Here is a 115,343-nt window from a genome sequence, read left to right on the forward strand (position 1 = left end):
ACGTTTGGGAAATGACTAATGGTGGAAAACCAACTGAAGAGTCAGATAAATTAGTAGATAGTATCTATGAAAAATTTGATGGATTGATGTCAAAAGCTAATGTTAAGAACGTAGAAAACAAAAAAGCACATTTCAAACAAATTCGTTCAGAATACGAAGAAGCTGCAAATCAGTTTGTTGCCCAAGTAAACGAATTGAAATAAAAAAAAATACAAAAAAAAGTGTAATTTTTGTTTGGAAATTAAAAATACAAACTTATATTTGCACTCGAAATTTGAGTTGCCAGCGTAGCTCAGCTGGCTAGAGCAGCTGATTTGTAATCAGCAGGTCGTGGGTTCGAGTCCCTCCGCCGGCTCAAATGTAAAGAGGAAAGTGAAAGCTTTCCTCTTTTTTGTTTTTATGAAATTCTTAATGTTAGACTTCAGTTGTTTGTAAATAAAAAGCTCCTAAATTATTTTTAATTTAGGAGCTTTTTTATTCGTTTTAGTTTATTCTTTAGTTTCTGATTTTTTTCGTTCTTCAATATATGACTTCAGCATCTTTCCATATTTTGATTTTGCGACTTCAGGGTTCATCTTTGAATCAATGGTGTCTAAATATCTTATGTTGATATCAGCTATCTCTGAAAGAGCTAAAAAAGGAGCAATTTCTTTATCTCCATGTAAAGATGCAAAATTAGCAACGTATAAGTATTTTTTACGGGTAAGTTTATTCGCTTCAGATGAAATACTATCTATGTTGTTTTTGTTCTTTATTTTTAAATTTTCTAATTCTTTTTCCACTAAATCCATACTCTTTTCATTGAATTTGCTTCTCATTTTAGTAAATTCAACATATAAATCATGGTTTTTAGAACCTGTTATTTTAGCATCAGCAAAAAATGAATTTAATGTGGTTTCAATATGCATTTCACCTGGTTCTGCAAAGAAAGGTAAGTTATTGTCAATAGAATTGGTTTGTCCTCTGTCTAAAAATAAATAAAGCATTTCTGGGCTTTCAATATTTAGATACGAATCAAATTTTGAATCTCCTTTAATCATGATGCTATCTAGAACTACTAAACTTGAATCTTGTACTTGTTGTATGTATAATTTTCCTTGACTCAAGCCCTCAATATTACCTGTTAAATGTAGGTTGGAGTTTTCTTTTTTATCTTCATTGCAACAAGCAAGACTAATACATATAAGAGCTAATAAGATAATTTTTTTTGACATTTTTTGTTTTAATTTATTTTTCAAAAGTAATTGTTTTTTTTAGTTTACGGATTTTCAGAGATGAGATTTTCAGAGATTATGAAAGAGGTTAAAGTTTTTTACAAACACCTTTAGACTTTTAAATTCAAACCTTTTAATCTGTTTTATTATGGAGAGGCTATTTCCATTAAATAAGCACAAAAGATTGCTCCATAAGTTCCTACAACATATCCAAAAATAGCTAATAAAACTCCAACACTTGCCAAAGAAGGATGAAAGGCTGAAGCGACAACAGGTGCAGAAGCAGCTCCACCCACATTAGCTTGACTTCCAACTGCAATAAAGAAATAAGGTGCTTTTATTAATTTGGCAACAGTGAAAATGATGATGAAGTGAATCAACATCCAAACAACACCCACTATAATTAATCCTGGATTGTCCATAACTGAACCTAAATCCATTTTCATTCCTATAGAAGCTACTAAAATGTAGATAAATATACTTCCAATTTTTCCTGCTCCAGCACCATCATATGATTTTAAAGGTGTGAATGATAAAGAAATTCCGATTATGGTTGCGATGGTAATCATCCAAAAGAATTCACCTCCAAAAGTAGAAGCAAAGCTTGTAACATCATTAACACTTTCAAAATTATTTTTAAAGAACGTACTTAAAACACCAGCTCCAAAATGAGATAATGCTACTGCAAAAAAGGCAATTGCTAAGATGATCATATAATCATTTAGAGATGGATTTCTTTTGACACTTTCTTGATAATTAGATACTTTGTCTTGTAATTCTTGCACAGAAGAATTATCAGCTTTTAACCATTTGTTGATGATTTCTTTTTTGCCAATTCCATATAAAAGAAAAGCCATTCCGAGATTAGCTACCACAATATCTACTAGAACCATAGCCCCATATTTTTGGGAATTATATTTAAAAATTTCCAACATAGCTGCTTGATTGGCTCCACCACCAATCCAACTTCCAGCAATGGTTGAAAGCCCTCTCCAAACAGCATCTGGTCCAGCTCCACCAACAGTTTCAGGAGAAACAATTGATATTAAAAGAATAGCAATTGGACCACCAAAAACAATTCCAATAGTTCCAGCAAAAAAGATGATTAATGCTTTTGGGCCTAAATTTAATAAAGCTTTTAAATCGATGCTTATTGTCATTAAAACCAAAGCTGCTGGTAATAAATAGCGACTAGCAATAAAATATACATTTGAGCTTTTTTCTATTTCTTCACCTGCTTCGTTGATAGTGATCCATTCTGGTGAAATGATATTAAAAGAATTTAAAATGGCTGGTAATAAATAACACATTAGAAGTGCAGGAACTATTCCATAGAATTTTTTCCAAAATCCATCCTCTTTAGCTGATGTGTAAAAGACAAAGCCTAATAAGAGCATTAATATTCCAAAAACTATAGTATCATCTGTAAAAAAAGGTGCGTTTCTCATTTTTATAAATTAAGTGACGAAAATAAACAAAAAATCCTCAAAATACTATGTAAATTGAGGATTTTCAAGTACAATGTCAATTTCAAAAATCAATTTCAACTATTTTTGATATCAAAATCGTTTATTAGTAAACATAAGTCTTTTAGCCTTTTAACCAAGCTTCGCGTAAAGCTTTTTTACTATCATCAGTTGCCATATAACCTTCTTTGATTTCTTTAGGCATTACTACTTTTCCTTTGATGTCCATTTCTTTACCATCACGTTTTATTTTCATAGTAATAGCATCTCCATCTTTCCAGCCAAAAGCAGCAACAACTGTTTGGTTAATGTTGTTTAAATCTTGTTTTTCTCCATTAATTTCAACAATTACATCATTGTTTTTCAAGCCTAATTCTTTCATAAAAGCATTGATTTCAATTTCAGGTAAAAAGAAAAATTCTTTTGTATCAGGTTTGTATGAAATAATTGGTTGATTTCCACCTACTAAAAACGGATTTCCAGTTGCTTCAATTTTAGCTTCTGTTACACCCATTTTTGCAAAATAATCTGCGTAAGGAATAGGAGTTTCACCAGCCACATATTTGTTTAAGAAAGCACCAACAGAAGGATAAGTTAATTCTGTGATTTTAGCGAATAACTCATCATCTTTGAATGCTTTTTTAGTTCCGTATTCATTAGATAAATCTTGCATTAATTGTAAAATACCTTTTTGACCGTTGCTTTTTTCTCTAATTTCAATGTCTAAGCACATAGCAATTAAAGCTCCTTTTTGGTACACATTGATATATTGATCTTTGTAAGGATCTTTAAGAACGTTTTTACTCATTTTAGTAAAACTCATGTTGTCGTTCATGCTAGCTGCTTGAGCAATTTTATCAGCCATTCTTTCGTAGAAAGCATCTTCTTCGATTAAACCTTGATTAACTTGAAATAAGTTAGCAAAATATTCAGTCACACCCTCATACATCCATAAATGTTCAGACATTTGAGGTTTGTTGAAATCAAAATATTGAATTTCATTTGAATGCACAGTTAAAGGTGTTACAATATGAAAGAACTCATGCGAAACCACATCTTTTAACTGTTCTTGTAACGCTTCTAATCCCATAATTTCTGGCATAACAACTGTTGTAGAAGTTGGATGTTCTAAGGCTCCAAATCCTTTTGCATCTGTAGGAGACATGCTAGAAAGGTATAATAAGATTGCATATTTTTTTGTTGCGTTGAATTTTCCTAGGAATTTCTTTTGGGCACGCATCATGTTTTCCATGTAAGGAGTAATTTCTTTTGCTGTATATTTTCCTGAAGGAGAATACACAGAAATGATAATTTCCATATCATCCACCATAAAAGATGTAAAATCTGGTTTTGAATACATAATTGGCATTTCTACCAAAGTTGCATATTTTGAAGCCATGAAAACATCTTTGCTATCAGAAGCATCTAGATCATTCATTGCAGAAACTCCTAATAAAGAAGCTGGATGATTCACTGTTAATTTGTAAGGAGTTTCTTCTTTAGTTGTAAAATATCCAATAAAACCATGTGTATTTAACATAAAGTTTTTTCCTGCATCAATGTTGGTTCCAGCTGGAGAAAACACGTCTGTATTATTTCCAAAACCACCACCTTTTTCAATATCATAAGTATCGTTAACTAAATAAGTAACTTTTGAAAGTTTGGTTGCGTTGCTTATTGCATAAGAGTTGACATCTAATTTGGCAACAGTTAGTGCATTTCCTTTAGCATCAAACGCTTTTACATCGTCAATATATTTTCCATAATCATCATCAGAATAAGTACCAGGAACGATTTTAGGAATGTTGAAAGTAGCTGTTTCAGTAGTAAAAGTTGGTGCTAAGATGCTTACCATTACTTTGTCATCTTTTACGTTAACTAAATCAATAGTAACATCTACTTCATTTTTTGCAGTTGTATTTGTACCTGTTTTACAACTGAATAAGAAACTCGCAAGTGCAAGTGTTACAATTATTTTTTTCATTTTTACTTTATTATTCAGTCAAAATTAATTTGACTTTTTATGATTTATAATAATAAGTAGGTAAAATGATGAAATTGTTACATGCAAAAGCTATCTTTTAGAAATTTTATTGTGGGTAATTTGTCTTTGTAAAGTACATTTGAATCTGTCAATTCCATTTGCACGAAGTTTTGCATGTTTGGTTGCTCTTCCTTGAACTCTTTTTCGCCACATTTTAAAGCTGGAAAGTTTCATTTCTGAACGCATTATTTCAATAGTTTCTTGTTCAGAAATTCCAAATTGAAAGTTGATAGCTTCAAAAGGAGTTCTGTCTTCCCAAGCCATTTCTATAATTCTATCAATTTCTATTAGGGAGAATTTTTTTGTTTTCATAAAACAAATTTCGATATAAAATAAAAAAACGCTTGATAAACAAGCGTTAAAATTTAATCAAATTTATTTTTTATGTAATATTTCGTGTCTAAATCATCATCTTCAATAATGTTAAATTTCATGGGTTTTGGTTTTGGTTTTCCAGCAATGGCTTTCTTTTTCCATAACTCAAAATTTTCTTTATTGAGTTTTTTTCGCATAATTTCATTTACATCATTTTCAACGATACCAAATTCTTCTTTGATGACTTCATAAGGTTTTTTTTCTTCTTGAGCCATAGTAACAATTCTCTCTAAAGTTTCATTGTCTAATTCTGAAATCTTTCTTTTTTTCATTTTTATGAAAGTTAATTCACATTGGTTTAAAGGTTATTTATTACAATATTAGCAAAAAATGTGCAAATTATTAAAACAACTATTATTTTTAACATTTTAATAAAGATCTAGTAAAAAACTGTTATTCTATTGAAAAATTTTTACAGAATCGTTCGAAACGTTAAGTTTATTCTAGGTTTTTTAAAATTAGTTGCTTTTGGAATCTGGTGTTTATAATGAATTTGACTCCCTTCTTTCATTAAAATTAAACTACCATGTTTTAAAATTAAGTTTTGTTTTGCTCCTAAATTAGAGTTGTGTTTTAGTTGAAATGTACGTTCTTCCCCCAAACTAATAGAAGCAATAATTGGATCTCTGCCTAATTCTTTTTCATTATCTGCATGCCAACCGTTGCTGTCCTTTTCATTTCTATATAAATTGAGTAGCACAGTTGTAAAAGAGTGATTCGCTTTTTCTTCGACCAATTCTTTTATATGTATTAAAGTTGGATTCCAAGAATGAGGATTCATTATAATATTTGAATATTTATATGGCTTTCCTTCGTTTCCGTAAAGAGCTGTTAATCTTGGTTGCAAATGATTTTTTCCATAAACTGTGATTGTATCATGTTGCCATGGTGTTTTGTCATACAATATTTTATAAAGTTCATCTGCTTTTTCTTTGGAAAAGAAATTAGGATAATACTCAAAAACAGCATCAGGTAAGTTTAAAACTATTTTTTCTTCTGGAAATAGGTTTAGCATAATTTATATATATTGATAAGCCCAATAAATTAATACAAATTGCAATGGTATTCTAAGAATTAAAATCCATTTTGGCAATCTTAAACTAGCTTTTTCATTCTGTAGCATGTAATAATGAGTGGCAAAAAATCCAATTAGAAGTACAATTATTCCAACTGCACCAATTGGAGCTATTGATTTAAAAAATAACATTATACCAAAAACAATTTCTAAAATACCACTAACTTTATTAATTAATGAAGCATTTGGAAGATAAGGTGGAATTATTTTGATATAAAGTTTTGGACTTCGAAAATGATTTAAGCCAGCAATAATATAAATTAAAGCCATTAAGTATAGATGCCAAGGTAAATGCATAACTAGTTTTTTACGAATTTAATCAAAATCGTTTAATTAATTCTTTTTACTAAAGTTAATATTCATAATTATAATGGCAAAAATTATTAATAAAACACCTATCCATTGTGAAAAAATTACTTTTTCATGTAAGATAAAATAAGCCATCATAACCGAAACAGGTAATTCTAAAGACGAAACTATACTTCCCAATCCTAAACCAGTTTTTGGAAATCCAGAATTCATGAGTATGGGTGGAATTATGGTTCCAAAAAGCGCTAAAATAATTCCCCATTTCATAAAAATTTCAAAGTTGAATGGTGTTGTTTGGGTGAATAAAGCAAATCCAGCTACAATAATTGCTCCACCTAAAAGCATGTACAAACTTCTTTGAGCTGAAGAAATTCCTAATGCAATTTTATTAGCGGTAAACATCGTTGTGGTAAAAGAAGCAGCTGCTAACATGCCGAATAAAATTCCTTTCCAATCTATTTTTACTTCAGCATATAATAGGTTAGTAGCTAATAATGTTCCTATAAAAACTACGAAAACAGCTATTATTTTTTGTTTTGAAGGTGCTTTTTTGTCTAAGAACCATTCCAATAGAACACCCATCCAAACGGTTTGCATTAGAAGAACAATTGCGATTGAAACATTAATGTATTTTACACATAAATAATAAAAAACACTTGTCATTCCTAAAGAAGTACCAGCTAACATTAGTTGAAAAATATTCTTTTTTGAAGCTTTTAAAACTGGAGTTTTAGCTTGTTGTTTTTGAGCTAAATTGATGATTAAAATTCCAATGATTCCATAAATGAATTGTGCTGAAGTGACTTCTGCCGTAGTGAAATTTTCTTGGTAAGCTAATTTTACAAATGTAGCTAGCATTCCGTAACTCGTTGCACCTAACCCCACTAAAAAGACTCCTTTTATGATATCGTTTTTTGACATTTTCTAAATTTTAAAAAGCTTGCAAAGATAGGATTTCCTGTTAGATTGATGTAAATAAAAAAGGGTTCATTTTTAACATGAACCCTTTTTTAAAATTATATTTTTTACTAGAAAGCATTCACAATAGCTAAGAAATCATCAGCTTTTAAAGCTGCACCACCAATTAAGCCACCATCAACGTCTGGGTTTGAGAAAATTTCTTTGGCATTATCTGGTTTTACACTTCCACCATAAAGGATAGACACATTATCTGCAACTTCGTGTCCGTAAACTTTATCAATTAAAGTACGAATAAATTTATGCATTTCTTGAGCTTGTGCTGGAGAAGCTGTTTCACCAGTACCAATTGCCCAAACAGGTTCGTAAGCCAATATAATATTTGACCAATCGCTTTTTTCTAAATGAAATAAAGCATCACGCAATTGATATTCTACAATATTAAAATGATTCTCTTTTTGTCTGTCTTTTAATTCTTCTCCAAAGCAGAAAATAACTCGCATGTTGTGTTTTAGAGCTGTATCAACTTTGTTCGCTAATAAAGCATCTGTTTCATGAAAATAAGCACGTCTTTCACTATGTCCGAGAATTACAGTTTTGACTCCAATTGAAGTTAACATATCAGCAGAAATTTCACCTGTAAAAGCACCACCTTCTGCTTGATGCATATTTTGTGCAGCAACAGTAATTCCATTTCCTTTTGTTTCTTCAACAGCCGTTAAAAGATTTACAAATGTTGGTGCAATTATAATTTCAGTTGAATTATTTCCTTTTTTTGCTAGTATTTCTTCAATCAAAGCAGTTGTTTCTTGATTATTTTTGTGCATTTTCCAGTTCCCTGCAACGATGTGTTTTCTCATTTTATTTTATTTTACCGCAAATTCGCAGATTATTTTTTATTTCAAAGACTCTAAAGTTTCAATTAATTTGGTGTCATCAGCTTCAATTACTTTGAACAAAGCAATTTTTCCTGTTTTGTCTACCACCATATATCTTGGAATCCAATCTAATTTGATAGATTTTCCAAAAACACCTTTCATTCCGTCAGAAGTTAAATAGTGTTCTCCTTGAACATCATATTTTTCTATTCCTTTTGTCCAAGCTTCATAGTTTTTATCCATTGAGATGAACAAATAAGTTACATCAGGGTATTTTTCTTGCAAAGCTTTTACTTTAGGCATTCCTTTAATACAATCTGAACACCAAGAAGCCCAAACATCAATTACGATAGTTTTTCCTTCGTATTTTTTTAAAATTTCTTGAAAAGTGATATCAGTATTTTCAACAGTTTTCATAGTGTTTGACAAAGCCTCCTCTTTGAATTCTGTTTGTTGAGCTTGTGAACAAGAAGCAAAACTGAATACGATTATCAATAGTGAATATATTTTTTTCATAATTTTTATTGTGTTTTTAGAAGCTGAATCAAGTTCAGCTTGACAAGGATTAGTGTTATTTATTGTTATTCTGAACTTGATTCAAAATCTTATTTAATTTTAGAATAAGGTTGTTTTACCATTTTTTCTAATGCTTTTGCATCAAATTGATTGGCATCAATTCCGTCATACATTTTTATTTTGTTTCCATTCCATAAGTAGAAAACTCCTGGAGTATTTCTATTGTCACCTAGTTCATTCCAAAATGGGATAATTTCAATGACTTTATAAGGATAAGTTGCTTCAGCAATTTTAAAAAACTCAGGAATTTTGAAAGCTTCTTCATTCATGAAAATGATTTTCACTTCAGGGAAATTTTTATTTTTTTTCCTCAAATCAGTTAATTCTTTTGCTGCATGTTGACAATGATCACAACCTGGAGCAAAGAAGCAAAGTATTTTTTTTCCTTTATCAATATCTGCATAGAATTTAGCGTAACCAGATTTTGTTGGCTTTGGTTCGTCAACTACTTCTTTTATTTCTTCTACTTTTTTTACAGTGTCTTTAGTTATTTCTGAAGCTATTTCAGTTGAATCTGTAAATAAAGAATCTTCAACTGTTGGAACAATTGCATTAATTTCTTCAAGAGTAGTATTTTCAATAGGAGTTTCAATTGGTCTTATGGGAGCTAACATGAAAATTCCAAGAATTGAAGCCAAAGTTATAGTTGAAGTAAACCACAAACGACTTTTTATAGTGTCTGGAATTTTCAATATCAGTAACCAAATTAATAATCCAATAGCAACAATATTTTTAATGATTGCTTCAATTGGAGTCATTGGTAATAAACTTCCGAAACAACCACAGTTTCCAGAATTCCCACCTGTTTTGAATGTTTCATAAGCCAAATGAATGGTGAAAACAGCTAACAATAGTATAGAAGCTGGTGTGATTACTTTTCTGATTTTAACAGGTAATAAGAATAGGATTCCTAAAGCTAATTCAATTCCGATTAAAAACCTTGAAAAATAGGGTGCAATGTTTTCAGAAAAACCTAAAGGATATAATTGTTTTACTTCAAATGTTGAAATGGCAAAATAAGGTGAAGGATAAAGTTTAGCAACTGCTGAAACAATAAAAAGAGCAGCAATTATGATTCTAATTATCCAAGAAAGTGCATATTTGTTCATAAAAAATTAAATTCCAATTAGTAAAAATTCCAAATTTCAATCGTAAAATTAAAGGATTTAAAATTAAATTTTGTTAATAGTTTGTTATCACGATGTTATTGAACATCTTTTCCCATCAAAATCAAAGCAAAAATGGAATAGTTAATCATATCTTGATAATTAGCATCAATGCCTTCAGAAACCAATGTTTTACCTTTATTGTCTTCTATTTGTTTCACGCGAAGTAACTTTTGAAGAATCAAGTCGGTTAAACTGCTCACTCGCATATCTCTCCAAGCTTCTCCATAATCGTGGTTTTTGTTTTCCATTAATTCTTTCGTTAGAGCGACTTTTTCGTCGTATAATTTTATACCTTCTTCAAAACCTAAATCGGGTTGATCGGCAATTCCTTTGTCAATTTGGATTAATGCCATAATGCAATAGTTGATGATTCCGATAAATTCAGATGTTTCATCTTCATCTACTTTTCGGATTTCATTTTCTTGTAAACTTCTAATTCTTTGGGCTTTTATAAAAATTTGATCCGTTAGTGATGGCAAACGTAATATTCTCCAAGCACTTCCATAATCTTTCATTTTTTTGGAATATAATTCTCTGCAAATGGCAATAATTGAATCATATTGTTTTGAGGTATTCTTCATTAGAATTGTATCTTTGTATATAATTTTCAAAAATAGAGAATTTAGTATTAAGATAGAAGTATTAAGTATAAAGATTTTGGATTTTAAGTTAACAGATTTTGAGATAACAGAAAGCAGATTTCAGATTATAAATGAAAAACTACCAACTACCAACCACCAACCACCAACCAGTTATCAATTGTAAAGGGCAACTTATAGATTTATCGCAACCTAAAGTAATGGGAATTTTAAATTTGACACCTAATTCATTTTATGATGGTGGAAAATATACAGATAAAATTGAAATTGTAAATCGAGTTGGAAAAATGTTGCAAGATGGTGCTACATTTATTGATATTGGAGCTTATTCCAGTAAACCCAATGCTGAATTTGTTTCAGAAGAAGAAGAATTGACTCGATTGCTTCCTATTATAGAGTTATTGATTGAAAATTTTCCCGACATTTTAATCTCGGTGGACACTTTTAGAAGTCAAGTTGCCAAAAGAGCCATTCAAAAAGGAGCAGTAATTGTTAATGATATTTCAGCTGGAAAGTTGGATGAAAAAATGATAGAAACGGTTGCGAAATTGCAAGTTCCCTACATCATGATGCATATGAAAGGCAATCCACAAATGATGCAAAGTCTTGCCGAGTATGAAGATATAACTAAGGAAATGATTTATTATTTTTCAGAACGAATTAATGTTGCTAGAAGTTTTGGTTTGAATGATATCATAATTGATCCTGGATTTGGTTTTGCAAAAACTTTGGAACAAAATTATGAAGTACTTCAAAAATTAGATTTATTTTCAATGTTAGAATTACCTCTTTTAGCAGGAATTTCCAGAAAATCTATGATTTATAAAACATTGGAAAATTCTCCAGAAGAAGCTTTAAACGGAACTACTGTTTTAAATACAATTGCTTTGCAAAAAGGGGCAAAAATTCTTCGAGTTCACGATGTTAAGGAAGCAATGGAATGTGTTATATTATTTAAAAAATTAAATTAGATTCTGAATCAAGTTCAGAATGACAAATAAATCATGAAAAAAATACTTTTTATACTATTGTTTTTAACTTTCATTTCTTGTAAGAAAGAAGATGTACAATTACCAAAATCTAATAAAACTGTTCTAAAGGATATTCAAGATCATTCTCCTGTTTACATGTTTTTTAAAACTAAAGAAAAAGATACTATAATTGAAGTTAATAGAAGAAACACGATAAGTTCAACTAATTGGATTTACAATATTGACAAGCGTTTGCCTTTGAAATTAGTCATTCCAGAAGTGATGAAATTGCAAGAAAAAAAGAAAAATTCGGAACATAAAAAAGAAGGAGCTATCGATGTTTTTTCTTATGCAGATTCGATTGGTAAGAATTTAGCTTTTTTACCTTTTACTGATGTTTCTTATTTGTTTGATAAAGATTTTTCAAAGTTTTACATCATTGATAATAGTAAGATGTACTTGCAATTTCAAAATTTCAGCATCAATTTCAATAAAGAAAACAAAATTACTGTTGAAGGAAATGACATTGAAAGAGAGGAATTTGTGGAATTTATAAAAGACTATGTTCCGTTTGTGAGTCAAGGAAGAACTGCTTTATTGCATTTAAATTTTGAAGTCAATTTAACTTACGAAGAATATATTCAAAATAAAGTGATGCTAAATGAAGTCTTGTCAGATAGTATTGCGTTTTCACCAATTGAGTTTATTTATGATACTAATAAATTGCCTGAATGTGGTTGTAAGTTGTAGTTAGATTTAGATGTTTAGAATTTTAGATTTTTCGAATTTAGAACATTTTAATAATCTAACAATCTTGATATCTAAAACATTCTTACTGATGGTGATAAGGCTCATTTTTTAAAATCGTAAAACCACGATAAAGCTGTTCAATTACAAATAATCTTACCATTTGATGGGAAAAAGTCATTTCAGATAATGAGACTTTTCCATTGGCTTTTTGGTAAACCGTTTCGCTAAAACCATAAGGACCACCAATTACGAAAACTAGAGTTTTAATTCCAGCATTCATTTTCTTTTGTAGAAATTCTGAAAAACCAATACTTGAAAACGTTTTACCATTTTCATCTAAAAGAATTAAATTATCCGTTGCTGATATTTTAGACAAAATCAATTCACCTTCTTTTTCTTTTTGTTGGGCTTCCGAAAGATTTTTTACGTTTTTGATATCAGGAATAATTTCCAAATCAAACTTGATGTAAAAAGACAACCGTTTGGTATATTCTTCAATTAAGGTTTGAAGATTTTTATTGTCTGTTTTACCGATAGCGATTAATTTGATATTCATTTGGAACAATTTTTGCAAAGGTATGCAAAATAAAATTCTTTCTTTTTAGTCCATCAAATCAAATGTTTTATGAAAAAAATTCCACTCCTTATTTTTCTGATTTTTATGAATTGTAAAGAGACTACAACCTCAAAATTATTATCTGATAATTTGTCTACTGTTGAAAAAACTAAAGATTATTCCGAAATTAATAAAGAAGCTTTGACTTATTGTGAAACAAATGGTTTTAATGAAAACTATTATTTTTTGGTTGATTTAAGTATTCATTCAGGTAAAAATAGATTTTTTGTCTATGATTTTATTGCAGAAAAAGTAACAGATAAAAATTTAGTGACTCACGGAAGTTGTGATAAATTTGAAGACAATGATACTAAGTGGGAAAAAGTAAAATTTAGTAACCAAAAGGATAGTCATTGTTCGTCAAAAGGAAAATATAAAATTGGAACACGAGATTATAGCAGTTGGGGAATCAATGTAAAATATTGGCTACATGGATTAGAAAGCTCCAATAAAAATGCAGTGGAAAGAGTTGTAGTATTACATTCTTGGGATAAAGTTAAAAATGAAGAAATTTATCCAAATTATTCTCCTTTGAGTTGGGGTTGTCCAGCTGTTTCTAATGATTTTATGAAAGTTTTGGATGAAAGATTAAAAGTAACAGAAAAGCCAGTTTTACTTTGGATTATTGAGTGATTATTGTTTTTTATCTTCCATCAAATCACTAAGATGAACTCTCAAAGCTTTTACTGAAATACTAATTTCCCAAAAGGATAAAGCTAAAGAAACCATTAGACATAAAATACTAGCTCCAAAAAGATAAATACCAATTATTTGTTGGTCAATAAAAAGTAAAAGCATCGCAAAAACGGACAAAAACAAACACATTACACCAAAAAGTTGCATGTATCTTATCAATGTAATTCGAAGATTTAAATTTTTTATTTGAATTAAAATATCTTTTGTATGTTCTTGATCATACGTTTTTTTTAATCCTCTAACAATTTGTGCAATCGTTAAAAACCTATTGGTGTAAGCCAATAAAATCAAGGAAGTTGCAGAAAAAAGTAAAGCAGGAGTTTCTATGGGTAAATTCATAATTTAGTTTTCAAAATTAACAAGTATTTGTTCAGCACCAATTCTAACTTTAAGCCAATTTGTGACTTTTGTTTTTTCTTCAGCATTCAATTTTTGTTTTAATTTGATATTTGAAATCCAAACATTTTTTTGAATAGAATCATTAATTAAAGTTGAAGGTTGTAGAATCATGTTTTCAACCGATGGATATTGAGCTTTAATTTCTTTGTAAATTTGTTTGCTCAGGTCATTCTGTTTGTAAATACTATCTAATTTATAGCTTAATAATTCAATTTGTTTGGCTTTTTCGCTAAGTGCATTTGACAGCAAATTATCTTTGTCATTGTTTTTTGCAGTTTCATTCAAATACGAAAAACCTTGTTGGATTTTTAGATTACAATTCGCTAAATCATAATTTTTTAGTTTTGATTTTAATAAAGAGATAGCAGTGTCTTTGATTAATAAACCACCATATGTTAATGTGATTTCTTTTGAATTAGCATCAATATTTTTTTTCAAAAGAAAGTTATTTGGAAAAACAGCTTCATTTTCAACAAATTGATTCGCTTCTTTTTGAAATCTATTTTTCTGAACAATATCATATCCAAAATAAATACTTGGTAATAAAGTAACAATTGCAATAGCATACACAATTCTATTTACTCTAGTTTTTTCTTTCTCATCAGGATGTACTTTAAAAGGGAATTTTAATAAACGAGCTGTAATTAAAGTAGCTAATGCAATAAACACAGTATTAATTAAAAATAAATAAAAAGCTCCCAAAAAATAATCCAATTGCCAAGTAGCCAATCCATAACCAGCTGTACACAAAGGAGGCATCAAAGCGGTTGCAATAGCTACACCTGGAATTACATTTCCTTTTAACTTACTTGATGTAGCTATAATTCCGGCTAAACCACCAAAAAAAGCAATTAATACATCATAAATATTCGGAGATGTTCGAGCTAAAATTTCAGAGTGAGCATCATTTATGGGAGAAATAGCAAAATATATGGTAGAAGTTAATAAACCAACACCAGCAGCAAAAAGATAATTATAACCTGCTTTTTTTAATAAAGTCAAATCATTAATTGCCATTCCTAAACCTAATCCCATGATTGGTCCCATTAATGGTGAAATTAACATGGCTCCAATTACAACTGCTGGAGAATTTACATTCAAACCAAGTGATGCAATAAAAATGGCAAAAACCAAAACCCAAAGATTGGTTCCTTTAAACTCAACACCATTGTAAATAGATTCAATTACGTCTCTAAAATTTTCTTTCTCTCTGTCAAGCTTAAACTTATCTATTATTTTCATTCAATTTCTTTTTCTTAATTGTAAAAATACATTTTCTTTTTTAATTTTTAGACAAAAAAATCCGACATGAAAGTCATATCGGATTTGTCTTGAAGCATAGTAAAATTTAATTTTTTAAATACTTTTCTAAAAATTGATCTTGTTCCCATAACAAATGAAAGATGTTTTCTTGAGCTACATAACCATGACTTTCTTTTGGTAAAAGCACCATTCTAACAGGAGCACCCAAACCTTTTAAAGCTTGAAAGTAACGTTCAGTTTGCAAAGTAAAAGTGCCAGGATTATTATCAGCTTCACCATGCACTAATAACAATGGAGTTTTCATTTTTTCGGCATTCATAAAAGGTGACATGGTATTATAAACATTAGGAACGTCCCAATAGTTACGTTGTTCACTTTGGAAACCAAAAGGAGTTAACGTTCTGTTATATGCACCGCTTCTGGCAATTCCACAAGCAAATAAATTGGAATGAGTCAATAAGTTTGCCGTCATAAATGCACCATAACTGTGTCCACCAACAGCAACTTTTTTCTTATTAATATAACCTAATTTATCTACAGCATCAATTGCAGCTTCAGCATTATCAACTAATTGTTGAATAAAAGTATCATTTGGTTCTGTTTCTCCTTCACCTACAATCGGAAAAGAAGCATCATCTAAAACAGCATAACCTCTAGTTACCCAATACACAAAAGAGCCATAATAAGGAAACGTAAATTCATTTGGATTTTGTGTACTTTGTCCAGCACTATTTTTGTCTTTATATTCTTGAGGATAAGCCCAAATTAATAAAGGTAATTTTTCTTTTTTCTTCATATCGTAACCAGCTGGTAAATATAAAGTTCCTGATAAATTTACTCCATCTTTTCTTTTGTAATTGATAACTTCTTTGTATACATTTTTAATACTTTCAAATGGATTAGCAAATTGGGTAATTGGTGTTACTTTTTTGCTTTTCAAATTTCGCATATAATAATTTGGATACTCATTTTTAGATTGAAGCATGATAATTACATCACCTTTTTTGATGTCTTCAATAGCCAATAAATCTTCTTTTTTGTCTTTGTAAGAAGATTGATAAAGTCTTTTTGGAGTTAATGTTTTTAAGCTAAATTCATCAATAAATGGAAATTGACCTTCTTTAGTGTAACCGTCTCCAACTAAATATAAATTGTTGTTTTCAACTAATAAAACATTTTGTCCAAATTCATTTTTGTGGGTCTCAAAATTCCCAGGGTCTGAATAAACATCTTGCGAGTTTCTATCCGAAATAATTTTTGGAGCAATTCCACTATTTGATGGGTCAAAAAGATACGTTTTGGTATTTCTTGTATCATACCAACTGTCATAAGCTATTGCAATATTTTTTGTTCCCCAAGTAATTCCAGCGTAACGTTGTTTTGTTTTTAAAATTGATTTGGCATCAGAAGTAAAAGGTGCATCCCAAGAAAAAACTTCATCTCTAAAATCCACTTCGTTAGCAGGATTCCCCCCGTCTAAAGCTTCTACATAAGACAAAGTTGCCGGTAAATCATTTCTCCAACCCATGCTTCTTTTTCCTTTTCGAGTTGCCATAAAACCTTTTGGTCTGATTTCGTCTAATGGAACTTCGTTTACTACTTTTATTAGTTTTCCGTTTTCATCATAAACAGTTGAAGTTATAGGAAAGCGACTTACCGTTACTATATATGAAAATGGTTTTTCCACTGTATTAATCATTAAATAATTTCCATCTGGAGAAAAGCTTTCACCAGCATACATAGCTGCTTCTTTAAATAATGTTTTTGAACCGTTTAGTGAAACTTTATACAATTCAGATGTTATTAAACTTTCAAAATTAGCTTCATCCGTTTTGTTTTTTAATAAATCTTGATAGGTTCTGTTTTGTGATTTTGAACCGTCACTAGTAGAAACGGTTGGTCCAGTTGGAATATCTTTTAAAGTATCAATTAAAGCAGGTTTATTTGCAGGTAAAGTTCTGATTAATATATTTTCACTATCTCTAAACCAACTAGCTGGATTTCCAATATTTGCATTAATTATCGCTTCTGTTAATTGTTTAGCTGTAGCTGAAACAACATCAATTACCCATAATTCAACTCCTTTTTGAGTAGTATTTGTAAATGAAATTTTCTTGTAATTTGGTGACCACGAAATATTAGTAATTCTAGCATTTTTTGGTAAACCTGAAACTTGTGTTAAGTTTTTGTCTGAAAATTTTCTGATTTTTAAATTGTTGATATATGTAACTGTACTTGAAATATTAGTCACAGGATTTATTCGTAAACCTCCCAATTTCATTTCATCTTGATTTAAATCTTCAAGATTTTTGTAGGTGTTTCTGTAGCTGAATAAAATATAATTTCGGTCTTTATCCATTGAAATGGAAGGAGCTCTTTCGTAATCTGCTAAAGCTAAAATCTCTTTTGGAGGCATTTGATAAGAAATGTTTTCTTGTGCGAAACTAAAGAACCCTACAAAAAGTAAAAGGTAGTTTAAAAGTTTAAATTTCATAAGTAGATAGTTTTTGTTTTTTGAAGGCTCTAAAATACGTTGATTTTTTATATGAAAGTCAAAAACAAATCATAAAAAATGAAGTTCAATTTTATTAATTTAAAAGTTATGGATATAAAATCAACTATTAAATTGATTATTTGGTAAATTTGTAATTATAATATAACAATCTTGTAAAAATATGTACCATTCAAAAATAACAGGTTTAGGCTATTATGTGCCAGACAATGTAGTAACTAATGAAGATTTGTCAAAGTTAATGGAAACCAATGACGAATGGATTCAAGAACGAACAGGGATAAAAGAGCGAAGACACATTATTCGTGGAGAAGATACTACAACTTCAATGGGTGTAAAAGCAGCTGAAATTGCCATTGAAAGAGCAAAAGTAGCCAAAGAAGATATAGATTTTGTAATCTTTGCCACCTTAAGTCCAGATTATTATTTTCCTGGACCAGGAGTTTTGGTTCAAAGAGATTTAGGTTTAAAAACTGTTGGAGCATTAGATGTGCGTAACCAATGTTCCGGATTTGTTTATGCCATTTCAATAGCTGATCAGTACATAAAAACCGGAATGTATAAGAATATTTTGGTAATTGGTTCTGAAGTGCATTCTACAGGTTTAGACATGACAACTCGCGGAAGAGGAGTTTCAGTAATTTTTGGTGATGGAGCAGGAGCAGCTGTTTTGTCTAGAGAGGAAGATTTATCTAAAGGAATTTTATCTACACATTTGCATTCAGAAGGACAACATGCTGAAGAACTATCTTTAATTGCACCAGGAATGGGAAAACGTTGGATTACAGATGTGATTGCTGATAACGATCCAAATGATGAAAGTTATTATCCATACATGAACGGACAATTTGTATTTAAAAATGCTGTAGTTCGTTTTAGTGAGGTGATAAACGAAGGATTACAAGTTAATAATTTACAAGTTTCAGATATTAATATGTTGATTCCTCATCAAGCTAATTTGAGAATATCACAATTCATTCAAAGCAAATTCAAATTAACAGATGACCAAGTTTACAATAACATTCAGAAGTATGGAAACACAACAGCTGCATCCATTCCAATTGCCTTAACAGAAGCTTGGGAACAAGGAAAAATTAAAGAAGGAGATTTGGTTGTTCTAGCAGCTTTTGGAAGTGGATTTACTTGGGGAAGTGTTATTATTCGTTGGTAAGTTTTGTGAGAAAATAGAATATAGAGAATAGAAAATAGACTTTATGAGAGTAGTGCAGTTGTTGCTTTTTTTTATAATAACATTTAATTCAAATTCACAAACTATTGATGAATTTGAAAAGATATTAATTGAGAAATTCCCCAATAAAGATACAATAAATGAAGAAGACTGGGTATATTATAAAGACGAAAGTTCAATTACTGAAATAGAATTAGAAATTTATGTTGATAAAAAAATTAATACATATTTAGTGAAAATGTATACTATGGTATGTTTTAATTTTGAAGAGATAGATTGTGTTTTTACATTTGATAAAGAAAAAAATGAAATTGAGTTTGTTCCTGAAATCTGGTACTCAGGCTTAAAGAAAGATTTTTACAATAACCTTATTGGATATGATTTAAAAAGTAATAATCGAATTTTTGAATTCATTAAAGGTTTTGAAAAGCTACTGAAAATTAACAATTCAGAGTTAGATTTAAAGATAGAAAACATATATTTTGAAAACGGAAGAACAACCTTTTATTTGGTCGAGAATGCAAATAATAAAAAAGAAAAGTCAATTCGAAATATTATAGTTTTGAATCATCCCAAGGAAAAATTAAGTAGTTTGAATATACTAAATCCTGCAAATAATCATTTTTATAAAATAGAGTAATACTTCATAAAACCATTAAAAATGCAATTCAGATGAATTGCATTTTTTTATGCTAAAAAATTTCAAAATCTATGACCTAAATTTACTACATTTGCACCTTTAAAAAATACATTAAATGACTTTACATCAAATTCTTACAGGCCAGATTCAAGACGCTATTCATCAACTTTTCAATTTGGATATTGAAACAATTGAATTTCAAGCGACTAGGAAGGAATTTGAAGGTGATGTAACGATGGTTGTTTTTCCTTTAGTAAAGATTTTAAAAGGAAATCCAGTTGAAATTGGAACTAAAATTGGAACATTTTTAGTTGATAAAAATGACTTCATAAGTCGTTTTAATGTCGTTGGTGGTTTTTTAAATTTAGTAATTTCAGATGATTTTTATATAAATTTCTTCAATTCTATCAAAAATAAAGAAGATTTTGGATTTGTAAAACCAGATGAAAATGCAAAAGCGATTATGGTGGAATATTCTTCACCAAATACCAATAAACCTTTACATTTAGGTCATATTCGTAATATTTTATTAGGTTATTCTGTTTCAGAAATCATCAAAGCTTCAGGAAAAAAAGCATACAAAACCCAAATCATAAACGATAGAGGAATTCACATTTGTAAGTCCATGTTGGCTTGGCAAAAATATGGTGAAGGAAAAACTCCAGCTTCGACAGGTTTAAAAGGAGACAAATTAGTTGGGAATTTCTATGTTGAATTTGACAAAAATTATAAGAAAGAAATTGCTGAATTAATAGCAAAAGGAAAAACTGAAGAGGAAGCTAAAAAATTGGCACCATCAATAGTTGAAGCACAACAAATGCTACAAAAATGGGAAGCTGGAGATGAGGAAGTTGTAGCCCTTTGGAAAAAAATGAACCAATGGGTGTATGATGGTTTTGAAGAAACCTACAAAAATCTTGGTGTTAATTTTGATAGTTATTATTATGAAAGCAATACCTATCTTTTAGGAAAAGAAGTAGTTCAATTTGGCTTAGAAAAAGGCATTTTCGAAAAAGATCCAGATGGTTCAGTTTGGATTGATTTAACAGAAGATGGTTTAGATAGAAAAATCGTACTTCGTTCTGATGGAACAGCGGTTTATATGACGCAAGATATTGGAACTGCTATTCAACGTGTGAAAGACAATCCAGATGTTGGAGGAATGGTTTATACGGTTGGAAACGAGCAAGATTATCACTTTAAAGTATTGTTCTTAATCTTAAAGAAATTAGGTTTTGAATGGGCAGAAAATCTATATCATTTATCTTATGGAATGGTAGAATTGCCTTCTGGAAAAATGAAATCTCGTGAAGGAACAGTGGTTGATGCAGACGATTTAATGGCAGAAATGACTTCAACAGCTCAAAAAATTTCTGAAGATTTAGGAAAATTAGACGGTTATTCGGAAGAAGAAAAAGCTAGTTTATACGAAACTATTGGAATGGGTGCTTTGAAATATTATATGTTAAAAGTTGACCCTAAGAAACAAATGTTGTTCAATCCAGAAGAATCGGTTGATTTTGCTGGAAATACAGGACCATTTATTCAATATACTTATGCTCGTATTCAATCGATTTTAAGAAAAGCTGATTTTGATTATTCAAAAAATGTAACGATTGATTTGCATGAAAAAGAAAAAGAATTAATCAAACAAGTTCAGTTATATCCTGATGTAATTCAAAATGCTGCTGCTAATTATAGTCCAGCTTTGATTGCTAATTATACGTATGAATTGGTTAAAGAATTCAATTCGTTTTACCAACAAGTATCTATTTTAGGAGAAACCGATTTGGATAAAAAAATATTCAGAGTTCAATTGTCTAAAACAGTTGGAAATACTATAAAGTCAGCTTTTAAATTATTAGGAATTCAAGTTCCTGAACGAATGTAATTCATCTTCTACAAGTGGAAACTAATAAAAATTATTTTTTTCAAGCTTTTCTTTTGCTGATAATTTCGGCTGGAGCTTTTATTGCTTTTAAAACGGTTTTGCCCAAAAAGTTACTGGAACAAACTAAATTAGAATCAAAAAATGTAGTAATTGATAGTTTGCTTTTAGATGCTATTGAAGAAGATGCCAATGTTGAAAATGATGAATTAGTTGATGAAAAAGATACATTAATCAAAAAAGTTATTACTTATAAACCCAATCCAAAATCGGGTGTAAAATATACCTCAGAGAATTTTGAAAATTACAAAGGCTACCAACATATCATTCCTTTTTACGAAAAATTACAACAACTTGAAGCTACAAAATCAGGAAATGTTCGTATTGCTTATTTTGGGGATTCCATGAATGATGGTGATATGATTGTGCAAGATATTCGTAGACTTTTTCAAGATCAATTTGGTGGTCAAGGTGTTGGTTTTGTGAATATTACTTCAGAATCTGCCAATTCAAGAGCCACTCTAAAACACGAATTTTCAAACAACTGGAAAACTCAATCCTATTTAAAAGTCAAAAAACCAATTCGCTCTTTTGGAGTAAATGGTCATGTTTTCTTTGCAAATGATACGTTGAATCCAACTTGGGTAAAATATAAAGCTAGTAATTACAAGTATTTAACACAATTAGATAATCCTACATTGTATTATGGAAATTCTACAAACAAAGAAGCTATGATTTCTTATGTTGTTGGAAAAGATACAATTTACAAAAAACTAAATGGAGATAATCAACTGAACACATTGAAATTAGCGGATCATTTAAAAAGTGTAAAAGTAAATTTCATTAATGCAGAAAATGTGCCTATTTATGGCTTCAATTTTGATGATGGAAAAGGAGTTCATGTAGATAACTTTTCTAATAGAGGAAACTCTGGATTGCCTATTTCGATTTTTAATGTTGGAATGATGCAAGCTTTTAACAACAAATTAGATTATGATTTAGTTGTTTTGCATTATGGAACAAACGTGTTGAATTATGGTTCTTACGATTATTCTTGGTATGAAAAAAGAATGACCAAAGTTGTAGAGCACATCAAACAATGTTTTCCAGGAGTTGCCGTTTTAATTGTGTCAACTGCAGATAAATCGACTAAATATGATTTAGAAATGAAAACGGATTCAGCAGTTGTGCCTTTAGCTATGGCTCAAAAGAAATACGCTGTAAAATCGGAAGCTGGTTTTGTAAATTTATATACTTTGATGGGTGGAAATGGTTCCATGGTTCATTGGGTTGAAGATATTCCTGCAAGAGCCAATAAAGATTATACCCATTTTAATTATACTGGTTCTAAAGAAATTGCTAAACTGATTTACAAAGAAATTTTTGACGGTTACGTACTTTTTAAAACTTTAAACAAAGGATACATTGTTCCAAAACGAAAAAATGATAGTGTTTACACCAAAATTGATACGACAAATGAATAAATACCTAGTTTTTATTATGGTGTTAGTTTCTCAATTTTGTTTTTCACAAGAAACAGATTCATTGGATGTAGAAGTTGATTCTATTTATATTTCTCAAGATTCTTTAATTTTTGGAGAATATACCAATAGAATTTTAAACGATAAAGCCATTAGTAAATCGCTTCAAGCGTTGGATGCACTTTCAAATAAACAAAATAAAAAATTACGCATTGTTCATATAGGAGATTCTCATATTCAAGCTGATATTTTGACTGATTATATGAGACAAAATCTTCAAAATAAATTTGGAAATGCTGGTTTAGGATTTGCTTTTCCTTATAAAATGGCAAAAACAAACGGTTCTTTGTTGGCCAAATTATCTTCAGATATTTCATTTGAGAATTATAGAAATGTTAAACCGCTTGATTCTTTACCTGTTGGTTTAAGTGGAATTGCTTTTTATACCAATAAAAAAGATTTTTCTATAGAATTGAATGTAAGAGATGATTACAAATTTAATTCCATACGAATTATTACACCAAACAATCAAAATTCATTTTTTGTTGCCAACACTTTTGAAGTAAAAAATGAAATTATTCAAACCGAAGTTCCTAAAGAAGTTCCAAAAAAAATCACAGGTTACACGACCAAAAAAACGAATAAAACAATAAATCATAAAATCAAAAAAGGAGAAGTTTTATCTATAATTGCCAATAAATACGATATAAGTGTTAGTCAAATCAAAAAGGCTAATAACTTAAAATCAGATAAAATTAATTATGGAAAAACGTTAAAAATTCCAACAATAGTTACAGAAAGAATTCCTATTGAAGAACCAGACACCAATGATGTTGCTTCAGTTGAGTATGAAATTATTACCAAAGAAGTTAATACTAAAAAGTTTCAACCTTTAAGTCAGATGTCTTTTCCAATGTCACATGATTATTATAATCAAGTAGCAATGGATAAAATTTTCATTATTCCAAATACAGAATATAATGAATTCGCTTTAAACGGAATTGTATTAGAAAACGACAAACCTGGAGTTGTTTATAGTGCTATTGGAGTAAATGGTGCAAAATGTTCTGATTTTAGTAAATATGATGCTTTTTTTCAGCAATTACCAGCTTTAGAACCCAATTTGATAGTAATTTCTTTCGGAACCAATGAAAGCTTTGATAAGTTGGAAAACGATGTGTTTATAGAACGTTTAAATCAATTGATTGACAATATTAGGTTGTTTAATTATGATGCTGAAATTTTAGTAACAACACCACAACCTTCACAATTTGGTAGAAGATATAAAAATCATTTGGTAGAACAGTATGCCAAAAGTATCATTGATCAAGCTGAAATAAAAAATTATGCTGTTTGGGATATGTACAATGATTTAGGTGGAGCCAAATATGTAAATTCAAACTACAGAAATGGTTTAATTACTTCAGATAAAGTACATTATACTTATAAAGGGTACAAAAAACAAGCAGACGATTTTTTTGAAGCATTGATGCAATCGTTAGAATATTATAAATCAGCTAAATAATTCTTGAAAACAATTCAAAACATTAACGATTGGATTATTCAAAACATAGGAGTTTTGGATATGGAAACTATCAATAGTTGGTTTACTTATAATCCAGAAAGACCTCTGTTGTTTAACAGTGCATTGTTTTTGGGATTCTTTATTGTTTTTTATTTTATTTATATTCTTACCAAAAAAACACACTACTTCAGAATCACTTATGTGGTTTTGTTTTCGTTGTTCTTTTATTATAAATGTAGTGGCATTTACTTTGGGTTATTGATATTTTCTTCGGTTTTAGATTATACTTTGGCCAAGTTAATTCATGAAGAAACGAGTAAAGGATACAGGAAATTTTATTTGGTAGTCAGTCTTCTTGTCAATTTAGGATTATTAGGTTATTTCAAATACACCAATTTCTTCATTGACAACATCAATACAATTTTAGATAGAAATTTTGCTTTTTATGATATTATTCTACCTGTAGGAATTTCATTTTATACCTTTCAAACACTAAGTTATACTATAGATGTCTACCGAAAAGAATTAGAACCTACCAAAAGTTTTATGGACTTTTTGTTTTTCGTTTCTTTCTTTCCACAGTTAGTTGCTGGTCCAATTGTTAGAGCCAAAGATTTTATTCCGCAGATTTATCAAAGAATTCAATTATCAAAAGTTGATTTTAACAATGCTTTATTTTTAATTATTGGAGGATTATTGAAGAAAGCGGTTATTTCAGATTACATTTCAATCAATTTTGTCGATAGAGTTTTTGATGCACCAAATAGTTATACGGCCTTTGAAAATTTAATGGCTTCCTATGGTTATGCAATTCAAATTTATTGTGATTTTTCTGGATATTCAGATATTGCTATTGGTTTAGCTTTGTTGATGGGCTTTTGGTTGCCACCCAACTTTAGAACACCTTATCAATCAGGTTCTATAACCGAATTTTGGAGAAGATGGCATATTTCGTTATCTACTTGGCTACGTGATTATTTATATATTTCTTTAGGAGGAAATAGGAAAGGAAATTTTAGAACATATATCAATTTATTTTTAACGATGTTACTTGGTGGTTTGTGGCATGGTGCTAGTTGGAAATTTGTTTTTTGGGGAGTTTTGCATGGTTCTGCTTTGGCTGTTGAGCGTTTCTTTGGTCAATACATCAAGTTGCCTAAAAATTATTTTGTCCGATTTTTCCAAGTGCTTTTAACCTTTCATTTTGTAGTTTTTTGTTGGTTGTTTTTTAGAGCAAAAGACTTTACAACAGCTTTTCAAATAGTTGAAAATATAGGCAATCTAACTTATAATCTTGAAAAATGGCAAACGATTATTCTTGGCTATAAAAATGTATTTATTCTTTTAGCCATAGGTTTTGTTTGGCACTTTTTACCAAATAAAGTTATTGATTTATTAAGAATAGCTTTCAATAAAACTCCATTACCATTAAAAGCCGTTCTTTTTGGCTTGTTATTTTGGTTAATTTATGCCACAGCTTCAGCTGGACCACAACCTTTTATCTATTTTCAGTTTTAATTTTTTCGACCAGCTGTATTATTTCTTCGTTTAAAAGTTATATTATAATGCTATAATTTTGATTTTCAGTTGTTAACAGTTATTAGTCAAAATAGGTTAATAAAAAATTTAACAAAAAAAACATTGTTTTAAAAAAAATAATACTTTTGAAAAAAACATATACAATTATGAGTACAAATAAAAAAATCACTAAAGTAGGAGGAAACAACGAAACGGTTTCTAATTCAGATTACACTTTTGTGCCTTCAGCTGAAAACAAGAGTAAAGCTAACCAGTTTAGAATGTTTGCAGTTCTTTTATGGTTAGGAGCTATAGTAGCACAAGTTTTTGCTATTAGAATGTTTCTTAAAGCAGTAAATACTGGAGAATCTCCTGTTAATGTTTGGGTAATTGGTTTAATCGTTTTAGATTTAATTTTGGTTTTTGCTGGTTCAGTACTTTGGAAAAAATCAAACCGATTGGATCCACCATCTGAAAAGAATAAGTTTTTATACTACATGCAAAACCAACTGGGTGTAGTGATGGCATTTGTGGCTTTTCTACCTTTAATTATTTTTATTTTAACTAATAAAAAAGTAGATGGAAAAAGTAAAGCCATTTTAGGAAGTATAGCAGGTTTAGCTTTAGTTATTGCAGGAATTGGTGGTTTTGAATCGAATATGGCTTCAGTTGAAAAATACACAGAAGAAACAAGACAAGTAGAAGATTTAACAGGCTCCAATAATGTATTTTGGACAAAATCAGGGAAAAGTTATCATTTGTATAACGATTGTGGCTATATCAATAGCAACAGAACCAATGAAATTTTTGAAGGAACAGTAGCAGCAGCTTACGAAGCTAAAAATATTACAGATTTATGTGATAGATGTGAAAACAGAGCTAAAAAAGCTAAAGATGAAATTGTTCAGCCTGTTACAGAAGGTCAATTATCAGAACCTGTTTCAAACGATTCCATAAAATAATATTTTTTAGAACTATATATAAAAAGGGATAATTTTTACAGTTATCCCTTTTTTAATTTATAAACTATAATTCAGATTGATACTCCAGCGATGATTGGCTTTTACATTGCCACCTGTTAAATTTTGATTAATAGGTAACATTGCATTAGCTCCAAAGGAAAATTTATCTTTTCCTATTTCAAAGCCTAATTTTCCCATAAAAATATCACCAGCTGTACCTCTTACTTTTTGATCAAGTTGGTAGTTGTCTTCGTAAACTTCACCTGCAATTCCAATTTGTGGAACAAAAGAAAAGTTAGAATTTTCTAACATGTAGAACAAAGTACTAGCATAATTAAACTGATTTCCAAAACGATAATTTTTTTCATTTTCTGTTTTGATTACATAATTCAGCATAGTATTTAAGCCCAATTTTTTTCTTTTGATGACATATTCAGTTGCTAAAAGATAATCCCAACTTCCTGTACCTACTTGATAACTTGGATTAACACTTCCATTATTAGCTTCATCAAATTTTCCTAGAGGCATTTTAATTCCACCACCTAATTGTAAGGTATGATATACATTTGCACTATCCTTTGTAGTTTGAAACAATGTGTACATTCCTATTATAGTTGCATCACCAATTCCCGAAATTTCTTGCTTACCAGTAGCACTTTCTCTATTGTGAAAATGGTAAGGAAGTAAAGCTGAAATTTGTATGTTTTTTACAACAGGAAATCTTGCCCAAATTTGTATGGTGTTAAAATTTTCATCGTACCAAGGTGAATTGCTATATAATCCATCATTGCTTTTATACGATTGATTAAAGTATCGTATTCCTATAAAATTAGAATTTAGCATAGAAGCAAAACCCATACTTCCACCACTAGCAGAGCAACCACAAGCATCACAATCTTCTTCAAAAAGCGTAGAATGAACCTTTAAATTTTTAAAATAATTCGGATAATATAAACTGTCATTTTCTGAAGCATTTCCAATTTGAAAGACAACAAAAAATATAAATATGTATTTTTTCATTTTTTAATATTCTGCAAACCTTCTATCAGTTAGATATTGGTTATCGGTTAATGTTTTTAGAAAAGCGATTAGTTTTGCTTTTTCAGTTGCTGTAAGCGGAATTCCTAATGTTCCTGAATTGTTTAAAATTGGATCTAAAGTTGGAGAATTTGTAACACCTGAAGAATAATGATTTAAAACCGCTTCAAGAGTAAAAAATCGACCATCATGCATATAGGGAGCTGTTTTTTCGATATTTCTTAAACTTGGAACTTTAAATTTATATTTGTCTTCATCAAGTTCTGTTACTTTATATCTTCCAATATCATTAATTGATGGATTTATAGATAAGCCATTATTTCGAAAAGAGTTGTCTGTAAATAAATCAGTAGCATGACAAGAAGCACATTTCTGATTGAATAAAGCATAACCTTCTGATTCATCTTGTGTAAAAGTTCCTCCAGATTCATTTCTTCTGAATTTATCAAATTTTGAATTAGAAGAAGTAACCATAACCATAAATTGACCTAAAGCTTTCAACATATTTTCAGAATTAATTTTTCCGTCAGCAAAAGCTTGTTTGTATAGTTTTTGATAAGATGGGTCGCTTTCCATCATTGCTATTGCATCCGAAAAATTTCCATTCATTTCAATTGGACTTGTAAAAGGAATAATGGCTTGCAAATCTAAATGAGTAGTAGCTCCATCCCACATATAAGCGGTTTGAAAAGCTAAATTTTGAATAGGAGGAGTGTTTCTTGTTCCAATTGCTTCTCCAACTCCATGACTAAAAGTGTGTCCATGATGTGTAAAAGCATTTTCTTGAATATGACAAAATCCACAAGAGACTATTCCGTCTGAAGCTAATCGTCCATCATAAAATAGTTTTTTTCCCAATTCAAAGCCTTTTTCAGTTAAGGGATTGTTTTCAAGATTATAAGCTAAATCTGGAAAATTACTTGGCACTTCAAAAGAAATAGGAATATTTTGATATTCATCTGATTCATCTTCAGAACAACTCCATAATAAACACAACATGAATAAACCTAAAAAGTATTTTTTCATCTTTTTTTTTATTTGGAAAAGCTGCTAAACTTGAAGAATAGCAGCTTTTTTGGAGATTATTTAGTCATTGTGAACATGATGAACTTCAAACATGTTGGATAGGTTAGTAGTAACCAAAGCCAGTTTATTGCCACCCATTACCATTGGTCCATCACTTAAAGCGATTTTATTTGTACCATCAATTATGTGTTTTAAATCGGCCATAATATGAATTTGTGGTGTAATTGTAGTTCTAACTAAAGCATTTTCTGGTAAATCTAATGTAATTGTAGTATAATTATAATCTGTACCAGTTTGACCTGTATGTACCATGAATTGAGTATCCGTAGTAACTGTCGAAGAAGTAAATGTACCTTCTAAAGCTAAAAATTTATAACCAGCACTCCATGACCACATCATTCCAGCATCTTGAGCTTGTGTTAAAAAATTGCCTTGTCCTGTAGCACCAAGATTAAATTGCTCTTGATCTACACCAATTCCGTAAGAAATTTTAGTATAATTTCCAGCAGGAATGTTAGTTAATTCGATTAAAGTTGAAGCTGGAGTAAATTCGTCAACTATATAATAACTTTCGTTTTTTGGAATAGTATAAGTTGAACCATCTTCTTTAGTTAAAACAATATTGCTGACAATATATTTTATGTTGTTAACCTTGACAACTTCACCATTTGAATTTGTGTAAGGAGTATTTGCTGCAAAATCAGCATCATTATAAATTTGGTCAAACTCTACTTTAAGATTTCCGTTTCCAGTCACTTGATTTGTTGAATCATCATCATTTGAACATGATACAAGAGCTAGAGTTGCAACCATTGCGATTGCGATATTTTTGAATTGAAATTTCATTTTATTTTAATATTAATTTATAGATATAGAATTTGTTACTTGAAAAATATTTTCAAATAAGTAGACATAAAAGTCTTGTTGAATTATAAATAAAACAACAGTGTTGCTATTTAAATTAACATGAAAATGTGGGTGGATGAAAAACAGAAGTAGTAACTTCTGAAAAATATAAATTTTGATAAAATGAATTGGATTCATTGGTTTCAAAATTTAAAATAGTAGTTGCATTATAATTTGAAATAGATTCGCAAAAAAGTACCTCAATTTCAAATTTAAAGGTTTGTTTTTTATCTGAATTTAATGGTTTTTCACTTTCTGATGCTTTGGCTAATTCTTTAGCTAAATGACATTTACCATTACATTTTAATTGAGGTTTATCAATGTTTTCACAAAGCTTTGTGGAAATGTAATCATAATTTATAACGTAATCAACTACCGGAAGCACTGGTTTGATTAGCATTAATGTTATAATTATGAAAACTAATTTTTTCAAGAATGAAATAATTTTGGATTGCAAAGATACTAATTAAAATATTTGAAAATTATTTTTTTATGTTTTTTGATGTAACATTGGTTACAAATTATTGAATATCAATATTATATTTTTGTGTGGAATTAAAATTGTTTTATTAACTAATTAAGATCATTTAAAATTTTAGAATGAAAAAAATATACATTTTTCTTTTAGTACTTATTTCACAATCATTTCATGGACAAAATAATTTTCCTTATGATGTGGTTCTAACTCCTGTGACTGTTTCAGGTTTGCCAGGTTTACATTCCTATGCTTATGGACAACACAATGGAAAGTGGTTGATAATAGGTGGAAGAAAAGACGGAATTCACGCTCGTCAACCTTTTAATGCTTTTCCGGGAAGTCAAAATAATACAGATATTTATGTAGTTGATATTGCTACACAACAAACTTGGTCTGCTTCTGTAAATTCACTTCCAACAAGCATAAAAGAGCAATTACAATCTACAAATATGAATTTCTATCAAGATGGAAATGCATTATATATAATTGGAGGATATTCATTTGCAACTTCAGCTAATGATCATATAACACATGATAAATTGACAGCAGTTGATGTTTCAGGTTTGATAACTGCCATTACAACTAATGCAAGTATTTCAAGTTATTTCAAACAAATTTCTAACCCAAATTTTGCTATAACTGGAGGGCAATTAGGAAAAATTGGAAATGAATTTTATTTAGTAGGTGGTCATCGTTTTGATGGTCGATATAATCCAATGAATAATCCCACTTTTACACAAACCTATTCAAATTCAATTAGAAAATTTGAGATTTATAATTCAGGAACACAGTTGTCAATTAGTAATTATTCTTCTATAACTGATGCTGTTCATTTACACAGAAGAGATTACAACTTATTGCCACAAGTTTTTCCAAATGGAGAATTAGGATACACTATTTCTTCTGGAGTTTTTCAAATTGCAGTGGATTTGCCTTTTTTATATCCAGTTGATATTAAAGCATCAGGATATTTTCCGCAAACACAATTCAATCAATATTTGAGTAATTACCATAGTGGAAAAGCTTGTTTATATGAAGCTACTTTAAACCAGATGCACAATTTGTTTTTTGGTGGAATAAGTCAGTATTATTATCAAGCTGGAAATTTAATTCAAGATAATACGGTTCCTTTTGTGAAAACAATCAGTAGAACTACTCGAACAGTAACAGGTGATTTGTATGAATACCAATTGCCTGTGGAAATGCCCAATTTAAAAGGAGCTGGAGCCGAATTTATTCCGAATAAAAATTTACCACATTATTCAAATGAAGTCATTCAATTGTCAAATATAACTGCTAATGAATTCGTAATCGGATATTTATTTGGAGGTATTCAAAGTGCTTCACCAACTGCATTTACAAATAATCAAACAGGATTGACTTCTGCTGATCCAACAGTTTATGAAGTAAAATTGGTAAAAAACACTTCACTAAACATACAAACTATTGATGGTCAAAATCCTTTTTCGGTAATTGTATCTCCAAATCCTACTTATTCAGATACTTTAAGAGTTGAATTTGATTTGCCTTATGAAACGACAGTTAATTATATAATTTCTACTTTAGATGGGAAAATTGTTGAAGAAGGAGATATTGAAGAGATTCATAAAGGAAAAAGCGGAATGAATTTTGACGTTTCTTTGGTGAAAACGGACTTAATGATTATTACTTTTATATTTGATAACAAGTTTTATATCTCAGAAAAAGTAATAAAAAAACAATAAATATTTTAAAATAATAAAAATTTAATAGCACTAAATACAAAATTATATATATTTGTCATGTTGCTAAGCATAAAATGAATAACAATTTAAAAATAAATACAATGAAAAAAATAGTTTCTATCCTAGCTGTTGCAGCTTTTATGTTGTCAATGAATGTTAACGCTCAAGAGCCTAAGAAAAAAGCAAAAAAAGAGAAAGCTAAAACTGAAAAATCTTGCTCAACTGCTGAAAAGAAATCTTGTGGTACTGATGAAAAAGCAGGTGGATGTTGTGCTTCAAAAAAAGCAGCAGATAAAAAAGCTGAATAATTTTAGTTTAAAATTATATAATTTATGCCTCGAAATTTTCGGGGCATTTTTTTTATCAATTAACAAAAGATAATTTTATGTTTGTGTAACAAGCGTTACCTTTAAGGTGATTTACAATCTCTAAATTTGTAGTATAAAAAATTAATATCATGGATGTTGAAATATTAGCACGAATTCAGTTTGCCTTCACCATTGCCTTTCATTATATCTATCCACCTCTAAGTATTGGAATAGGTTTAATTATGGTTATTATGGAAGGTTTGTATTTAAAAACTGGAAATAAAGAATACGAAGTTCTAACTCGTTTTTGGTTGAAAATTTTCGCAATAACTTTCGGAATTGGTGTTGCAACCGGAATTATCATGGAGTTTGAATTTGGAACCAATTGGGCAGTTTATTCAAAATATGTGGGTGATATCTTCGGAAGTGCTTTAGCAGCTGAAGGACTATTTGCGTTTGGTTTAGAAAGTACTTTCTTAGGAATTCTAATTTTCGGATGGAATAGAGTTTCTCCAAAAGTACACTTCATATCTACAATTGGAGTTTTTTTAGGCTCGATGTTTTCCGCAGTATGGATTGTGGTAGCCAACAGTTGGCAACAAACACCAGCAGGTTATCATATTGTCGGAGAAGGTTTCAATGCTCGCGCAGAAGTAACCGATTTTTGGGCTATGGTTTTTAATCCATCAAGTGTCGATAGAATCATTCATGTTTGGCAAGGTGCCTTTTTAGCTGGTGCTTTTATGGTTTTGAGTGTTCATGCTTATTATATCAGAAAAGGTAGATATGTTGATTTATCTAAAAGAGCTTTTAAAATCGCATTGGTTGTGGCAACTGTAGTTTCTTTTTCACAATTGCTTTCTGGACATAGTTCGGCAGATGGTGTAGCTAAAAATCAACCTGCAAAATTAGCAGCTATGGAAGGACATTATGAAAAATCAGCTCCAGCGGATTTATATCTTTTGGGTTGGGTAGATAATGAAAATCAAAAAGTAACAGGTTTAGGATTACCTGGTGGATTATCTTTTTTAGTACACCAAGATTTTAAAGCTCCCATTACAGGATTAAATGCGTTTCCTGAAGAAGATAGGCCTAGTCAAGTAAATGCTGTTTTTCAATTTTATCATATTATGATTTCCATTGGAATGTTTTTAATTGCCTTAACGTTTTATGCTAGTTTTTTATGGTGGAAAGGCAAATTATTTGAAACCAAATGGATCATGTGGATTTTCTCGTTTTCTGTGATTTTACCACAAATTGCCAATCAAGTAGGTTGGTTTGCTGCAGAAATGGGAAGACAACCTTGGATTGTTTACGGACATTTGAGAACAAGTGAAGGTTTTTCGCAAGAAGTATCAGCCAATCAAATTGTATTTTCATTAGTATTGTTTACGGTAGTTTATTCACTATTGTTGCTTTTATTTTTATATTCCTTAAATAAAAAAATAAAACATGGACCTTATGATGAAGCTAAAAATGCATTAGAAATTATTTAAATCAAGAAACATGGAAACATTTTTAGGTATAGATTATCCAACGCTTTGGTATTTAGTAGTAGGATTATTATTTTCAGGATATGCTATTTTAGAAGGCTTTGATTATGGAGCAGGAGCATGGCATTTATTTTTTAAAAAAGATTTAAGTAGAAGAATTGCCATCAATGCCATTGGACCACTTTGGGATGCCAATCAAGTTTGGTTGATTATTGGAGGAGGAGCTTTATTTGCAGGATTTCCAGTAATGTACGCAACCATGTTATCGGCAATGTATATTCCATTTATGTTGTTTTTGATGCTGTTAGTTTTGCGTTCATCAGCTATAAAATTTAGAAGTGCTGAAGAAATGCTTTGGTGGCGAAAAACTTGGGATATCATTTACTTTGTATCCAATGTGCTAATTGCATTTTTATTAGGAGTAGTTTTAGGCAATGTATTGCAAGGTTTTGAAATAGTGGAAAATCATAGTTATCAAGGAGGAATTTTTTTAGCTTTTTTGAGTCCATATGCAATAATGACTGGATTTACAACCTTATCCATATTCATGACACAAGGAGCCATTTTTTTACTATTAAAAACAGAAGGAAGATTGCACGCTAGACTAACATTTCTATTAAAAAAAGGAATGATTTTCTTTATTGTTAGTTTTTCTATCACCTCATTATACACTTTGATTTATATTCCAGGTGTGACGGATAATTTTAAAAATAATCCAATATTTTTTATTTTACCTATATTATCATTTTTAGCAGTAGCCAATATTCCTCGATTGGTATCTAAAAAGAAGTATTTTCAAGCGTTGATTTTTTCTTCTTTAACGATGGCTTTTTTACTTATGTTGGTTGCTTTTCAGCTTTATCCTGTTTTATTACCCTCAACCATTCATCCAGACCATAGTGTAACTATTTACAATGCTGCTTCTTCTCAAAAATCATTGGGAATTATGTTAACTATAGTTTTAATTGGAAGTCCTTTGTTAGCTGGATATTTTATTTTTCTTTATAAAACATTTTATGGTAAAGTCAAGCTTGATGATACCAGTTATTAAAATTCAAAAGTGTCTTTTTTAAGGCACTTTTTTTATGTAACAAATGTAGCTGTAGAAAGTTAAGTTATAACCTACTTTTGATGTATTAAACTAATTAAGATGTCAAAAATAGTAATATTAGGTGCTGGAATTTCAGGTCATACTGCAGCAGCACATTTAAGAAGAAAATTAGGAAAAGAGCATGAAGTTCTTGTGGTTTCTCCTAATCGAAATTACCAATGGGTTCCTTCCAATATTTGGGTTGGAATTGGTAGAATGAAGGCTAAACAATTAATTTTTCCTTTAGAACCTTTATATAAAAGAAAAGGAATCGGATACAAACAAGCTAAAGTAGTTTCGTTTCATCCAGAAGGAAATAAAACAGAGCAAAAACCATTTGTGGCAGTAGAATATGTTTTTGGAGAAAAAAAAGGTACACAAGAAAATGTAACTTATGATTATTTAATCAATGCAACTGGACCAAAACTAGCTTTCGATATGACGGAAGGTTTAAATCCTGGACATAACAAAGCTTATTCCGTTTGTACTTATGATCACGCTGAACATGCTTGGCACGGATTAAAAGAACTTATTGATCAACTAAAGACTTCTGATAAAAAAGCTAAGATTTTAATTGGAACGGGTCACGCTAAAGCAACTTGTCAAGGAGCCGCTTTTGAATATATCTTAAATGTTGAAAAAGAGTTGGTCAGACATGGTGTTAGAGATAAAGTAGAAATGACATGGATTTCCAACGAAAAGGACTTAGGAGATTTCGGAATGGATGGTATGTTTATGGATTACAATGGTTTTAACATGAAATCCAAAGACATGATTGAAATGATTTTTGAAGACAGAGGCATAAAATGGATTTTAGGTGCAGGTGTTAATAAAATGGAAGATGGAATTGCTCATTATGAAAATCTAGAAGGTGAATTCAAATCTGAAGAATTTGATTTTGCGATGTTAATTCCAGCGTTTTCAGGTCACGGATTCAAAGCATACGATAAAAATGAGGCAGATATTACCGATAAATTATTCAAAGGATTTATGATAGTAGATGCAGATTATTCACCAAAACCATACGAAGAATGGACGGTTCAAGATTGGCCAGAAACCTATCAAAACCCATCTTATAAAAATATATATGCACCTGGAATTGCCTTTGCTCCACCACATTCCATTTCAAAACCAAGAAAAAGTAAAAACGGAACCGAAATTTTTCCAGCACCACCAAGAACAGGCATGCCATCAGGAATTACAGCAAAATTAGTAGCTGACAATATCATTGATTCCATTAAATTAGGTAAAGAATCTTTACATCATAAAGGTTCATTAGGAAACATGGGAGCTGCTTGTATCGCTTCTGCTGGTTTTGGAATGACAAAAGGAAGTGGTGTAAGCATTACTACATATCCTATTGTTCCTGATTATAAAAAATATCCAGAAACTGGAGGAAGAGACATTAATAAAACATTCGGAGATATAGGTTTAGCAGGGCATTGGGTGAAATTAGCCTTACATTATGCCTTTATCTACAAAGCAAAAATGAAACCTTTTTGGTGGTTAATTCCTGAATAGTGTATTAAGATTGGAGTTTTAAGTATTTAGACTGATAACTGACAAAAAAAAAATAAAAAAATGACACAAAGAATATCAAAATCACAACACGCAAAAATGCAAAATCCTATAATACAGTTTTTTAAATTTTTCTATTTAAATTTTAGAATCTTAAAAATTGTAGCTGGTGGACATGGAGGAACCAGATAACATATCATCTCCATAATGATGATAGTTTAGTTTTATTGGTTAGTATTGAGGCTGTTTATTTGAAGTAAGCAGCCTCTTTCTTTTTTATTTAGTAACTATTGTTACATCATAGTGTAACTCTTGTTACCAAACGCTCTTTTTTCTCAATGTACATTTGCTACAAATAAAAATACAACTATGAACAATAAATTAATAGTAACTTTCTTTGGAATCTTTGTCCTAGCTTTTTCAGCTTCAGCACAAGACACCATTGCTATTTCTAAGAAAGAAATTTTAGAAAAAGTAAACGATGCTAATTTACAAATCAAAATTGCAAAAGAAAATGCGGCTTCTGCAAAAGCAGATTACAATCAATCCAATTCCTTGTTTTTGCCAAGTATTTCTGCTTCTCACACTGCCATTTCTACAACCAATCCTTTGATGGCTTTTGGTTCTAAATTGAATCAAGAAATTTTAACAGCTTCCGATTTTAATCCAGCTTTGTTGAATGATCCTAATCAAACACAAAATTACGCTACTAAAATTGAAGTTTTACAGCCTTTAATTAACGTGGATGGTTTTTACGGAAGACAAGCTGCCAAATCTAAATACGAAGCTTTTCAATTGCAAACAGAACGAACTAAAGAATATCTTCAACTAGAAGTAAACAAATCTTTCATGCAATTGCAATTGGCGTATAAAGCAGTTGAAGTTTTAGAAAAAGCCAATAAAACAGCTCAAGCTAACTTGAAATTAGTGGAAAATTATGCTAAACAAGGAATGCTTCAAAAAACTGATTTACTTTCCGTTCAAGTTCGTGTGAATGAAGTTGCAAATCAGTTGCAATATGCCAAATCTAATGTGCAAAACGCATCCGATTATTTAGCTTTTTTACTGAATGAAGATAATACCAATAAAGTTTTCAAACCTATTGAAGAAATTGAAAATGGCATCGAAATTTCAGCTTTCGAACCTAAATTAATTTCCAACAGAAAAGACATTTTAGCGATGGATAAATCAGTGGAAGCTTATGGGAAAATGACACAAATGAATAAAATGAGTTTCTTACCAAGATTAAATGCTTTTGGAAGTTATGAATTATATGATACCAAAATTTTTCAAACTGAAGCCAAAGGATATACTATTGGAGCTCAACTTTCATGGAGTGTTTTTGATGGATACAAAACTATTGGAAAATACCAAAAAGCAAAAGCGGATTACGAAAAAGCCCAAACAGAAAGCCAACAATACAAAGCGCAAAGTCAGTTGGAATTAAACAAAACCAATCGTCAATTAAGTGATGCTGAAAACAAAGTTAATCTTTCCAAATTAGCTTTAGAGCAATCTCAAGAAGCTTATAGAATTAGAGCCAATCGTTTTAAAGAAGGTTTAGAAAAAACAACCGATTTATTAAATTCAGAAACCTTACAATTTCAAAAAGAACTAGAATATCTACAAGCCGTTTTTGAATACAATTTTACCAAGAAGTATTTAGAATTTTTAACCCAATAAGAAAAAAGAAACAAGAAAAAAGAAACAAGAAAAAAGAAACAAGAAGAAAGAAAAAAGAAAAATTGTAAGATTTCTCAAATTTCTCAAATCTGTGTTCCAAAAAAATAAAATTATCAAAATGAAAAAAATAGTAATCCTAACACTTTCAACTCTTTTCCTAATCTCATGTGGTGGAGAAAAGAAAAATGAAATCGCAACGGAAACTCCAATAGCAGTAAAAGTAAGCGGTACAACCGAAAATGATAATAGTCCGTTTGTAACAGCAAGTGGAAAAATTGAGTCACAAAATAGTGCCAATGTAAGTACAAGAATGATGGGTTATGTAACCAAAGTTCACGTAAAAATGGGACAAAAAGTAAGTCAAGGTCAATTATTGGTAAGCATTAATAACACTGATTTACAAGCCAAAAAAGCACAAGTGGATGCTTCGATTTTACAAGCTACAGCTGGATTTAATAATGCCAAAAAAGATTATGAAAGATTCCAAGCTTTATTTGCACAACAAAGTGCTTCACAAAAAGAGTTAGACGATATGACTTCTCGTTATGAAATGGCAAAAGCAGGTTTAGAAGGAGCCAAACAAATGCGTAACGAAGTGATGGCTCAATTTTCTTATGCAAATATCACAGCACCATTTTCAGGTGAAGTTACTAATACGTTTGTAAAAGAAGGTGATATGGCCAATCCAGGAATGCCTTTAGTAAGTGTGGAAGGAAATGATTTGATGCAAGTAATGGCAATGGTTTCGGAAGGAGATATAACTTCCATTAAAAACGGAATGCCTGTTACGGTTTTAGTAAAATCTTCCAACAAACAATTAAAAGGAAAGGTTAGTGAAGTTAGCGGTTCAGCAACAAACACAGGTGGACAATATTTAGTAAAAATCAATTTAGATAAAACCGATGCAACTATCCTTTCGGGAATGTTCGTTAATGTTCAATTTCCTATTGAAAAACCTAAAGCTAAAACTGAAACTACAAAATCAGATAAAATTTTAGTACCTGAATCAGCCTTAGTAAAGCAAGGTCAATTAACTGGAATTTACACAGTAAGTAACAATGTAGCCATTCTACGTTGGATTAGAATCGGAAAATCATTCGGAAATCAAGTAGAAGTTTTATCAGGATTATCAGCAGATGAAAAATACATCGTTTCTGCTGAAGGGAAATTATATAACGGAGTAAAAGTTAGTGTTCAGTAATTAGTTAAACTGTCAACTTTAAACAGTAAACTTAAAACTTTAAAAAAATGCAAGAAGGTATATCAGGTAAAATAGCCCATTTTTTCATCAATTCTAAATTAACCATTTTATTGATGGTAGGTTTGATGATTATTGGTGTATATAGTTCGTTCTTAATTCCTCGCGAAGAAGAACCACAAATTAATGTTCCTATGGCAGATATCATGATTGGTTATCCAGGAGCAAGTCCAGCTGAAGTAGAAAGTAGAGTGATTAAACCACTCGAAAAAGTTTTGTCAAACATCAAAGGTGTAGAGCATTTACATAGTATGGCTATGAATGGTCAAGCGATGATAATTGTGCAATTCTATGTGGGCGAAGATTCAGAACGTTCGTATGTGAAATTATACGACGAGTTGATGAAAAACGAAAATATTTTTCCAAAAGGAGTATATAAACCAATGGTAAAAACACGTTCCATCGACGATGTTCCGATGTTAGGATTAACACTTTGGAGTGAAACGTTGAATGATTTTGAAATTCGTCAAATTGCAGAAGAAGTAACTTCTGAAATTGAAAAAGTAAAAGACGTTGCCATTACCAAAGAAATTGGTGGAAGAACTCGCGAACTAAAAGTGATTTTGGACAAAGATAAAATGGCCGAAAATGGAGTAGATGCTCTTGGAATTATGCAAATGATTCAAGCCAATAACGGAAGTTCACAATCAGGAAGTTTTGTAAATAATGACCAAGAATACTTAATTACAACAGGAGAATTCTTAGCCACTTCAGAAGATGTAGAAAATTTAGTAGTTGGTGTAAATGCCAATATGCCAGTATATTTAAAACAAGTAGCTAAAATTCAAGACGGACCAGCAACACCAAGAAGTTATGTGTCTTTTGGTTACGGAAAAGCGAATGAAAAATACACCAAAAACAAATCAGAATATCCAGCGGTTACGATTTCAGTAGGAAAAGTAAAAGGAGCTGATGCGATGAAAATTGCAGATAAAATCCTTGAAAAAATTGAAGCTTTAAAGAAAACATTAATCACAGATGATGTACATGTTGAGGTTTCACGTAATTACGGAGAAACAGCTTCACATAAAGTAGGTGAATTATTAATGCACTTAGGAATAGCAATCATAGCCGTAACGCTTTTAGTAATGTTAGCAATGGGTTGGCGTGGTGGATTAGTAGTATTCTTTTCTGTTCCTTTAACGTTTGCATTGACACTATTTGCTTACTACATGTTAGGTTATACGTTAAATAGAATCACTCTTTTTGCCTTAGTTTTCGTAGTAGGAATTGTAGTAGATGACAGTATTATCATAGCTGAAAATATGCACAGACATTTCAAAATGAAGCGATTGCCTTTCAAACAAGCTGCCATTTTTGCGATAAATGAAGTAGGTAATCCAACAATTTTAGCAACGTTTACGGTAATTGCAGCGATTCTTCCAATGGCTTTCGTATCCGGAATGATGGGACCTTATATGAGTCCAATGCCAATCGGTGCTTCTATTGCAATGTTACTTTCGTTGTTTGTTGCTTTAACAGTGACACCTTATTTAGGATATCATTTATTACACGAAAAAGAAGAACAAGAACACAAAGAAGAGCAAGGACTAGAAACGTCTTGGATTTATAGAATGTACAATAAATTGGAGCGTCCATTTTTAGATAATTCTACCAAACGTAGATTAATGTTAGGACTAACAGTTGTTTTATTAGCAGGTTCTGTTTTGATGTTTTTTACGAAATCGGTTTTAGTAAAAATGTTGCCTTTCGATAATAAAAATGAATTTCAGGTTGTGATTGATATGCCAGAAGGTACTACGTTAGAAAGAACAGCTGCTGTAACTCAAGAAATTGCTCAATATTTAACTACCATTCCAGAAGTCGTAGATTATCAAAATTATATTGGAACTTCTGCACCCATTACGTTTAACGGATTAGTTCGTCATTATGATTTGCGTGGTGGAAGTAATATGGCTGATATTCAAGTGAATTTATTACACAAAGCAGATCGTGATTTACAAAGTCATGATATTGCTAAAATCGTTCGTCCAGAAGTGCAAAAAATTGCAAAAAAATATGGTGCGAATGTAAAAATTATTGAAGTGCCACCTGGACCACCCGTTCTTTCGACTTTAGTTGCCGAAATTTATGGACCAGATTATAAACAACAAATAGAAGTTGCTAATCAAGTAAAAGGAATTCTTGAAAAAACAACGGATATTGTGGATGTAGATTGGATGACAGAAGACAATCAAGTGGAATATACTTTAGCTGTAGATAAAGAAAAAGCAATGCTTAACGGAATTGCACCACAACAAGTAGTTGGAAATTTAACCTATTTGTTAAAGGAATATTCAGTTTCTACTTTGTATGATGAAAATTCTAATAATAGTGTCGGAATTGTACTTTCTTTAGATGACAAAGACAAAACTTCTTTGCAAGACATTCAAAACTTAAAAATTAAAGGAAGTCGAGGAAATGTGGTTCCAGTTTCTGATTTGGTGAAAGTAGTTGAAGGAACTTTAGAAAAAACTATTTACAGAAAAGACCAAAAAAGAGTAGTTTATGTAACGGCTGATATGGCTGGAGATTTAGAAAGTCCTGTTTATGCCATTTTAGGAATGAATGAAGAACTTCAAAAAATGAAACTACCAAAAGGCTACAAGGTAAACGAATTGTACATGGAACAACCAACAGATGAAAGCGATTTCACCGTAAAATGGGATGGAGAATGGCAAATTACCTTAGAAGTTTTCCGTGATTTAGGAATTGCTTTTGGAGTAGTAATTGTAATAATTTACATGTTGATTGTAGGTTGGTTCCAAAACTTCAAAACACCAATGGTTATGATGATGGCTATTCCACTTTCTTTGGTCGGAATTGTATTTGGACACTGGTTATTGGGAGCTTATTTTACGGCAACTTCTTTTATTGGAATGATTGCTTTAGCAGGAGTCATGGTGCGAAATTCCGTCTTGCTGATTGATTTTATAGAAATTCGATTAAACGATGGAATTCCTTTAAAACAAGCCATTATCGAAGCTGGAGCTGTAAGAACAACACCAATTTTATTAACAACAGGTGCAGTAGTAATTGGAGCAGTAATCATCCTTTTTGATCCAATTTTCCAAGGATTAGCCATTTCATTGGTATTTGGTGCAATTGTTTCAACGATTTTAACCTTGATTGTTGTACCTATAATTTACTACATCGTTGAAAGAAAAAAATGGGAGAAAAAAGAAGAAGTAATTGAAGAGAATACTAACGAATCTACTATTTAAAAAATATGAAATTACTAATAATAACCGCAATAAAAGAGTTTGAAAAAGATATTATTCAACAATTAAAAATAGCAAAAGTAGAAACGTTCTCATACAAAGAAGTCATTGGATATAGAGATAATACTGAAGATTCATTCGAATCCAATTGGTTTTCTAGTGAAATGAATAAATCAGAATCCTTATTGTTTTATGCTTTTGTAAAAAAGGAAAATGTGGATTTACTATTTGAATCTATAAATGATTTTAATGCCAAGCAAAAAACACTTTCACATATTCATATTGCAGTAATAAATATTGAAAAATCAAATTAAAAAACAGAAGAAATGATAAATAGATTAATAAAAGCAATTGCTGGAACTTTTATAATATTAAGCGTACTTTTAGGAATGTATGTAAATCAAAATTGGTACTGGTTTACCTTTTTTGTGGGAGCCAATTTACTTCAATCCTCATTTACCAATTGGTGTTTGATGGAAGATATTCTTCGAAAAGTTTTTAAAATAAAAGATTAATTTTAAAACAGAAATAAATAATGAAAACGCCATTAATTAGATTTAATGGCGTTTTTATAGTAAAGAATATTCAAAATGTTTATTTACTCTCTTTTTTTAATAATACTAACAGCTGTGCCAGTAATTGCTACAGTTACATAATTACTTGCCGTGAGTTCAATATCAACATTTATTCCTACAACAGCATTAGCATTTAATTTTTCAGCATTCTCTTTTAATTGAGTAAAAGCTTTTTCTTTAACTTCGGAAATACTTTCGCTAATTGCTGCATAATATTTTTCCATACTAAAAGTCATTTTCATTTTTTGAATATTTACAGCAGTTCCGGAAACGATGCCTCTATATTCTAAAATTTTATAATCTTCTACGCTATTGGTTGTTGTTAATATCATAAGTTTTATTTTTTATTAATTAGTAGTTCAATTTATAGTATTGTTACTAAAATTCTTATTTTATTAAATTAAGCATTAAGATTAAAAATTAAAAATAAAATCTAATAAATGCATTAGGAGTTCTTTCTAAAGAAAAAGTATTTACCTTTTCAACAGAGTTAGCATTGTTGTTAATTCGATAATGTTGATTAATAGTGGATTGTGTATTTAAAATATTTTGCATTGAAAAACCAACATCTATTTTAGAATTTTTGCCAAAAGAAAACATGTAAGAACCTGAAAAATTCAATTGAAAATAGTTTTCTAAATTTAATGAATTCGGATCAAGATACAATATTTCTGTATTTTCTGGAACTGATTGCATCACACCTGTAAAAGGTTTTCCGGAAAACCAAATTGTACCTAATGCCAATTTTAAATTATTAAGATCAGTAATTAAAGCAGATTTTAAAGTATGTTTAATCTCAAAATTATTAGCAAAAGTTGAAGGAATTAAAGTATTAAATTCATAATTGTTTTCAGAGAAAGCGTAACTCACCCAAACGGTTATAGGATCGTATTTTTTCTGAATTAAAAACTCACTTCCATAAACCAAATAATTTCCTGATGTTTTTACAAATTCAAATTGATTTTGAAATCCTTGACTATTAGTTGTTATTCCTTCAACTTTTTTGTAAAAATTATCTAGAGTTATTAACCAATTTCTTTTTGAAAATGAAAATCCTAAAGATGCTTGATTACTTTTTATTATAGGAATATTATCATTGTTAGATAAAATCCATCTTCTTTTTTCTAAACCTAAAAAGTCTTGTTGTAAGTCTATAATTTGAGAAATAGTTTGATGTTTTCTTTCTCCTAAAATTTCAAGATTTAGTGATGGCAAAATACTATAATTAAATTGAAGTCTAGGTTCAAAAATGAAAGTATTAAAAGTGTCAATATAATTTTGCCTGATGCCAATTTTGGAAGTTAATTTATTGTTTTTGGAATTGTATTTTAATGTAGCAATTAATGCATGTTCTCTTATAACCTCTTTGATTTTTCTGTAAAATATAGGACTATTTACAGCATCAATATTTCTAACTCCAATTTCATTAAATTGATATCCGTTATAAAATGTGAAATTAGAATTTATATCATGAGTGTTTTCTATCTTTATTCCAGTATCTAAAACAGTATTTTCTTGATTAAAAATTTGGTTGCTTTCAATGGCTTCATTTTCTGAACTTATATTGTAATACGAAGTGTAAAAAGAAATTTCACTGCTATTTTTTGAATTCCATTTGGTATGTAAAGAAGCATTTGCACCATAAGTTTGTTGTTCTAAGCAACTGTTTCGGGTTGTGACGTTATTGTTTTCTGTTTTTGATTGACTAATGTCTAAAACATTTGAGATGCTTAAAATATCAATGAATAAGTTTGTGTTTTTTTTAATTTTTTGATGATATTGAAGTGTAAAATCATAAAAATAAAAATCTTCTTTAGCATTAAAAGGAATGTTTTGATTGTCTAAAGAATTAGTTACAATAGTGTTTTGAAATATTTTATTATAATAATTTCTATATGTTGGTGAAGTAATAAAATCTGTGTAAGAACGTCTTCCACTAATTTCTATATTAGATTTATTGGAAGTTTTTATTTTAGTATAAAAATCTCCATTTATTAAATTTAATCCTATAGCACCAGTAGTTTTTTCAATGGAATCTGTATGAGTTGAAATTAGTACTGTACTGGAAACACTATTCCCAAAAAAAGCAGAAGTTCCGTTTTTTGAAAATGTAATTTTATGAGCTAAATTAGGGTTTAAAGCGGAAATTAACCCAAAAAAGTGACCAGTTTGATAGAGTTGAATACCATTCCAAAGAAATAAATTTTGGTCATGTGTTCCACCTCTTACACTAATATTAGAAATAATTTCATCACTAGTATTAATTCCTGGAATTTGTTGTAAGGTTTGAAAAACATCAGGTTCAGTTAAACCTGGTAGTAATCCTTTCTTTTTTGGATTTATTTCAAAAGTTCCATCTTTTTTCTTTTCAATTCCTTTAGTCAAATATTCTTGTAAAACAATTGAATTTAAATCATTAATTATTCTTTCGATATAAATTTCGGGACAATTTTCGACATATAAACTTGCCGATTGAACTAGTTTTTTTTTGTAATTTAAATGAGAAATCTCTACATCATTTGCCGATTTTATTTTTAATTCGAAATAACCTGAAGCATCAGAAATGGCATAATTAATAGTGTTTTTAATCAGAATAGTTGCATTTTCAATAGGCTCTTTAGTTTCCTTATCATATAAAAATCCACATAAAGGCTTGTCTAGATTTTGATTATTGACTATAGCAATATACTTGTCAGAAATATATTCAAATTTTAATAGAGTTTTATCACTAATATATTTCAATTTAACTTTTAAACTTACATCTGAATCAGGTGGAATAATTTTGAAAACAGCAATTTCTTCTTCTATATAATTAAAAGTTACAGAATGTTGTTCGCTAATTATGGATAAAATGTCTTTTAATAAGATAGCCTTTTCTTTATTTTGAGCTTTTAAACCTAGGATAAAGAAAAGACTAAATAGGAAACAATAATGTTTTGTAGTTAAAATCACTTATTGGTTGAAATTATGTAACTTTTAGTTGAATCTTTTTGAATTTCAAAATGATAGGAAGCCGAAATAATTTGAAGGGCAACATCAATATTATCAGTAGGAATTTTTCCGGTAAATAATTGATTAGTTTCTATATTTTTATAGTTGAATGTTATGTTGTATTGTCTTTCTATTTCTAAAAGTACATTGACTAAATTTTCTTTTTCAAATGAAACCTCTTTATTTATCCATGAAGGTTGAATGTCTAGAATATTTTTGGCAACAATTTTTTGATTATTTTCAAATGAAATTAATTCACCTTTTGTTAAAATAATTTCTTGAGATTTATATTTTACTTTTACTTTTCCTTCAAAGCAAGTTACATCAAACCGATTGTTTCTGGCTTTTACATTAAATTGTGTTCCTAAAACAGTTACTTTTCCCAATGAAGTGTTTACTTCAAATGTTTTGCCTTTTGCTACTTTAAAGTAGGCTTCACCTTTTAAATCTAATGTTCTATTGTTTTCCCAATTCCATTTTTTAAATTCAATTTCAGAATCTGAATTTAGTGCTACTTCAGAATTGTCAGGTAATAAAAAATTAGCTTTATTTCCTATTTCAGCAGATTGAGTTGTAGTTAAAATAGTTTGTGTTCCAAAATACAAACCCAAACCAATCACAAAAATAGCAGCAATTCTTACAAACCAATTTTGTAAAGAGATTACTTTTGAGTCTTTCTTTGATTTTAAAACGTTTTGTAAAATTCTATTTTCATCAAAACTAGGTGTTGATAGAAAAGCTGAATTTTCCTTAATTTTATGCAATAACTCATAGTCTGAATCCTTCTTGAATTCGACTAATTCGTCTTCTGACAATTCATTATTTAGCCATTTGGCCAATTTGTAGTCTTCTTCCATAATTTTTGAATTACAGTATAGTAACAACTAAATTTTAATTTACCCTACCTGAAATTTTCAATTTCTTTTTTGATTTCAATTAATGCTATATGAATTCTCTTTTCAACTGCTTTGACGCTTATATTTAGTTCTTCGGCTATTTCAGCATATTTTTTCCCATCTATTCGATGCATTAAAAAAGCAATTCGTTGTGTTTCATTTATACTTTGTATTGCTTTTAAGAGTTTTGCTCTAAATTCTTCTTGTTGTAAAAGGAATTCTGGATTTTCATTAGTTCTATCTGAATTAGAATTATTTTTTTCATAATTTAAAACCACTTTTTGATGAGCAATAATATTAAGACTAGAATTATTAGCAATAGTATATATGTAGGATTTTGCTTTTTCAATAGAGACATCTTTGCAATTTTGCCATAATTTGATAAAAGCATCTTGAGTTATATCTTCAGCTTGGTTGCTATTACCAAATTTGTAGTATAAATAATTTCTCAAACCTTGCACATTACTTTTAAAAAAAGCAGAAAATTTTTTTTCATCACAAGTATCTGATATTGAATTGTTTTTCATTTTTTATGACTCTGTTACTAGTATAAAAGTAAAAAAATATTTCAAACTAGGTAGGGTATTTTAATTTAATATTGTTTAACTATCAAACCATATAATTTAAAAATATGAAAAATATTATTTTATTAATATTAGTTTCTATATTCATTTTTTCTTGTCAAACCGAAGAAAGTGAAATAATACAGGATAATAATGAAAATTTAACAGCATCATCTCCTTTATTATCATTAGTGGGTAGAGTTTCACAAAATGCAACTTCTCAAGATAATGTTTTAGATAATAGTAGCTGTTTTGCAGTTCAACTTCCAGTGGTTGTAATTGTAAATAATCAACAAATTACGGTTTCAACATCAACAGATTACCAAATTGTTCAAGATGCTATTGACGCATTTTCAAATGATGATGATATTGTGAATTTTAATTATCCGATTACAATTGTTTATCAAAATTTTTCAACTCAAGTAATATTAAATTCGAATGCATTTGATGATGTCCTTGATGATTGTGGAGAAGATGATGATTTTGATGAAATTGATTGTATAAGTATTAATTATCCAATAGTAATCAATGTGTATAATTCAAATAATCAATTAGCAAATACAGTGACAATTCTAAATGATGTACAATTATATAATTTTATTGAAAATTTAGATAGTAGTGATTTAATAGCTATAAATTATCCTATATCATTACAAAATTCAAATGGCCAAACAATTGTTATTGACTCTAACAATGAATTAGAAAATTTTATTGAAGATGCTATTGATGATTGTGATAATTCTTCTGGTGGAAGTGGAGGAACAACAACTTTAGCTAATATTATTACAAACGGTACTTGGTATATTTCATATTATTTTGATGACGTAGATGAAACTTCAAATTACAACGGTTATAATTTTACATTCAATTCTAATGGAACTTCAATTGCTATAAAAAATTCAACTTCGATTAATGGAACTTGGTCAAATTATATAGATAGTGGTCAAGAAAAATTAGAACTTGTTTTTGATGGATTAACTTTAGATGAGCTAGAAGACGATTGGAGAATAATTGAATTTTCATCAAACATCATTAAATTAAAAGATGTAAGCGGAGGAAATGGAGGAACAGATTATTTATACTTTACAAAAAATTAATTAAAAATAAATATAAACTTAAATACTTAAAACAATGAGAAAACTAAAATTAATTCCTTTATTAGCAATGATATTTATGCTAAACGTAGCTTCAATGTGCAGTAATGATGATGATTCACCAAATCCATCAAATAATTCAGATCCAACACCTGTAATAAATACAGTTACTCAAGGAACTTGGAGAATAACTTTTTATGAGGATTCTGGTGAAAATCATACAAACTATTTTACAGGATATAACTTCACTTTTGGCTCTTCTAATGTGTTAACTGCATCTAATGGAACAAATACATACACTGGTACTTGGTCTGTTACAAATAGCAATAGTAATGACGATAGTCCAAGTAATGATTTAGATTTTAATATTTTATTTTCTTCACCATCTTATTTTGCAGATGAATTGTCAGATGATTGGGATATTTTATCAAGAACAGATACTAAAATAGAATTAGTTGATGTAAGTGGAGGAAATGGTGGAACTGACTACCTTACATTTGAAAAAAATTAACTTTATACCTTTTTGCCTTTCTATAACCAGTCTAAAATTAGGCTGGTTTTTTTATTTTTTTAACCAAAATTCACCTTTGCAACTTTATAACTTTATACTATCTTTGCATCTTATTAAAATCACAAACCATTATGTTTAATAATTTAACAGATAAATTAGATAAAGCGTTTCATATATTAAAAGGTCACGGAAAAATTACCGATGTCAATGTTGCCGATACCTTAAAAGAAGTTCGTAGAGCTTTATTAGATGCCGATGTTAACTTCAAAATTGCTAAAGATTTTACCACTAAAGTAAAAGAAAAAGCAATTGGACAAAACGTATTAACTAGTTTACAACCAGGTCAATTATTGGTAAAAGTTGTTAAAGACGAATTAACCGAATTAATGGGTGGAGATGTTGAAGGAATTAATTTATCTGGAACACCATCAGTAATTTTAATGTCAGGTTTACAAGGTTCTGGTAAAACAACTTTTTCTGGAAAATTAGCCAATTATCTAAAAACTAAAAAGAATAAAAAACCATTATTGGTAGCTTGTGATATTTATCGTCCAGCGGCAATTAATCAGTTGCACGTAGTAGGTGATCAAATTGGTGTTGAGGTTTATTCTGAGCCAGAAAATAAAAACCCAGTTGAGATAGCTCAAAATGCAATAAAACATGCCAAATCAAATGGATTTAATGTTGTAATTGTCGATACAGCTGGTCGTTTAGCAATAGACGAACAAATGATGAACGAAATTGCTGAAGTTCATAAAGCAATTAAACCACAAGAAACTTTGTTTGTTGTAGATTCAATGACTGGACAAGATGCTGTAAATACAGCAAAAGCTTTCAATGATAAATTGAATTTTGACGGAGTTATTCTTACGAAATTAGATGGTGATACAAGAGGTGGAGCCGCTATTTCTATTAAGTCAGTAGTTGATAAACCTATTAAATTTATTGGTACAGGTGAAAAGATGGATGCTATTGATGTATTCTATCCTTCACGTATGGCTGATAGAATTTTAGGTATGGGAGACGTTGTTTCTCTTGTGGAAAGAGCTCAAGAACAATATGACGAAGAAGAAGCAAGAAAAATTCAGAAAAAAATTGCTAAAAATGAATTTGGTTTTGATGATTTCTTATCTCAAATTCAACAAATTAAGAAAATGGGTAGCATGAAAGACTTGGTAGGTATGATACCAGGTGCAGGAAAAGCTATGAAAGACGTAGAAATTGAAGATGATGCTTTTAAACATATTGAAGCAATCATTCATTCTATGACTCCAGCGGAAAGAAGTAAACCTTCCTTAATTGATGTAAAAAGGAAAAATAGAATTGCCAAAGGTTCAGGTACAAAAATTGAACAAGTCAATCAATTGATGAAACAATTTGACCAAATGAGCAAAATGATGAAAATGATGCAAGGTGGTGGAGGCAAAAACATGATGCGAATGATGCAAGGCATGAAAGGAATGAGATAATTATCTGACGCGTTTTTACGCGTCTTTTTTTTAGATAAAAAATACAACTACAAATACTCAACAACACACACAAAATGATTTTATTAGACGGTAAAAAAGTATCAGAAGATATTAAAAACGAAATTACAGCAGAAGTTAACAAAATGAAAGCTAATGGTGAAAAAGTTCCTCATTTAGCAGCTGTAATTGTTGGAAATGATGGTGCAAGTTTAACTTATGTTGGTAGCAAAGTAAAAGCTTGTGAAAGAATAGGTTTTGAATCTACTTTAGTTAAAATGCCTAGTACTACTTCTGAAACAGAATTACTAAAAAAAATAAAAGAACTAAATCAAGATGATAATATTGATGGATTTATAGTTCAATTGCCTTTACCAGAACAAATTGATACTCAAAAAGTATTAATGGCAATTGATCCAAGTAAAGATGTTGATGGATTTCACCCAGAAAATTTTGGAAAAATGGCTTTGGATATGACCACTTTTATTCCAGCAACACCTTTTGGAATTTTAGAGTTGTTAGAACGTTATAATGTGGAAACTAAAGGAAAACATACTGTTGTAATTGGTCGTAGTCACATTGTTGGTCGTCCAATGAGTATTTTGATGGGAAGAAAAGGGTTTCCAGGAAATTCCACAGTTACTTTGACACACAGTCATACTAAGAACATCAATCAAATTACAAGTCAAGCTGATATTATCATTACTGCTTTAGGAGTTCCAAATTACTTAAAAGCTGAAATGGTTAAAGATGATGTTGTAATTATTGATGTAGGAATTACTCGTGTTACTGATGAAACTACAGAAAAAGGATATAGAATTACTGGTGATGTTGATTTTGAAAATGTTTCTAAAAAAGCATCATATATTACACCAGTTCCAGGTGGAGTAGGACCAATGACTATTGCTATGTTGTTGAAAAACACTTTGTTGGCAAGAGAGCAAAGAAAAGCTAAGAATTTATAATACATTTTAAAACAATAGGGAATTTCACAAATCGACACGATTATTTTAGTGTAAATTTGTGAAATTTTTATTTATAACAGTTTCTTCAAAATGATAATAATCAAAGCCACAAAATCGCAATTATCCATAGTTCGAGATTTAGCTTACAAGATTTGGCCAACAGCTTATGGTGAAATTTTATCAGAAGCTCAATTGAATTATATGTTGGATAAATTCTATAGTTTGGAATCTTTAACTGAACAAATGGAACAAAGAAAACATATTTTTTTATTGGCTGAAGAAGATGATAAATACATAGGATTTTCTTCTTATGAATTGCATATTGATAATCACAAAACCAAGATTCATAAAATATATGTCTTGCCAGAAACTCAAGGGAAAGGTTTTGGAGTCCAATTTATAAATGAAATTGAAAAAAGAGCTCAAGAAGCAAATAATAAACTCTTGTTTTTAAATGTAAATCGTTTCAACAAAGCCCAATATTTTTATAAAAAATTAGGTTTCGAAATTGCTTATGAAGAAGATATCGAAATAGGTACCGGTTATTTAATGGAAGATTTTGTAATGGAGAAAAAAATATAGTTTTAAGTTATGGCTTATTTTTACAAAATTTAAATTTCAATTAATTTATTAATCATTTTTCTTTTCTAGACTTAATGAATAAGGGACATCATTTGATTGACTTCCCCAGTTTTTATTTGGATTTTCATCTAAATTAAAAATAAACTCTCCACCATTTTGGATGTCTGAATAGCGAATATAATTAGGACTATATTTTTTTCCATTCAAACTTGTAGATTGAATATAGTAATTTTTGCTAGAGTTATTGTTTGATTTTATGGTGAAAGTCTTTCCGTTTTCAAGACTTAAAACGGCTTCGTCAAATAATGGACTTCCTATAACATATTGGTCAACTCCTGGAGTAACAGGATAAAAACCTAAGGCACTAAACACATACCAAGCTGAAGTTTGTCCGTTGTCTTCGTCACCACAATAACCATCTGGTGTTGCACTATATAGTTTAGTCAATACCTCTCTAATTTTTTCTTGAGTTTTATAAGGTGCTTTTGCATAATTGTAGAGATAAATCATGTGTTGTATAGGTTGATTTCCGTGTGCATAATTTCCCATATTTACAATTTGCATTTCTCTAATCTCATGAATTGTTCCTCCATAATAAGAATCATCAAAAAGAGGAGGCATCTCAAAAACCGTATCCAATTGTTTGATGAAGTTTTCATTTCCACCCATTAAATCAATAAGACCTTGAACGTCGTGAAATACGGACCAAGTATAATGCAAACTATTTCCTTCTGTAAAAGCATCACCCCATTTTAATGGATTAAAGGGACTTTGAAAACTACCATCTTCATTTTTTCCTCGCATTAAATTTGTTGAAGTATCAAACACATTTTTATAGTTCATAGACTGTTTGTAATATTTCGTTGCAATTTCCTTTTTGCCTAATTTTTCAGCCATTTTTGCAAGTGTAAAATCAGCATAAGCATATTCTAAAGTTCTAGCAACATTTTCATTTATATCAACATTGTAGGGCACATAACCAAGTTTTGTATAATAATTTAGACCTTCTCTTCCTACTGATTCCATTGGTCTTCCTTCTTCTATGGTTGCATTTTTTAAAATAGCTTCAAATAGTATTTCAGCTTCACTACTATCAATGTTTCCTTTTAAAAAAGCATCAGAGATTATTGGAGTTGAATTTGAACCAATCATACAATTTCTATGACCTGGACTTGCCCATTCTGGAAGCCAACCCGACTCTTTATAAGTATTAGCAAGACCACTCATTATTTTACTATTCAAGTCAGGATACATCATGTTAAAAAAAGGATAAACTGCTCTAAAGGTATCCCAAAAACCGTTATCAGTGAACATGTAACCTGGCAAAACTTTACCGTTATAAGGGCTATAATGAACTACTTCATTCTTTTCATTGTACTCATAAAACTTTCTAGGAAAAAGTAATACTCTATACAAACAAGAATAAAAAGTTTTAATATTATCTGTATTGCTATCTGAAATTTTTATTTTATTTAGCTCATTTTCCCAAGACTCTTTAGCTTTTTGCTTGATTTCATCAAATGAGTTTTTTCCAATTTCACGTGATAAATTTAATTCAGCTTGTTCAAGACTAATAAAAGAAGAAGCTACATTTGCATGAACAACTTCCCCTTTTTTTGTTTTAAATCCAATTATTGCACCTACATGTTTTCCTTCACTACTTAATTGATTTTCTTGTAATTTCCAATCATCACCCCAAGTATTTGTAATTTCAAAATCTTTATCAAATTCAATTACAAAGTAGTTATGAAAATTAGATGGAACACCACCACTATTGTTTCTGCAATAACCTATTATTTTTCTTTCATTCGGTAAAATTTTAACCATTGACCCTTTAAAAAAAGCATCTAATAAAATATATGAAGTTTCAGATTTTGGAAATGTAAATTTGAAAGAAGCAGCTCTTTCTGTGGGAGCAACTTCAACAACAACATCATAATCTGCTAAATAAACTTTATAATAATAAGGTTTTACAACTTCGGCTTTATGTGAGAACCATGATTCTCGTTCATTTTCTTCAAATTTTAATTTACCTGTTACAGCCATTAATGAAAACGCACCGTAATCATTTATCCAAGGACTAGGTTGATGTGTCTGTTTTATGCCTCTAATTTTATTTTCATTGTATTTGTAAGTCCACCCATCACCCATTTTTGAAGTCATAGGTGTCCAAAAATTCATAGCCCAAGGAGTTGCAATTGCAGGATAAGTATTACCATTGGATAAACTATATTTTGAATCTGTACCCATTAGAGGGTTTACAAATTCTACTAACTCTCTTTTAGGTTCCTTTTTAAAATATAAATCTTTATTAGCTTTACTGCATGATAAACTTAAAAATAATATAAACACTAAAATTGATGCAGTTTTAAATTTCATTTTCTTATATAATTTAAGTTAATTATTCTCTATAAAAATTATTTTTGATCTTTCTTCTAAATCAGTATAATCAATAGGTTCTTTAATAGATTGTTTTCCAACATTTAATACCATTTTAGTATGTTTGATAACTGCTTTTTTTTGGTCTTCTTTTTTGGCAAATTGATAAATTGTAATTAAACCTTCCATTAGTTTAATTATTACTGCTGTACTTCCTGCAGAAAATTGACGAATTTGATTGAAAGAAGCATCCATTAGACCTTCAAAATTTGTAATATTAGCTATCATGCGTAAATTTCCTTTTTCATCAATTCTGTATTTTGATGGAAAATTAGTTTTCGTAAAAAGACAAAGAGAAGCTGTTAAATTGTCAATGCATGTCATAGCAGTGTAAGGATCATTGACTCCAGGAGAAAGAGCACGTGAAGCTATTTCCACCATTTGATGAATTGAAAATTCAACATCTTGATCACCAACTTTTGTTTTTCCTATCACAAATTGATTGCAAATGTTTTTTATTTCTTCTTTCTCCAAAATATTATTGGAATAAACTTTAGCGATTTCAATATCCTCAACTAAATGATCACCAGGTCTAAAATTTAGCTCTATTAGTACATCAAGTTTACAAGCTATCTTTAGTAATGTTTCACCATCAATATACTGTAAATAACCATTTTTTTGTGATTTTATAGCCAATGAATTTAAATATTTTGATTTTATATTGTCAACAATATTTATTTTTTCTTCTTCTAAAGGTTTTCCAATTTCTGATGGAAATAAAGAATCTATTTGTTTGTAAATAGTAGTAGAAATATCAGAAATAACTTTGTCTGCTTGAATACTTGTGGCTATTTTATGAATGAATATAATTAGAAGAATAATATTAACCAATGCAGCAATAATAGCAATTAGAATAGAAATAATGGGCATAAAAGTATATGAATCATTCTCTTTTATGGCATTTAAAACAAAAAGGCAGTACAAATACGTGGCAACATAAGAACCTAAAACCACTTGATTAAGTCTTACATACATGAAATTTTTAATCAATCTTGGTCCAAATTGTGATGAAGCTAAAGTCAAAGCAACAAGAGTTACCGAGAAAACAGTTCCTGCGACACCAATCATTGCTCCAGATATAGTAGATAAGATACTACGAGCAGAATCAGCACTATTTACAAAAAAATATTTGCCAATTCCATCTTGAGATAATTGCACTCCTTGGTCAACAATAACTAATCCTACAGCAAGAAAAATGGAGATAATGATTATTAAAACTGGAATAAACCAAAAAGTAGCCATTAATTTTTTATAGAAGAACAGTATTTTTTTCATATTAGAAATTAATTTTTCAGACTACTTTTTTGAGGTTAAGTAAATTTAACACAAAACTTTTCTACTACAAAGAAAGATAGTAACTTTTATAAAAATTGGGTTTATTTCTTTTTGAAAATTTTTGTAGGTGTAGCTCTTTGACCAGGAATATTTCTGTCTACTTTTGGCAAACTAGCTTCTTCTGTTTTACTTGAAGGTTCAATCAATTGGTTTAATTGCGTAATTTCAGCTTCCGTTAAATCTCTATATTTTCCAACAGGAATGTCTAAAGAAATATTAATGATTCGAGTTCGTTTTAAGGCAACCACTTCATAGTCTAAATATTCACACATTCTACGAATTTGACGATTCAATCCTTGGGTCAAAATAATTCGGAAAACAGTTTTGCTAATTTGTTCGACTTTACATTTTCTAGTTAAAGTATCTAAAATAGGAATTCCATTAGCCATTCTTTGAATAAAACGTTCTGTGATTGTTTTATTTACAGTAACAATATATTCTTTTTCGTGATTGTTTCTAGCTCTAAGAATTTTATTGACAATATCACCATCGTTTGTCATGAAAATTAAACCTTCACTGGCTTTGTCTAAACGACCAATAGGGAAAATACGCTCTGGATAATTGATGTAATCTACAATATTATCTCGAACACTTTGATTGGTTGTACATTCAATTCCAACAGGTTTATGAAAGGCTAAATAGATTCGCTTTTCAGTATTTTCATTAATCAAAACACCATCAACTCTAACTTCATCTTTAGAAGTGATTTTAGTACCCATTTCTGGCACAACACCATTAATTGTGACTCTTCCTTGGTCAATTAATTTATCGGCTTCTCTGCGAGAACAATAACCAGATTCTGATAAAAATTTATTAATACGTGTTGCATTTTCTTCCATAAAGCAAAGATATGAATTATCAATTACGAATTACGAATTATTTGAAACTTAAGTTAGTTATATATTTTTATTTTTTGAGAAGCTATTTTTGCATTGAGAGGAACTGAACTGATTTCAGGTTGACTAAATTGGGTTTAATTTTAAAGCAAAAAAAATCCCGATTTTCATCGGGATTCATATTACATTTTTGCGAAAAGCTTTTCCATTTTTTCTTTTTCTTCATCAGCTAACATACTGTCGACTAAAATACGTCCACTATGTTCGTCTGTGATGATTTTCTTTCTACCAGCAATTTCCATTTGAGTTTGTGGTGGAATTGTAAAGAAAGAACCAGCTGAAGCTCCACGTTCGATAGAAACAACTGCCATTCCGTTTCTTACACTAGATCTAATTCTGTTGTAAGCGTTTAACAATCTTTCTTCTATTTGCTTTTGATATTCTTCTGATTTTTTCATCAAGAAAGTTTCTTCCTTTTCAGTTTCAGATAAAATATCGTTTAATTCAGCTTTTTTATGTTTTAAGTGTGTTTGTTTAGTTTCTAAACGCTCTTTAGATTGAGCAATAACTTCTTTTTTGTGTTCCATTGAAGCTTTCATCTCTTTAATGTGCTTTTCAGCCAATTGAATTTCTAATTCTTGAAATTCCATTTCTTTAGCTAAAGAGTTGAATTCTCTATTATTACGAACATTGTTTTGTTGTTCTAAATATTTTTTGATAGAAGTTTTATGTTCGTCAATTGCGTTTTTCTTTTCCTTGATTTTTTCATCAATTCCTTCCAAGTCAGCTTTTAACTTATCTAAACGAGTAGTCAAACCTGCTACTTCGTCTTCTAAATCTTCAACTTCTAAAGGTAATTCACCTCTTACATTTCTGATTTCATCAATTTTAGAATCGATTAGTTGCAAAGCATATAATGCTCTTAATTTTTCTTCAACGCTTAATTCTTTTGTAGTCGCCATATTTTAAAAGTACTTAACTGGATTTGTATTTTCTTCTGATAAAATGATTGCAAAATTAGTGATTTTTTCTTTAAGATAATCAACAATATAGTTTTTTGTAAATCTTTCACTCTCAAAGTGACCAATATCCGCTAATAAAAGTTGATTTTCAGCTTCATAAAATTGATGGTATTTCAAATCTGCCGTAAGGTAAGCATCTGCTCCAGAGTTAATTGCGTTTTTAATGGCATAACTTCCAGAACCACCTAAAACGGCTACTTTTTTAATTGTTTTTCCAGTGAAATTACTGTGTCGAATGCCTTTGCAATCTAGTTTTTCACGAATTAATTGTAAGAAATCTGTTTCTGAAAGAGCATTTTTAAGTGAACCAACTCTTCCTAAACCAATATTTTGATGTTCGTTTTCAGTATTGTAAATTTCATAAGCAACCTCTTCATATACATGATTTGAAAATAAAGCTTTTAATATTTTTGATTGCAAATGTTTTTCAAAAGTAACTTCAATTTTAATTTCTTGAGCTTCTACAAATTCAAATTGTGAGCCTACTTCAGGATTGCTATTTTCATTTCCCATATAAGTTCCAATTCCTTGACTATTGAAACTGCAATCTTCATAATTACCAATGTTTCCAGCACCAGCTTCAAAAAGAGCATTTCTTAATTCTTGAGCATTTTCAGGAACGGTATAAGTCACTAATTTTTGGATGTAATTTTGTTTTGGGATTAAAACTTTAGAATCTTCAATTCCTATAGCATCACAAAAAATTTTATTTACACCATTTTTATGATTGTCTAAAGCAGTGTGAACAGCATAAATAGCAACATCATTTTTTATTGCTTTTATAATTGCTCTTTCAACGTAATTCTTTCCCGTAATTTTTTTCAAACCACTAAAAAGAATTGGGTGAAAGCAAACTACCAAGTTACATTTTTTAGCAATAGCTTCATCAATAACGTTTTCTAAAGCATCGTGACAAACTAAAATACCAGTTAAATTAGCATTAGAATCTCCAACAAGTAAGCCTACGTTGTCAAAACTTTCAGCATAACCAAGTGGTGCCATTTCTTCGAGAATTGCTAGTGTGTCTTTGATTTTCATTTGAAAGTAAATTTAGTTAAACAAAGTAACGAATAATCATTTCAAGATAAAAATTAGATGTAAAAAAATTGTATTTTCGTGCCATGAACATTTTAAGAAAACTACTTTTTCCGGTTGCACTGCTATATTGGTTAGTGACTTTTATTAGAAATTTTCTATATGATGTTGGATTTTTTAAAAGTGAAACTTTTGATATTCCAATTATTGCTGTTGGAAATTTAAGTGTTGGTGGCACAGGAAAATCTCCTCAAATTGAATATTTAATTCGGTTATTATCTGATAACTATCAAGTGGCAACTTTAAGCAGAGGTTACAAAAGAAGTACAACTGGATTTGTTTTAGCTGATTTTAATGCCAATGCCAAAACACTTGGAGATGAACCTTATCAGTTTTATTCAAAATACCCAAAAACAATTGTAGCTGTTGATGAAAATAGAGTAGAAGGTATTGAAATTTTATTGGATTTACACCATAAGCCAAATGTTATTTTACTAGATGATGCTTTTCAGCACAGAAAAGTTAAAGCTGGATTTTATATTCTTTTAACTGCTTATGATGACTTGTTTAGTGATGATTTTATTTTGCCTTTTGGGAATTTACGCGAGCCAATTTCTGGTAAAAATCGTGCTGATATGATAATTGTCACAAAATGTCCTGATAATATTGATGAACTTGCACAACAGAAAATCAAAGAAAAATTAAAAGTTTCGCAAGCAGTTTATTTCACAACTATTGCTTATGATGCTTTTGTTTATAATGAATCAGGCAAACTTTCGGTGAATGAAATCAAGTCAGAAGAAAAAGTTGTTGTTGCTGGAATTGCAAAACCAAAACCGTTTTTTGAATTCTTAGAAGTTAACTCAAATGAAACAATGCTTTTTTCTGATCATCATAATTTTGAAGAAAAAGATATTGCAGCTATTTTAGATAAAGCAAAAAACAACAAAATAATTACAACTGAAAAAGATTATGTTCGTTTAAAAGATTTGTTACCCAATCAGCAATTGTATTATTTACCTATTCAATCGCAATTTGTTAATTCTGAAAATGATTTTGATAAAAAAATATTAAATTATGTGGAACAAAGTTCAGGAAACAGTTAGTTTTATTCAATCGAGCACCAATGATTTTAAACCTGATTTTGGAGTGATTTTAGGTTCAGGTTTAGGTGGTTTTTCTGAGGATATCAAAATTGAGTTTACATTAGAATATAAAAACATTCCTAATTTTCCAGTTTCCACAGTTCATGGACATAAAGGAGCTTTATTGTTTGGAACAATTGGAACAAAAAAAGTGATTGCTATGCAAGGACGATTTCATTTTTATGAAGGTTATGCTATGCAAGAAGTAACATTTCCTGTTCGAGTAATGAAATATTTGGGAATACAAAATTTGATAGTTTCTAATGCTTCTGGAGGAGTTAATCCAAATTATAAAGTAGGTGATATTGTTATTATCACAGACCATATTAATATGATGCCAGAACATCCTTTGAGAGGAGAAAATGATGAACGTTTTGGACCAAGATTTGTAAACATGAGCGAACCTTATTCTAAAGAAATGATTCTCAAAACTAAAGAAATTGCAAAAAGAATAAATGTAGCAGTCAAAGATGGTGTTTATGTAGGTTTACAAGGACCAACTTTTGAAACCTTAGCAGAATATAAAATGGTGAAAGCTATTGGTGGTGATTGTGTAGGAATGTCTACTGTTCCTGAAGTTATCGTAGCTAAACACATGAATATGAATTGCTTTGGGGTTTCTGTAATTACTGATATAGGTGATGTTGAAAATATTGATGAAGTAAATCATGAAGAAGTTCTAAAAGCAGCTCAAAAAGCAGAACCACATGTTAGAAATTTGATTAAGAATTTAATCGTTGAAAGTTAATAAATCGATAATTTTAGTATAAAATAATTTGGTGTCAATAGGCTTGTTGATGTAATCATTGATTCCTTTTGATTTTAATTTTTTTATGAAATCAACTTCATCAATGGTCATAGCCGTAAAAGCAATGATTGGTGTTTTGATATTATATCTTCTAATTTCTTCTGAAACTTTGTCACCGTTAATATCTGGTAAATTTATATCCATGATAATAATGTCATAGTTGTTTTGCTTGGTTAACTTTATAGCATCTTTTCCATTAGCTGCAATTGAACAATATGCATTGTGTTTTTCAATAAGTTTTTTTGTTATTATCTGAGTAATACTGTTGTCTTCAACTAACAAGAAATTTTTGTCTTCTAAGGCATAATAATCCAAATCATCAGTAATTTCTTCAATATAATTTTTGTTGGTTTTAAAATCTAATGCGAAATTAAAATTGCTCCCTACATTTTCTTCACTATTCAAATTTATAGTACTTCCTAAATGTTCCAATAATTTTTTTACAATAGTTAATCCTAATCCTGTACCACCAAATTTCTTACTAATTTCAACAGAACCTTGTGTAAAGTCTTCAAAAATTAATTCTTGTTGGTCTTTTGGAATTCCAATTCCATTGTCGATTACTTCAAAATTTATAGTGACGTTTTGTTCTGTTTTGGTTACTAACTTTATTTTAGTAGTAACAATACCATCACTGCTAAATTTTATGGCATTTGAAATTAAATTGATTAGTATTTGAGTTAACTTTATAGGATCACCAATTACTATTTTGGGAATAGACTCATCGATATGAGTCACAAGCGTAACATTATTTTGTTTGGCAATTTCAGAAAGTGTTTTTTCAATATTATCAATTTTTTTTTGAATACTGAATTCTATTTCTTCTGTTTTAAAATTAGGGGATTCAATTTTATTAATTTGAAGGACATCATTAATTAAGTTCATCAAATGATTGGCAGAAATTTTTAATGAAATTAGATTTTCAACTTGACTTTCTTTTGGGTTTTCGTTCATCAATATTTCCGAAATTATATTGATGGCATTTAATGGTGTTCTTAATTCGTGACTAATTGTGGCTAAAAAATCACTTTTGGCTTTTATCGCTTTTTCAGATTTTTCTTTTTCTTCTTCTAATTCTTTATTTTTCTCTTTTAGAAGGTTATTGCTTTTAAATTCAATGGTGTTATTTTTATATAAAGACAAACACAGAAGTGATAAAATAGCAACCAAAGCTACTGTTAAGAGATTGACTAATTTATTGAAATGTTCTGTTTTGTTTTCTTCAAAAACAGCATTGTTCTTTGAGTTTTCAGCTGTATTATTAATCGTTTGTTCTTGTGTGAAAACATTTGTAGTTGATAAAGGTTTAGTAATTACTAATACTCTAGTATTAGCAGATATGCTAAAAAAAAGAATAATTAAAACCATCAATCTTTTCATACACAGAACTTTATGCGGTGTTGTATAGTAAATGTATGAATTATTTTTCTATGTAAGATATCAAATCTATAATTCTCGATGAATAACCAATTTCATTGTCGTACCACCCAACAATCTTTACCATATTGTCAATTACAGAAGTTAATTGAGCATCAAAAAGGCAAGAATTTGTATTGCCAATTATATCCACAGAAACTATTGGGTCTTCCGTGTAATCTAAAATATTTTTCAGTGAAGTTTCAGAAGCTTTTTTAAAAGCACCGTTAATTTCTTCAATCGTAACTTTTCGTTTTACGTTTAATGTAATATCAGTTAAAGAACCATCAGGAACAGGAACTCGAATGCCACAACCACCAATTTTACCTTCTAATTCAGGAAAAATCTTAGTCAAAGCTTTGGCAGCTCCAGTTGTTGTTGGAACAATGGATTGAGAAGCACCACGAGCTCTTCGTAAATCTTTGTGAGGTTGATCGTGTAAACTTTGATCAGTAGTATAGGAATGAACTGTTGTAATGTAAGCTTGCTCAATGCCGCATAATTCTTGCATAATTTTAAGCATTGGTGCTGCATTATTTGTGGTGCAACTTGCATTGGAAATAATAGTTTCAGAACCATCTAAAATATGTTCGTTTACACCAAGCACAACGGTTTTGATACTTTCATCTTCTGGTGGAACAGAAAGAATTACTTTTTTAGCACCAGCTTCAATATGTTGATTTAATAAAGAAGTGGTTTTGAATTTCCCTGTTGCTTCAACTACAATATCAATGTTTAAAGATTTCCAATTTAGGTTTTTAATTTCTTTTTCACTAAAAAATAAATAGGATTTATCATTAATGATAATTGAATCTGAAGTATGAGAAACTTTTTCTTTTAAAACCCCATGAATACTATCATACTTGATTAGATGGCTCATGGTTTTTGTGTCTGCAATATCGTTAATAGCAATTACTTCAATCGAAGGATGATTTAAAAGTAAACGAAATAAATTTCGACCAATTCTACCAAAACCGTTAATTGCTATGCGAGTTTTCATTTTGTTTGAAAGATTGAAAAATTGAAAAATTTGTATGACTTAATGAATGTGTTTTTCTGCGTGATATGAAGAACGAACCAATGCACCACTTTCAACATGTCTAAAACCTAATTCTTTTCCGATTTTTTCGTACTTTTCAAATTGTTCAGGAGTGATAAATTCTTTAACAGGCAAATGTTTTTTAGAAGGTTGAAGATATTGTCCAATAGTTACAATGTCAACATTTGCATTAGCCAAATCATGTAAAACTTCAATAACTTCTTCTTCTGTTTCCCCTAAACCTAGCATTATTCCAGATTTAGTTCGCTTGATTCCTTGTTCTTTTAAGTATCTTAAAACTTCTAAACTTCTTTCATATTTAGCTTGAATACGAACTTCACGAGTTAGTCTTTTTACTGTTTCCATGTTGTGAGAAACTACTTCTGGAGCTACTTCAACAATTCTATCAATATTTCTAGTATTCCCTTGAAAATCAGGAATAAGTGTTTCTAAAGTTGTAGTTGGGTTCATTCTACGAATCGCTTTTACTGTTTCTGCCCAAATAATAGAACCCATATCTTTGATGTCGTCTCTATCAACACTTGTAATAACGGCATGTTTGATGCTCATTAATTTAATAGAACGAGCTACTTTCTCAGGTTCATCCCAGTCTACATCTTCAGGACGACCCGTTTTTACACCACAAAAGCCACAAGAACGCGTACAAATATTTCCTAAAATCATAAATGTAGCAGTTCCTTCACCCCAACATTCACCCATGTTAGGACAACTTCCAGAAGCACAAATGGTATTTAGTTTGTATTTATCTACTAATCCACGAAGTTCAGTGTATTTTTTTCCTGTTGGAAGTTTTACACGTAGCCATTTTGGTTTTGGTTCTCTTGGTGGAGATACATTTTCTATAACGTTGCTCATCAATATAAAATTTGAAATGCAAAGATACGATAATGAATTTAGAATTTAGAATTCAGAAATTAGAAATTTGGAAACCTTAAGAGTTTATTAGGAAAAGTTAATTAGAATATCCATTATTTAAAAACTACTTCTTTTTAATAATTTCAGCCAATAATTTTTTACCTCTAAGCAATTTGATTTTGATGTTGTTCAAAGGTTCTTCTAATTGATCAGCCATGTCTTGATAACTCATTTCTTGAAAATAACGCATTTGAATGACTTCCTGATAAGCAGGTTTTAATTCTTTAATACACAATAATAATTGAGCCAAATTTTGTTCAATAATTAATTCGTCTTCAGCAGAAGGAGAGTCATCTACAATCGAATTTGCATAATTATCGTTTTCATCATCATTATTTACAAATAGAGATGATTTCTTTTTGCGAAGCATATCAATGTGTACATTTTTTGCAATGGCAATCAACCAAGTGTTAAATCCATATTCAGAGTTGTAGCTTCCAATTTTGTCAAATGCTTTTGCAAAGGTTTCAATGACTATATCTTCAGTGTCAGCTTCATTTTCTGTACGTTTTATCATAAAACCATAGACTTCGTTCCAATAGAAATCTAATAAAAAAGTAAAGGCAATTTGATCACCTATTTTGGCTTTTTCAATGTGGTTTTGTATGATGGCTGAAGTTATTTCCAATGTACAGGTTTAGAAAAAATATTAGTAAAAAATATATTGATGTGTGTAAATATAAGAACTAATTCTATAATTGGATACCAATACATTACGTCTTTTTCTTTTAATTTCCCTGCTCCATAACCCAAAGAAATCCAGGTAAATAAATAGCGAAACAAAATAATTCCTGTAACAATCATCCACTGAAATTGAAAGGCTAATAAAATGATAGCTAAAACAAAAAATAAAAATTGAGTTAGGAAATATAATCCCAATTGAAATTTATCAAAAGGTTTGTACAATTTAGCAGTTGTGACGTGTCTTCTTTTTTGATTAAACCAATCTTTGTAGGTGGTTCTTGGTGTAGAATATGTAAAACTTTCAGGAGTATAAATTACAGTTGTATTTCCTTTATTTGAAGCTTGATTCACAAATAAATCATCATCACCGGAACGAACTCTCATGTGATCCATAAAACCTCTGTTGTCAAAGAAAACAGATTTTTTATACGCTAAATTTCGACCCACACCCATATAAGGTTTTCCGATTTTTGCCCAAGAAAAGTATTGAACGGCTGTCAATAAAGTTTCGAAACGAATAATCTTGTTTAAAAACGAATTTTTAATTTTATCATAAGCACCATATCCTAAAACAATAGTTTTTTTCATGGTAAATTGAGCTGTTATTTGTTGCAACCAATCCTTAGAGTTTGGATAGCAATCAGCGTCTGTGAAAACTAAATAATCTTTAGAAGAAGCTTTAATTCCTAGTGTTAAAGCAAATTTTTTGTTGGCCCAAAAAGCTTCATTATTTTCAACCTTTACCAATTTTACATTTGAATATTGTTTTTCATATTCTTCAAAAATATCCAAAGTTTCATCGCTAGAAGCATCATCTATTAAGACAATTTCGTAGTCTGAATAATTTTGATTGGCTAAAAGAGGAAAAAATTTCTTTACGTTTTCAGCTTCATTTTTGGCACAAACAATGACTGAAACTGGTACTTTTTTTGGAGTAATAGTTTGGTTCTTGGCAAAAGTAAATCGACCAAAAATTCCGATATAATAAATAAATTGAATGACAACTATTGCAATAAATGAATAAAGCAAAATGAATAAAATCATTTCCATTGCACTTAATTAGTTGTGAGTTGTCTCTGTGCAATCTTTCATTTGTTCTGGTGTTTTTCCACAAAAACCACAACTTTCACCGTCTTTATTTAAAAATGGACTTTGACTTGCACAAGTTCCAGAAAATTTACCGTCTTTTTTTGCCCATATTTTAATAGCAATTCCTGCAAAAGCTAACGCTAATAATCCTATGGTAAGTAAAATAAGTTTCATCTTTAATGTGTAATTTTTATTTGGTACAAAGATACGGAGAAATTTAGAATTTAGAATTTAGAATTTAGAATTTTTCTAAATCACATTTACTTCAGCTTCAATATGAATGCCAAATTTTTCAAAAATAGTTTGTTGAATATCTTTTGAAACCGCTAAAATTTCTTGTCCAGTTGCATTACCATAATTGACTAAAACCAAAGCTTGATTTTTATGAATTCCAGCATCACCAAAACGTTTTCCTTTAAAGCCAGCTTGTTCAATTAACCAACCAGCAGGAACTTTAACTTGTGTTTCAGAAACTACATAATGAGGTATTTCTGGATGATTTTGTTTGATTTTATCGTAATCAGTTTTTAAAATAATTGGGTTTTTGAAAAAACTTCCGCTATTTCCAAGTTCTTTTGGATTTGGTAATTTGCTTTGACGAATTGCAATTACAGCATCACTAACTTGTTTTAATGTAGGATTTGTAATATTCTCTTTTTCCAATTCAGCATCTATTGCTCCATAAGAAGTATTGATTTTATGGTTTTTCTTGGTTAATTTGAAAGTAACATCCGTAATGATATATTGGTTTTTCAATTCATTTTTAAAAACACTTTCTCTATAACCAAAATTACAAGTTGTTTTGTCAAATGATTTTAATTCTTGAGAGGCAATTTCAATCGCTGTACAATTGTCAAAAGTGTCTTTAATTTCCACACCATAAGCACCAATGTTCTGAATAGGAGTAGTACCAACATTTCCCGGAATTAGTGATAAATTTTCAATTCCACCGAAGTTATGTTCAATACAATACAATACAAATTCATGCCAATTTTCACCAGCTTGAGCTTTTACCCAAACAAAATTTTCGTCATCTTTTACGATTTCAATTCCTTTGAAATTAATATGAACCACTAATTTTTCAATATCTTTAGTCAACAACATATTACTTCCACCACCAAGAACAAAGATATCTCTATTGGATTCTAAAACAGAAGCTAATTCAGTTGTGTTTGAAACAGCAACAAATTCTTTGGCTTGAGCCGAAATACCAAATGTATTGTACTCTTTTAATTGAAAATTAGACTGAAAATTCATAGGTAAAAATTAATTAACAAATGTAATATTTAAATGGTAAAAGGCAATAGGTGATTGGTAATTGGTTTTTTCTTCCCACAACTTATAGCCTAAACACTTTGTAAGATTGATGAGTTGATTGAATAATCGATTCTGTTCGTTCTTCGTGAGTGTCTGTTATGAAAATTTGTCCGAATACATCATTATTCACCATTGAAACTATTTTTTGAACGCGAGTTTCGTCTAATTTGTCAAAAATATCATCAAATAATAAAATAGGTAAAACTCCACTTTTCTCTTTAATGAATTCAAATTGTGCTAATTTTAAAGCAATTAAAAACGATTTTTGTTGACCTTGTGAACCAAATTTCTTAATCGGAAAACCGTCAATTTCAAAAGACAAATCGTCTTTGTGAATTCCAACAGAAGTATATTGCAACGCTTTGTCTTTGGGTAAATTTTTTTTTAATAAGTTCTCTAAAGAGTTTTCAAACAATTGACTATCATATCTCAATTGCACTTGTTCGGCAGAATCTGTTATGGTTTGATGGTGTTTTTGGAAAATAGGAATAAAATTCTCTAAAAATTGTTGTCTTTTGGTAAAAATTTTCAAGCCAATTTCAGCAATTGGTTCATCATAAACAGCTAAGTTATCAGCGTCAAATACGTGATTAACTGCAAAATATTTTAACAAAGCATTTCGTTGAGCCACTAATTTTTGGTAGTGAATCAATTCATTTAAATACGAATTATCCAAAATTGAAATCACACTATCAATAAATTTTCTTCTAGTTTCACTTCCTTCAATAATCAAATCAGAATCAGAAGGAGAAATAATTACTAATGGAATAAAACCGATATGTTCAGAAAGCTTTTCGTAAATTTTTCCGTTGCGTTTAATGGTTTTCTTTTGTCCTTTTTTAAGGCTACAAACTACTTTTTCTTCTTTTTCTTCTTTTTCAAAAACACCATCAATTACAAAAAAATCTTCACCATGTTTGATGTTTTGACTGGCTAAAGGGTTGAAATAGCTTTTTCCATAAGCCAAATGATAAATTGCATCTAAAACATTTGTTTTTCCAATACCATTTTTCCCCACAAAAGTATTGATTTTAGTATCAAATTCGTATTGTAAGTCTGTAATATTCTTGTAATTTAGTAAGGAAATGGATTTTAAAAACACTAGTGAAAATTAAGGTTTTAAGGTTGGATATTTTACGAAGTACAAATTTAAGTGTAATAAATGGAATAATAATAGTGAGAATGTTTTTAATTTTCTTAAAATTTTTATGGCTTATTCAATAAAAGTTATATTTTTGCACCTCATTAAATTAAAAGTAAATGGCAACGTATAACAAAAGAGGATATAAAGCACCTAAACCGAAAGATATTGCAGATGATGCAACTAATGAAATTGACGAAACATTTGATGGAGAAAGTACAACAGCAGAAGTTTTTGAAACGTTAGATGTTCAAGCTAATAAAGCGGAAGATTGGGTTGTTAAAAACCAAAAAATTATAATGGGAGTTGTTGGAGCAATTGCTTTATTAACAACTTGCTACTTTTTATACATGAAGTTTATTGTTGAACCAAAAGAAGAAAAAGCGGTTAACGATATGTTTCAAGCACAAAAATACTTTAAAGAAGCTGTTGATGCACAAGCAGCTCCAGATTCATTATTTACTTTAGCCTTAAAAGGTGGTGAAGGAAAATTAGGATTTGAAGGAATTATTTCTGAATATTCTGGAACAAAATCAGCTAACTTAGCTCAGTATTATGCTGGTATGTCTTACTTAAATTTGAAAGATTATAAAAAAGCAGTTGAACATTTAGAAAAATTTTCTTCGGATGACGAAATGTTAAAACCAATTGCTTTAGGAGCTATAGGTGATTCATTTTCTGAATTGAAAAAAGTAGATGATGCCCTTTCATATTATTTAAAAGCTGCTGAAGCTTCTGATAATGATTTTACTTCTCCTCGTTACTTGATGAAGCATGGTTTATTAGCTATGATGAACGGTAAAAATGATGCAGCTTTAAAATCATTCCAAACTATTAAAGAAAAATATAGCACTTCTACAGAAGCTGCAAATATTGACGGATACATTGCAAGAGTTGAATAAACATGGCAACAGAAAATAAAAATTTATCTAATTACGATAAAAACACAATCCCAAACGTGAAAGATTTTCGGTTTGGGATTGTTGTTTCAGAATGGAACGATGATGTGACAGAAGGTCTCTTTAAAGGTGCTTATGATACACTAACGGATTGTGGTGCATTATCAGAAAACATTATAAGATGGAATGTTCCAGGGAGCTTTGAATTGATTTTTGGAGCTAAAAAAATGCACGAGCAAGGAGAAGTGGATGTAGTTATTGTAATTGGTTCGCTTATCAAAGGAGAAACCATGCACTTTGAGTATGTTTGTGAAGGTGTTACACAAGGCATAAAAGACCTAAACTTAATGTATGATGTTCCTACCATTTTTTGTCTTTTAACGGATAACAACAAGCAACAATCGCTAGATAGAAGTGGAGGAAAACACGGAAACAAAGGAGTTGAAGCTGCAATAGCTGCTATTAAAATGGTAACTCTAGGTTAAAATTCACTTAAAAAATAGTTAACCTACTCATTTGAGTAGGTTTTTTTATGGCTTTTAGCTAATAATTCTGTAAATTTGATTTTATTTAAATAACAAAATGCTATGTTTATTAAATCATTGTTAAGACTTCATTCTTATAGAAAGTTTGACTATCAACCTCGCTATTATGATGAACAAAAAGAGCAAAGAGAACAAAGACTGGAAAACAGACGACTATTAAGAGATACTGAAAAACGTATTAATTTTAGATCGGGTTGGCATGCTGAAAGCAAAATGCATTCTTCAAGATCTAGTAGTTTTAGAATAGCAATTATTGCTGGAGTTTTAATTTTAGTTTGTTATTTCATCTTACGTTCGCTAAATATCGATTTATATTAATGTCAGCAAAAATAAAATTATTACCTGATCACGTTGCCAATCAAATTGCAGCTGGAGAAGTGGTGCAAAGACCTGCTTCAGTAGTTAAGGAGTTGATTGAAAACGCAGTAGATGCAAAGGCTACTGAAATTAAGCTTATTATTAAAGAAGCTGGCAAAACCCTAATTCAAGTTATTGATAATGGTTCTGGTATGAACGTTATTGATGCTAGAATGTGTTTTGATCGTCATGCCACTTCCAAAATAAAAAACGCAGAAGATTTATTCGATTTGCATACCAAAGGATTCAGAGGTGAAGCTTTAGCGTCAATTGCAGCTATTGCTCATGTTGAATTGAAAACCAAATTAGAAGCTGAAGAATTAGGAACTCATATCATTATTGAAGGCAGTAAATTTGTTTCACAAGATGTTGTAGTTTCTCCAAAAGGGACTTCATTTTCGGTTAAAAATTTATTTTATAATATTCCAGCGAGGAGAAATTTTCTTAAATCAGACACAGTAGAATTCCGACATATTATTGATGAATTTCAACGTGTGGCTTTGGCTCATCCCAATATTCATTTTATCATGTACCATAATGGTGAAGAATATGCCAACTTACCCATTTCAAATTATAGACAACGAATTGTAAACCTTTTTGCTGGTAAAACGAATGAAAAGTTGGTTCCTGTAACAGAGAATACAGATATAGTTGCCATTCATGGATTTGTTTCAAAACCTGAATTTGCCAAAAAAAATAAAGGAGAGCAATTCTTATTTGTAAATGATCGATACATAAAGAGCGGTTATTTGCATCATGCTATAATGAATGCCTATGATGGTTTGCTTAAAGAAGGAACACAACCTTCTTATTTTTTGTATTTTGATGTGCCAAAACATACAATTGATATTAATATTCATCCCACAAAAACTGAAATTAAGTTTGACGATGAACAATCCATTTATGCCATTTTAAGAGCTAGTATCAAACATAGTTTAGGACAATTTAATGTGTCACCTGTTTTAGATTTTGAAAGAGATTCAAATTTAGATACACCTTATGATTATTCTAAAAAAGAAGCAGATATTCCTGTGGTTGAATTTGATGCAACTTTTAACCCTTTTAAACAATCAGAAAACAAACCAGCTCGTCAAGTTTATCAAAAGAAAGAAACGGCTAACTGGGAAAGTTTATATGTTGGTTTAACCGATGAATTTCAGTCTAAAAGTAATCATTACGAAGCAGATGAAGTAGCTACTTCTTTGTTTGATGATGTGGAAGTTGAATCTGTAGTTCAAAAAAACTATCAATTACAAAAAAAATACATTGTTAGTCCCATAAAATCAGGTTTATTAATCATTGATCAACGAAAAGCTCATCAACGTATTTTGTATGAACAGTTTTTAACCAATATGACTATCCTCAAAGGAAATAGCCAGCAATTATTATTTCCTCTTTCTATAATCATGTCAACTCGTGAATTAGAAATTTTAATGGAATTAAAAGTTCAATTAGAACACACTGGTTTTGTTTTTGATAAATTCACGAAAGAAACCGTTATTTTTTCAGGTATTCCTGCGAATGTTCAAGAAGGGAAAGTACCAAGTTTATTAGACGATTTAGTGTCTGATTTACAACAAGATTTTCCACAAAATAGCTTTTCACAAAATGATAGTATTGCTAAATCTATGGCAAATAGTTTGGCTATAAAAACAGGAACTTATTTAACACAATTGGAGATTGATAACATAGTAAATGCTTTATTTGCTTGTAAGGATCCCAATATTTCACCTTTTCATAAACCCACTTTCATCACTTTAACCGTTGATGATTTAGATAAACGATTTTCTTTATGATGAACATCACTGAAACAGTTAAGCAACTGTTGATTATCAATATATTATTTTTCATAGGAAGCCAATTTGTACCAGCTTCAAATGATATTTTAGCGTTGCATTATTTTGAAAGTGAAAAATTCAAAATTTGGCAACCTTTGACAAGTATGTTTATGCATGGAGGAATTATGCACATAGCTTTTAATATGTATGCTTTATATTCTTTTGGTAGTGCAATTGAATATAGATGGGGAGTAAAGAAGTTTTTGTTTTTTTATATTTCTTGTGGGCTTTTTGGTTCACTTTTGTATTTAGGTTATAATTATTATCAATTACATTCAATTTTGAGTGAATTAGTTAATATTAATATTAGTAAATCTGATTTATATACAATTTTGAATACAGATATGAGTTCTGGAGATTATTATAGACCCGATTTATTGCTTCAAAATGCAGGAGGAATTTTTGAGAAATATTCTATGAGTAATGAAAATTTTTCAATCTTATTTAGGGCTGCCCAAGTTAATCAATCAAAAGCAGTTGGAGCTTCTGGAGCAATATACGGATTATTAGTTGCGTTTGCAATGATGTATTCAGATGCTGAATTGTCTCTAATGTTTATTCCTGTGCCAATAAAAGCAAAGTATTTTGTGCCTGCAATAATTATATTATTTGATATCGTTTATGGAATAATATTAAAAGGGAACACAGGTGTAGCTCATACAGCCCATTTAGGTGGAGCTTTGTGTGGTTATTTAATGATGTGGTATTGGAAGAAGAATCAATTCAACAATAACCGTTGGGATAGATAATAAACAGCTTATTTTTAGTTAATAGACAAAAGAATATAAATGAATATTTTTCAAGATTTAAAAAATCAATATTCTAATAATGGTATTGTTCAAAAGCTTATTTTTTGGAACATAGGTGTTTTTGTATTGACAATTATTTTCTTTTATAATTTTAAATCAGGAAGCTTTTCTTTTCCAAATTGGTTAGTACTTTACTCTTCTTTGAGTGATTTAGCTACAACACCATGGACATTAGTTTCTTATATGTTTGTGCATTCTGGCCCAATACATTTGTTGTTTAATTTGCTTATGTTACATTTTGTAAGCCGATTTTTCCTCACCTTTTTTACTGAAAAACAATATTTAGTAGTCTATTTACTAGGAGGAATTTTTGGAGGATTAATTTTTGTATTCATTTATCATTTTTTAGGAATTAGAACTCCAGTTGTTGGAGCAAGTGGTTCTATAATGACATTGTTAGTTGCAGCAACAGCTTATTCACCTTATTACATTTTGCAAATTCCTTTAATTGGAAGAATAAAATTATGGCATGTAACTGCTTTGATTCTTACCATAGATGTTTTGCAATTATTGTTAGTTAATACTGGTGGACATATTGTGCATCTTTCTGGAGCATTTTTCGGATTCTTATATGTATTTTTGTTGAAAAGAGGTACAGATTTAGCTAAACCATTTAGTAATTTATCATTCAAAAAAAGTACAAAAAAGAAGAAAACTCCTTTTTCAAAAGTGCACGTTAATAAAGCTTCATCTAATCTTTCAAAAGCAGCAAAAACAGATGTTGAGCAAAAAAGAGTAGATGATATTTTAGATAAAATTAGCAAATCAGGGTATGATAGTTTATCAAAAGAAGAAAAAGAATTTCTTTTTAAATTAGGAAAATAAAGACACATGAAAAACCAAACTTGGTTAAGTAAAATAATGCGTTTTTTTAATATTGTACTCGTTGTAGTTACAATACTTGCTTATGTGTTACCTTTTCTTGCTCCTAAGTTGTTTCCTTTTTTGAGTGTACTTTCTTTGCTTTTGCCTTTACTTTTAATTCTAAATTTTTTGTTTTTTGTGTATTGGTTGCTTCAACTAAAGAAGTATATGTTTATCAGTGCCATTGTGCTTTTATTAGGAATTACTTTTATCAATAAACTATATAAATTTTCGGAAACTAATTTGCCAAAAGCTGAGTTAGATTTAACGATAATGAGTTATAATGTTAGGTTGTTTAACTTATATGAATGGCTTCCCAAAAAAGATGTACCTCAAGCAATAAGTAAATTTGTAGCCCAAGAAAATCCAGATATATTGTGTATTCAAGAGTTTTCACCTGTTGATTCGATAAATTTTGATCAATATAAATTTAGCTATATAAATGTAGAAGGTAATAAAAACAAATATGGTCAAGCTATTTTTTCTAAATATAAGATAATAAATAAAGGAGAAATTTCTTTTCCAAATTCATCTAATAAAGTTATTTATGCAGATATTTTAAGACAAATTGATACAATTAGAGTCTATAGTATGCATATGCAATCCGTAAAAATAAGTACAGATATCAATGATAATATTGATGAAGAAAAATCAAAATTTATTTTTAAAAGAATAAGTTCAGCTTTTAGAATACAACAAGTGCAAGCTGAATTAATCAAAAAAAATGTAGATGATTGTAAGTTACCAAAAATTATTTGTGGTGATATGAATAACAGTGCATTTTCATATGTTTATAGACTAATTAAAGCCGATTTAAAAGATGCATTTGAAGAAGCTGGTTCAGGTTTTGGAAAGTCATATAACTTCAAATATTATCCTGCTAGAATTGATTATTTATTAGTAGAAAAAGATTTTGAAGTAAAGCAATATCAATCATTTGATACTTTTTTCAACAGTGATCATTTTCCAATTTCTACTAGACTGGAATTAAAGAAAAAAGTAAAATAACTTTATAGAGTCTGTTGTTTTAAATAGTCAACAGCATGTCTTCCTTCATTAAATAATAAATCCAGAATACTTAAATTATTGATAAAACCATGCTTGTCATCAAAAACTTGCGTGTATGGTTCAATTGTAGTAGTGTCTTTTTTTCCGTTAGCTAAATAACGCAAATCATTTTCATTTTCAAGAATATGAAAATATTCTTCTGTTTTTGAAAAAGGTAAATCGATGCCTAAACATTCGTTCACTATTTCAAAAATCTCAAAATTCAAATCCAATAAAAACTTATGCTTTTTTTCAAAAACAGGTAAAATATCATCTTCAAAATATTCAAAAAAGGGAGAAGTTCTATAAGAAGATTCTAAAGATTTAAAATGATTTTTTTGCCAATCAAAAGCATCTTCAATAATAATATCCTTATATTTTTGATGTTTTTCGTGACTGTGTTTTACAGGAATATTTAACATTTGTAGTCCATTTGCACTATAAATGTACATTCTATTTCTATTGGTCTGTTTTTGGAAATTATCATCCACTTCAAATACTAATTCATCAGCTTTAACCATTGCAATATAATGACTGATAGAAGGAAAGTAGGTTGGATGAAGTATTGTTTTCATAGATCGTTTAACTGTTGATTTGTGTAATTGTTTAACTGTTTAAAATATGCTTTCTCAATGAATTTAATTTGTTAGAAATGCTTTCAATTTGACTCCTAGCTATTGAATATTCTTCTTCAGTAATAAACTTTAATTCAAACGCTAAAATCAATTGATTTAAAACTTCCATTGTTGAACTAAAAGACATTGAAATAAAATGGGCTTTATCTTTACTAGAAAATCTAGAAGTTCCTTCAGCAATATTTGAACATATTGAAACAGTTGCTCTTCTTAATTGTGAAGTTAATCCATATTTTTCAGCTTCAGGAAAATTTGAAGTTAGTAAATAAATAGATTTTGAAAAATCTATAGATTCTTTCCAAACGTCTAACTTTTCAAATGAAAAAACATACATCAATTTATATTTTTACAGTTAAACAATTACACAATTCAACAATTAAACTTTTTTCTTCTTCTTACCTCTAAAATAATCAAAAGCAAAATAAGCAGCTAACAAGATTAAGAAATATTTAAAATATGATTGCGGTTGACCTTCACCACTTACTGTTGTGAATAATCTTTCCCAACGAATTTTATTCATGATGCCTTTTGCGTCTGAATCCCAACTCATCCAGATAAAGATTGGTTTTCCAACAATATGATCAGCTGGAACATAACCCCAATAACGAGAATCTTCAGAATTGTGTCGATTGTCTCCCATCATCCAATAATAATCTTGTTTGAATGTATAAGTTGTTGCAACTTGACCATTGATTCTAATTTCGTTTCCAATTTGTTGTAAAGTGTTTCCTTCGTAATCTGTAATTAATCTTTTGTAAAAAGGAAGTGTTTCTAGATTTAATTCTAAAGTTTTACCAGCTTCAGGTATATAAATTGGACCTAAATTATCAACAGTCCAATTTTTATTGTTATTAGGGAAAATTGCAGTAATTTCTTTAGTTGAAATTACTGAAGGATGCTTTTTAAGAAATTCTGCTACGTTTTTTTCAGGGTAATCAACAAATAGAAGATTGTCACTTTCTCTAATAGTTGCATTGATTTTATTGTCCTTTAGTTTTGAAACTATTTGGTTTATATCCGTGTTTTTGTAATTATCTTTTAGCTTAAAAACATAAGAAAATCTTTCGTTTATTGTATCATTATTTTTTGTTACTTCTTCTAAATTAGATAATGTTTTTAATTTAGCTAAACTTTCATCAGTTAATGAAGGGAAAAGCACAAAGTTATTATATCGTTGAAATTTGTCATTATTATAAGTATTTAAACTGAGCAAAAAACTTTCGTCAATTGGTGTTCCTTCTTTAAATTTAGCACTGTAAGAAAATTGTGGTTTAGCTCTTTCAGGTAAAACTAAAATCTTTCCATTTACATATAAATCAGAATTTTTAACTTCAATTTTATCTCCAGGAATTCCAACACATCTTTTTACATAATTAGATCTTTTGTCAATTGGTTTCCATGTGTGTCTATGTAATGGGTCTCTAAACTGGTAAACCGTATCAATTGGCCAGTTAAAAACAACAATATCATTATTTTTAATTTTTTCGTAGCCAGGCAATCTAAAATAAGGTAATTGAGGCCAAGAAGAATAAGATTTTGTATTTAAAACAGGAATTGTGTCATGTACCATTGGTGCAGCAATTGTAGTCATTGGAGTTCTTGCTCCATAATTGTATTTACTTACAAATAAGAAATCACCAACCAACAATGATTTTTCCAATGAAGATGTTGGAATAGTAAACGGTTGAATGAAATAAGTATGTACAAAAGTAGCAACAACAACTGCAAATAAAATTGAACTAATAGTATCAGCTGTTTTGTTTGTTGGAACCAGGCTTCTGTCTGCAATATAAGTTGGATTTTGAGTGTAATTGATATAAAAAATGTAAAATCCTAAAGTTACTAAAACCAATAAAGTATCTTTTGTAGTGTTGTATCCAAAACTTCTAATAGTTTCAACCCAAACAACCGGAATCATTATCAAATTAATAATTGGAATAAACAGTAAAAAAGTATACCATTTTGGTCTATTGATAATTTGCATTAAAACAATAGCGTTGTAAACAGGAATAAATGCTTCCCAAGCTTGTCTACCTGCTTTAATATATAATTTCCAAGTTCCTAATCCATGAATTATTTGCACAATTAATAGGAAGAATAACCATTGTAATGCTGTCATTTTTTTTATGTTTTGTTAAACTATTTAGTTGTTTAATCGTTAAACTGTCTAATTGTTAATTTGTTTTGTAAATTACTAATTACATTTACTGTTTTCTGCTAACTGCTAACTGCTAACTGTTTTCTCTAAATTCCTAACACATCTTTCATTGTAAATACTCCTTTTTTGCCTACTAACCATTCAGCTGCAATTACTGAACCTAGAGCAAATCCTTCTCTGCTATGTGCTGTATGTTTTATTTCTATTTGATCTACTTCTGAATCATAAAAAACACTGTGTGTTCCTGGTACGTTTTCGATTCTTTTTGCCTCTATGTGAATTTCATTTTCAGTTGGATTTTCTAAAGTCCAATTGGTAAAAGCAGAATTCTTTATTATTCCATTTGCTAGTGAAATAGCGGTTCCACTGGGAGCATCAAGCTTTTGTGTGTGATGAATTTCTTCCATAGAAACGTTATATTGTTTCAAGTTATTCATCATTTTTGCTAAATACTCGTTTAATTCAAAAAAAATATTTACTCCTAAACTAAAATTGGAACCATAGATAAAACTTCCGTTTTTTGAATTACAAAGTTCAACCATTTTATCATAATCATTAAGCCAACCAGTAGTTCCACAAACTATAGGAATATTGTTGTTTAAACACTCAGAAATATGAGCAACAGCTGAATCTGGAACGCTAAAATCAATGGCTACATCTGCATTTTGTATACCTTCAAAAGAATCGTTACTTGATTTTTTTAGTACTATCGTGTGTCCTCTTTCTAAAGCTATTCTTTCGATAACTTTTCCCATTTTTCCGTAGCCTAATAATGCAATTTTCATGAAGTATAAGTATGTGATGTTATGAGTTTGTTACAATTAAAATCGTAAAATATAGTTAAAAATTATAGTTTAAACTCAATCCTAAATTTTGTCTATTGTTAAGTTGGTTTTGATATAAGTCAGGTTTTACAGATAAATTATCGTTTACATTAAACTGAATTAAATGTGCGTCAACATTAGCATCAACTATGTTTAGAATATAAATTCCAACTGTTAAAAGCATGGATAAATCTCTGTTTCTCTGATGAAATTTTTGAGCACTAATTAAACGATCATTATCTAAATTTCCATAAATGGGATGATTTGGGTCAGATGTTCCATCCAATCTTCTTTTGTACTCATCTCTAAATTTATGGTATTCTCTTTGATTGAAATTGTAAGAATAGATGGAAATTCCTAAACCTGCATAAACAATAGGGATTTTCCAATATTTTTTATTGTAAGCTTGTCCTAAACCTGGTAAAATAGCGGAATAAAAAGCTGCTTTTGAAGGAGCTAAAGGATTAATCGCTTTTGTAACTACAGTATCTTTATACTTAATGATTTCTGGTTTCTGTGCAAATAGAGTTGTGCTACAAAAAAAAGAAAGGATTAAATATATGAAAACAGTTTGCTTCACTATTCTTTTATAAGTTTCAAAATACGTTCAAAATCTTCTTCTGAATGAAAAGGAATTGTAATTTTTCCTTTTCCATTTCCAGCTGATTTAATATCTACTTTTGCTCCAAAATAGTGAGCAAAAACTTTTTTCTGTTCTTCGTTAATCTGAAAAGAATCGGATTTAGTTTTTTTAGTTTTTGGCAAAAGACTCTCTTGGTACTTTTTCACTAAAGCTTCTGTATCTCTAACTGATAAATTTTCGGTAACAATTTTGTGATAAATATCACCTTGAACATCACCATCTTCAACGTTGATTAAAGCTCTTCCGTGACCCATTGAAATAAAACCATCACGAATTCCGGTTTGGATAATTGGATCTAATTTTAATAAACGAAGATAATTAGCAATAGTAGAACGTTTTTTTCCTACACGCTCACTCATTTGCTCTTGCGTAAGGTTGATTTCGTCAATTAAACGTTGGTAAGACAAAGCAATTTCAATTGGATCTAAATCATGACGTTGAATGTTTTCCACCAAAGCCATTTCAAGCGATTCTTGATCATTTGCAATACGAATATAAGCAGGAACTGTTTCAAGACCTACAATTTTTGAAGCTCTTAAACGTCTTTCTCCAGAAATTAATTGGTATTTATTAAAGTCAAGTTTTCGAACAGTTATAGGTTGGATTACTCCTAATTCTCTAATTGAAGTTGCTAATTCATTTAACGTTTCTTCATTAAAGTTTGTTCTAGGTTGAAAAGGATTTATTTCAATAGCATTAATATCTAATTCTACGATATTTCCTACTACTTTATCTGCATTTTTATCTTCTACCGATTTGATATCATTGGTAGGGTCTTTTAAAAGAGCTGATAATCCTCTTCCTAATGCTTGCTTTTTTACAGCCTTTGTCATGCTTTATGCTTTATTTTTTCTAATAATTTCTTCAGCCAAATGTAAATAATTTGAAGCACCTTTACTGGTAGCATCATAGTTAATTATACTTTCTCCAAAACTTGGAGCTTCACTTAGCTTAATATTTCTTTGAATAATAGTATTAAAAACCATATCCGCAAAATGTTTTTGTACTTCCTCAACCACTTGATTTGATAATCGCAAACGACTATCGTACATGGTTAATAATAATCCTTCAATATCTAAAGCAGGATTGTGAATTTTTTGAACACTTTTGATTGTTGTTAATAATTTCCCTAATCCTTCTAATGCAAAATATTCACATTGAATTGGAATGATAACACTGTCTGCTGCTGTTAAAGCATTTAAGGTTAATAATCCTAAAGAAGGTGCACAGTCAATTAATATATAATCATATTGATCTTTTACGCTTTCTAACGCTTGTTTTAGCATATACTCGCGATTCTCTTTATCGACTAATTCAATTTCAATAGCTACCAAGTCAATATGTGCTGGAATTACCCAAACATTTGGTGCAGAACAAGTTATAGTTGCTTCTTCTGGAGTATTACTGTGTTCAAGAATTTGGTAAGAACCTATTTCTACAGATTCAACATCAATACCTAAACCACTACTAGCATTTGCTTGAGGGTCAGCATCAATTAAAAGGACTTTTTTTTCTAAAGCTCCTAGTGAAGCCGCTAAATTAACAGTGGTTGTAGTTTTACCAACACCACCTTTTTGATTTGCAATTGCAATGATTTTACCCATTTGATATATTAAAATTAGGAACGGTAAAAATACAATTAATTATGGTTTTTTCAAGGCTAATTTGTTAACAATAGAATAAAGTTATTAGTGTAAAAGTTAAAATATTCTAAGGAAGTTATTTTAAAAATGCTATATAAAGTAAAAACACGATGGTTAATCGTGTCTTTATTTGATTTAATCTCTTTTTGGATTATTTTTCTTATCTCTTTTTTCTGCTTTTTTTTCTTTAGCTGTTTTCAGAGGTTCCTTTTTTTCTGTCTTTTTTGCGTCTTGACTCTTTGCCATAATAATTGGTTTTTACGTAAATGTAGTGAATTAAAGTTTACAAATGTCTAATTATATACATTTTGCAACCTATCGCGATAAGCTAAAATGGGCTTTAAAGGTTCTTGGAACATTATTTTCTTCAAAATCAATGGTAAACCAATAATCATCAGCAGGTAAGGTATATCCATTGTAAGTTCCATCCCAACCTGTATTTTTAGGAAGTTGTTTAATTAATTTTCCGTAGCGGTCAAAAATATTTACTTTAGGATTTTGTAAATTACTCAAGCCTGTAATTATCCAATAATCATTAAATCCGTCACCATTTGGTGTAAAAAAATGAGGATAATTAATTATTACTAAATCTTTAGTAAGAGAAGGAGAACATCCATTTTGATCCATAACGGTTATAGTATGTGAACCTGAAGAAACATTTGTAAAAACGTTATCCGTTTGAAAATTTCCATTGTCTAGTTGGTATAAATAATTTCCACTATCGAAGGCTAAAACAGTTACTATTTGGTTTTCTGTAAATGCTCCTGTAGTGGTGTACTCAATACTTGTTAAAGTCGGCTCAAAAACAGTTACGTTTATAGTTTGTGGAACAGCACATTGATTAGGGTTTGGAGTGAAAGTATAACTTCCAGAAACTTGGTTGTTAATGGATGTTGGACTCCAAGTTCCACTAATCCCATTGGGTGAAATTGGGTTTAATGCTGGTGGATTTGAGCCTAAACAAAAAGAAATATTGCTATTGAAGTTAGGTGAATTGTTGTCTGAAATAGTAATATTTAACGAATAAACAGTATAATTTATACAAGGATCAGCTTGTGGGATGAATGTATAAGTTGTTGTTCCGATTGAAGCTGTATTTATCGTTGAGGGATTCCAAGTTCCTGTGATTGGTGTATTATTCGTTGATATAGTTGGTAATACTGGAGCAGTTGCGTTTAAACAATAAGTTGTTGGAATTGCAGAAAAAGTTGGTGTTATGTTTGTTTGTGGATTTACCGTTACGGTTATAGTTTCGGCAATTCCTTCACATCCATTTAGTTCTGTGTTTATAACATAAATAACTGTTCCAAATGAATTTCCAGTGTAGGTTAATGTTTGTGTTATTGCATTTCCAATTCCGTCTGAGAAGCCTGTTACATCTGTAGAAGTTGCTGTCCAATTAATGATTGCATTTGCATCGGAAGCTGTTAAGTTTAATGCTGTAGTTTGAGTAGAACAAATTGTTGTTGAACCTGTATACGCAATAGTTGTATTGTTATTAGTTACCGTTACGCTTATAGTTTGTGGAACAGCACATTGATTAGGGTTTGGAGTGAAAGTATAATTTCCAGAAACAGTATTATTAATAACTGAAGGACTCCACGTTCCCGAAATTCCGTTTGGTGATGTAGTGTTTAATGATGGTGGATTTGAACCTGAACACAATGCAATAGTAGCATCAAAATCAGGCATGATGTTGTTTGTAATTGTTATGTTGAGCGTGAAGGGTGTATAGTTGATACAAGCATTTGATTGAGGAATAAAAGTGTAAGTTGTAGTTCCTAATGAAGCTGTGTTTATGTTTGCAGGACTCCAAGTTCCGTTTATGGGTGTGCTGTTTGAAGAAAATGCTGGTAATGTTGGTGGTGTTGCATTTAAGCAATACGTAGTTTGAATAGCATTAAAAGTAGGAGTAATGTTAGCTTGAGGATTTACTGTGACAACTATAGTTTCTGCCATTCCTTCGCAACCATTTACTACAGGGATTATTGTATATGTAACCGTTCCTGATGTATTTCCATTGTAGGTTAAAGTTTGTGATATAGTGTTTCCAGTTCCGTCTGAAAAACCTGTTACATCTGTTGAAGTTGCTGTCCAATTGATGACTGCATTTGTGTCAGAAGCTGTTAGTGTTATGGCTGTTGTTTCAGTTGAGCAAATTGTAGTTGTTCCAGACGATGAAACTGTTGTTAAAGGTAAAACTGTAATAGGAGTTCTTGTACTACTAATACATCCTGTACTTAAATTATATGATTCAGCATAATATGTTCCGGCTATTGTTGTGGAATAGATTGATGAATTTGATTGGATTAAATTTCCATTTGAAGCTGCATCATACCAATTGATATTTTCATTACTATTAGCTATTGCACTTATAATGGTTGCATAATTGCTACAAAGGGTTTGGTCTCCATTAGAAATGGGTGCATTAGGTAATGGATTTAGTAAAACAGTAAATATTTCTGATAAAGTAGAACAATATGGATTATTTAAATTAGCAATATCATTGGCTACTTTAACTCTGTAATATGTTGTATTTGTTAAAGTTGGAATAGAATAGCTATTTGTTGTTTCTCCTGCAATATCTGTGTAGTTAATGTTGTCATTACTTTGTTGCCATTGATAAACATTTGAACCCGTTCCAGTGGTAGTTACTTGTAAAATATTGTTTGTGATGGTTTCGTTTTCACAAATTGAAATGAAATCTTGTGTGTTAGGTGCATTTGTAATTTCGCTGAATTCTCCACAAGCACGAAACATAATATCGTCAATAGCTAAATCATTTCCACAGCCTCCAGAACCATTGTTTTTCATTTTTAAGATTACAGAAGTTTGTCCAACGGGCATTGTGAAAACTAAACCATATTGATTCCAAATGGGTGTTGTTGTTCCGTTTATATTTCCTGTGTTTCCAGATTGAAGTAGCGTTGTGTCAGTTGCATCCCAAATTTCGAAGGTGACATTTACTGGAATTCCTGTACCTGGACAAGCTCCAGTAGCTGGATTTAGAATGTTTAAAACCCAAGCTGAAAACTCAAATCTTGTATTGCTACACAAACCTGTTACGGTTCTTTTATAAAATTCTCCTGCTACGTTACTTGCATTTACAATTAGACATTTACCATCGGTTCCATTAGGTTCATTATCTGGAGTATGGTCTAAAGAATACAACCAGTTTTGGGAATTCGGAATTATATTGGTTCTATAAAATAAAGTATATTGACCATCTTGTGGGAAACCACTGTTTACATAGGTATAATTGGTATAACCAACAGGTAAAGCTGGACCATAAGTTGTGCCACTACCAAAATTTTCAAAAAAGATAGGAGCACCGCTACTTCCATTGCAAAAACCTAGTTGGCCAAAACTTAAAAAATGATTTAACAGAAGAAAGAGTAAAATGTATTTTTTATTCATTAGTAGCACTATTTATAAGCTATAAAAACATATTTATAAATATAGAGCTATAAATTTTAAGATTATGGTAATGAAAAAGGATAAAAACTATACAAAGTATAAAAGCGTAAACAATAAGTGATTCAAAGTATTATTTGATATTATTGTAACAGTAAAGCTATATTAGTAAGTTTTTGTATAGGTGTTGTAAAGGTAGTTTTTGCTTTTTCGTATGGTTTTTGTTGGGTGATTTAAGATATTATAAATTTATATTATATTTTAATAGGTATTAAATTTAAGCTATAATTGAAATAAATTCTCCAACAACTCTCATATTTGTTCCATTTTCTTCGTTTAAAATGATGTTTTTGTATGAGGATTCATATGAATTTGGTCTTAAAACTATTAATTTATTTACCAAACCTTCTTCAGTTATTATTTTTTCACTTGAATAAGTTTTAATTGTAAAGGCAGAATTAAAATCAGTATCCTGAATATCTATATTTTCTACTAATACTATTTTACCGTTTCTACTACCTCCCGAATCCGGTTTGAACAAGCAAATTGAACCATTTGGGATTACTCTGTTCATTGATTCTCCAACTATTCTACATGCAAAATAATCGCTTTTTGTGTTTTCTGGTCCTTCAATTAAAGTAAAATCTTTTTCTGATTGAATCTCACTAAATGTTCCTGCTGCCGCATAAAAATCGTAAAGTGGTACTGGATTTTTTAATATTGGTTCTAATTGTATTGTGTCTTTTCCTTTTTCGAAGGAATAAATATTATTTGGTATGATTTCTTTTACTGTTCTGTTTTCTTCCAGATAGTTATACATAGAAGCTGAAACAGGTTTTTCCATATCAAATCGAATTTTTACAACTGAAACCTGTTTATTACTGTCACTACTCATCGTCGTTTGTTCAATCTTATTTAAATTAGGAGTTACATCTCCCATGTAATAGAATTCCATTCCTTCATCATTATTCTTTTTTATAAAAAGAGGAAGTCTAATTTCTCCATTTTTACCTAAAATAGATTGAACGTCATTACTATTTATTTTTCGATTAGACTTTGTCATCCAGTCAAATTCTCTGGTATTTACAAATCTATCTTCATACTTTGTAGATTCTGAAATATTTTCTTCTTTATGATAGTTAACAAAAATAGGACAGTGAGTATTATCAGGGCTAACTAAATAACCTCCAACATTTTGAGCAACTGGGTTTTCTGCAGTATTTAATATTCTAAATACATCTTTACGAGAATATTTTCTATAAAGCACAAATCCATCTTGCCAGTTATTTGAATCAAATAGTTTGTCAAATTGATAAATAGAATAATTTGTAGAATCAAGTAGAAATTTTTTAAATGTTTCCACACTCACATATGAAAGAAATAGGTCTGAAAACATAAAATTGTCGTTTTCTAATTTAATAATATCCAAATTATAAATTTCTTTTGTAGAAATTAATTTCCCATCCTTTTTCTCTCGAATAAACTCAAAATTTAAGTTAGAAATACTTGACTTGATGGTTTCATCAGAGACATTATAATGATATTTTTTTAAAATGATTTCTTTTAAATCATTTAATGATAGTTTTTTATAATCAATCAATAATTTAATTATCAGGCTTTCTTCAACTCTTTTTGAATTGTTTATTTCTTTAGAGAATAATTCTAAAAGTTTAATTTGTTTTGTAGTTAAATCTGAATTGAATTCTTTCTCAACTTTTATAATAAAATTATAATATGAATTTGCATAATTTACATATAAATAAGGGTCTCTAGAACCATGTTCAATAAAATCCATCATCATTGGTAATCTACCAAGCTTGAATTTTAATAGGTTGTAATCTTTTTTCAAGTCTGAAAATAATTGCATATTTGCAGAGTCAATAGACTGAAATATTTTTTCTTTGGTAATTTCATCAAAATTGATAGTAGAATCACCGGGAATCATTCTGCTTCCTTCTGTAATAAGTTTTCTTAATGAATCTTTATTATAGGATACGTCACCATATAAAGCAATAGGGATAAGGTAATTATTTTCGTAATTTCCAATGAAATCAATAACAGTTACATAACTTTTTCCTTCAATTTTTCTTAATCCTCTTCCTAATTGTTGAATGAAAATAATTGCTGATTCTGTAGGTCGAAGCATTATAATCTGGTTGATTTTAGGAATGTCGATTCCTTCATTAAAAATATCAACCGTAAAAATATAATCAAGTCTATCTTCTAAATTATCCGATTCTAATTTTTCAATAGCTATTGCTCTTTCATCTTCTGAACTATCTCCTGTTAGAGCAACCGTTTTAAATTTATTTAAATTAAACAAAGTAGAAAGTTCAATTGCTTCTTTTTTTCTTGAACAAAAGATTAAACCTCTTGTTATGCCGTTATCACTTCCATAGAATTTTGCTTGCTCGATTATTCTTTTAACTCTTTCTTTTGAAACTAATAAATTGAAATCTGATTTGTTATCAATTTCATTATCGTCTATTAATAAATCCGTTACTCCATAATAATGAAATGAACAAAGCATTTCTTCCTCCATTGCTCTATTTAACCGGATTTCATAAGCAATATTGTGGTCAAATAATTGAAAGATGTCATTACCATCAGTTCTTTCAGGAGTTGCAGTCATTCCTAATAGAAATTTTGGCTCAAAATAATCTATTAAGCGCAAATAAGAATCTGCTCCGGATCTATGCGTTTCATCTATAATAATGTAATCAAAATGATCTTTTGCAAAGTTTTCAAGGTGTGATAGTTTAGAGATTGTCTGAATTGTTGAAAACATAAAATCACATTCTAATTCTCTTTTGTCACCAGAGTACAAGCCCATTGTTCTAGTTGTTCCAAAAACTTTTTGAAATGTTTTTAAAGAATCTTTTGCAATTGTTAATCTATGAACAACAAATAATAATTTTTTAGGATTAAAAGCCTTGGCATCAAAAGCAGATAAATATGTTTTTCCTGTTCCCGTTGCAGAAATAATTAAAGCTTTATTTTTTTTGTCTTTTCTTAAATTTTTTAAATTCTCCAATGCTTCGATTTGCATTGAATTAGGAGTTATAACTGTTTCAGATTCAATTATACTTTCAAGAGTATTATTTTTATTTAGAAGGAATTGCTTTCGATAAATTTCTTCATATTCTAAAATAAATTCTGATGTTACTTTCGTCGCTTTTTGAAAATCAGATTTAAATTCATTTATTACATTTTCAACAATACCACTTTCATCTAATGCAGAAACTTTCAAGTTCCATTCTCTATTAGTTGATAAAGCTTGTGCAGTTAAATTACTACTTCCAACAATTAGATTATAATGTTCATTATTTTTAAAAATGTACCCTTTTGCATGTGCGTTTCCCGAGGTTGCAATACGCAAGTCTATATTTTTGAATTGTGAAAGCCTTTTTAAAGCTTCAGGTTGTGTGAAGTTTAAATATTGAGAAACTAAAATTTCACCTTTAATATTGCGATTTTCAAGCTCTTTTAAATTATTAATTATTGTAGCGACACCGCTTGTTGTCACAAATGCTACTGAGATATAAAACTCATTACAATTTTCAAGTTCGTGCAATATTGTTGAGAGAACTTTTTTGGGTGGATTTCTTTGATTGACAAGTAACTCAGGTTGATATACTGTTTCTGATAAAACATTTTTATCAATATAACCAGTTTGTAAACTCGAGTTAAATATTTGAATTAATTTATCCATTCATTACTAATTTATTAACGATTGGAATATCTGCTGCTGCCCAATTTAATGTTTTTAATTCTTCTTTTTTTAACCATTTAAAATCTATATGTTCTGTTAAAGTAAGTTTTTTATTTCTACATGTGCATATAAAACTATGCATTTTTAAATTGAAATCTGGGTATTGATAATTAACAGTTATAAATTCTTCATTTATTATTATATTCATTTCTAATTCCTCAAAAATTTCTCTGGTAATTGTTTGTTCTTTAGTTTCTCCAAATTCCATTTTTCCACCAGGAAATTCATATTTTTCTGAAAGATAATTAAGCTTATTTAAACCTTTCTGAACACATAAAATTTCATCTTTGTAAAATATAATAGCTGCAACTACTTCAATATTTTTCATTTTAAATTTATATTGATAATTATTTGTTCAAATTTTCATTATCAAAAATAATGATTATTTTCTTACAATTTATGAATAACATTTCTTTTTACTTTTTAACCGAATTTTTCTTTGATATTCATGTCTATAAAATTATTGTTATGCCTACAATTGACCCGCTTACAACTGTAAGCATAAAATATTAGTTGTTAACAACAAATTTTGTTATTATGTTAAATAATCATTTTCTATTTTTGTAAAAAAATATTCATTGAAAATAACCATCCTAACTCCTATGGAAGTAGAACAAGAAAAAGTCTTTTCTGCTTTGTCAAGAATTCCAAATTTAAAACACACTTATGAAGTTTTGGTTTCTGGTATTGGTCGAGAAAGTACAGCTAAAGCGTTATTAAATCTACCAAAACATGATGTTTGTGTATTAATGGGTTTTGCGGCTGTTGTGGGTAAAATATCACAAGTACCAACTCACTTGGCTTTGGGAAAACCTATTGAAATTACGGCTGCTTCTTTATATGGTTATGAAGGTGGTTTGTTTGAGAATGGAAAACCTATTCATGTTGAGCCAAAGTTAAGTTTGCCTTGTTTGTCGTCTTTAACCTCGGATAAGTTTGTTAGAACGACTAATTTAGCTGCAGGAACAGTAGTAAATATGGAAGATTACACGTTTATGTACTTAAAGAAACCTCAGGATTTTATTGTGCGTATTGTTTCTGATTTTTTACCTCATGAACGGGAAATTGACTTTTTTGATGAGGTGAAAGGGATTGATTTTTTGGAAGGGGTTTTGGCTTTGGAACAAATTGATGTTTAATTTTTTTAGGAACACGGATTTTAGGAATTAGAGAAATTTATAATTTTTTTTCTTTGGTTTTTGAATAAAAAAAACACCAACATTGCTGTCGGTGTTTTTTATAATTTTAGATGCTGAAACAAGTTCAGCATGACAATTTTGAGGTTATTCTTCTAGTAAAACTTCTAAAATAGTAATGGCTGCATCACTAATTTTCGTTCCAGGACCAAAAACGGCTACAGCACCAGCATCGAACAAGAATTGATAATCTTGTGCAGGGATTACTCCACCTACAATGACCATGATGTCTTCTCTTCCGTATTTTTTTAGTTCTTCAATTACTTGAGGAACTAGGGTTTTGTGTCCAGCTGCTAGAGAGGAAACACCTAAAATGTGAACATCATTTTCTACGGCTTGTTTGGCTGCTTCTTTTGGAGTTTGGAATAGAGGACCAATATCTACGTCAAAACCAACATCAGCATAACCTGTTGCTACTACTTTAGCACCACGATCGTGACCATCTTGACCCATTTTGGCAATCATGATTCGAGGTCTTCTACCATCTTGTTTTGCGAAAGCATCAGCTAAATGTTTAGCCTTTTCAAAGCTTTCGTCATTTTTTATTTCTTTGCTATACACACCGCTAAAACTTCTAATTTGTGCTTTATATCTTCCGAATACTTCTTCTAAAGCATCACTAATTTCTCCTAAAGTTGCTCTATGTTTGGCAGCTTCTACCGCTAAAGATAGTAAATTATCGTTTTGGTTTTTAGCACAGTCGGTTAATTTAGCTAAGCATGCTTTTACTTTTTCGTTATCTCGAGATTTTTTAATTTGTTCTAAACGTTCAATTTGTTGTTTGCGAACCATATCATTGTCCACATCCAAAATATGTAATGGATCTTCTTTTTCTAAACGGTATTTATTTACACCAACAATAATATCTTGTGTGCTATCAATACGAGCTTGTTTACGAGCTGCAGCTTCTTCAATACGCAATTTTGGAATACCTTCTTCAATGGCTTTTGTCATTCCACCTAACGATTCTACTTCTTCAATCAGAGCCCAAGCTTTATCGGCAATTTCAGCCGTTAGACTTTCTACATAATAGCTTCCAGCCCAAGGATCAACAGTTTTGCTGATTTTGGTTTCTTCTTGTAGAAATATTTGAGTGTTTCTGGCAATTCTTGCAGAGAAGTCGGTTGGTAATGCAATGGCTTCGTCTAATGCATTTGTATGTAGCGATTGTGTTCCTCCAAAAGCAGCAGCAGCAGCTTCAACGGTTGTTCTAGCTACGTTATTGAAAGGGTCTTGTTCTGTTAGACTCCAACCACTGGTTTGGCAATGTGTTCTTAGAGCTAATGATTTATCGCTTTTTGGATTGAATTGTTTAATCATTTTTGCCCATAGCATTCGAGCAGCACGCATTTTGGCAATTTCCATAAAATGATTCATTCCAATAGCCCAAAAGAAAGATAATCTAGGAGCGAAAGTATCGATGTCCATTCCTGCTGCGATTCCGGTTCTGATGTATTCTAAACCATCTGCTAAAGTGTAAGCTAATTCAATATCAGCGGTTGCTCCAGCTTCTTGCATGTGATAACCCGAAATAGAAATCGAGTTGAATTTGGGCATGTTATTACTTGTATATTCAAAAATATCCGCAATAATTTTCATAGATGGAGTAGGTGGATAGATGTAAGTGTTTCTAACCATAAACTCTTTTAGAATGTCATTTTGGATGGTTCCTGATAAGTCTTTGATGTCAACTCCTTGTTCCATTGCAGCAACAATATAGAAAGCCATAATAGGTAAAACAGCACCATTCATGGTCATAGAAACTGACATTTCACCGAGAGGAATTTGGTCAAAAAGTATTTTCATGTCTTCCACAGAATCTATGGCAACACCTGCTTTTCCTACATCTCCAAAAACACGTTCGTGGTCAGAATCGTAACCTCTGTGTGTGGCTAAATCAAAAGCTACTGATAATCCTTTTTGTCCGGCTTCTAAATTTCTACGGTAGAAAGCGTTACTTTCTTCAGCAGTTGAAAAACCTGCATATTGACGTATGGTCCATGGACGACGAACATACATTGTTGCGTAAGGTCCACGTAAATTTGGTGCGAAACCTGCTGCAAAACCAATGTGTTCCAAATTTTCTATGTCTTCTTTGGTATAGTTTGGTTTTACTTCGATGTTTTCGGCAGTTAGGAAGTTGTTGGTTGATTGACTTTCAACTTTTAACTTTTGACTTTCTAATTTTATATTTTGGATGTTTTTTCTCAATTTATTTTTTTTAAAAAAGATTTAGTTTGCTATTTCTTGATGAATGATAAATTGCTTTTATAACTATTAAATTATCATAAATTGCAAAATGAATTAGATAAGGAAAGGTTTTAAGCATTTTAATTCTTACATTTTCAAATCTATTTTGGAATAATTCTGGTTTTTTCTTTATTAGATCTAAACTGTCTTTAAAAGATTGATTGAATCTTTTTCCGAGTTTAGGGTTTATATCTTTATAATAATTTAATGCTTCTTTGTAATCAAGTTTAGCTTCATCAATAATTACAATTTTATAATTCATTTTCAATTTCTTTTAAAAAATCATCTATATCTGTTACGTTTTTAGGATTCTTTAAATATTTTTCTGTTCGTTCTCTTACATCATCAATTTGCCATTGTGGAATTGCATATTCATTTTCACCTTTAGCAAAGATGATTACTTCTACTTCATCAGCATTGAAATCATCAGGTAATGTAATGTTTACTTGGTGATTTTTGACTTTTACAAATTGTCTTATTGCTTCCATAAGGATTTGATTTATAGCTGTAAATATATGAAATTATTCTTCAGCATTTAATCGTTCTTGTTCCATTTTCTCGGCTAAACGTTTTTCAATTATGGGTGTTATTAACGTTTTTCTTGGATTGTTTTTTACAAAAGGATATAATTCTAAATCGTGTTTCATTTTATCGTTTTTGTTAGGATATTTATTAGTCCCTAATAAAACTTCTTTACCTGAATCAAATAAATCTTGTTCTTTTTGAGCGGATTCATTGATTTTTCTTTGAATAGTTCCTTCAATTAATTGTGTAATCAAACCACCATTTGCTTCAATATCTTTGAATAGTGTTAAAGCTTTTTCAGCTAGTTGTTCTGTCAAAGATTCTATATAATAAGCACCATCAGCTGGATTGTTGACTTTGTCTAAATAGCTTTCTTTCTTTAATACTAATAGTTGGTTTCTAGCAATTCTATCTCCAAATTCATTGTCTTTGTGATATAAAGCGTCATAAGCTAAGTTTCCTACCTCATTTGCACCACCTAAAATTGCTGACATACATTCCGTTGTAGTTCGAAGCATATTTACATTGTAATCATAAATTGTTTTGTTGCGTTTTGTGGGAATTGCTATAATAGTGCATTCAAATGTATGATTGTATTCTTTAGCTAATGTGTTGAATAATAAACGTAAAGCTCTCAATTTGGCAATCTCAAAAAAGTAATTCGTGCCAACAGCAACTTCAATTGTTATAGTTTGATTTAGGTTTTCAATTCTATTGAAATATTCATTTGCATGTGCCAAAGTATATGCTAATTGTTGCACCATATTAGCACCAGCATTTTGGTAGATTCCTGATTTTATAGTACAAAATGGGATACTTATTTTTGAGGCTATTTGGTTCAAATTTTTGAAATCAGATTCTAAATTTGAAAACCAATTTCCATCTTTTACTAATTGTCCGATTGGATCAATCTGAATTGAGAAATTTGCTTTGTTTGAAGAAGCAAAATCCGATAATTTAGTTGCGAAATCGATTGATATAAACTTCAAATTGAAGTAATACCAAACGTTTTCAAAAGGAAGATTTTGTAATAAATTTTCTATTGAAATGTTTTCATTTTCAATGGTAAAACAAATACTTTCTGCACCACGATTTAAAGAATCTAAGGCTTTTGCATTGGATTTTTCTACATCAAAAACAAAGATGTTTTGGAGAATGTTAAATTCAGAAACTTTTGTATCTACATTATTGGTAGAATTATCTTCGTCATTGTGGTAGAAAGGTTTTACTTTGATGCCTTCTAAACTTTCCCAAACTAATGTTTCGTTATAATCAGCTCCTTTTAATTCAAATTGAATTTGTTGTTTCCACTGTTTAGAGTTTATGGTTTCAAATTCATTAAATAAATTATTTTCTTTAGTCACGGTAGTTGTTTTTTAAAAATCTTTATTGGATTCTTCATTATGTAAATCATCTTCGAATTCTATGATGTAGATATCTTCACTATCTTTTTTCATAAAATATTTTTCACGAGCATATTTTTCGATCATATCTGGATTTTGAAGTCTTTTTATTTTGATACTATCAGCCGTTATTTCGTCTTTGTAGTATTTTTTATTGGCTTCTAACTCGTCAATTTCCTTATTTAAAACTCTATGGTCAAGATACGAATAATTGTCTAAAAAGAGTATCCAAACTAAAAAAAACAACAATACTAAAAAGTACCTGTTCCAAATAATTTTAAGGAAAGGGTATTTTAAACGTAATTGTTGCAATTTTTTAAACATTTATTTTTCTATTCTTTGATTGATCACTGCTCTTACCACATCAATTGCCACTGTATTGTATTTGTCATTTGGAATAATTATGTCAGCAAATGCTTTTGTAGGCTCAATAAATTGTTGGTGCATTGGTTTAAGTGTATTTTGGTAACGATTTAAAACTTCTTCCATGTCTCTTCCTCGTTCTGCTATGTCTCTTTTTAAACGTCTAATTAACCTTTCATCTGAATCTGCATGAACGAATATTTTAATATCAAATAGCTCACGAAGTTCAGGATTAGCTAAGATAAGAATTCCTTCTACAATCATCACTTTTCTTGGATGCGTTACAATAACATCATCTGTTCTGTTGTGTGTTACAAATGAATATACAGGTTGTTCAATTGTTTTTTCTTCTTTTAATTGTTTTAAATGCTCAACAAGTAGTTCAAAATCTATTGCTCTTGGATGATCAAAATTGATTTTTGTTCTTTCCTCATAAGATAAATTAGATGTTTCACGATAATAAGAATCTTGAGATATGATTCCAACTTCCGTTTGAGGTAATTCATTCATAATTTGATGTACAACAGTCGTTTTACCACTACCTGTACCACCTGCAATTCCAATTATAAGCATAAAAAAGTATCTTAATTATTCGACAAATTTAAGTATTTGAATTTAAATATATGCTTTTAATTTTGACTTAAAAAAATAATTGTAAAAATGCTTGTCAGTATAAATATTAGCTTTATATTTGCACCTCACTTTTCGGGGTGTAGCGTAGCCCGGTCATCGCGCCTGCTTTGGGAGCAGGAGGTCGCAGGTTCGAATCCTGCCACCCCGACAAAAACCTTCTTGAATTTCAAGGAGGTTTTTTTATTATGTTAATTTATGAATTACGTTTACATATTATATTCATCGAAACTCAACAAATATTATATTGGTTTTACTACAATTTCGGTTGAAGAGCGATTGAGGAAACATCTTTCAAATCATTCGGGATACACTTCAAGAGCCAAAGATTGGGAAATAGTTTATATAGAAGAATATTTAACAAAAGAAGAAGCTACAAAGAGAGAAAAAGAGATTAAGAATTGGAAAAGCAGTCTTAAAATCAAAGAATTAATAAGCAATAACTGATCATCGCGTCCCGATTTTCAATCGGGAAGGTCGCAGATTCGAATTTCCGGAGCGGAACAAGCACTGCCACCCCGACAAAAAAACCTTCTTGAAAATCAAGAAGGTTTTTTGTTTTTATTAAGTAGTAATAATTTATAATTATAGTATTATCATTTTTTTGTAAGTTATATTACATTTCAATTCATTCAAAATTGTTACTTTTGGGACTTCAAAAACAACACTAATTATTTAGAGATAAAATTATGTCAGATACGATTGAAAAAGTAAAATGTTTGATTATTGGTTCTGGTCCTGCAGGATATACTGCTGCTATTTATGCATCAAGAGCTAATATGTTTCCGGTTTTATATCAAGGAACTCAACCAGGAGGACAATTGACTACTACAAATGAAGTAGAAAATTTTCCAGGTTATGTGGATGGTGTAACTGGTCCAGAAATGATGATACAATTACAAGAACAAGCCAAAAGATTTGGAACAGATGTTCGTGATGGTTGGGCAACTAAAGTTGATTTTAGTGGTGAAATTCATAAAGTGTGGATTAATGATACTATCGAAATTCATGCTGAAACTGTAATTATTTCAACAGGTGCTTCTGCAAAATATTTAGGATTGCCTTCAGAGCAAAAATATTTGAATTTGGGTGGTGGAGTTTCTGCTTGTGCCGTTTGTGATGGTTTTTTCTACAGAAATCAAGAAGTAGTAATTGTTGGAGCAGGTGATAGTGCTTGTGAAGAAGCTCATTATTTATCTAAATTATGTACTAAAGTTACTATGTTGGTAAGAAGTGAGCAATTTAGAGCTTCAAAAATTATGGAAGCTAGAGTTAGAAATACACCAAACATAGAAATATTATTAAACACAGAAACGGATGAGGTTTTAGGTGATGGTCAAGTAGTGACTGGTGTAAGAGCAAAAAATAGAGTTTCGGGTGAAACTATTGAAATTCCTGCAACTGGATTTTTCGTAGCTATTGGACACAAACCAAATACAGATATTTTTGCTGATTATTTAAATTTAGACGAAACAGGTTATATTATAAATGTACCAGGAACTTCTAAAACAAATGTAGCTGGAGTTTTTGTTGGTGGTGATGCTGCTGATCATGTGTACAGACAAGCTGTTACTGCTGCTGGAACAGGTTGTATGGCTGCTTTAGATGCAGAAAGATATTTGGCTGCAAAAGAATAATAAAGTAATTTATTTGATTCAAATTTATAAAAAAAATCCAGCAATTACGCTGGATTTTTTTATTCTTTATAGAGTTTAGCTTTTTGTATGCTGATAACAGGATAGGAGAGAACTTCGGTTGGATCTTCTTCAGTGCTTAACGATTTTTCGACTTTTTCTTTTACTGAATACATGATTTCAAAATCCATATAGTCTTTATAAAAATGTTCAGTTGTTGTAAGTAAACCACCTTGAACTTCGAAAATTGAATAAAGTGCATTGTTAGCATACATGCAATTTAATAGGATTCCATTGTTTTCATCTACCAAATATTGTCCTTTAGATTTATCTTTTTCTAAAAGTGTATATTTTCTTTCTTGATTGATTTTATCTGATTTATAGATTATAGTGTATTGATATTTACCAATAGTATCAGTTGGTAATAAATGAAATTCCATATCAATTTGCTGTATTCCATTTGCATTTGTAATATTTAATTTTCCTTTATATTTTCCAAAAAAGTCATTTGGAAAATTAGTTTCATTAGTTTGAGAAAAACCGATAAAACTGACTAAAAAGATTATTGAAGTTACAATTCTCATTTTCTATTTTTCTATTTTTTGAAGATTTGCATTATTTCTAAAAACAGGTAAATCTACTTTAGCATCTCCTAAAAGTTCAATTTCTGATTTTCCTGTAGCAGAAATAGTTACTTTATCTTTTACGTTTATTTCAGAATAACTATACATTTCAGTTACTAAATTCATCTCGTTTACAGGAAATTTTTTAGCCTTAAGCGAAGCATTATTATCTAATCTGATATTGGCTATTGCAGCATCACCTTCAATTTCAGCTTGAGATTTTTGATACATGTCTAATTTGAAATTTGGTGAAGCAATTAATGCTTTTAACTCACTACTTGCACTCATCTCAATTGACGTAGTATCAGCTTTTACATTCAATTCAGCTTCTGATTTATCATTTAAAACTAAATTAAATGATGATGATTTTACATTTAAAAATGATTTTGAAGAATCAAAATTTTTAATGGTAATGTTGTCCAAATTCAAATCAGCTAAAGCATTTAAAATAGCTTCGTTTTTAACAACTATTAATTTTAATTCATTTGTATAATTAATTCTAATGCTAAATTTTTTAGCCCTAATAACATCTTTAGTAGAATATAACTTTAAGGTTGAACCTAATATTTCAAAAATAACGGCATCGTGCAAGTTGTCATCTGCTTCAATTTCAACAGAGTTTTTGTCTGATTTTACTAAGAAAACTTCAATGTTATCTCCAATGTCTATTGAGTCAAAACTTTCAATTTCTTTAACTGTAACAGTAACAATTTTAGATCCTTTTATTTTTTCTTTTTTTTGAGCAAAAGAGATAGTTACCATTAAAAAAGCAACTAGTAAAAAAGCAATTTTATTTTTCATTTTCTATTCTTGTTTTTACAAAAATAAGATTTTACTTTGATTTAGAGCAAAAAAAACATCAGCTTTAGACTGATGCTTGATTTCTTATTTTTTGGATACACTTGCACCCGAACTTTCATCAACCGTTATTTTTTTTGGAGTTGAGTAATATTTTATACTACTTCCACTTGAAGCATCTGCATTGAGTGTTTCAGATGGATTTACTTTTGTTGAACTTCCACTTGATGATTTACAAACAGCATTAGCAACTTCTAATTGATTTAGAATAATAGAGCTTCCACTTGAGGATTCAGTTCTTAAATTTTCTGCTTTTCCTTTTGCTTCAATTTCACTTCCACTGCTACTATCACAAGAAAGGTTTCTGGCATTTACACTTAAATTCATTTCGCTTCCACTGCTTGATTTTAAATCCAATGTTTCTGATTTTATAGTTGTTGTACTTTCAACTGAAGCTCCGCTTGAAGATGAAATTTTCTTTAGGTTTGGTACTTTTACATAAACTGTTCTTTCTTCTGCTGTGTTAATATTTTCGTCAAAATAAATGGATAAAACACCATTGGCAACTTCCGTTTTTAAATGTTCTTGTAAGTTTTCATCCGTTTTTGCTTCAATTGCATAGCTATCTGTTTGTTCAATGATAACTTTGATACCAGTTTTGGCTTCAATTGTGTCAAAATTTTCAGTCGTTCTTTTTGATGAAGTTACATTTCCATTTCCAGAAAGGCCATCATTCAAAAAACTTCCATTATTACCACATGAAATGGCTAGTAACATTATAATAACAGCAATAATGATTTTTGTGATTTGAAAAATAAATTTTACCATTTTTGTTAGTTTTTTTCTTCAAGAAGAAGAGGTTAGTTTTTTTGTTATTTTTTATTCTTTGTTTGAATACTTATTCCATTTTCGTCAACATTAATAGTTTTGATTTCTGTTTCAGAATTGATGATATCTTGTCCGTTTATTTTTATTTCAACATTATTGTCTTCATCACTGTTCCATTTGTTATTTTCAATTTCCTCAGGACAATCTAAACATTCAAAATCACCATCAATTAATTTGTAATAATGATTTTCTCTACCATAATACATATCAATGTCAGAATTGTGATTGGTCAAATAATCTGAAATAGTTTCATTTGGAAAAATAACCGTTCCTTTTGGAATATAAATATAAATATGAACTTCTTGGTCTCTAAATTTATTGTTTCTATCTGTAATTAAATAGTTGTCTAAATTAATTATATTTCCTTGAATATCAAAATTATAAACTATATTTTTAGCTCTTTCTTTTGCATCGTTGTAAGAACTTCCATTGGCTACTTTTTCAATTTGAATATAAGTTTTTGTTTCATCTGTTTTCATCAAATGAATTTTTACATTGTTTGAATAAATTATTTCTTTATCCTTTTCGTCTACAACGAATTTAAAATCGGTTTTTCTGTAAACACTTTTCGTATAGAAATCATTGTACTTCATGTTGATTTTTAAAGTATCATTTGGTGTTAAAATGATTTCTCTTTTTTCTACTACTTTACTTTCCCTACTTACTTCTGAGGCTTGTCTTAGTCCAAAATATACTAAAAATACGATTGATAAAATCCAAAGACCTAATAAGCTGTATTTTGCATAACTTCCTATAGATTTTACGTTGTTAACCAATAACTTTAACCCTAAAATGAAGAAGAAAAAGATTGGAATAGCTGCAGCAAAGAATGAAAATATATACAATATCCACATTGGAAAATCAGTATAATTACTTGCTCTTAAATATTCATTCCAAGGCATGTGTACATGATCAAGTGTACTTGAAAAAAACATAAAGATTGTTCCGATAAGTAATCCAATTAATGAAACTGAAGTTACTAAGACGATAAAACCTCCCAACAATTTACCGATGATTTTTAGAATAGTTGTAAAGATATCTTCTATAGTAGAACCTACTCTTTGCGAACTATTTCTTGCGTTATACATCATTTTTTCAGTATCAATGTCGCTGATCTTTGAAGTAATATCGTCAATACCTTCCTTTACTTTTTTCTCGATATTAGTAATGTTAATAGGCATTCCACGCATTTCTAATTTTTGAGTTGTCGTTTTAGCTTCTGGAATAATTATCCATAAAATGATATAGATGAAAAATCCAGTTCCAAAGAAGACTAACAAAATAGCCATAAAAATTCGTAGCCAAATAGGGTCTATACCTATATATTGACTAACTCCTGATAAAACTCCACCAATTATAGAATTGTCTTTATCTCTATAAAGCTTCTTAGTTCCACCATTATTTGAATAATTATAGTTTGAATTATTAAATGAATTTTTAGGTTCATCGTCGATTTTATAATCTTCAGGTTGTCCCATAATAACAATCATGTCATCAACCTCTTTTGAGCCAATTACTTGTTTTTCATTTTTAATTTTTTCTTGAAAAAGCTCAGCAATTCTACTCTCAATATCTTTTATAATTTCCTCTCTACCTTCAGGAGAAAGCGAACGTTTAACAGCATCTAAATAGCGAGTAAGTTTACTAAAAGCATCTTCATCTATGTGAAAAAAGAAACCTCCTAAATTTATACTTATTGTCTTGTTCATGATTCTTAGTTTTTGTTTGTTATGGTGTTCACAGCATCTGATAATTCGGTCCAAGTACTGCCTAATTCATTTAAAAATTCTTTGCCTTCATCTGTTAGTCCATAATATTTTCTTGGTGGTCCAGATGTTGATTCTTCCCAACGATATAATAATAACCCATCGTTTTTTAGTCTTGTCAATAAAGGATAAACCGTTCCTTCAACAACTAATAGTTTAGCTTCTTTTAATGTTTCAAGAATTTCAGAAGTATATGCATCTTGTATTTTTAATACAGAAAGTATGCAAAATTCTAAAACACCTTTTCTCATTTGAGCCTTTGTGTTTTCAATGTTCATAATTCACTTTTGTTTTTTTTAAGTTACTACTCGTTTTTTGATTTTTGATGATGATTGAAACTAATAAATTTTTTAACCTATTATTTTCTTATACAAATATATGTCTATTAAATGGTATTGTGTTACGCATAGTACTAATAATTAACATTTATTTAACAGTTCTAATTTAGTATGCGTGCATTGTAATTTTTTGTACATTAGCGAAAAATATACTACTCATGAGCATTTCTCCCTTTAAATTGAACCTATATATGTTTTTTAAATTACCATCAGCTTTTTGGTGTGGTGTACGAGCAAAGTCAATTTCGGCAGAAGTTTGCCAATCAACAGTAAAACATAGATGGTTTAATCAAAATCCATTTAATTCCATGTATTTTGCAGTTCAGGCTATGGCAGCAGAATTTACCACTGGAGCTTTAGTAATGTATCAAATAAATAAAAGTGGTGTAAAAATATCAATGTTAGTTGCCAACAACAAAGCTACTTTTACCAAAAAAGCAAAAGGAAGAATCACATTTGAATGCAATGAAGGAAATTTAATTAAAGATACTATTCAGGAAGCTATTGAAACAAATGAAGGTCAAACGATTTGGTTAACTTCAATTGGAATTGATGAAAAAGGAGATCAGGTTTCTGAAATGCAATTTGAGTGGAGTGTTAAGGTTAAGAGTTAGCAGTTTATAGTTTATAGTTGAAATGAATTTTTAGAAATTACTTTTTTTTTTGGAAATCTTGAAATTCCAATAACAACTGTTAAGAGTAGTTAAATAACTGTTTTTTTGATATTTTCTTATGTAACTTTGAGTAAAAAGAAAAAGATGAAAGTATTAATAACAGGTGCAACCGGAATGATAGGGCAAGAGTTGGTTAAAGTTTTGCATCGAAATAATGTAAAAGTAAATTACCTTTCCACTTCAAAAGATAAATTAGTTGCACAAGAAAATTACAAAGGTTATTATTGGAATCCTGATGAAAACGAAATTGACATCAATGCTTTTGATGGAGTTTCAGTGATTTATCATTTGGCTGGAGCTACAGTTGCGAAAAGATGGACTTCTTCTTATAAAAAAGAAATTTTAGATAGTAGAACGATTCCAACAAGATTATTAGTCTCAACATTACAAAATAATTCCAATCAGGTTACCCAAATTATTTCAGCTTCAGCTATTGGAATTTATCCAGATAGTTTAGGAGCCATTTATAATGAAGATAATAAAGGTGTTGATGATTCTTTTTTAGGAGAAGTGGTTCAAAAGTGGGAAAATGAAGTGGATGCCTTTAAACAGTTCAATATTTTAGTAACAAAAATTAGAATTGGAATTGTCTTATCTAACAAAGGTGGAGCTTTACCTCAAATGGTAACACCAATTAAATATGGTGTTGGAGCACCTTTTGGCTCAGGAAAACAATATCAATCATGGATTCATATTGAAGATTTAGTCAACATCTTTTATTATACCCAAGTAGGTGAGTTAGATGGAGTGTATAATGCAGTAGCTCCTCATCCAGTTACAAACGCAACTTTAACTCATGAAATTGCTAAAGTTTTAAAAAGACCTTTATGGTTGCCTAATATTCCTAAGTTTGTAATGAAAATGGTTTTAGGTGAAATGTATATTTTAGTTTTCTCAAGTCAGAGTGTTAGTGCTTTGAAAATATTGAATCAAGGGTATCAATTTAAATTTGCTACAATTGAAAAAGCTCTAAATAACCTTCTAAAATAAAAAAAGGCACTCAATTTGAGTGCTTTTTTAGTTTGAATTAATAATAATCTAAACCTCTTATTGTTTTTTTGCTGTTACATTAATTTGAATAGCAATTTCGTCATCAATATATTTATCTCCTAAATCATCAAAAAATGATTTTGAACCATATTTAACATCCCAAAGTGTTCTGTTAATTTTGAATTCTGTAGAAGTCATAGTAATAACTCCATCATTTTCAGTGATTGAAACAGGAAATTTTACTTTGTTTGTTTTATCTTTAATCATCAAATCACCTTCTACCATATCAGAACCACCTTCGTTCATAAATCCTGTAACAGTAAATACAGCTTCTGGATATTTAGAAATATTGAAAAAGTGATCAGCAGTTTCAGGCTTGTTAGATCCTTTTAGGTGAGCTTCTAAATTTTCTTTATCTTCACCTTCTAAGTCCTCTACTGTGATTGAACTCATGTCAATTACAAATTTACCTTCAGTGATTTTTCCTTCTGCAATAGTGAATTCCCCGTCTTTAATATTAATTTTTCCATTGTGTTTTCCAGTTGGTTTTGATCCAACCCAACTAACAGTGGATGTCGAGTCAACTTTAAAAGTTCCATTAATTCCAGTTTCAACAACTGTTGGTTCAGTTGCTTCAGCTTCCGCTTCTTTTTTACAACTTACAAAAAATAAAAGTCCTAAACCTAATAATGCTATTTTTTTCATATTTATAATTTTAATTTTTCCAAAAATAGCAATTCAATTATAAACAAATCTTAATAAAAAATTAAATTTTAGTTTAGGAATTGGCATAATGGAGTTTTTTGAAATTGAATTTTGTGACAATTTGACATTTATTTAGAAATGGCAATACATTTGCTATATACCTTGCAAAAGGAAAAATGTTTAAAAAAATATTCAAAAATATGAGTCAAGAAAGTACTGAAAACATTGAGAAAGATGAGGTAAACGGAGAAACTGTTTCAGAAAATCAAGAAGTACAACAACCAGAATTATCTGTTGAAGAGCAATTACAAGAAGACTTAGCTAAAGAAAAAGATAAGTTTTTGCGTCTTTTTGCAGAATATGACAATTTCAAAAAACGTACGGCAAAAGAGCGTATTGATTTATTTAAATCTGCAAATCAAGAAGTTTTACAATCTATGTTACCTGTTTTAGATGATTTTGACAGAGCTATGAATGAGATTTCTAAATCAAACGAAGAAGTTTTAGTTAAAGGAGTTGAATTAATTCATGAAAAATTAAAATCAACTTTAGTGTCAAAAGGATTGGAAATTGTTGATGTAAAAGCAGGTGATGTTTTTGATGCTGATTTTGCCGAAGCCATTACTCAAATTCCCGCTCCATCTGACGATTTAAAAGGTAAAATCGTTGATGTAATTGAGAAAGGATATAAATTAGGAGACAAAATTATTCGTTTTCCTAAAGTAGTAATTGGGCAATAATAGTAAACCAAAATTATTTCGATACCAATTTTTTTATTGGAATTTGGAATTTTTTTATTGGAATTTATATAATTTATGAAGAAAGATTTTTACGAAGTATTAGGTGTTAGCAAATCTGCAACTCCAGATGAAATAAAGAAAGCGTACAGAAAAAAAGCCATTCAATATCACCCTGATAAAAATCCTGGTGATAAAGAAGCCGAAGAAAATTTTAAAACTGCTGCAGAAGCATATGAAGTTTTAGGTGATGCTGACAAAAGAGCACGTTATGACAGAATGGGTCATGCAGCTTTTGATGGTGCAGGAGGTTTTGGTGGTGGACATCACATGAATATGGATGACATCTTTAGCCAATTTGGTGATATTTTTGGAAGTGCTTTTGGTGGTGGTTTCGGAGGAAGCGGCTTTGGTGGTGGAGGCCAACGTAGAGTAAAAGGAAGTAATCTTAGAATAAAAGTAAAATTAACACTAGAAGAAATAGCTAATGGTGTTGAGAAAAAAGTAAAAGTAAAACGTAAAGTTCAAGCATCAGATGCTACTTTTAAAACTTGTTCAACTTGTAATGGTCAAGGACAAGTTATGCGAGTTTCTAATACTATATTAGGAAGAATGCAAACAGCTGCAACATGTCCAACATGTCAAGGTTCTGGACAAATTTTAGATAAAAAACCTGATGGAGCAGATGCACAAGGTATGTTGGTTGAAGATGATACCGTTTCAATCAAAATTCCTGCTGGAGTTGTTGATGGCATGCAATTAAAAGTTTCTGGAAAAGGAAACGAAGCACCTGGAAACAATAGCGTTCCTGGAGATTTAATTGTAGCTATTGAAGAAATTGAACACGAATTTTTAAAACGTGAAGGTGAAAATCTTCACTACGATTTATATGTAAGTTTTCCAGAAGCAGCTTTAGGAGCTTCAAAAGAAATAGAAACAGTTTCAGGAAAAGTTAGAATCAAATTAGAGGAAGGAATTCAGTCTGGAAAAATTTTACGTTTAAAAGGTAAAGGTATTCCAAGTATAAATTCTTATGGAAATGGTGATTTGCTAGTGCATGTAAACGTTTGGACACCAAAGACTTTGAATAAAGAACAAAAGAATTTCTTTGAAAATATGCTGTCAGACGATAACTTCATTCCTAAGCCGGAGAAGTCTGATAAATCTTTTTTTGAAAAAGTTAAAGATATGTTTTCGTAATTAAATTTAATTAGTTACATTTGAACATCACTTTTTTAAGAAAGTGAATTTTTCTTTTTCATAGCAATTTTTCCCATCTTAAAGTTTATTCATTAAGGTGGGTTTTTTTTGTAACAAATTTTAGGTATTTGCCTCTAATTGTAAAATCTAATTATGATCTTCAAAGTAGAACCAATCAATAATAAAGAATATCATTTGATTCAATCAAATTTATTTAAAGGTTCTTTAGTTTATCAAAATTGGTTTTCTATTTCAAAAGCTAAAATTGCAATAAAAAGTCTTGGAGATTTTCATGTAGCTAAAAAAAGCACTTGGAAATCTGATTTTTACATCATGCAAAATAATTTAGCGGTTTTAGAATTCACTTTTAATTGGAAAGGAACAGTTCAAATTACTTCACATTTCGAAAAAGAAATTAAAAAATATGTTCTAAGAAGAAAAGGATTTTGGAACACAGATTATTTTTTAATTAATGAAAATAATACCGAAATTTGTACTATTAAATCAGAATTTAATTGGAGAAAATTCAAAACTTCTTATGAAATTAATGTTTTAGAGAGTAATAATTCAATACAAGATCAAGTTTTATACCTATCTTTAATACATTGCACAATACTAATAAGCACAATGGCTGCAGCTGCAACCTAAAAAATATAACTACAATTTATGAATTCTATTTTAGAAGTAAAAAATGTAACGAAACAATTTGGAGATTATAAAGCACTAAATAATGTTTCTTTTACCATTCCTGAAGGAAGTATTTATGGACTTTTAGGACCAAATGGTGCTGGAAAAACTACTTTAATTCGAATAATCAATCAAATTACAATGCCAGATTCTGGTCAAGTATATTTAGATGGAAGAAAACTAAGTCCTTCAGATGTGCAACAAATTGGCTATATGCCAGAAGAACGAGGTTTGTATAAAACCATGAAAGTGGGAGAACAATGTTTGTATTTGGCTCAATTAAAAGGACTTTCAAAAGAAGAAGCAAAAAAACAATTGAAATTTTGGTTTGAAAAATTAGAAATTGAAGGTTGGTGGAACAAAAAAATTCAAGAACTTTCAAAAGGAATGGCTCAAAAAATACAATTTGTAGTAACGGTTCTTCATAAACCAAAGTTGTTGATTTTAGACGAACCTTTTTCAGGGTTTGATCCTGTTAACGCCAATTTAATAAAAGATGAAATTATCGAATTAAACAAACAAGGAACTTCAATCATTTTTTCAACACACCGAATGGAAAGTGTAGAAGAAATGTGCGATCATATTGCCTTAATTCACAAATCAAATAAACTGATTGAAGGAAAATTAGTTGATGTGAAGAAAGAGTATAGAACAAACACTTTTCAAGTGGGAATTATTTCTCCTAATGTTGAAGGTTTAATGTATGATTTAACACAAAAATTCAAGGTTGGACAAACCAATTTCAAATCATTAAATGATGATATTAAATTAGAAGTTCAATTAGGAGAACATCATTCAACGGAACTTTTAAATATTTTAACTAGAAATGGTCAAGTAACCCATTTCGTAGAAAAAATACCAAGCGTTAACGATATCTTTATTCAATCAGTTTCAAAATAGTCAAAAATGAACATATTATCACTTATCATAAAAAGAGAATTTATTTCAAAAGTTCGCAACAAATCATTTATTGTAATGACTTTTTTAAGTCCATTATTATTTGTTGGAATGGCTGTTTTAGTTGGTTTTTTAGCTACCATGAACAAAGATTCTGCTACACAAATTGCCATTCACGATGAAGCAGGTTTGTTGAAAAGCGACTTTAAAAACAGTAAAGAAATTCATTATATTGATATTTCTTTCATGTCTTTTCAAACCGCAAAAGATACTGCTAGCAACAATTATGATGCTCTTTTATACATTCCAAAAGTAGATTCCATTCAAAAATTATTGGATAAAGTAGAATATATTTCTGATGACAGTCCAAGTTTAGAATTTATTTCAGATGTAGAAGAAGTTATTGATTCAAATCTTACATCAGAAAACTTAAAAATAATGGGTTTTGATGCTAAAAAAATTGAAAGTGCTAAAACCAATGCTTCACTAAAATTATCAAAATTTTCTGGTGGAGAAAGTCTAAAAGGATTGAATGAAATAAAAATTGCGATAGGAGGTATGTTTGGTTATTTAATCATGATGTTTATTATAATTTATGGCAATTTTGTAATGCGAAGTGTCATTGAAGAAAAAACAAACCGTATTATCGAAATCATCATTTCATCTGTAAAACCGTTCCAGTTGATGATGGGAAAAATCATTGGAAATTCATTAGCAGGAATTTTGCAATTTGCCATTTGGGCCATTGTCGGAACATTGCTATTTTTCATAGCTTCTTCTTTCTTTGGTTTACAAGTGGGAGCTTCATCAACTATTTCACCAGAAATGATGAATGCTGCTCAACCTGATAAATTGGCAACTATGCAAATATATTTCAATGAAATTTTTAATTTACCTATCGCAACTTTATTAATTTCATTTGTAATTTATTTTATTGGAGGTTACTTTTTATACAGTTCGTTTTATGCATCAATTGGAGCAGCTGTGGATTCAGAAACAGATTCACAACAATTTTTATTACCTATAATTTTACCATTAGTTTTAGGAGTTTATATTGGATTCTTTACAGTAATGAATGATCCACACGGCACAGTTGCAACCGTTTTTTCAATTTTTCCATTAACTTCACCAATTGTAATGTTAATGAGAATCCCTTTTGGTGTACCTTTATGGCAATTAGCACTTTCAATGGGTTTATTATTTGCGACTTTCTTATTGGTAGTTTGGTTTGCTTCAAAAATATACCGTATTGGAATTTTAATGTATGGCAAAAAACCAACTTGGAAAGAACTATATAAATGGTTGAAATATTAAATTGATATATGGAATTAAAAGATATTTATGAATTTATAAAAGACATTCTCAATTTTAAATTAATTGATACTGATAAAATAGATTTTACCTTAGGAACAATTTTGTTTTTGGTAATTTCATTAGTTTTAACTTCTATATTGTTGAAATTAATACGAATATTTCTTACCAGAAAACTTCCATTACAAGATAAATTCAAATTTATTAGTTTTTTCAAATTTGTAAGATACATTGCCTTTATTTTCGTAATTATTTTTACACTTAGTATCAGTGGAGTCAATGTAAATGTTTTGTTAACTGCTTCTGCTGCTTTACTAGTTGGTTTAGGTTTTGCACTACAACAACTTTTTCAAGACATCATCTCTGGGGTTTTAATTATTATTGATAAATCGCTATTGGTTGGTGATATCGTTGAAATAGATGATAGAGTAGGAAGAGTAGTGCAAATAAAACTTAGAACAACACGTGTTCAAACCAGAAATAACAGAATTATGATTGTACCTAACCATAAATTCATGATGGATACACTTCTCAATTGGACACAAAATAGTCCAGTAAGCAGAGAAAATGTTTCGGTTGGAGTAGCTTATGGAAGTGATGTGGAACTAGTCAAAAAATTATTAGAACAATGTGTGCAATCAACGGATGGTGTTGTCAAAGAAAATGATGTTACCGTTCTTTTTGAAGATTTTGGAGACTCATCATTAAATTTTTCGGTTTATTTTTATGTTGAAAATGGAATCAATAGCCCAAAAATTCAAAGTGATATTCGTTTTAAAATTGATACAGCTTTTAGACAAAATAACGTTACTATTCCTTACCCACAAAGAGATTTACATTTTATTGAAAAATAGAAACAGCAGGCTTGGGCTTTATCGGGTTATGTAATTCCTGCTGTCCATTCTATTTTTTTACGGTTTTTCAAACCATAAAAAAGATGCCATTCCCATCAGGGTTAGATAGAGAATTGTCTTGTTTTTTTACTAACTTTGTTCGCAATCATTTACCAATCAACAATACCTAAAATAGATGCCAAAAATACTAATCATAGAAGACGAAGCAACCATCAGAAGAGTACTTACCAAAATCCTTTCAGAAGAAAATGATAGTTATGTAGTTGAAGAAGCAGAAGATGGTTTACAAGGTGTAGAAAAAATTAAAAATGACGATTATGATTTGGTACTTTGCGACATCAAAATGCCAAAAATGGATGGTGTTGAGGTCTTAGAAGCTGTTAAAAAAATAAAACCTGAAATTCCAATGGTCATGATTTCTGGTCATGGTGATTTAGAAACTGCCGTAAATACTATGCGTTTGGGAGCTTTTGATTATATTTCAAAACCACCAGATTTAAACAGATTGTTAAATACAGTTCGAAATGCTTTAGACAGAAAACAACTTGTAGTTGAAAACAAAAACCTAAAGAAAAAAGTCAGTAAGAACTACCAAATGATTGGAAACAGTGACGAAATTAATCATATCAGAACTATGATTGATAAAGTAGCTCCAACCGATGCAAGAGTTTTAATCACTGGACCAAACGGAACAGGAAAAGAGTTAGTAGCTCATCAATTGCATGAAAAAAGCGACCGTTCATCAGCAGCAATTATTGAAGTAAATTGTGCAGCAATTCCAAGTGAATTAATAGAGAGTGAATTATTTGGTCACGTAAAAGGAGCTTTTACTTCAGCCGTAAAAGACAGAGCCGGAAAATTTGAAGCCGCTCACAAAGGAACTATTTTCTTAGATGAAATTGGAGATATGAGTTTACCTGCTCAAGCTAAAGTTTTACGTGCTTTACAAGAAAATTTGATACAAAGAGTAGGTGCAGACAAAGACATTAAAGTGGATGTAAGAGTTGTTGCTGCAACCAATAAAGATTTAAAAAAGGAAATAGCCGAAGGACGTTTTAGAGAAGATTTATACCATCGTTTAGCCGTAATTTTAATAAAAGTTCCTGCTTTAAATGATAGAAGAGATGATATTCCTGAGTTGATTGAGCATTTTGCTCATAAAATCGCGGAAGAACAAGGAAATTCAGTAAAAACATTTTCAAAACAAGCTATAAAATTGTTACAAGAATACGATTGGACAGGAAATATTCGAGAACTTAGAAACGTTGTAGAACGATTAATCATTCTTGGAGGAACTGAAATCTCTGAAACAGATGTAAAATTATTCGCAAGTAAATAAATTAGGTAAATGGTTATTGGTTAAGGGTAATAGGTTGCCCATAATCTATCACCAATTTCCCATCACCACAAAAAAATGAAATTAAAAAAAATAGATCAAGGACTTCAAAATGGATTAATCAGAAATGGATTAACAGAAGCCAATGAGTTGCAACAAGAAACATTTTCTACTATTAAAAGTGGAGCAGATGCAGTTATTCAATCTGAAAAAGGTTCTGGAAAAACGACAACCATTGTTCTAAATGTAATTCAAAAATTAAAAAAACCTTTTGAAGAATCTCCAAGAGCTTTAATTTTTGTGGATGATAAAGCAAAAGTTATTGAAATGGTTGATTTATTCAAACAACTAGGAAAAGACAACGAAATCAGAGTTTATGGTGTTCATGATAAAACAGATTTAGATGAAGATAAAAACCAAATTTCATTAGGTATTGATGTGTTAGTTGGAACTGGTCACAAACTAAATGAAATGTTCTCAACGGCAGGTTATAACGTAAATCGTTTACAAATGACAGTGGTTGATGACGCAGATATTCTTTTTAAAAATAGAATAGATGTACCGATTTTACGTTTATCTGAAAGTATGCCAAAAATGCAAAAAATATTTTTCTGCAATCAAGTTACAGAGAAAATAGAAATCATGGCAGACCGAATAATGATTGAGCCAATTTTCATTGAATTTGATGAATAGAATAGATTTTAGATTTTCAGACAATAGATTTTTAGAAAAGGATATACACAAAGCCTTTTAAACTTATAACCCATAACCTTTTAACCAAAATAAAATGGCACTAGTAAAAATATTCTCAGGGAGCGAAATTATCGCAATGGCTCTGCAAGCTAAATTGCAAGAAAACGATATCGTTTGTTTAGCCAAAAATAATTTACAATCAGCAAGAGTTGCTGGTTTTGGAAACACCGATTTAGCTGTAGAAATTTTCATCAATGAAGCTGACAAAGCAAAAGCAGAACCAATCATCGATGATTTTAAAATGAATTTATAAAATAAAAAAAACCGTAAACTCAATTGGAATTTACGGTTTTTTTTAATTTAAACAGAGACTTATTTTTTAAACAAAACTTCTCCTTTAACATCCACAACATCCCAAGTTTTACTAACTCCATCAGGACCCTTGTGTAAATCAAAACAAGCTTTGTTTATAGCTTCTAAAGCACCTTGAGCCCCAAAATCATTAAGATTTAAAGTGGTTTTCATACTAAATAAATTATTTTCATAAGTATATTCTAATGGAATTTGTTTTGTAACATCATTCATAGAAAGTGTCATAAACAATTGATTGTCTCTAAAATTTAAAATTCCAGACAGTAATTCAGTGTTTTTCATAGCACCAAAAAAGATACTTATCAATTTAGGATCTCTTGTTCCAGTTGGATCATTAGAAAATAAACTGCTTACAGGAATTGAAAAAGCAACACCTTCTAAAACTTCTTCTGGAGTGTTTCCAGACTTCACGTCTTTTAATTCAATTTCTTTAAAAGTACCATTAACAGCAAGTTTTTCTGTCGTTTTAAAACCTGTCCACATTACTTTTGTAGAATCATTTACAATCGTTAAACCTTTAACTTCTTCTTTAGTTTCTGTTGGAGTTTCAGTTTTCTCTTCTTTTTTACAACTTGTGAAAGTCATGAAAGTTAATCCTAAGATTAATAGACTAATTTTTTTCATTTAATACTCAATTTGTTTCAGCACCTCACTAATGCTGAACGATTATTTGTTAGGTTAGTTAATTCTATTCAAAGGTAAGAAGTATATCAGTTAGTATCAAAATAGATATGTTAAAGATACATTAAAATTCAAATCAAATATCATGATTTTTCACGAAAAGTTTTCTTCTAAAAGTAACAATAGAAATAAATATTCCGAAGATACCAATAGTAGCAAAAGAATAACGAAGATTACTAATTTCTGCAATGTAACCAATTATTGGAGGTCCAATTAAAAAGCCTAAAAAGCTAATACTTGAAATAATTGTCAAAGCAGTTTCTGTGGCAACAGTGGTTAAATTTCCAGCTCTGTTAAATACAATAGGAACTACATTTGAAACTCCAAATCCAACCATCATAAAAGCAATGGTACAAGGGATTAAATAAGGAAATAGAACAGCAATATACAATCCAAAGGTTATCGTTATTCCACTAGCTATGATTATTTTTTGTGGACCATATTTTTGAACCAATATATCACTCAAAAATCTACCTGAAGCCATTGTAATCATAAAGCAAGTATATCCTAAAGCTACTAATGTTGCTGGAGCTTTTACAATTTCTTTAAAATAAACTCCACTCCAATCAAACATAATTCCTTCACTTGCCATACAGCAGAAACTAATTACACCTAACCAAATTAATATTTTATCTGGAAATTGAAAACCAGTTTTTTTGACTTTTTCTTTCACTTTTGCAATTTTGGTTTGCACTAAATATTTCGAATTCCATGCAACTATAATTACCACAAAAAGAAAAGCAATAATAAAGTGGATTAAAGGAGAAAGTCCTAAATAAAGCATTAACAAGGAAACTAAAGCTCCAAAAAAACCAGCCAAACTCCAAGAACCGTGAAAGAATCCCATAACTGGTTTTTCGAATAATTGTTGGGTTACAACTCCTTGAGTGTTACTGGCAATGTTGCAAAAATTTCCAAATACTCCAAATAAAAATAATCCTAAAGCTAAATGCCAACTCGTAGAAGACAATCCTAAAAAAGTCAGGAATAAGGCATAAAGTAAAGTGCCATAAATGGTAATAGTTCGGCTTCCAAAACGAGAAACTACTTTGCTTGAAAAAGGCATTGCAATTAATTGGCCAATTGGTAAAAAGAATAAAATCGTTCCTAAATCAGCTTCGCTAAGATGTAAAGTGTTTTTCAAATCAGGAATTCTACTTGCCCAAGTGGCAAAACAAAATCCTTTTCCAAAGAAAAATAAAGCCATAGCCATTTTAATGCGAAACAAATAATCACTTTTTAATTTCTTAAACGATTTTTTGATTTTTGCTTTGGGTAAAATTTTCGAGAGAAAACTATAATCAATTAATGGCATAAATTGTTTTTTGGAAATGCAAAATTAGGATATTTATCACTTATAAATCAGAATTGAACTTCAAATCTGTAAAGAATTATTCATTTCTCAATAAATTAAGAATCAAATTATAAACCTAGTTTTTTAAAGGATTATTTTTAGTTTTTTACAACTTGTCAAATACGTTAATTAACCTATATTTGCACCTTCAAAATTTTAGCGTTTTTTTAGTCTTCTGACTTCTAAATTCTAAATTCTAAATTTTCAAAAATGATTACAGTAAACGACGTAGCCGTAGAATTTGGTGGAACAGTACTTTTTAGTGATGTGACTTTTGCCATTAATGAAACCGATAAAATTGCCTTAATGGGTAAAAATGGAGCAGGAAAATCTACATTGCTTAAGATTGTTGCTGGTCAAAACAAACCTACTCGTGGAAATATTTCGGCTCCAAAAGAAGCTGTGATTGCATATTTGCCTCAACATTTATTAGCAAATGACGATTGTACGGTTATGGAAGAAACTTCAAAAGCGTTTGCTGAAGTTTTAGATATGAAAAAAGAAATTGACGAAATCAATGAGCAATTAACGATTCGTACGGATTATGAGAGTGATGGGTACATGAAATTAATCGAGAGAGTTTCTGAACTTTCTGAGAAATATTATGCTATTGATGAAGTCAATTATGAAGCTGAAGTTGAAAAAGTTTTAAAAGGTTTAGGTTTTGAAAGAGAAGATTTTGGACGTTTAACTTCTGAATTTTCTGGTGGTTGGAGAATGCGAATTGAATTGGCAAAAATCCTTTTAAAGAAACCTGATTTGATTTTATTAGATGAGCCAACAAATCACTTGGATATGGATAGTATTCAGTGGTTAGAAGACTTTTTGGTGAATCAAGCTAAAGCAGTTATGGTAATTTCGCATGATAGAGCTTTTGTAGACAACATCACAAACAGAACAATTGAAGTTACAATGGGAAGAATTTATGACTACAAAGCCAAATATTCTCATTATTTAGAATTGCGAAAAGAAAGAAGAGTACATCAGCAAAAAGCGTATGACGAGCAGCAAAAGTTTATAGCAGATAATCAAGCGTTTATAGATAGATTTAGAGGAACATTTTCAAAAACCGAATCGGTTCAATCGCGTGTTAAGATGTTGGAAAAAATTGTTCCAATCGAAGTAGATGAAGTAGATAATTCGGCTTTAAAATTGAAATTTCCACCTTCAGTTCGTTCAGGACAATATCCAGTTGTAGTGAAAGATTTACATAAAAGTTATGGTGATCACGTGATTTTTAAAGATGCTAATATTGTTATTGAAAGAGGTCAAAAAGTAGCTTTCGTAGGAAAAAATGGAGAAGGAAAATCTACGATGATTAAAGCTATTATGAAAGAAATTGAAATCAATTCAGGAAGTGTTGAAATTGGTCACAATGCTCAAATTGGTTATTTTGCTCAAAATCAAGCAGCTTTATTGGATGAAAACGCTACTATTTTTGAAACTATTGACCGAATTGCCGTTGGTGATGTTCGAACGCAAATCAAAAATATTTTAGGAGCTTTCATGTTTCAAGGAGATGATATTCAAAAGAAAGTCAAAGTGCTTTCTGGTGGAGAAAAAACGCGTTTGGCCATGATTAAATTATTGTTGGAACCTGTTAATTTATTGATTCTGGATGAACCTTCCAATCACTTAGATATGAAAACCAAAGACATCATCAAAGATGCTTTACGCGATTTTGATGGAACTTTAATCTTAGTTTCTCACGATAGAGATTTCTTAGATGGTTTAGCGACAAAAGTATTTGAATTTGGTAACAAACGTGTAAAAGAACATTTCGAAGATTTGAAAGGTTTCTTGGAATACAAAAAAATGGATTCTTTGAGAGAAATTGAGAAGTAGTGTTTTAGTATTTAGTTGTAAATTTTATTTGTATCTCTTATTACCAAAACTTAAAGTAAATGATAGAAGATGAAAAATTAATTCCTGATTTATTGGAATGGAGAAAATTTAACGGGAACGAATTTTCAATTGAAGACTGGATTATTGGTGAAGGAAATATTAAGCATATGATTGCTTATTCATTATTATTTTGGCCTAAATTTATTGAATATGATGGTTGTATAATTATGGAAAACAGATTCGATCTACAAAATTTTGAAAATTGGAAGAAAACAGAGTATGTTGAAAATTTCGCTCAAATAGAATCTGTTTTAAATCATATTCATATTCTTGACTTTTTCGGTGCAGAAGAAAAAAAGGATGAAATAAATCATAATCAAATTGTATTTTTAGGAAATAAACTTTGTGAAATTTATTCAGCAAAACTTAAAATCGATTTCCCAGAAAAAGAATTTAATTTTGATTTTAATGGAAGTGAAAAGTT

General features: G+C 29.8%; 113 protein-coding genes and 2 tRNA genes (2 of these 115 running past the window's edge). 54 read left to right on the top strand and 61 right to left on the bottom strand.

Features of this window, described 5'->3' with window-relative positions:
- Nucleotides 1-203 carry the 3' portion of a hypothetical protein gene (locus ACFO3U_RS06130; protein WP_379739264.1) on the top strand. Its footprint begins 67 nt before the window's first position, so 203 of the gene's 270 nt are visible here — the last part of the coding sequence; the start codon falls outside the window, past its left edge; its stop codon occupies nt 201-203.
- Nucleotides 204-281: 78 nt separating this feature from the next.
- Nucleotides 282-355 (top strand) — tRNA-Thr (locus ACFO3U_RS06135).
- Nucleotides 356-488: 133 nt separating this feature from the next.
- Here the strand turns inward: ACFO3U_RS06135 and ACFO3U_RS06140 are convergent.
- The 12 genes from ACFO3U_RS06140 to ACFO3U_RS06195 all read right to left on the bottom strand — a co-directional run bounded on the left by ACFO3U_RS06140 (nt 489) and on the right by ACFO3U_RS06195 (nt 10,605).
- Nucleotides 489-1,214 carry a DUF4369 domain-containing protein gene (locus ACFO3U_RS06140; protein WP_379739266.1) on the bottom strand — a complete coding sequence of 242 codons (726 nt, stop codon included), beginning with the start codon at nt 1,212-1,214 and terminating at the stop codon, nt 489-491.
- Nucleotides 1,215-1,360: 146 nt separating this feature from the next.
- Complete coding sequence (locus ACFO3U_RS06145) at nt 1,361-2,662, bottom strand: DUF819 family protein (protein ID WP_379739268.1); 1,302 nt, start codon at nt 2,660-2,662, stop codon at nt 1,361-1,363.
- A 142-nt stretch (nt 2,663-2,804) separates the two neighbouring features.
- The gene (locus ACFO3U_RS06150) at nt 2,805-4,664 is read right to left on the bottom strand and encodes a M61 family metallopeptidase (RefSeq protein WP_379739271.1); all 1,860 of its coding nucleotides are present in this window, start codon (nt 4,662-4,664) and stop codon (nt 2,805-2,807) included.
- A gap of 90 nt (nt 4,665-4,754) precedes the next feature.
- Nucleotides 4,755-5,036 (bottom strand): TIGR03643 family protein, encoded by a 282-nt coding sequence (locus ACFO3U_RS06155; protein ID WP_379739273.1) that lies wholly within the window; start codon nt 5,034-5,036, stop codon nt 4,755-4,757.
- Between the two features lie 53 nt (nt 5,037-5,089).
- Nucleotides 5,090-5,371 (bottom strand): DUF2805 domain-containing protein, encoded by a 282-nt coding sequence (locus tag ACFO3U_RS06160; protein WP_379739275.1) that lies wholly within the window; start codon nt 5,369-5,371, stop codon nt 5,090-5,092.
- A gap of 140 nt (nt 5,372-5,511) precedes the next feature.
- Nucleotides 5,512-6,114 (bottom strand): alpha-ketoglutarate-dependent dioxygenase AlkB family protein, encoded by a 603-nt coding sequence (locus ACFO3U_RS06165; RefSeq protein WP_379739277.1) that lies wholly within the window; start codon nt 6,112-6,114, stop codon nt 5,512-5,514.
- Between the two features lie 3 nt (nt 6,115-6,117).
- A complete protein-coding gene (locus ACFO3U_RS06170) occupies nt 6,118-6,471 on the bottom strand; it encodes a DoxX family protein (protein WP_379739279.1) in 354 nt (117 codons plus the stop codon).
- 36 nt (nt 6,472-6,507) lie between these two features.
- Nucleotides 6,508-7,404 carry an EamA family transporter gene (locus ACFO3U_RS06175; protein ID WP_379739282.1) on the bottom strand — a complete coding sequence of 299 codons (897 nt, stop codon included), beginning with the start codon at nt 7,402-7,404 and terminating at the stop codon, nt 6,508-6,510.
- Between the two features lie 107 nt (nt 7,405-7,511).
- A complete protein-coding gene (tpiA, locus tag ACFO3U_RS06180; protein WP_379739285.1) occupies nt 7,512-8,261 on the bottom strand; it encodes a triose-phosphate isomerase in 750 nt (249 codons plus the stop codon).
- A 36-nt stretch (nt 8,262-8,297) separates the two neighbouring features.
- Complete coding sequence (locus tag ACFO3U_RS06185; protein WP_379739288.1) at nt 8,298-8,795, bottom strand: TlpA family protein disulfide reductase; 498 nt, start codon at nt 8,793-8,795, stop codon at nt 8,298-8,300.
- Nucleotides 8,796-8,884: 89 nt separating this feature from the next.
- The gene (locus ACFO3U_RS06190) at nt 8,885-9,964 is read right to left on the bottom strand and encodes a MauE/DoxX family redox-associated membrane protein (protein ID WP_379739291.1); all 1,080 of its coding nucleotides are present in this window, start codon (nt 9,962-9,964) and stop codon (nt 8,885-8,887) included.
- Nucleotides 9,965-10,059: 95 nt separating this feature from the next.
- Nucleotides 10,060-10,605 carry a DUF1599 domain-containing protein gene (locus tag ACFO3U_RS06195; RefSeq protein ID WP_379739294.1) on the bottom strand — a complete coding sequence of 182 codons (546 nt, stop codon included), beginning with the start codon at nt 10,603-10,605 and terminating at the stop codon, nt 10,060-10,062.
- Nucleotides 10,606-10,736: 131 nt separating this feature from the next.
- Here ACFO3U_RS06195 and folP point away from each other — a divergent pair, with 131 nt between their 5' ends.
- Both folP and ACFO3U_RS06205 read left to right on the top strand, forming a co-directional pair.
- Nucleotides 10,737-11,594 (top strand): dihydropteroate synthase, encoded by an 858-nt coding sequence (gene folP, locus ACFO3U_RS06200; RefSeq protein ID WP_379739297.1) that lies wholly within the window; start codon nt 10,737-10,739, stop codon nt 11,592-11,594.
- Between the two features lie 33 nt (nt 11,595-11,627).
- Nucleotides 11,628-12,344: a hypothetical protein gene (locus ACFO3U_RS06205; RefSeq protein WP_379739300.1), complete on the top strand. Its 717-nt coding sequence runs from the start codon at nt 11,628-11,630 to the stop codon at nt 12,342-12,344.
- An 82-nt stretch (nt 12,345-12,426) separates the two neighbouring features.
- Here ACFO3U_RS06205 and rlmH read toward each other — a convergent pair whose 3' ends face one another.
- Complete coding sequence (gene rlmH / locus ACFO3U_RS06210; RefSeq protein WP_379739303.1) at nt 12,427-12,900, bottom strand: 23S rRNA (pseudouridine(1915)-N(3))-methyltransferase RlmH; 474 nt, start codon at nt 12,898-12,900, stop codon at nt 12,427-12,429.
- Nucleotides 12,901-12,969: 69 nt separating this feature from the next.
- On the opposite strand from rlmH, the gene ACFO3U_RS06215 reads away from it, so the two are divergent.
- Entirely contained in the window at nt 12,970-13,593 is a 624-nt protein-coding gene (locus tag ACFO3U_RS06215; protein ID WP_379739306.1) for a murein L,D-transpeptidase catalytic domain-containing protein, read from the top strand.
- On the opposite strand, the gene ACFO3U_RS06220 is transcribed toward ACFO3U_RS06215, so the two are convergent.
- From ACFO3U_RS06220 to ACFO3U_RS06230, 3 genes are all read right to left on the bottom strand, one after another.
- Nucleotides 13,594-13,995 (bottom strand): DUF2721 domain-containing protein, encoded by a 402-nt coding sequence (locus tag ACFO3U_RS06220; protein ID WP_379739309.1) that lies wholly within the window; start codon nt 13,993-13,995, stop codon nt 13,594-13,596. It lies immediately after the preceding gene.
- Between the two features lie 3 nt (nt 13,996-13,998).
- Entirely contained in the window at nt 13,999-15,297 is a 1,299-nt protein-coding gene (locus ACFO3U_RS06225; RefSeq protein WP_379739312.1) for a TIGR00341 family protein, read from the bottom strand.
- Between the two features lie 106 nt (nt 15,298-15,403).
- Nucleotides 15,404-17,812, bottom strand: coding sequence for an alpha/beta hydrolase family protein (locus ACFO3U_RS06230; protein WP_379739315.1), 2,409 nt, complete (start codon nt 17,810-17,812; stop codon nt 15,404-15,406).
- 181 nt (nt 17,813-17,993) lie between these two features.
- Between ACFO3U_RS06230 and ACFO3U_RS06235 the strand changes: the two genes are divergently transcribed.
- The 7 genes from ACFO3U_RS06235 (at nt 17,994) to ACFO3U_RS06265 (ending at nt 27,033) form a co-directional block, all read left to right on the top strand.
- The gene (locus ACFO3U_RS06235; RefSeq protein WP_379739319.1) at nt 17,994-19,001 is read left to right on the top strand and encodes a 3-oxoacyl-ACP synthase III family protein; all 1,008 of its coding nucleotides are present in this window, start codon (nt 17,994-17,996) and stop codon (nt 18,999-19,001) included.
- Between the two features lie 43 nt (nt 19,002-19,044).
- The gene (locus ACFO3U_RS06240) at nt 19,045-19,659 is read left to right on the top strand and encodes a hypothetical protein (RefSeq protein WP_379739321.1); all 615 of its coding nucleotides are present in this window, start codon (nt 19,045-19,047) and stop codon (nt 19,657-19,659) included.
- A 115-nt stretch (nt 19,660-19,774) separates the two neighbouring features.
- Nucleotides 19,775-21,550 carry an arginine--tRNA ligase gene (gene argS / locus ACFO3U_RS06245; RefSeq protein ID WP_379739324.1) on the top strand — a complete coding sequence of 592 codons (1,776 nt, stop codon included), beginning with the start codon at nt 19,775-19,777 and terminating at the stop codon, nt 21,548-21,550.
- 14 nt (nt 21,551-21,564) lie between these two features.
- Nucleotides 21,565-23,031: an SGNH/GDSL hydrolase family protein gene (locus tag ACFO3U_RS06250; RefSeq protein WP_379739327.1), complete on the top strand. Its 1,467-nt coding sequence runs from the start codon at nt 21,565-21,567 to the stop codon at nt 23,029-23,031.
- A complete protein-coding gene (locus ACFO3U_RS06255) occupies nt 23,024-24,553 on the top strand; it encodes a LysM peptidoglycan-binding domain-containing protein (RefSeq protein ID WP_379739329.1) in 1,530 nt (509 codons plus the stop codon). Before ACFO3U_RS06250 ends, ACFO3U_RS06255 begins: the two co-directional genes overlap by 8 nt.
- A gap of 60 nt (nt 24,554-24,613) precedes the next feature.
- Nucleotides 24,614-26,071, top strand: coding sequence for an MBOAT family O-acyltransferase (locus ACFO3U_RS06260; RefSeq protein WP_379739902.1), 1,458 nt, complete (start codon nt 24,614-24,616; stop codon nt 26,069-26,071).
- Nucleotides 26,072-26,238: 167 nt separating this feature from the next.
- Nucleotides 26,239-27,033, top strand: coding sequence for a hypothetical protein (locus tag ACFO3U_RS06265; protein WP_379739332.1), 795 nt, complete (start codon nt 26,239-26,241; stop codon nt 27,031-27,033).
- Between the two features lie 57 nt (nt 27,034-27,090).
- Here the strand turns inward: ACFO3U_RS06265 and ACFO3U_RS06270 are convergent, their stop codons facing one another.
- The 4 genes from ACFO3U_RS06270 to ACFO3U_RS06285 all read right to left on the bottom strand — a co-directional run bounded on the left by ACFO3U_RS06270 (nt 27,091) and on the right by ACFO3U_RS06285 (nt 30,436).
- A complete protein-coding gene (locus ACFO3U_RS06270; RefSeq protein ID WP_379739335.1) occupies nt 27,091-28,053 on the bottom strand; it encodes a transporter in 963 nt (320 codons plus the stop codon).
- A 3-nt stretch (nt 28,054-28,056) separates the two neighbouring features.
- Nucleotides 28,057-29,097, bottom strand: coding sequence for a cytochrome-c peroxidase (locus ACFO3U_RS06275; RefSeq protein WP_379739339.1), 1,041 nt, complete (start codon nt 29,095-29,097; stop codon nt 28,057-28,059).
- 60 nt (nt 29,098-29,157) lie between these two features.
- On the bottom strand, nt 29,158-29,943 hold the full coding sequence (locus ACFO3U_RS06280; protein WP_379739342.1) for an MbnP family protein: 786 nt from the start codon (nt 29,941-29,943) through the stop codon (nt 29,158-29,160).
- Nucleotides 29,944-30,058: 115 nt separating this feature from the next.
- Nucleotides 30,059-30,436: a hypothetical protein gene (locus ACFO3U_RS06285; protein WP_379739345.1), complete on the bottom strand. Its 378-nt coding sequence runs from the start codon at nt 30,434-30,436 to the stop codon at nt 30,059-30,061.
- A 167-nt stretch (nt 30,437-30,603) separates the two neighbouring features.
- Here ACFO3U_RS06285 and ACFO3U_RS06290 point away from each other — a divergent pair, with 167 nt between their 5' ends.
- The 11 genes from ACFO3U_RS06290 (at nt 30,604) to ACFO3U_RS06340 (ending at nt 43,291) form a co-directional block, all read left to right on the top strand.
- The gene (locus ACFO3U_RS06290; RefSeq protein WP_379739348.1) at nt 30,604-32,205 is read left to right on the top strand and encodes a hypothetical protein; all 1,602 of its coding nucleotides are present in this window, start codon (nt 30,604-30,606) and stop codon (nt 32,203-32,205) included.
- A 101-nt stretch (nt 32,206-32,306) separates the two neighbouring features.
- Nucleotides 32,307-32,513 (top strand): hypothetical protein, encoded by a 207-nt coding sequence (locus tag ACFO3U_RS06295; RefSeq protein WP_379739351.1) that lies wholly within the window; start codon nt 32,307-32,309, stop codon nt 32,511-32,513.
- A gap of 149 nt (nt 32,514-32,662) precedes the next feature.
- Nucleotides 32,663-34,009, top strand: coding sequence for a cytochrome ubiquinol oxidase subunit I (locus tag ACFO3U_RS06300; RefSeq protein WP_379739353.1), 1,347 nt, complete (start codon nt 32,663-32,665; stop codon nt 34,007-34,009).
- Nucleotides 34,010-34,019: 10 nt separating this feature from the next.
- A complete protein-coding gene (gene cydB / locus ACFO3U_RS06305; RefSeq protein WP_379739355.1) occupies nt 34,020-35,057 on the top strand; it encodes a cytochrome d ubiquinol oxidase subunit II in 1,038 nt (345 codons plus the stop codon).
- A gap of 99 nt (nt 35,058-35,156) precedes the next feature.
- Nucleotides 35,157-36,617, top strand: a complete 1,461-nt coding sequence (locus ACFO3U_RS06310) for an NAD(P)/FAD-dependent oxidoreductase (RefSeq protein ID WP_379739357.1) — start codon at nt 35,157-35,159, stop codon at nt 36,615-36,617.
- Nucleotides 36,618-36,677: 60 nt separating this feature from the next.
- Nucleotides 36,678-36,806: a hypothetical protein gene (locus ACFO3U_RS06315; RefSeq protein WP_339833713.1), complete on the top strand. Its 129-nt coding sequence runs from the start codon at nt 36,678-36,680 to the stop codon at nt 36,804-36,806.
- A gap of 177 nt (nt 36,807-36,983) precedes the next feature.
- Complete coding sequence (locus ACFO3U_RS06320) at nt 36,984-38,297, top strand: TolC family protein (RefSeq protein ID WP_379739360.1); 1,314 nt, start codon at nt 36,984-36,986, stop codon at nt 38,295-38,297.
- A 118-nt stretch (nt 38,298-38,415) separates the two neighbouring features.
- Nucleotides 38,416-39,498, top strand: coding sequence for an efflux RND transporter periplasmic adaptor subunit (locus ACFO3U_RS06325; protein ID WP_379739362.1), 1,083 nt, complete (start codon nt 38,416-38,418; stop codon nt 39,496-39,498).
- 47 nt (nt 39,499-39,545) lie between these two features.
- On the top strand, nt 39,546-42,779 hold the full coding sequence (locus ACFO3U_RS06330; protein ID WP_379739365.1) for an efflux RND transporter permease subunit: 3,234 nt from the start codon (nt 39,546-39,548) through the stop codon (nt 42,777-42,779).
- Nucleotides 42,780-42,784: 5 nt separating this feature from the next.
- On the top strand, nt 42,785-43,090 hold the full coding sequence (locus ACFO3U_RS06335; protein ID WP_379739368.1) for a hypothetical protein: 306 nt from the start codon (nt 42,785-42,787) through the stop codon (nt 43,088-43,090).
- Nucleotides 43,091-43,102: 12 nt separating this feature from the next.
- Nucleotides 43,103-43,291: a YgaP family membrane protein gene (locus ACFO3U_RS06340; RefSeq protein WP_379739372.1), complete on the top strand. Its 189-nt coding sequence runs from the start codon at nt 43,103-43,105 to the stop codon at nt 43,289-43,291.
- Nucleotides 43,292-43,374: 83 nt separating this feature from the next.
- Here the strand turns inward: ACFO3U_RS06340 and ACFO3U_RS06345 are convergent, their stop codons facing one another.
- The 4 genes from ACFO3U_RS06345 to ACFO3U_RS06360 all read right to left on the bottom strand — a co-directional run bounded on the left by ACFO3U_RS06345 (nt 43,375) and on the right by ACFO3U_RS06360 (nt 47,765).
- Nucleotides 43,375-43,683: a YbjQ family protein gene (locus ACFO3U_RS06345; protein WP_379739375.1), complete on the bottom strand. Its 309-nt coding sequence runs from the start codon at nt 43,681-43,683 to the stop codon at nt 43,375-43,377.
- An 88-nt stretch (nt 43,684-43,771) separates the two neighbouring features.
- Nucleotides 43,772-46,303, bottom strand: coding sequence for a TonB-dependent receptor (locus tag ACFO3U_RS06350; protein ID WP_379739378.1), 2,532 nt, complete (start codon nt 46,301-46,303; stop codon nt 43,772-43,774).
- Nucleotides 46,300-47,199: a FecR family protein gene (locus tag ACFO3U_RS06355; RefSeq protein WP_379739381.1), complete on the bottom strand. Its 900-nt coding sequence runs from the start codon at nt 47,197-47,199 to the stop codon at nt 46,300-46,302. The genes ACFO3U_RS06350 and ACFO3U_RS06355 overlap by 4 nt, the downstream gene beginning before the upstream one ends.
- 44 nt (nt 47,200-47,243) lie before the next feature.
- Nucleotides 47,244-47,765, bottom strand: a complete 522-nt coding sequence (locus ACFO3U_RS06360; RefSeq protein ID WP_379739384.1) for an RNA polymerase sigma factor — start codon at nt 47,763-47,765, stop codon at nt 47,244-47,246.
- Nucleotides 47,766-47,869: 104 nt separating this feature from the next.
- On the opposite strand from ACFO3U_RS06360, the gene ACFO3U_RS06365 reads away from it, so the two are divergent.
- The 5 genes from ACFO3U_RS06365 to ACFO3U_RS06385 all read left to right on the top strand — a co-directional run bounded on the left by ACFO3U_RS06365 (nt 47,870) and on the right by ACFO3U_RS06385 (nt 52,419).
- Nucleotides 47,870-48,898, top strand: a complete 1,029-nt coding sequence (locus tag ACFO3U_RS06365) for a hypothetical protein (protein WP_379739387.1) — start codon at nt 47,870-47,872, stop codon at nt 48,896-48,898.
- Nucleotides 48,899-48,932: 34 nt separating this feature from the next.
- Nucleotides 48,933-49,406 (top strand): hypothetical protein, encoded by a 474-nt coding sequence (locus ACFO3U_RS06370; protein ID WP_379739390.1) that lies wholly within the window; start codon nt 48,933-48,935, stop codon nt 49,404-49,406.
- Nucleotides 49,407-49,537: 131 nt separating this feature from the next.
- Nucleotides 49,538-50,875 (top strand): signal recognition particle protein, encoded by a 1,338-nt coding sequence (gene ffh, locus ACFO3U_RS06375; RefSeq protein WP_379739393.1) that lies wholly within the window; start codon nt 49,538-49,540, stop codon nt 50,873-50,875.
- A gap of 74 nt (nt 50,876-50,949) precedes the next feature.
- Nucleotides 50,950-51,837 carry a bifunctional 5,10-methylenetetrahydrofolate dehydrogenase/5,10-methenyltetrahydrofolate cyclohydrolase gene (locus tag ACFO3U_RS06380; protein WP_379739396.1) on the top strand — a complete coding sequence of 296 codons (888 nt, stop codon included), beginning with the start codon at nt 50,950-50,952 and terminating at the stop codon, nt 51,835-51,837.
- 90 nt (nt 51,838-51,927) lie between these two features.
- Nucleotides 51,928-52,419: a GNAT family N-acetyltransferase gene (locus tag ACFO3U_RS06385; RefSeq protein WP_379739399.1), complete on the top strand. Its 492-nt coding sequence runs from the start codon at nt 51,928-51,930 to the stop codon at nt 52,417-52,419.
- A 48-nt stretch (nt 52,420-52,467) separates the two neighbouring features.
- Here the strand turns inward: ACFO3U_RS06385 and ACFO3U_RS06390 are convergent, their stop codons facing one another.
- The 5 genes from ACFO3U_RS06390 to ACFO3U_RS06410 all read right to left on the bottom strand — a co-directional run bounded on the left by ACFO3U_RS06390 (nt 52,468) and on the right by ACFO3U_RS06410 (nt 59,089).
- Nucleotides 52,468-54,798, bottom strand: a complete 2,331-nt coding sequence (locus ACFO3U_RS06390) for a GH92 family glycosyl hydrolase (protein WP_379739402.1) — start codon at nt 54,796-54,798, stop codon at nt 52,468-52,470.
- Nucleotides 54,799-54,816: 18 nt separating this feature from the next.
- Nucleotides 54,817-56,133 (bottom strand): DUF2254 domain-containing protein, encoded by a 1,317-nt coding sequence (locus tag ACFO3U_RS06395; protein ID WP_379739405.1) that lies wholly within the window; start codon nt 56,131-56,133, stop codon nt 54,817-54,819.
- A 101-nt stretch (nt 56,134-56,234) separates the two neighbouring features.
- Nucleotides 56,235-57,032, bottom strand: coding sequence for a 23S rRNA pseudouridine(2604) synthase RluF (rluF, locus tag ACFO3U_RS06400; protein WP_379739408.1), 798 nt, complete (start codon nt 57,030-57,032; stop codon nt 56,235-56,237).
- 179 nt (nt 57,033-57,211) lie between these two features.
- Complete coding sequence (locus tag ACFO3U_RS06405; protein WP_379739411.1) at nt 57,212-57,991, bottom strand: zinc ribbon domain-containing protein; 780 nt, start codon at nt 57,989-57,991, stop codon at nt 57,212-57,214.
- 3 nt (nt 57,992-57,994) lie between these two features.
- Nucleotides 57,995-59,089: a Nif3-like dinuclear metal center hexameric protein gene (locus ACFO3U_RS06410; protein WP_379739414.1), complete on the bottom strand. Its 1,095-nt coding sequence runs from the start codon at nt 59,087-59,089 to the stop codon at nt 57,995-57,997.
- Between the two features lie 83 nt (nt 59,090-59,172).
- Between ACFO3U_RS06410 and lpxK the strand changes: the two genes are divergently transcribed.
- Nucleotides 59,173-60,192 carry a tetraacyldisaccharide 4'-kinase gene (gene lpxK / locus ACFO3U_RS06415; protein WP_379739417.1) on the top strand — a complete coding sequence of 340 codons (1,020 nt, stop codon included), beginning with the start codon at nt 59,173-59,175 and terminating at the stop codon, nt 60,190-60,192.
- Nucleotides 60,164-60,979 (top strand): purine-nucleoside phosphorylase, encoded by an 816-nt coding sequence (locus ACFO3U_RS06420; RefSeq protein ID WP_379739420.1) that lies wholly within the window; start codon nt 60,164-60,166, stop codon nt 60,977-60,979. The genes lpxK and ACFO3U_RS06420 overlap by 29 nt, the downstream gene beginning before the upstream one ends.
- Here the strand turns inward: ACFO3U_RS06420 and ACFO3U_RS06425 are convergent.
- The 8 genes from ACFO3U_RS06425 to recF form a co-directional block, all read right to left on the bottom strand.
- A complete protein-coding gene (locus ACFO3U_RS06425) occupies nt 60,962-62,419 on the bottom strand; it encodes an ATP-binding protein (protein ID WP_379739423.1) in 1,458 nt (485 codons plus the stop codon). The genes ACFO3U_RS06420 and ACFO3U_RS06425 overlap by 18 nt on opposite strands.
- 40 nt (nt 62,420-62,459) lie before the next feature.
- Nucleotides 62,460-63,455, bottom strand: a complete 996-nt coding sequence (gene gap / locus ACFO3U_RS06430) for a type I glyceraldehyde-3-phosphate dehydrogenase (protein ID WP_379739426.1) — start codon at nt 63,453-63,455, stop codon at nt 62,460-62,462.
- Nucleotides 63,456-63,494: 39 nt separating this feature from the next.
- Nucleotides 63,495-64,370, bottom strand: coding sequence for a lipoyl synthase (gene lipA, locus ACFO3U_RS06435; RefSeq protein WP_379739429.1), 876 nt, complete (start codon nt 64,368-64,370; stop codon nt 63,495-63,497).
- Nucleotides 64,371-64,494: 124 nt separating this feature from the next.
- Nucleotides 64,495-65,058 (bottom strand): RNA polymerase sigma factor, encoded by a 564-nt coding sequence (locus ACFO3U_RS06440; protein WP_379739432.1) that lies wholly within the window; start codon nt 65,056-65,058, stop codon nt 64,495-64,497.
- Nucleotides 65,049-66,164, bottom strand: coding sequence for a glycosyltransferase (locus ACFO3U_RS06445; RefSeq protein ID WP_379739435.1), 1,116 nt, complete (start codon nt 66,162-66,164; stop codon nt 65,049-65,051). The genes ACFO3U_RS06440 and ACFO3U_RS06445 overlap by 10 nt, the downstream gene beginning before the upstream one ends.
- Before the next feature lie 9 nt (nt 66,165-66,173).
- Nucleotides 66,174-66,377 (bottom strand): membrane or secreted protein, encoded by a 204-nt coding sequence (locus ACFO3U_RS06450; protein ID WP_379739438.1) that lies wholly within the window; start codon nt 66,375-66,377, stop codon nt 66,174-66,176.
- Between the two features lie 75 nt (nt 66,378-66,452).
- Nucleotides 66,453-67,460 carry a UDP-N-acetylmuramate dehydrogenase gene (gene murB, locus ACFO3U_RS06455; RefSeq protein ID WP_379739441.1) on the bottom strand — a complete coding sequence of 336 codons (1,008 nt, stop codon included), beginning with the start codon at nt 67,458-67,460 and terminating at the stop codon, nt 66,453-66,455.
- Nucleotides 67,461-67,542: 82 nt separating this feature from the next.
- Nucleotides 67,543-68,622: a DNA replication/repair protein RecF gene (recF, locus tag ACFO3U_RS06460; protein WP_379739444.1), complete on the bottom strand. Its 1,080-nt coding sequence runs from the start codon at nt 68,620-68,622 to the stop codon at nt 67,543-67,545.
- A gap of 158 nt (nt 68,623-68,780) precedes the next feature.
- On the opposite strand from recF, the gene ACFO3U_RS06465 reads away from it, so the two are divergent.
- The 7 genes from ACFO3U_RS06465 to ACFO3U_RS06495 all read left to right on the top strand — a co-directional run bounded on the left by ACFO3U_RS06465 (nt 68,781) and on the right by ACFO3U_RS06495 (nt 74,981).
- Nucleotides 68,781-69,563: a tetratricopeptide repeat protein gene (locus ACFO3U_RS06465; protein ID WP_379739447.1), complete on the top strand. Its 783-nt coding sequence runs from the start codon at nt 68,781-68,783 to the stop codon at nt 69,561-69,563.
- A gap of 2 nt (nt 69,564-69,565) precedes the next feature.
- On the top strand, nt 69,566-70,045 hold the full coding sequence (gene ribH, locus ACFO3U_RS06470; RefSeq protein WP_379739450.1) for a 6,7-dimethyl-8-ribityllumazine synthase: 480 nt from the start codon (nt 69,566-69,568) through the stop codon (nt 70,043-70,045).
- A gap of 102 nt (nt 70,046-70,147) precedes the next feature.
- Nucleotides 70,148-70,423 (top strand): hypothetical protein, encoded by a 276-nt coding sequence (locus ACFO3U_RS06475; protein ID WP_338378768.1) that lies wholly within the window; start codon nt 70,148-70,150, stop codon nt 70,421-70,423.
- A complete protein-coding gene (gene mutL / locus ACFO3U_RS06480; protein ID WP_379739454.1) occupies nt 70,423-72,258 on the top strand; it encodes a DNA mismatch repair endonuclease MutL in 1,836 nt (611 codons plus the stop codon). Before ACFO3U_RS06475 ends, mutL begins: the two co-directional genes overlap by 1 nt.
- Nucleotides 72,258-73,049: a rhomboid family intramembrane serine protease gene (locus ACFO3U_RS06485; protein ID WP_379739905.1), complete on the top strand. Its 792-nt coding sequence runs from the start codon at nt 72,258-72,260 to the stop codon at nt 73,047-73,049. Before mutL ends, ACFO3U_RS06485 begins: the two co-directional genes overlap by 1 nt.
- Before the next feature lie 39 nt (nt 73,050-73,088).
- A complete protein-coding gene (locus ACFO3U_RS06490; protein ID WP_379739457.1) occupies nt 73,089-73,934 on the top strand; it encodes a rhomboid family intramembrane serine protease in 846 nt (281 codons plus the stop codon).
- Nucleotides 73,935-73,940: 6 nt separating this feature from the next.
- The gene (locus tag ACFO3U_RS06495) at nt 73,941-74,981 is read left to right on the top strand and encodes an endonuclease/exonuclease/phosphatase family protein (protein ID WP_379739460.1); all 1,041 of its coding nucleotides are present in this window, start codon (nt 73,941-73,943) and stop codon (nt 74,979-74,981) included.
- A gap of 2 nt (nt 74,982-74,983) precedes the next feature.
- Here the strand turns inward: ACFO3U_RS06495 and ACFO3U_RS06500 are convergent, their stop codons facing one another.
- From ACFO3U_RS06500 to ACFO3U_RS06545, 10 genes are all read right to left on the bottom strand, one after another.
- Nucleotides 74,984-75,595 carry a WbqC family protein gene (locus tag ACFO3U_RS06500; RefSeq protein ID WP_379739463.1) on the bottom strand — a complete coding sequence of 204 codons (612 nt, stop codon included), beginning with the start codon at nt 75,593-75,595 and terminating at the stop codon, nt 74,984-74,986.
- A gap of 31 nt (nt 75,596-75,626) precedes the next feature.
- On the bottom strand, nt 75,627-75,989 hold the full coding sequence (locus ACFO3U_RS06505; RefSeq protein WP_379739466.1) for a four helix bundle protein: 363 nt from the start codon (nt 75,987-75,989) through the stop codon (nt 75,627-75,629).
- A gap of 42 nt (nt 75,990-76,031) precedes the next feature.
- A complete protein-coding gene (gene lepB / locus ACFO3U_RS06510) occupies nt 76,032-77,774 on the bottom strand; it encodes a signal peptidase I (protein WP_379739469.1) in 1,743 nt (580 codons plus the stop codon).
- A 125-nt stretch (nt 77,775-77,899) separates the two neighbouring features.
- Nucleotides 77,900-78,598, bottom strand: a complete 699-nt coding sequence (gene dapB, locus ACFO3U_RS06515) for a 4-hydroxy-tetrahydrodipicolinate reductase (protein WP_379739472.1) — start codon at nt 78,596-78,598, stop codon at nt 77,900-77,902.
- Nucleotides 78,599-78,653: 55 nt separating this feature from the next.
- Nucleotides 78,654-79,217, bottom strand: coding sequence for a DUF5683 domain-containing protein (locus tag ACFO3U_RS06520; RefSeq protein ID WP_379739475.1), 564 nt, complete (start codon nt 79,215-79,217; stop codon nt 78,654-78,656).
- Nucleotides 79,217-80,113 (bottom strand): ParB/RepB/Spo0J family partition protein, encoded by an 897-nt coding sequence (locus ACFO3U_RS06525; protein WP_379739478.1) that lies wholly within the window; start codon nt 80,111-80,113, stop codon nt 79,217-79,219. The genes ACFO3U_RS06520 and ACFO3U_RS06525 overlap by 1 nt, the downstream gene beginning before the upstream one ends.
- A gap of 3 nt (nt 80,114-80,116) precedes the next feature.
- Entirely contained in the window at nt 80,117-80,884 is a 768-nt protein-coding gene (locus ACFO3U_RS06530) for a ParA family protein (RefSeq protein ID WP_379739481.1), read from the bottom strand.
- A gap of 354 nt (nt 80,885-81,238) precedes the next feature.
- Nucleotides 81,239-84,340 (bottom strand): T9SS type B sorting domain-containing protein, encoded by a 3,102-nt coding sequence (locus ACFO3U_RS06535; protein WP_379739484.1) that lies wholly within the window; start codon nt 84,338-84,340, stop codon nt 81,239-81,241.
- Nucleotides 84,341-84,614: 274 nt separating this feature from the next.
- Nucleotides 84,615-88,049, bottom strand: coding sequence for a DUF3427 domain-containing protein (locus ACFO3U_RS06540; protein WP_379739487.1), 3,435 nt, complete (start codon nt 88,047-88,049; stop codon nt 84,615-84,617).
- On the bottom strand, nt 88,042-88,437 hold the full coding sequence (locus tag ACFO3U_RS06545; RefSeq protein WP_379739490.1) for a (deoxy)nucleoside triphosphate pyrophosphohydrolase: 396 nt from the start codon (nt 88,435-88,437) through the stop codon (nt 88,042-88,044). The genes ACFO3U_RS06540 and ACFO3U_RS06545 overlap by 8 nt, the downstream gene beginning before the upstream one ends.
- Before the next feature lie 250 nt (nt 88,438-88,687).
- Here ACFO3U_RS06545 and ACFO3U_RS06550 point away from each other — a divergent pair, with 250 nt between their 5' ends.
- The gene (locus ACFO3U_RS06550) at nt 88,688-89,248 is read left to right on the top strand and encodes a hypothetical protein (protein WP_379739493.1); all 561 of its coding nucleotides are present in this window, start codon (nt 88,688-88,690) and stop codon (nt 89,246-89,248) included.
- A 144-nt stretch (nt 89,249-89,392) separates the two neighbouring features.
- Here the strand turns inward: ACFO3U_RS06550 and scpA are convergent, their stop codons facing one another.
- From scpA to udk, 6 genes are read right to left on the bottom strand one after another with little or no spacing between them, the layout of a single operon-like run.
- The gene (gene scpA / locus ACFO3U_RS06555) at nt 89,393-91,504 is read right to left on the bottom strand and encodes a methylmalonyl-CoA mutase (protein WP_379739908.1); all 2,112 of its coding nucleotides are present in this window, start codon (nt 91,502-91,504) and stop codon (nt 89,393-89,395) included.
- Between the two features lie 22 nt (nt 91,505-91,526).
- A complete protein-coding gene (locus ACFO3U_RS06560) occupies nt 91,527-91,817 on the bottom strand; it encodes a type II toxin-antitoxin system RelE/ParE family toxin (protein WP_379739496.1) in 291 nt (96 codons plus the stop codon).
- On the bottom strand, nt 91,807-92,043 hold the full coding sequence (locus ACFO3U_RS06565) for a hypothetical protein (protein ID WP_379739499.1): 237 nt from the start codon (nt 92,041-92,043) through the stop codon (nt 91,807-91,809). The genes ACFO3U_RS06560 and ACFO3U_RS06565 overlap by 11 nt, the downstream gene beginning before the upstream one ends.
- Before the next feature lie 33 nt (nt 92,044-92,076).
- Nucleotides 92,077-93,444 (bottom strand): methylmalonyl-CoA mutase subunit beta, encoded by a 1,368-nt coding sequence (locus ACFO3U_RS06570; RefSeq protein WP_379739502.1) that lies wholly within the window; start codon nt 93,442-93,444, stop codon nt 92,077-92,079.
- Between the two features lie 12 nt (nt 93,445-93,456).
- On the bottom strand, nt 93,457-93,807 hold the full coding sequence (locus tag ACFO3U_RS06575; RefSeq protein WP_379739505.1) for an FtsB family cell division protein: 351 nt from the start codon (nt 93,805-93,807) through the stop codon (nt 93,457-93,459).
- On the bottom strand, nt 93,808-94,419 hold the full coding sequence (gene udk / locus ACFO3U_RS06580; protein ID WP_379739507.1) for a uridine kinase: 612 nt from the start codon (nt 94,417-94,419) through the stop codon (nt 93,808-93,810).
- 133 nt (nt 94,420-94,552) lie between these two features.
- Here udk and ACFO3U_RS06585 point away from each other — a divergent pair.
- From ACFO3U_RS06585 to trxB, 3 genes are all read left to right on the top strand, one after another.
- A tRNA-Pro gene (locus ACFO3U_RS06585) sits at nt 94,553-94,627 on the top strand.
- A gap of 47 nt (nt 94,628-94,674) precedes the next feature.
- Entirely contained in the window at nt 94,675-94,923 is a 249-nt protein-coding gene (locus tag ACFO3U_RS06590; protein WP_379739510.1) for a GIY-YIG nuclease family protein, read from the top strand.
- A 242-nt stretch (nt 94,924-95,165) separates the two neighbouring features.
- Nucleotides 95,166-96,113 (top strand): thioredoxin-disulfide reductase, encoded by a 948-nt coding sequence (trxB, locus tag ACFO3U_RS06595; RefSeq protein WP_379739513.1) that lies wholly within the window; start codon nt 95,166-95,168, stop codon nt 96,111-96,113.
- Between the two features lie 59 nt (nt 96,114-96,172).
- Here trxB and ACFO3U_RS06600 read toward each other — a convergent pair whose 3' ends face one another.
- From ACFO3U_RS06600 to ACFO3U_RS06620, 5 genes are all read right to left on the bottom strand, one after another.
- Entirely contained in the window at nt 96,173-96,694 is a 522-nt protein-coding gene (locus ACFO3U_RS06600; protein ID WP_379739516.1) for a hypothetical protein, read from the bottom strand.
- Nucleotides 96,695-96,697: 3 nt separating this feature from the next.
- A complete protein-coding gene (locus ACFO3U_RS06605; protein WP_379739519.1) occupies nt 96,698-97,534 on the bottom strand; it encodes a GIN domain-containing protein in 837 nt (278 codons plus the stop codon).
- A gap of 84 nt (nt 97,535-97,618) precedes the next feature.
- On the bottom strand, nt 97,619-98,359 hold the full coding sequence (locus tag ACFO3U_RS06610) for a head GIN domain-containing protein (protein ID WP_379739522.1): 741 nt from the start codon (nt 98,357-98,359) through the stop codon (nt 97,619-97,621).
- Between the two features lie 44 nt (nt 98,360-98,403).
- Nucleotides 98,404-100,128 (bottom strand): PspC domain-containing protein, encoded by a 1,725-nt coding sequence (locus ACFO3U_RS06615; protein WP_379739525.1) that lies wholly within the window; start codon nt 100,126-100,128, stop codon nt 98,404-98,406.
- Nucleotides 100,129-100,133: 5 nt separating this feature from the next.
- Nucleotides 100,134-100,463 (bottom strand): PadR family transcriptional regulator, encoded by a 330-nt coding sequence (locus tag ACFO3U_RS06620; protein WP_379739528.1) that lies wholly within the window; start codon nt 100,461-100,463, stop codon nt 100,134-100,136.
- Between the two features lie 218 nt (nt 100,464-100,681).
- Here ACFO3U_RS06620 and ACFO3U_RS06625 point away from each other — a divergent pair, with 218 nt between their 5' ends.
- Complete coding sequence (locus ACFO3U_RS06625) at nt 100,682-101,137, top strand: DUF4442 domain-containing protein (RefSeq protein WP_379739531.1); 456 nt, start codon at nt 100,682-100,684, stop codon at nt 101,135-101,137.
- Nucleotides 101,138-101,281: 144 nt separating this feature from the next.
- Nucleotides 101,282-102,187 (top strand): TIGR01777 family oxidoreductase, encoded by a 906-nt coding sequence (locus tag ACFO3U_RS06630; protein WP_379739534.1) that lies wholly within the window; start codon nt 101,282-101,284, stop codon nt 102,185-102,187.
- A 57-nt stretch (nt 102,188-102,244) separates the two neighbouring features.
- Here the strand turns inward: ACFO3U_RS06630 and ACFO3U_RS06635 are convergent, their stop codons facing one another.
- Nucleotides 102,245-102,892, bottom strand: a complete 648-nt coding sequence (locus tag ACFO3U_RS06635) for a YceI family protein (RefSeq protein ID WP_379739537.1) — start codon at nt 102,890-102,892, stop codon at nt 102,245-102,247.
- A gap of 176 nt (nt 102,893-103,068) precedes the next feature.
- Between ACFO3U_RS06635 and ACFO3U_RS06640 the strand changes: the two genes are divergently transcribed.
- From ACFO3U_RS06640 to ACFO3U_RS06680, 9 genes are all read left to right on the top strand, one after another.
- A complete protein-coding gene (locus ACFO3U_RS06640) occupies nt 103,069-103,632 on the top strand; it encodes a nucleotide exchange factor GrpE (RefSeq protein ID WP_379739540.1) in 564 nt (187 codons plus the stop codon).
- 75 nt (nt 103,633-103,707) lie between these two features.
- Nucleotides 103,708-104,829, top strand: coding sequence for a molecular chaperone DnaJ (gene dnaJ / locus ACFO3U_RS06645; protein ID WP_379739543.1), 1,122 nt, complete (start codon nt 103,708-103,710; stop codon nt 104,827-104,829).
- A gap of 153 nt (nt 104,830-104,982) precedes the next feature.
- Nucleotides 104,983-105,477, top strand: coding sequence for a hypothetical protein (locus ACFO3U_RS06650; protein WP_379739546.1), 495 nt, complete (start codon nt 104,983-104,985; stop codon nt 105,475-105,477).
- Between the two features lie 18 nt (nt 105,478-105,495).
- Nucleotides 105,496-106,416 (top strand): ABC transporter ATP-binding protein, encoded by a 921-nt coding sequence (locus tag ACFO3U_RS06655; protein WP_379739549.1) that lies wholly within the window; start codon nt 105,496-105,498, stop codon nt 106,414-106,416.
- Between the two features lie 6 nt (nt 106,417-106,422).
- Entirely contained in the window at nt 106,423-107,727 is a 1,305-nt protein-coding gene (locus ACFO3U_RS06660; RefSeq protein WP_379739552.1) for an ABC transporter permease, read from the top strand.
- Between the two features lie 8 nt (nt 107,728-107,735).
- Nucleotides 107,736-108,578, top strand: a complete 843-nt coding sequence (locus tag ACFO3U_RS06665) for a mechanosensitive ion channel family protein (protein ID WP_379739555.1) — start codon at nt 107,736-107,738, stop codon at nt 108,576-108,578.
- Nucleotides 108,579-108,753: 175 nt separating this feature from the next.
- Nucleotides 108,754-109,917: a sigma-54-dependent transcriptional regulator gene (locus ACFO3U_RS06670; protein ID WP_379739558.1), complete on the top strand. Its 1,164-nt coding sequence runs from the start codon at nt 108,754-108,756 to the stop codon at nt 109,915-109,917.
- A gap of 75 nt (nt 109,918-109,992) precedes the next feature.
- On the top strand, nt 109,993-110,607 hold the full coding sequence (locus ACFO3U_RS06675; RefSeq protein ID WP_379739560.1) for a DEAD/DEAH box helicase: 615 nt from the start codon (nt 109,993-109,995) through the stop codon (nt 110,605-110,607).
- Nucleotides 110,608-110,701: 94 nt separating this feature from the next.
- Entirely contained in the window at nt 110,702-110,920 is a 219-nt protein-coding gene (locus ACFO3U_RS06680) for a putative signal transducing protein (RefSeq protein ID WP_379739563.1), read from the top strand.
- A 59-nt stretch (nt 110,921-110,979) separates the two neighbouring features.
- Here ACFO3U_RS06680 and ACFO3U_RS06685 read toward each other — a convergent pair whose 3' ends face one another.
- Entirely contained in the window at nt 110,980-111,603 is a 624-nt protein-coding gene (locus ACFO3U_RS06685) for a YceI family protein (RefSeq protein ID WP_379739566.1), read from the bottom strand.
- A 133-nt stretch (nt 111,604-111,736) separates the two neighbouring features.
- Nucleotides 111,737-112,975 (bottom strand): MFS transporter, encoded by a 1,239-nt coding sequence (locus ACFO3U_RS06690; RefSeq protein ID WP_379739569.1) that lies wholly within the window; start codon nt 112,973-112,975, stop codon nt 111,737-111,739.
- Nucleotides 112,976-113,224: 249 nt separating this feature from the next.
- On the opposite strand from ACFO3U_RS06690, the gene ACFO3U_RS06695 reads away from it, so the two are divergent.
- Together ACFO3U_RS06695 and ACFO3U_RS06700 are read left to right on the top strand one after the other, a co-directional pair.
- Nucleotides 113,225-114,859, top strand: coding sequence for an ABC-F family ATP-binding cassette domain-containing protein (locus tag ACFO3U_RS06695; RefSeq protein WP_379739571.1), 1,635 nt, complete (start codon nt 113,225-113,227; stop codon nt 114,857-114,859).
- Between the two features lie 59 nt (nt 114,860-114,918).
- A protein-coding gene (locus ACFO3U_RS06700) for a hypothetical protein (RefSeq protein ID WP_379739573.1) crosses the window boundary here: on the top strand, nt 114,919-115,343 show its 5' portion. The gene runs 76 nt beyond the window's last position; 425 of the gene's 501 nt are visible here — the first part of the coding sequence; its start codon is at nt 114,919-114,921; the stop codon falls past the right edge of the window.

The organism is Flavobacterium ponti, assembly GCF_042652765.1.
In the GTDB taxonomy this organism is placed as follows: domain Bacteria; phylum Bacteroidota; class Bacteroidia; order Flavobacteriales; family Flavobacteriaceae; genus Flavobacterium; species Flavobacterium ponti.

What these genes read in the sequence shown, in the direction of transcription:
- ACFO3U_RS06140 (WP_379739266.1), bottom strand. Translation starts at nt 1,214, where the DNA reads ATGTCAAAAAAAATTATCTTATTAGCTCTTATATGTATTAGTCTTGCT.
- ACFO3U_RS06145 (WP_379739268.1), bottom strand. Translation starts at nt 2,662, where the DNA reads ATGAGAAACGCACCTTTTTTTACAGATGATACTATAGTTTTTGGAATA.
- ACFO3U_RS06150 (WP_379739271.1), bottom strand. Translation starts at nt 4,664, where the DNA reads ATGAAAAAAATAATTGTAACACTTGCACTTGCGAGTTTCTTATTCAGT.
- ACFO3U_RS06155 (WP_379739273.1), bottom strand. Translation starts at nt 5,036, where the DNA reads ATGAAAACAAAAAAATTCTCCCTAATAGAAATTGATAGAATTATAGAA.
- ACFO3U_RS06160 (WP_379739275.1), bottom strand. Translation starts at nt 5,371, where the DNA reads ATGAAAAAAAGAAAGATTTCAGAATTAGACAATGAAACTTTAGAGAGA.
- ACFO3U_RS06165 (WP_379739277.1), bottom strand. Translation starts at nt 6,114, where the DNA reads ATGCTAAACCTATTTCCAGAAGAAAAAATAGTTTTAAACTTACCTGAT.
- ACFO3U_RS06170 (WP_379739279.1), bottom strand. Translation starts at nt 6,471, where the DNA reads ATGCATTTACCTTGGCATCTATACTTAATGGCTTTAATTTATATTATT.
- ACFO3U_RS06175 (WP_379739282.1), bottom strand. Translation starts at nt 7,404, where the DNA reads ATGTCAAAAAACGATATCATAAAAGGAGTCTTTTTAGTGGGGTTAGGT.
- tpiA (WP_379739285.1), bottom strand. Translation starts at nt 8,261, where the DNA reads ATGAGAAAACACATCGTTGCAGGGAACTGGAAAATGCACAAAAATAAT.
- ACFO3U_RS06185 (WP_379739288.1), bottom strand. Translation starts at nt 8,795, where the DNA reads ATGAAAAAAATATATTCACTATTGATAATCGTATTCAGTTTTGCTTCT.
- ACFO3U_RS06190 (WP_379739291.1), bottom strand. Translation starts at nt 9,964, where the DNA reads ATGAACAAATATGCACTTTCTTGGATAATTAGAATCATAATTGCTGCT.
- ACFO3U_RS06195 (WP_379739294.1), bottom strand. Translation starts at nt 10,605, where the DNA reads ATGAAGAATACCTCAAAACAATATGATTCAATTATTGCCATTTGCAGA.
- folP (WP_379739297.1), top strand. Translation starts at nt 10,737, where the DNA reads ATGAAAAACTACCAACTACCAACCACCAACCACCAACCAGTTATCAAT.
- ACFO3U_RS06205 (WP_379739300.1), top strand. Translation starts at nt 11,628, where the DNA reads ATGAAAAAAATACTTTTTATACTATTGTTTTTAACTTTCATTTCTTGT.
- rlmH (WP_379739303.1), bottom strand. Translation starts at nt 12,900, where the DNA reads ATGAATATCAAATTAATCGCTATCGGTAAAACAGACAATAAAAATCTT.
- ACFO3U_RS06215 (WP_379739306.1), top strand. Translation starts at nt 12,970, where the DNA reads ATGAAAAAAATTCCACTCCTTATTTTTCTGATTTTTATGAATTGTAAA.
- ACFO3U_RS06220 (WP_379739309.1), bottom strand. Translation starts at nt 13,995, where the DNA reads ATGAATTTACCCATAGAAACTCCTGCTTTACTTTTTTCTGCAACTTCC.
- ACFO3U_RS06225 (WP_379739312.1), bottom strand. Translation starts at nt 15,297, where the DNA reads ATGAAAATAATAGATAAGTTTAAGCTTGACAGAGAGAAAGAAAATTTT.
- ACFO3U_RS06230 (WP_379739315.1), bottom strand. Translation starts at nt 17,812, where the DNA reads ATGAAATTTAAACTTTTAAACTACCTTTTACTTTTTGTAGGGTTCTTT.
- ACFO3U_RS06235 (WP_379739319.1), top strand. Translation starts at nt 17,994, where the DNA reads ATGTACCATTCAAAAATAACAGGTTTAGGCTATTATGTGCCAGACAAT.
- ACFO3U_RS06240 (WP_379739321.1), top strand. Translation starts at nt 19,045, where the DNA reads ATGAGAGTAGTGCAGTTGTTGCTTTTTTTTATAATAACATTTAATTCA.
- argS (WP_379739324.1), top strand. Translation starts at nt 19,775, where the DNA reads ATGACTTTACATCAAATTCTTACAGGCCAGATTCAAGACGCTATTCAT.
- ACFO3U_RS06255 (WP_379739329.1), top strand. Translation starts at nt 23,024, where the DNA reads ATGAATAAATACCTAGTTTTTATTATGGTGTTAGTTTCTCAATTTTGT.
- ACFO3U_RS06260 (WP_379739902.1), top strand. Translation starts at nt 24,614, where the DNA reads ATGGAAACTATCAATAGTTGGTTTACTTATAATCCAGAAAGACCTCTG.
- ACFO3U_RS06265 (WP_379739332.1), top strand. Translation starts at nt 26,239, where the DNA reads ATGAGTACAAATAAAAAAATCACTAAAGTAGGAGGAAACAACGAAACG.
- ACFO3U_RS06270 (WP_379739335.1), bottom strand. Translation starts at nt 28,053, where the DNA reads ATGAAAAAATACATATTTATATTTTTTGTTGTCTTTCAAATTGGAAAT.
- ACFO3U_RS06275 (WP_379739339.1), bottom strand. Translation starts at nt 29,097, where the DNA reads ATGAAAAAATACTTTTTAGGTTTATTCATGTTGTGTTTATTATGGAGT.
- ACFO3U_RS06280 (WP_379739342.1), bottom strand. Translation starts at nt 29,943, where the DNA reads ATGAAATTTCAATTCAAAAATATCGCAATCGCAATGGTTGCAACTCTA.
- ACFO3U_RS06290 (WP_379739348.1), top strand. Translation starts at nt 30,604, where the DNA reads ATGAAAAAAATATACATTTTTCTTTTAGTACTTATTTCACAATCATTT.
- ACFO3U_RS06295 (WP_379739351.1), top strand. Translation starts at nt 32,307, where the DNA reads ATGAAAAAAATAGTTTCTATCCTAGCTGTTGCAGCTTTTATGTTGTCA.
- ACFO3U_RS06300 (WP_379739353.1), top strand. Translation starts at nt 32,663, where the DNA reads ATGGATGTTGAAATATTAGCACGAATTCAGTTTGCCTTCACCATTGCC.
- cydB (WP_379739355.1), top strand. Translation starts at nt 34,020, where the DNA reads ATGGAAACATTTTTAGGTATAGATTATCCAACGCTTTGGTATTTAGTA.
- ACFO3U_RS06310 (WP_379739357.1), top strand. Translation starts at nt 35,157, where the DNA reads ATGTCAAAAATAGTAATATTAGGTGCTGGAATTTCAGGTCATACTGCA.
- ACFO3U_RS06315 (WP_339833713.1), top strand. Translation starts at nt 36,678, where the DNA reads ATGACACAAAGAATATCAAAATCACAACACGCAAAAATGCAAAATCCT.
- ACFO3U_RS06320 (WP_379739360.1), top strand. Translation starts at nt 36,984, where the DNA reads ATGAACAATAAATTAATAGTAACTTTCTTTGGAATCTTTGTCCTAGCT.
- ACFO3U_RS06325 (WP_379739362.1), top strand. Translation starts at nt 38,416, where the DNA reads ATGAAAAAAATAGTAATCCTAACACTTTCAACTCTTTTCCTAATCTCA.
- ACFO3U_RS06330 (WP_379739365.1), top strand. Translation starts at nt 39,546, where the DNA reads ATGCAAGAAGGTATATCAGGTAAAATAGCCCATTTTTTCATCAATTCT.
- ACFO3U_RS06335 (WP_379739368.1), top strand. Translation starts at nt 42,785, where the DNA reads ATGAAATTACTAATAATAACCGCAATAAAAGAGTTTGAAAAAGATATT.
- ACFO3U_RS06340 (WP_379739372.1), top strand. Translation starts at nt 43,103, where the DNA reads ATGATAAATAGATTAATAAAAGCAATTGCTGGAACTTTTATAATATTA.
- ACFO3U_RS06345 (WP_379739375.1), bottom strand. Translation starts at nt 43,683, where the DNA reads ATGATATTAACAACAACCAATAGCGTAGAAGATTATAAAATTTTAGAA.
- ACFO3U_RS06355 (WP_379739381.1), bottom strand. Translation starts at nt 47,199, where the DNA reads ATGGAAGAAGACTACAAATTGGCCAAATGGCTAAATAATGAATTGTCA.
- ACFO3U_RS06360 (WP_379739384.1), bottom strand. Translation starts at nt 47,765, where the DNA reads ATGAAAAACAATTCAATATCAGATACTTGTGATGAAAAAAAATTTTCT.
- ACFO3U_RS06365 (WP_379739387.1), top strand. Translation starts at nt 47,870, where the DNA reads ATGAAAAATATTATTTTATTAATATTAGTTTCTATATTCATTTTTTCT.
- ACFO3U_RS06370 (WP_379739390.1), top strand. Translation starts at nt 48,933, where the DNA reads ATGAGAAAACTAAAATTAATTCCTTTATTAGCAATGATATTTATGCTA.
- ffh (WP_379739393.1), top strand. Translation starts at nt 49,538, where the DNA reads ATGTTTAATAATTTAACAGATAAATTAGATAAAGCGTTTCATATATTA.
- ACFO3U_RS06380 (WP_379739396.1), top strand. Translation starts at nt 50,950, where the DNA reads ATGATTTTATTAGACGGTAAAAAAGTATCAGAAGATATTAAAAACGAA.
- ACFO3U_RS06385 (WP_379739399.1), top strand. Translation starts at nt 51,928, where the DNA reads ATGATAATAATCAAAGCCACAAAATCGCAATTATCCATAGTTCGAGAT.
- ACFO3U_RS06390 (WP_379739402.1), bottom strand. Translation starts at nt 54,798, where the DNA reads ATGAAATTTAAAACTGCATCAATTTTAGTGTTTATATTATTTTTAAGT.
- ACFO3U_RS06395 (WP_379739405.1), bottom strand. Translation starts at nt 56,133, where the DNA reads ATGAAAAAAATACTGTTCTTCTATAAAAAATTAATGGCTACTTTTTGG.
- rluF (WP_379739408.1), bottom strand. Translation starts at nt 57,032, where the DNA reads ATGGAAGAAAATGCAACACGTATTAATAAATTTTTATCAGAATCTGGT.
- ACFO3U_RS06405 (WP_379739411.1), bottom strand. Translation starts at nt 57,991, where the DNA reads ATGGCGACTACAAAAGAATTAAGCGTTGAAGAAAAATTAAGAGCATTA.
- ACFO3U_RS06410 (WP_379739414.1), bottom strand. Translation starts at nt 59,089, where the DNA reads ATGAAAATCAAAGACACACTAGCAATTCTCGAAGAAATGGCACCACTT.
- lpxK (WP_379739417.1), top strand. Translation starts at nt 59,173, where the DNA reads ATGAACATTTTAAGAAAACTACTTTTTCCGGTTGCACTGCTATATTGG.
- ACFO3U_RS06420 (WP_379739420.1), top strand. Translation starts at nt 60,164, where the DNA reads ATGTGGAACAAAGTTCAGGAAACAGTTAGTTTTATTCAATCGAGCACC.
- ACFO3U_RS06425 (WP_379739423.1), bottom strand. Translation starts at nt 62,419, where the DNA reads ATGAAAAGATTGATGGTTTTAATTATTCTTTTTTTTAGCATATCTGCT.
- gap (WP_379739426.1), bottom strand. Translation starts at nt 63,455, where the DNA reads ATGAAAACTCGCATAGCAATTAACGGTTTTGGTAGAATTGGTCGAAAT.
- lipA (WP_379739429.1), bottom strand. Translation starts at nt 64,370, where the DNA reads ATGAGCAACGTTATAGAAAATGTATCTCCACCAAGAGAACCAAAACCA.
- ACFO3U_RS06445 (WP_379739435.1), bottom strand. Translation starts at nt 66,164, where the DNA reads ATGGAAATGATTTTATTCATTTTGCTTTATTCATTTATTGCAATAGTT.
- ACFO3U_RS06450 (WP_379739438.1), bottom strand. Translation starts at nt 66,377, where the DNA reads ATGAAACTTATTTTACTTACCATAGGATTATTAGCGTTAGCTTTTGCA.
- murB (WP_379739441.1), bottom strand. Translation starts at nt 67,460, where the DNA reads ATGAATTTTCAGTCTAATTTTCAATTAAAAGAGTACAATACATTTGGT.
- ACFO3U_RS06465 (WP_379739447.1), top strand. Translation starts at nt 68,781, where the DNA reads ATGGCAACGTATAACAAAAGAGGATATAAAGCACCTAAACCGAAAGAT.
- ribH (WP_379739450.1), top strand. Translation starts at nt 69,566, where the DNA reads ATGGCAACAGAAAATAAAAATTTATCTAATTACGATAAAAACACAATC.
- ACFO3U_RS06475 (WP_338378768.1), top strand. Translation starts at nt 70,148, where the DNA reads ATGTTTATTAAATCATTGTTAAGACTTCATTCTTATAGAAAGTTTGAC.
- mutL (WP_379739454.1), top strand. Translation starts at nt 70,423, where the DNA reads ATGTCAGCAAAAATAAAATTATTACCTGATCACGTTGCCAATCAAATT.
- ACFO3U_RS06485 (WP_379739905.1), top strand. Translation starts at nt 72,258, where the DNA reads ATGAACATCACTGAAACAGTTAAGCAACTGTTGATTATCAATATATTA.
- ACFO3U_RS06490 (WP_379739457.1), top strand. Translation starts at nt 73,089, where the DNA reads ATGAATATTTTTCAAGATTTAAAAAATCAATATTCTAATAATGGTATT.
- ACFO3U_RS06495 (WP_379739460.1), top strand. Translation starts at nt 73,941, where the DNA reads ATGAAAAACCAAACTTGGTTAAGTAAAATAATGCGTTTTTTTAATATT.
- ACFO3U_RS06500 (WP_379739463.1), bottom strand. Translation starts at nt 75,595, where the DNA reads ATGAAAACAATACTTCATCCAACCTACTTTCCTTCTATCAGTCATTAT.
- ACFO3U_RS06505 (WP_379739466.1), bottom strand. Translation starts at nt 75,989, where the DNA reads ATGTATGTTTTTTCATTTGAAAAGTTAGACGTTTGGAAAGAATCTATA.
- lepB (WP_379739469.1), bottom strand. Translation starts at nt 77,774, where the DNA reads ATGACAGCATTACAATGGTTATTCTTCCTATTAATTGTGCAAATAATT.
- dapB (WP_379739472.1), bottom strand. Translation starts at nt 78,598, where the DNA reads ATGAAAATTGCATTATTAGGCTACGGAAAAATGGGAAAAGTTATCGAA.
- ACFO3U_RS06525 (WP_379739478.1), bottom strand. Translation starts at nt 80,113, where the DNA reads ATGACAAAGGCTGTAAAAAAGCAAGCATTAGGAAGAGGATTATCAGCT.
- ACFO3U_RS06530 (WP_379739481.1), bottom strand. Translation starts at nt 80,884, where the DNA reads ATGGGTAAAATCATTGCAATTGCAAATCAAAAAGGTGGTGTTGGTAAA.
- ACFO3U_RS06535 (WP_379739484.1), bottom strand. Translation starts at nt 84,340, where the DNA reads ATGAATAAAAAATACATTTTACTCTTTCTTCTGTTAAATCATTTTTTA.
- ACFO3U_RS06540 (WP_379739487.1), bottom strand. Translation starts at nt 88,049, where the DNA reads ATGGATAAATTAATTCAAATATTTAACTCGAGTTTACAAACTGGTTAT.
- ACFO3U_RS06545 (WP_379739490.1), bottom strand. Translation starts at nt 88,437, where the DNA reads ATGAAAAATATTGAAGTAGTTGCAGCTATTATATTTTACAAAGATGAA.
- ACFO3U_RS06560 (WP_379739496.1), bottom strand. Translation starts at nt 91,817, where the DNA reads ATGAATTATAAAATTGTAATTATTGATGAAGCTAAACTTGATTACAAA.
- ACFO3U_RS06565 (WP_379739499.1), bottom strand. Translation starts at nt 92,043, where the DNA reads ATGGAAGCAATAAGACAATTTGTAAAAGTCAAAAATCACCAAGTAAAC.
- ACFO3U_RS06575 (WP_379739505.1), bottom strand. Translation starts at nt 93,807, where the DNA reads ATGTTTAAAAAATTGCAACAATTACGTTTAAAATACCCTTTCCTTAAA.
- udk (WP_379739507.1), bottom strand. Translation starts at nt 94,419, where the DNA reads ATGCTTATAATTGGAATTGCAGGTGGTACAGGTAGTGGTAAAACGACT.
- ACFO3U_RS06590 (WP_379739510.1), top strand. Translation starts at nt 94,675, where the DNA reads ATGAATTACGTTTACATATTATATTCATCGAAACTCAACAAATATTAT.
- trxB (WP_379739513.1), top strand. Translation starts at nt 95,166, where the DNA reads ATGTCAGATACGATTGAAAAAGTAAAATGTTTGATTATTGGTTCTGGT.
- ACFO3U_RS06600 (WP_379739516.1), bottom strand. Translation starts at nt 96,694, where the DNA reads ATGAGAATTGTAACTTCAATAATCTTTTTAGTCAGTTTTATCGGTTTT.
- ACFO3U_RS06605 (WP_379739519.1), bottom strand. Translation starts at nt 97,534, where the DNA reads ATGAAAAATAAAATTGCTTTTTTACTAGTTGCTTTTTTAATGGTAACT.
- ACFO3U_RS06610 (WP_379739522.1), bottom strand. Translation starts at nt 98,359, where the DNA reads ATGGTAAAATTTATTTTTCAAATCACAAAAATCATTATTGCTGTTATT.
- ACFO3U_RS06615 (WP_379739525.1), bottom strand. Translation starts at nt 100,128, where the DNA reads ATGAACAAGACAATAAGTATAAATTTAGGAGGTTTCTTTTTTCACATA.
- ACFO3U_RS06620 (WP_379739528.1), bottom strand. Translation starts at nt 100,463, where the DNA reads ATGAACATTGAAAACACAAAGGCTCAAATGAGAAAAGGTGTTTTAGAA.
- ACFO3U_RS06625 (WP_379739531.1), top strand. Translation starts at nt 100,682, where the DNA reads ATGAGCATTTCTCCCTTTAAATTGAACCTATATATGTTTTTTAAATTA.
- ACFO3U_RS06630 (WP_379739534.1), top strand. Translation starts at nt 101,282, where the DNA reads ATGAAAGTATTAATAACAGGTGCAACCGGAATGATAGGGCAAGAGTTG.
- ACFO3U_RS06635 (WP_379739537.1), bottom strand. Translation starts at nt 102,892, where the DNA reads ATGAAAAAAATAGCATTATTAGGTTTAGGACTTTTATTTTTTGTAAGT.
- ACFO3U_RS06640 (WP_379739540.1), top strand. Translation starts at nt 103,069, where the DNA reads ATGTTTAAAAAAATATTCAAAAATATGAGTCAAGAAAGTACTGAAAAC.
- dnaJ (WP_379739543.1), top strand. Translation starts at nt 103,708, where the DNA reads ATGAAGAAAGATTTTTACGAAGTATTAGGTGTTAGCAAATCTGCAACT.
- ACFO3U_RS06650 (WP_379739546.1), top strand. Translation starts at nt 104,983, where the DNA reads ATGATCTTCAAAGTAGAACCAATCAATAATAAAGAATATCATTTGATT.
- ACFO3U_RS06655 (WP_379739549.1), top strand. Translation starts at nt 105,496, where the DNA reads ATGAATTCTATTTTAGAAGTAAAAAATGTAACGAAACAATTTGGAGAT.
- ACFO3U_RS06660 (WP_379739552.1), top strand. Translation starts at nt 106,423, where the DNA reads ATGAACATATTATCACTTATCATAAAAAGAGAATTTATTTCAAAAGTT.
- ACFO3U_RS06665 (WP_379739555.1), top strand. Translation starts at nt 107,736, where the DNA reads ATGGAATTAAAAGATATTTATGAATTTATAAAAGACATTCTCAATTTT.
- ACFO3U_RS06670 (WP_379739558.1), top strand. Translation starts at nt 108,754, where the DNA reads ATGCCAAAAATACTAATCATAGAAGACGAAGCAACCATCAGAAGAGTA.
- ACFO3U_RS06675 (WP_379739560.1), top strand. Translation starts at nt 109,993, where the DNA reads ATGAAATTAAAAAAAATAGATCAAGGACTTCAAAATGGATTAATCAGA.
- ACFO3U_RS06680 (WP_379739563.1), top strand. Translation starts at nt 110,702, where the DNA reads ATGGCACTAGTAAAAATATTCTCAGGGAGCGAAATTATCGCAATGGCT.
- ACFO3U_RS06685 (WP_379739566.1), bottom strand. Translation starts at nt 111,603, where the DNA reads ATGAAAAAAATTAGTCTATTAATCTTAGGATTAACTTTCATGACTTTC.
- ACFO3U_RS06690 (WP_379739569.1), bottom strand. Translation starts at nt 112,975, where the DNA reads ATGCCATTAATTGATTATAGTTTTCTCTCGAAAATTTTACCCAAAGCA.
- ACFO3U_RS06695 (WP_379739571.1), top strand. Translation starts at nt 113,225, where the DNA reads ATGATTACAGTAAACGACGTAGCCGTAGAATTTGGTGGAACAGTACTT.